We start from the raw sequence: 115,343 nt of genomic DNA, 5'->3' as shown, positions 1-115,343 counted from the left end.
AATACGATCTATATGTAAAAAAAAGACCAGCAACGCGCACAGCAAGCATTGCACTATTAGATTTAAGGATACTGCCATCCAAAAACAACATGTGCTCAATGAGAAGAGTTTGAAGAACCAAATCTGAAAGCAGAAAGAAGCCATCCTTCGCACCCGTCTGTAACTCGAGTGGATACGAAGGTCTGCATTTCGATGATTTTAATGAAAGTTTATCCTGTCGGCTGGATGTCATGGGAGAAGATTCGCTTGCATAAAAAAAGTCTTCGACAGAATTGCAATCTGTCGGAGACTTTTTTAAAATTTCATACTGGTTCTGTTTTTTCTTTCAACACTTTTTCTTCGTTTTCAATCGGAACTGTAAAGTGATCCGGTTTAATTGCAGCTTTAACTTTCATGGCAACAAAGTAAACAATACCTGCTGCAATGAGTGACTGAACTGCAGGAAGCCCAAAAGAATTTACATATTGTGTAAAATAACCCACCATGACACCCGCCACGAGTGCAATAGTCGCCATCCAGTTCCAACCTTTATTATCTGCCCATTGCTGTTTACGGATAAAGAAAAAGTCAGACATCATGATGCCAGCGATGGCCGGATAGACTAAGGCGGTCATGTACAGGAAATCCATGAAGTACTGCAGAATTCCGGCAAGTGCGATAACGATGGCGATTAATGTGCCGATTAATGTCAGAATGGCACGGCCCTTGTTTGAGTTCACGTTGAAAATGTTCGCCATAGCCAGTCCCATACTGTAGTTATTGACCAATTGGCTTGTCCAGGTAGCGAACCACAGAATCAGGAAGCCCCATACCGGAAAGCCGAGGTTCATCATGACGTTAACGATATCCGCATCGCCGACACCGACCGACATGATGGCCCCAACGTAGAACAAGGGAAATCCGACAGCAATGATACCCAGTGGTATCAGGATATTATCTTTTACTTTTGGTTTTGCGTAACGTGTATAATCTGATGCAATGACCCATTGGGAAACATTAATTCCGATAATCAGGCTGAGCGCTGCTAAAAAAGTCATTGAAGGTTCAGGTCGCCAAGCCATAATTGTGCTGAAGCCTGTATTCTGAAGAGCGTAGAAAATACCGCCAATAATCAATAGAAGACCAGCCGGAACAGCTACATAATCCGTCCACTTCATAGAGCCGTACCCAATGATAGAAGGAATTGCAAACAATAATCCGACGATGATTGTGACAATTGCCCAAGGGATAATTTCGTTTTGATAATCGATTCCCAACATGGCCGAAATAGCATTCCCTGCCACAGCGGTTTGCAATGCCCACCATCCGAGAGAGACGATGAAGATTGTGACGCCCACGATGAATCTTGCTTGGGCTGCACCAAAACTGGTGCGGGCAATTACAGAAGATGAGCGACCAGTTTTGGCGCCCATATAACCGGCAACCGCATTTCCTGCCCATTGGACAACGAAAAGGGATACCAGCAGGATCCAGAAAATTTGTGACATGCCAAATGCTCCAGCAAGTGTAGCTCCTACCATTAAAACTGGAATTGTAAATTCAAGTCCGCCAAAAATCATTGCAGGAGTCAGCCAGTGCTGACGTTTATCTGCTGGAATTGCCGCTAATGCTTCGTCTTTGCCTACTGCATTTTTAATACCTTGCTTCTCCATCCGTACTCCCCCTTTAATATTAAGTTTCCATTCACCAATCCAGATCAGCCAACCATGACAAACACCAATTCGCAATTTTCACTACCGTCATTGACCGCAATATGTTCTTCACCTTTTGGGATATATGTCGCTTGACCTGCAGAAACGCGGTATTGCTTGCCGTCAATTTCTGTGAGCAAGGTCCCTTTGACAATTACGGAATACTCGTTTTCTTCATGTTTGGAAACACCGGTTAACGGAACTGTTTCCCCTGGATAAATAGTGACATGGCCTACTTTGACAGTTGAATTTTGCTGTTTTTCTTTAAAAATCGTATACATCGAATAGGATTCATTGCCTTCTTGTGCCAAGTCTTCAATATTTAAAATATCCATGCTCAATTTCCTCTCCCGATTAATTCTTCTACTGAGAAATTATCTTCATTTACAACTACACCGAAGACATTTTTTGCTTTCTGGATACTGATGTAGCCATTTTTCACGTCTTTCGCCACTTGTTCTGCCGGCCTGTTAATCGGATTTCCATAACCGCCTCCGGTAGCTGTCATCAGCTTGACTACATCTCCCCTATTCAGAGGATAGCGTGGATAAATACCGAATGGCCCGTCAGTTTCACCGTTCACTTTTTCTATAATGAATTCATTAGGCGAACCTTCATCTCCGCCATTCAGACCCCATGGGAAGTATTTGTTGCGGCCGAATGTTGCAGATACCATTTGCTTATCGGTCATTGCCTGATACGCGCGTGTTACACCCGCACCACCTATAAATTCTCCGGCACCCGCACCGTCTGTCCGCAAGCTGTATTCGTCAATCATGACTCCGTAGCGCGTTTCTGCCACTTCGACCGGGACGTTATAGGTTTCGCCGTCTCCAATACAGAATTGACCTCTGGCTCCATCTTGTCCTTTTGCTGCTCCCCAACCGCCTGCCGAAGGTTCCACAATCAGAAACGGTTCATTAGTTACATGGTGTTCTCCGGATAAAGTCACCGCGCAGACAGACAGCAATTGTCCAGCTGATAGACGGTCCGGCAATGATGGCGCAAGTGCCTGCCAAACAAGATCTGCACCACCTTGCATACTTTCCCAGTAAATCGATACTGGTGCCGGGCGTTCCGCTGCTAAAATGGATTTAGGATCGGTTATAATTTCGAGCGGCCGGAACACGCCGTCATTGACATCCTGGGAAGGATTTGTCGCTGCTAAGAAAATGGTGCGAACCGCTGAGACCAATCCCGTATAAGTGCAGTTGACCGGACCTGGAACCTGTGGATGGCTGCCCCGGAAATCACAGATAAATTTATCGTCCGTAATGGTCACTTTAACTTTGATCGGGAAAGGTCCATTTCCAAAACCGTCATCATCAACAAAGTCTTCTGCAGTAAATTCGCCTTTCGGTAATTTCGCCAATTCTTTTCTGGCCATCTGCTCTCCATGGTCCAAATGATGATCGATGGATGCCTGGACTACCTCAGCACTGTTTTTTTCGCACAGTTCCTTTACCCGTTTCTCTCCCGTCCGCAGTGCTGCCACTTGCGCCCAAAGATCTCCGATAGACAAATCCGGAAAACGAATATTCGATTTAATAATATCGAGAACCGCCTGATTCAGTTTTCCTTCATCAAATAATTTTACACATGGAAATTGCAGCCCTTCTTGATAAATCTCGGTTGCGTCATTGCTGAACGATCCGGGATCTTTTCCTCCTACGTCTGTCCAGTGAGCTTTGTTAGCAGAAAACGCGATAATCTTCCCTTCATGGAAGATAGGCATCACGAGTCCGACATCTGATAAATGCGAACCGCCGCCCACATACGAATCATTAATGATAATAATATCGCCTTCCTTTAGCTCTTCTTCGCCAAATTTGTTCAAAGTTTCTTTAACCATGAATGTCAGCATTCCGATAAATCCAGTTACACCATTCCCTTGTGTCAATAATTGCCCTTTTGAATCTGTCAGCCCGCTTGCGTAATCCAAAACTTCGTAAATAATCGGACTCATAGATGTTCTTGCTAAGGCATGGAACATCTCTTCCCCTATTGCAATCAAAGAATCCTTAACAATTTCAATTGTAAACGGATCGACTTTCACTTCCTGATTTGTCAATGTCATCTTATTTCGCCCCCATTTCGATCAATAAGTTTCCATAAGCATCTACTGACAAGGTTTGTCCTGAATAGAAAACAGTTGTCGCAGTCGGCTCTTCCACGATTGCCGGACCTTGTATTTTCATACCGGGAGCAAGTAATGTACGGTGATAAACTTTTGTATCATTCCAACCTTCATCTTCATAGAAGACTTGCCGTGTTTCTTTCAATGCTGTTTCGGCATCCTTGCTCCCGGTTTCCAGTTTCTGCAGCTCCGGTTTCTGAACAGTGCCAAAAGCAGTTAAATGCAAGTTGACAATCTCTGTCTGAGCTTCTTCCAATTTGAATGTGAAATTTTGCTCATGCATTTCATGGAATAAGCGGATGACCTCCTGGACTGTCTGAGCTTTAATTTCCCCATTTACCAACGGTACTTTCACCGTATGCTCTTGACCGGAATAACGCATATCGACAAAGCGATTGAAAATAATTTCTTCTTCTTTTATATTCTCTTCTGCATATTGCTGTTTCGCCTGAGTTTCAAGCTTATCCCACTGGTTGTTCAGTTCCGCCAAATCCAAGTCTTCAAAACGGTTGATATAGGTTTGTATGTAGTCATGTCGTAAATCCGTCATCAGCATTCCCCATGCAGAAAAGACAGACGATGCGACCGGTACTACTACCTTTTTGACGCCCAGCTCCCGGGCTAATGCAGGCGCATGCATCGATCCACCGCCTCCGAAAGCTACAAGAGTGAAATCCCGTGGATCATAACCTTTTCTGACTGAAATCAGCTTTAAAGCGTTCAGCATATTCGCATTGGCAATCCGGATAATGCCGAGTGCCCCTTCTTCTTCTGTCATGCCATAGACTTTGGCCACCTTATCATGAATAGCCTTTTTCACTAATTTCATATCAACTGTGTAATCGAAGTTTTCCGGAGAAAGTCGGCCAGTCAGCAAATTTGCGTCGGTTGTAGTGGGTTCTGTGCCCCCTTGTCCATAAGCAACCGGTCCTGGGACTGCACCGGCTGATTGCGGGCCAACTTTTAATGAGCCGCCTTCATCAATCCAGGCGATGGAGCCGCCTCCATTACCGATTTCCACTATATCGACAACTGGAGATTTAATCGGATATCCCGCCCTCAGATCATCTTTCTCAATATAATAATCGGTGGATACCTTTACTTCCCCATTGCTGATGAGCGAGCATTTTGCTGTTGTTCCGCCAATATCAAAAGCGATGACATTTTTCTCCCCGATAATTTCGCCCAGATAAGCAGCTCCGTAAATTCCAGCTACAGGGCCCGATTCGACCATATTGATTGGCGTCTTTTTCGCTTGCTCGAATGTAGTGGTTCCTCCATTTGATTGCATGATGTAATTAAAACTGTCCGCATCGTTTTCCACCAGCTTGGAATTGAGTTTGTCGATATACTTTGAAGCTATCGGTTTTACATAAGAATTTAAAACCGCAGTGTTTGTTCTTTCATATTCACGCCATTCCTTCGTTACTTCATGAGATGCAGTAACAGCAACTTCGGGCCATAGCTCCCGTATCAGCTCAACAGTCAGTTCTTCATGTTCAGGATTTTTATAGGAATGCAAGTAAGAAACTGCCAATGCTTCCACCTGTTCCCTCTTGAAATAAGCAATGAGTTCTTTGATTTTCCCTATGTTGAGCGGAATGACAACTTCCCCTTTTTGGTTTAACCGTTCTTCAACTTCCTGCCGCAAATAACGTTCAACAAACGGAACCGGTTTTTCGTAACGTACGTTGAATAAATCAGGGCGGTTCCCCCTTGCAATTTCGAGTACATCACGAAAGCCTTTTGTGGTAATCAATCCGGTTTTCACACCTTTTCGTTCAGTGAGAGCATTGATGATTACCGTTGTTCCATGTATAAAAGTTTCAATCTCCTGCTGGTCAATCCCGCTTTTTTCAATTACATCAATAATTCCCTGTTCAAAATTCGGAGGGGTTGTATGGCTTTTTGCAACTCCCACTTTTCCATTTTCGTCTACATAAACCAAATCTGTAAAAGTTCCCCCAATATCAGTAGCTATTCTCATTAATGATCAGCCCTCTTTCTTTTGAATTAAAATATCACAGGCGTCAGTACACAAAGGATAATTGTTTCTTCATTCAGGGGATTTTCCCATGAATGCGGCACTTCAGATGGATAGTGAATCGAATCCCCCTCCCTGACAAAGTATTCTTTACCATCCACTTTGAATAATGCTGCTCCTTTTAAAACATAATAAAATTCTTCTCCCGGATGGTTGGACGTTTGGTTTTGTTCCTGCTTAGGCGCCAGAGTTACCAGCAAAGGCTCTAACCTTCGACCTCCGAACTCCCCATTTAACCGACTGTAAGTTGTCGAAGCCCCTTCCAGTTGAAAAGGCTTTCTATCACCAGCCTGCAACATATAATTATGGTTTGTCTCCGAGTCAAAGAAAAATGTAACGGGGACTTCAAAAGCATCTGCAATTTTTTTCAAAGAAGTAATCGCCAGAGAGGAAGATCCTCTTTCAATTTGAGACAAAAAGCTAACCGATAACTCTGTCTTCTCACTAAGATCTTTTAATGTTAGTCCACTCTCAATTCTTAGATTTTTTATCTTTTGGTAAATACCATCCATAGTTCCTTACCTTCCCTTTCCAAAATACAGTCTCACAGTAAAAAATATAGTATTACTAAACTTTTTCTCATAATATCATAATACTTTTCAAATTGATAGAATATTTTTAAAATTAGTTCCGATATAAAAACCAAAGTTTTTTACATAGGAAAAACTCTGAATACAACAGCAAGGCAATTATATTAAGTGAAATTCTGAATTCGACACCGGATAAATATAATTAATAAAGTCATCACATTTGAAATGGTACAGTAATAAATCTGGACAGCAATCATGTCCAAATCTTTTCAATATTTCAAGTGCGGAAGTATAATGTGGATGAATCGAACAATATTCCGTAAAGGAGTGGTCGGAATGATCAGTAAGCTTGGGCAAGTGATGGTGTATGTGGATGATCAGGACAAGGCAGTGAAATTCTGGACGGAGAAGGCTGGATTCACGGTTATCGCTGATAAGGGTTCGGAGGACATGGGGATTCGGTGGATTGAGATTGCGCCGTCGGAAGATTCGGCGACGACGATTGTGTTGCATGACAAGGAAGTCATTTCGAAAATGTCGCCGGAGTTGAATCTGGGCACGCCTTCTTTGATGTTCTATACGGACAATGTCGATAAGCTGTACGCTGACTTCAAGGAAAGAGGCGTGACGACCGGCGAACTCGTTAACATGCGGATGGGGAGAACTTTTAATTTTGCGGATGATGAAGAGAATTATTTTGCGGTGATGGAGTTGTTGGAGGAATAATCAAGAAAACGGCGATGCGAAGGATTTCCTTTGCATTGCCGTTTTGTTTTCATTCCTTATTCGATAGGCAGCTCAGTCGCCACTTCAAAAAGTTTTTCGTGTTTCGAATACCTGCCCTCTCCACCAACTCCGAGTCTGAGCAGTTCAGTATTATAACCGATTTCATATAGAGTTTTATCTTCATGCTTAAAAACCAGCTGATAATCAGGGCCGCCCCAGTCAACGGCACCTGTTCCATAAGTTTCTGCATGGTCCAATTCTTCCGTCAGGCTTTTTATGAATTTCTGATCTTCAATGGTGGCAATAAGTTCATCGGTATTTTCATAATCAAAAACTTCAATCCGCGTTGCGTCAGTAAACGCGGTGACGTTATTGTTCTGACAGCCGCTTAGAATGACAGACAATAAAAGAATGCCGGCAATGGATTTCAGTTTCAACATGGAATCCCCCTTTTAATGAAGCTGACGGAATTACCCATTAAAAGTTACAGTTATTTATTGTTGGTTAACTATCAGCCAGCCCACGTCCTACGAGATTTGCGGACACCGGCTCTTTCCCGAGCTCTCTTGCCCACACGGACAATTGCCCGATATGATGAATTTCATGCGCGATGATATGGCGCATCACTTCGCCCCATTGGTCGGTGACAACGGTACCGTCTTTTTCAGTGAAATGGAGCCGTTTGTGCTCCATGCTAGTGTCCCAATTGGCGACAAACTCTTCTACTTCCGTGCGAAATTGCGCGTCCAATTCGCGCACCTTGCTGAGACTCCGGTACTCGTCAAAACTTTCCTGGAAATCATCTTCGCCCTTCAACAGGCGGATCCAGCTCCATTCCACATCCGCAATGTGAAACAACGTTTGCAGAATGCTGCCGACTCCGCCGGTCCTTTTTTTCAGCAGCTCTTCTTCGCTAATCCCCTCGCACCATTGATACCACTCTTCCCTGACCATCCAATTGTAATGAAAGAACATTTTCATGAGTGACCTCCGATTGAAGATGATTTGTCGTTAGTATTCTATTCCTTGCGTGAGGTGGATAACCCTTTATTTTGGTTTACTCCCAACTCACAAAAAACTGCTCAGTCCACGTGGGACTGAGCAGTTTTGAATTGATGAGAAGTAGAGTTTTTGCTCCCCACTACCTAAAATCTTTTGCACTTTCGCTTTTCGCCTGCGAAAAGCATCCATTTGTCTTTTGAACTTGGGTTTTGGAAAGGATTACAAATAAAATAAACCCAATCAGCGTCTTCCGCGGATTAAACTATTCCCCAAAAATCAGTCAGATATAATGATACGAATAAAGCCAGAATAAAGACTGTTTCACCAATCGTCACTTTATACCTGTTTCTGTTTTCAGCATATTTACGCTCCATAATCGCCTTCGCTGTTTGTGAACTGATCAGAAATAATAATAAGATATTCCAAGGTTGGAAAAACCAGAACCAATCAGTTGGATTTCTTGTGCTATTTATTGCAAATCCTAATAACAGGACGACAACTGTAGAAATCCTGATAGTCCAATCAACCTTTTTATGCTTTTCATTTATATGGTTATAAGAAAAGAATTTCTGCCGCTCGACATTCAATAATTTTCTCATGATGGCATTAAATACAATCACTGAAAGAATGACAGTCGCCATCATCAGCATCCATTTCCACCAAAAATCCGGGTCTCCCCCTTGCTCATACATAAACAAATTGCCCCTTTTTCTCTTATTTATATATTCAAGCTTAACATAAGAATTCTGAATATAATGGGAAATCAGGGGTAATTTTATTAACCCTCACTTACGTCCACCAATTCTTATTCACATGTTCTCTCCCCAGTATAATCTTGAAAATGAACTGCAGGCGATGCCGAAAATAAAATACGCCCAACTTTACTCGTTTTATGCCCAACTTTGGTCCGAATACGCCCAACTTCCCCACTTTTATGCCCAACTCGCCAAAAACCGCAAAAAAAGAAGCAGCCGCAGCCGCTTCTTTCACTACATATTTATTCCTTATGCGCCTTCAACACGCCCGCCACTTTTCCGGCCACATAATCACTGCCGTTCGACTCGTCCTCGATGCCCTCGATCATCATCGCGATGATGGCGTCCGGGTTTTCGGAATCGTAGCCGACGAAATAGCCGTGTTCCTTGCCTGCGTCACCTGTGCGCATCTTGAGTTCGGCGGTGCCTGTCTTGCCGGCAATAGCGACTTCGCCAATATTGGCGGATTTCGCGTAGCCGTCAGTGATGGCGCTTCGCATCGCTGTCTGCAACAGTTCCGCATGGTCGTCACTCACCAGATTCTCTTTCCAGACGGTCGGCTCATCTTCCTCCAGGAAGATCGAGGCTTCGTACATCGTGCCGCCGTTCAACAGTGGCTCATACATTGCTGCAAGATGCAGGATGTTGACGAGCATCTGCCCTTGGCCGTAAGCGGTGTCGGCTGTCTGGCCGTCTGAACCGAGTGAACCGTTATTGGTGATCTGCGACGGCTGCAAGTTCAGCACGAACGGAATATCTTCCGTGAAGCCGAAGTCTTTGAAGCCTTCGATCATATCTTCCCGGCCGATATCCAGCCCTTTTTGTGCGAAGTAAATATTATCCGAATAAACCAATGCTTTGTGCAAGTCGACCGGATTTTCGACGTCATCGTGAAGGCGCGTAATATGGAAGCCGCCCCATGAGCCGTTCAGCTGCCAGCGTTTCCCTTCGATGTTGACGCCTTCTTCCGGATCGATGGCTCCAGTTTCAAGCCCGATTGCCGCGGTCACCGGTTTGATTGCCGAGCCCGGTGAATAGGATGCAGCAAAACGGTTGTACAGCGGTTTGTTTTTGGCATCGTTCAGCTCCTGATAGCGCGAACCGGTGATGCCTTTCACAAATTCGTTCGGATTATAGGATGGTGAGCTGACGAGCGCCAGCGTTTCACCGGTTTCCGGGTCGACCGCTGCACTTGCTCCAGGTTCGCCCGCCATTGATTCGAATATGGATTTCTGCAGTTCGGCGTCGATCGTCAGTTTGATGACTTCGCCTTCGCCTGCCTCATTTTCGTAAAGTGTGATGGGTTCAGCACCTGCTGCCGCTTTATGGGCGATGACCTGCATGCCGGGCTTGCCGCGCAATCGGTCTTCCAGTGCCCGCTCCAGCCCCTGGCGTCCGATCATATCATTCGGGCCGTAACCCTGGTCTTCCAATTTCTCCAATTGCTCTCCCGTGATCGGTCCGATATAGCCGGACAGATGCGCCAGCGCCTCGCCGTATGGATATTCGCGGAAGGCCGAAGGTTCCTGTTTCGTGCCCGGTACTGCGAAGACGCGGTCAAGCGTCAATTGGTCGCTCGACGGCACTTGTTTGATCGGCACGAAATAATGCGGCTGCACCCAGCTTTTATTCATGGCCGCTTCGATTTCCGATACATCGATTTCGAGTGCCCGGGCCAGTTTTTCCTTCTGCTCCGGCGTATCGAAATTCTGCGGCACGACGCCGACCATCATGGCATCGCTGTTGACGGCAATCGGCTTGTCATTGCGGTCGACGAGTTCACCGCGCTTCGGTTCGGTCAGGCGCACCTCGACTTCATCGCCCATTTCAAGACGCGGCAAAATGTAAGTCGGGTTCCATTCGACGAACCAATCCTCCATCTCCTGATGGGTTTCGTACAACAAGGTCAGCGTCTGGTCGAATTCGATCGGCCCTGACATTGTTTCCATTTCGACATGGATATCGAAATCCGCCGGCATGTCCGTCGTATAGTCCACCGCTTCTTCCGGCGGCGTATACGTCACATTGACATCACTGACGCCGAGCTGTTCATAAATCTCTTCCTGCCACGCCACAAAACTCTGGGAACCGTAGACATCTTTTGAGCCCTGGTTCAGGAAAGAACCGTACATCTTCGAAAATCCCTGGTTGTTCCACAGCTCGATGTATTGCTGTGCCCGCGCTTCCGCTTGCGACGTCTCTTCCGCTTTCGCTTCATCCGGCGTCGCTTCTTCTTCCGGTTCTTCCTGACAGCCTGCAAGGAGAATGATCAAAACAATAAATGCAAAAATCCCGAGAAGTTTTTTGTCCATCCGATTCCCTCCATTCAATTCTGCTCCAGCGACATTAACCCTATTCTATATAAATATAAGTTCTCTGTAAATTCTGATATTCCTTTATTTTTTCACCCGAAACCTGTCTTTAATACTTTCGTCCTGTTAAGTTAAGAGCTTTATCACGCAAATAAAATCGGAGGTGCCGAACCGTGAAATACCTTATCCATTTTACGTGGCAGCAAGCGCTTGCCTGCATCTTCCCGCTCATCATTTTTGCAGCTTTGGCCATCTCAAAGTTTGTCGAGATCCCCTACTTGCCGCGCTATGATTTCCTGTTGATCGTCTGCATTCTCGGACAGATTTTCATGCTGGCGTCAGGCCTCGAAACGAAAGACGAACTCAAGACCATCTGCGTCTTCCACTTAATCGGCCTGGCACTCGAAATCTTCAAAGTGCATATGGGTTCCTGGGCATATCCTGAAGACGCCTACAGCAAAGTGTTCGGTGTGCCGCTCTACAGCGGCTTTATGTACGCAAGCGTCGCAAGCTACATCATCCAGTCGTGGCGCCGCCTCGACCTGCAGATGATCCACTGGCCAAAAGCCATCTACGCCGGCGGCATCAGCGCGCTGATCTACCTGAACTTTTTCACGCATCATTTCTCGTATGATGTGCGATGGGTGCTGAAAGCGCTGCTCGTCATCGTGTTCTTCAAGACATTCGTGTCGTTCCGCCTGCTCGACCGCGTATTCAAAATGCCGTTATTGCTGGCATTCGTGCTGATCGGCTTCTTCATCTGGATTGCCGAAAACATCACCACCTTTTTCGGCGCATGGCAATACCCCGACCAGCAAGCCGCCTGGACCATCGTCCACATCGGCAAAATCAGTTCCTGGGCTTTATTGGTGATCATCAGCATCATCATTGTGGCGCAGCTGAAGCGGGTGAAGAGCGGGCTTGCGGAGAAGGAGCTTGTGGAAGGAGAAAAGACGGCTGTTACCGAATATTAAGGAATAAGGTCATTCGGAGCTTTTGACTAGAACAATAAGCTTTTATGTTGCGGCAAAATGAGGAGGCGGAAAATGAAGAATAAAGTTGCTGTCGCAATTGGTTCACCCTTGCTTGCTGTTGTTATGGGTATCTTTATAAACTTTCCGAACTTCTTAATAGGCAATCAAGCTACCGTGCTGAACTTAATTGTTACGGCAGCATATATTTTAATTTGGATCTTTGCGATCTCAATTGCCTGGCAGCTCAAGAACCGTCTACTAATGATTAGCTTTGCAGCATTTTGGCTCACAACATTATTTTTCGGGGTTTTAACAATTTTCGTGAGTATGGTAGAGTTCGATACTTCCTGGGCGCTGATTTTTGTAGGACTCTTGCTTCCCCAGTGGTATGGAATTGAATTATTCACCGACGATTTCCTAATCAGTGCTGTAATTATATCGGCTATATCATTAATGATATTTATCGGCACTGTATCTTCCTTTTTTAGAAAGGTGAATCCATGAGAAAAGCAGCCGCGGCTGCTTTTCTTTATTCCATTAAAACTGCAAAAACTGCTCATAACCTTCCGCGAAAAAGTTGAACCTGTTTTCGATGTTGGTTTCCGGAAGCACAAAGCTCAAAGAGTAATCCCCATCATATTTATAGCTAACTTTGAAAAACCAATGCTCCTCCGTCTTTTCTTCATTTTTATAGACAGTCACCCGGTGCTTTGAAAGCACCTGGAAATCATCCACATAGTCATTTTGAAATGTCTCTTTGGCGGTAAGCTCCTCAATTGCTGGTTCATCAGCGTCAGTTAACGCCGTTCCTTTTTCGATAACAGCATATTGGTTGCTGTAATCCCCGCCTTTATCGAGATACTGTTCCACTACATAAATATTTTCACTGTCGTAATAGCCGTAATTTCTGGGGGTCAGCAGAAACGCCCCTTCGACTTCCCCGAAATCCACCAGACCCCTTTCATGCACCATTTCCTCGACATCGCTCTGATCAGGTGTCGGTTCATAGCTCACTATGAACAACATGGCAAGATAGCCGATGACAAATACTGCAGCGAGTCCAGCCAGGACCATCAAAAAGCGTTTTTTCATAGCTGCTGCTCCCCCCTTATAATATTAGTTTTAACACGCCTTTTTTAAAGCCCCGTTTCTTTCAGCTAATATTACCAAAAAAACCCATGACTTTATACAGAAATATGGTTTAATTAATGTAGAGCTGGAGGGATGAAAATAATGAGTAAAAAAATGAAAGTCCTTATATGTATGGCCGGTTTTTTTATTGCAGCAATTGTACTTTCCTTTAGTTTTTTCCATTCGGCTGAAACTCCATTATCGAATGAAACTGAGACCATAGTGAAAGAAACCAACGCTGATGGAGTCACGAAAGAAATCGAACCAAAACTTGAGTTAACTGAAACCGAGCAATTGGCAAAAGATTATGCTGAAGAAAAATATGGATTTGAAGTAGATGTTATCGAAGACGATGTGGCCAAGATTTATAGTTCGGCCGATGTCATTTTATCGCCTAAAAACGATGAAGATATAAGATTTGGAGTGCTAATTAACCATTCTGATCATTCGATAATTGAAGATGACTATCAGTTTGCTTTGGAAGCAGACAAAGAATTACAAAAACTAACACCTTTTCTACCTGCTATCGAAGACTTAGGCTTTACTGGAAGTGACAATACCGGCATTCGTCTCAACTACATTGAGGAATCCACTTTCTTGAGTTTGCGCAGTGATAAAGAAGTTAATTTTAAAAATTTTATAGAGGAAGAACTGGACCGCTATTATGAACTCTATCAGCTGATTAAGAAAAGCCAGGCTAACCTGACAAGCTTCAGTGTTTCGGGCAGTGATGAAGAAAACGGCATTAGCCTTTATCTGGAACCCCCTTCAATGGTCAAAACCAAAGAAGAATTTTTGACTACCCTTAAAATTAATCATCTGGAACTTGTAAATCATGAAATTGAAAGCCAGTATGCGACGGAAGTGAAAAACCTTAATAATGAGCGTTTCAATTTCGGAAACCATTACGATCACACATACGACAATCCTTTTGATTCTTGGTTACACTGTACTGAAATTAACGAGGTTGCAGAATGCACTTCTGCTGTACTAGCCGTTACCTATCAAGAAGATAAGCTCAACTCGAGTAATCCTCATTTAAATGAAGATTTAACATCGATTTTCAAGTTCATCGAAACTCATCTGGAACCTGAAATTAAAATCGAGTTTGTCTATATTGATGGAAAAGCTCCATCAATAGAAAATTTAGAGATTGGATATGAAGATCGGATGGCGTATGAAAACATCGATGAACTGATTGCATTTTTATTGAATGAATAATAAAGGCGGTGACACTTCTCTTCACTTTCTTTATTATGGCTGTTTCCTTTTCCCCAAACTTATCGTACAGTTAGTACATATCAATTGTCAGAATTTTTAATTGATTTGCTATAAAAATACGAAGTAGCGGAGCGGTGCTTATGGAAAAGGAACGGATGAAGAAGCATATCTTGCTGTATGGTGGAATCGTCATGGTTATACTGTCCGCTTTGGCAATTTACGATTTAGTGGCTTCGGGGGTTGGACCGGTCATCCAACTTCCGCCTGCAAGTTTGATCTGGATTGCGTTTCCCTTATTCATGGTAATCGGCATCGTTTTTATTGTATTGGGTATTTACAGGTTTCTGTTTGAAGAAAAAATTTAATTCATTGAAACAAAAGAAAAGGAGCTGGAATATGGAGAACTTTGCAGGGTATATTTTTGTGGCGCTGACAATATTCGGTTTCGGTTATGCGCTGGTGTGGCAGATACGGGATACGCTGGAAATCAAGCGGACGACCAGAGGGGAAACGCGTTTTGATAAAAGAAAGCTTGCCGGCCATTATTTGATGGTCATCTCCTTCGCCGGGTTCTTCGTATCGTATTTGCTCAATGTGGCTCTCGGCACTTTGTCGCATATTCGGCCGGACACTGTGCAGCATGCTCTCGTCAACAGCAATAACACGGCGTTTGCCTGCTTCCTGTTTTTGGCGGCGTTTCTTGTTTCCAAGTTTATGGTTGTGCCGAAGGAAGAGGAAGGTCAGCGTTTGTTGAAACTGAAAGTTTAAATTTGTTTTATATAAGGAGCTGCGGATGAATCTGCGGCTCCTTTTTGTTTTGTGGGTGAGGATTAGATGCCGTATAAGGCGTTTTTGGTGTCGTATAAATTGCTTTTGTTATCGTATAGCGCAGTTTTGGTGTCGTATAGACTCCACATCCTCACGTATCCCAATTTACATCCGCTCACTCTGCTGGAGAACCGATTTGTCGCAGTCCGCGCGGCGGACTGCTGGGGCGGGGCTGCTGCCCCGCCCGTTTTTCGGCCAATAAGGGGTTTTGCTCTTTGGGTGGAGATTAGATGCCGTATAAGGCATTTTTAGTGTCGTATAAATTGCTTTTGTTGTCGTATAGCGTCGTTTTGCTGTCGTATAAGCTGTATAAGCTAACATCACAAAACACAAAAAAGAGAGAAGCCAATTGGCCCCTCCCTCTCATCTTTATTTTGTGAACAATGCATTGGAAACGAGGCGGAACAGGTAATCGGTGTGGTCGCGGAATGTTGGCTCGAGACCGATCAGCGTTACGTCCTTATCGTTTTCCTGGATTAATACCGGCTGGCCCGTTGCGGCTTCGTTGCCTTTCCAGTGGCCGGCGATGAAGAAGTCGCCTTCATCGTAAGATGCTTGCACTTCATCTTCTTCTACTCCGCTGTACCAAACCGGACGGTAAACAAAACCGATATCATCCTGGCTGTAGCCGGCTGTCAGGCCGCTGCCGTCGTAGTCGATGGAGACGATGCCGTTGCTGTTATAACCGCCTACGTTGACTGTCGCGTCGGTCAAGCCGAGTGCTTTGGTCGCGCGGGATGCACCAGCGCCTGCCGCGATGTATTTGCCGCCATCAGTGAGAAAGCTTTCGACGTTCGCTTTGAATGCATCATATTGTGCAGGATTCTCGAATCCGAATTCCTGGTTGGCTGCACTCAAACGAGTTGCAATCAGATTTTCAGTGCCGTTGTAAATGAAGGCATCAAATCCGGCAAGACCGGCTTCTGCTACTTCAACCGGAGACAATTCCGTGACATCAAATCCTAGACGTTCGAGTGCCAGGTTCATACCTGCATGAGATTGCACTTTCCCCATCCCGCCGTCTTCAAGCAATGCCACTTTTATGGAAGAGATTGCTTCAGCATCAGCTGGAACTTTTGCCGACTCAATCTGCAAACCAGATTCTTTCACGGCTGCCGCTATTTTATTGGCCGCGGCTTCTGTATAGAAATCACCATCCGCACTGCGCTTAACTTCAACACCGGAAGCGAGCAGGTTGTTGACGAGTTCTACCGCTTGCACGGAAGAATTCGGGATGACGAACGGTCCTTTGCCGGTAACGGCACCCTGATTCTTCACTTCTTTGACTTTCGCTGCTGCAACATCAACAGTCGTTGTCACCGGATTTGCCTCGAAGCCCCAAAGTTCAGGCAGGCTCCATGCGGAAATATCGTACATGGAAGGCGTGTCGTTCGTGATATCCTCGCCGTCCCATAGGAATGTGTTGGCAAGACCGGCTTTCGCCTGGTCCATGCGGACGATATAAGAACCTTTTTCGTAAGTTACGCCTTCAACTGTGAACGCTTTGGATGCGCGCTCCACGTCGATGTCGTTTTTGATCAAATGATTAACTGCTTTTTCAGTGACAGTCGGATCTTGTTCATCGACCGGCAGGACGTAAGCTTTCGGGAAGAAACCTTCTGCGTGCGTCGGGTGATCGAAATTGATGCCGCGTTCGAACACTTCCATCTGGTCAGAAATCATTTCCTGTTTATTGTCTGTCGCATATTTCAACGCACCCATGACTGCATCATACATCCATTTCACGCCGTCTTCATCGTTGGTCGGCGCTTCAAGTGTGTGGCCATATGCACCGTGGTACATCGCATACATCGGCGTGAAGATCGGCGGATAATCATCCCAGCCAGCTGCGTCATCACGCTGCGGCACGTAAGTACCCGTCATGTCCTGATAAAGCGCGCCTTCATATTCGGCTTTATTGTCCATGATTTCAGCTTCCATCGCTTCGGCTTGGCCGTAAGCCCATTTATTGTACAGGTCATATTCATAGTTCGGATTATGCGGCGGCGTACAAGGCTCGATCAAGCCCTGCTTGTTCGGCGCATAATTTTTCACGTAGCCGTGGGTATCCAGGAATACCATCGGATTCCATTCGGTAATCAAATCAACAGTCTGCTGTGTTTCCGGCTGCGACTGCGTGACAAAATCGCGGTTCAAATCGATGCCTTCGCCGTTAAAGCGCGTCGCGTCGACACGGCCATCCGGGTTTGCCACGACATTGAAAATGAGGACGTTATTCGCCAAAATATCTTTTGTCGTGTCATCGTTTTGAGTCGCAAACCGTTCGATCAGCTGAATGGTCGCGTCACTGCCGACAAATTCAGTACCGTGAATCGAGCCGTTGATCATGATCGGCACTTTAAAATCCGGATTCTCCGCTACCCAATCCTGTGCTTTTTGAGGATTTTTGAACATCTGCTTGCGCAAAGCCTGGATTTTGCCGAACTTCCCTTGGGACTCAGGATCCGCAATTGTCACAACGTATAACGGGTGTCCGTCAGACGATGTCCCTGTTACTTCGACTTTCACGCGGTTTGACGATTTCGCGATTTCCTCAAGCTTCGGCCCGATTGCCGAGAACTTCATGAAATCATAATTCTCGCTGTTGAATTTACTACCATCCTGCTCTTCAAGCGCATTTACGTATGTAACTTTCGGTGATTCCGCCACAACCGATGACCACGGCGCAGAAGCCAATAGGCTCGCCGCCAATAAAACACTGACTGATTTCTTCATAATCCACTCTCCTCTATTCGAATAAAAACTGTATAAATATCAACTATTTTTAATAATATACATATTTTATACATTAATATATCGTCCAAATGTATTATTATTGTATTGTTTGAATAGGTTAAATTAAACAATTGCTCTTATATTTCCATGCATTTGTTTATACAACTGTATCCATTATCATATCTTGGATATTGAGATGCGGGGTGTGAGAGGGTTTGATGACGTATGGATGATATTTGTTGTCGTATAGATTACTTTTGTTGTCGTATAGCGGAGTTTTAGTATCGTATAAACTTCACATCCTCACGCTCCTCACTCACCACAAGTTTTATTCCTCCCGCTTGAAGGGTATTCCACTTAGACATGTATCTTCATTTAGGAGTGAATCCCTCTATGCCCTATGCCAAAATTGATGACTCGCTGACGCTTTATTACCAAATAAAAGGTGAAGGATTGCCGATTGTCTTCATCCATCCGTTCGTGATGGCGCATAATGTGTTTATGCATCAGGAACCGCTGGCCGATGAATACCAGACCATTTTTTTCGATATGGCCGGCCACGGCAACAGCACAACAGGCGATGTGCCGGTGACGATCGAGTTGCTGGCGGAACATCTCAAAAAGCTGCTCGACCGGATCGGCATAGACAAAGTGGTCTTGTGCGGCTATTCGCACGGCGGACTGGTCGCCCAGGAATTCGCTTTCAACTATCCGGAACGGACGATTGCCATCATCATGTCCGGCGGCTATTCTGAACTGAATAATTTTTCGCCAAAATTCTTTATCAAGACGGTGATGTATTTGTCGAAACTCCGAATGGTGCCTGTTGCTGCAAAACTGCAGGCGAAGCTCAATAAATACTATCCGGAAGATGAAGGGAAAATCTACGGACTTGCGCGGAAGTCGGATCCGCAGCGCTCGTATGAGTTCTGCCGGACCGGATTAGATTATGTGTCGACGCATTCATTGCACCGGCTGAAGATGCCGATTCTGCTTGTTTATGGAACGCTTGAAAAACCGATGCATCATTACCGGATTCCGTTCCAGAAAGCGGCGCCTCAGACACAAGTTGTATTTATTGAAGGTGGTGACCATCAGGTGCCGCCTCGCTCATTCAGAAAATTCAACGCTGCGGTCAATGGCTTTTTACAGCCGATAGCAGCAAAATACAATGCTGATGATTCGGAGAGATTGCGATGAAAATGATTTTATTGCTGATTGGCCCGACAATTATGATGTATATCGGTCTGTATGTAATAGAAAATGTTGCAGCAACGTTTTTACTGTTCTACGGCTGGCTGCTCGGAGCGCCACTGATCGGCAGGGCGTTTCCAAAAGAGCGCATGCAATTATCGAAGCAAGGCTTCCTGCTGGGAATTGTCAGCGGCGTAGTTTTCTTCGTCTTCATATTCGGCGGGATGATTTGGCTGCATGAATACTTGCTGGATGTGGAATCGTTGCGGGAGCTGCTCGTCTATTGGGGCTTTATCGGACCAGGTGAAATCTGGCTTGTGCTTGTGTTGCTACTATTAAATCCAGTGCTGGAAGAAGTCTATTGGCGCGGCTATATGTTCGAGAAAATCCGCATAAAAGGCAGCGCGGCGATTACTATTACTGTCACTGCCGCCTTTTATACGCTGTACCACGTGCTGACGGTTATGCAGCTTTTCGAAGTTGCCTATACGCTTGTTGCCGTCCTCCCTGTACTGATTGCCGGATTGTTTTGGGGCTATATACGCGAACGCACTGGTTCAATCACCGCCACCATCATCGGCCACGGGCTCGGTGACCTGGGGATAGTATGTGTCTACTGGTTTATTGTCAGATAAAAAAGAAAAAAGCTGCGGATTCCTATCCGCAGCATACTTGTGGTTCTATTGGATTTCGGCAAACCGGTTTCGGCCTGGGACGCTCCTTCATCTTTTCATGGCAGCATTCGACCAACAGCAATGTTAATCTTTTCTCGCCCATGAATTCATGCGGTTTTTGCCATACTTGTTTGAATACCTGTGTAACGAGCTGTTCGCAAATGCGATGATCGGTTTCAGTTTCAGAGGCAATCTTCCACAGCAATAAATGATAACGGTCATAGAGCTCTTCAAACGCCTTTTTATCCCGCTGCAATAATGCTTTGATCAACCGCTCATCTGCTCGCATCTCGTCACCCCTCTATCTCAAACTACCCGCCTAATCTAAGGCTAAACTCCCAGTTGAAATAAAAGATGTGATTTTTGCAATTATAATTCAAAAAAGATGTATTTCTTGTATTTTGTATAATTTATAGGTTCTATCGGCTTATTATAAGGAATTTATTAACAAATATAATCAAAAAAGAAAAACTGGTTTTATTCCAATTCCTCAATTTGAATATCTTTGCAGATAATCGTCACTTCTGTTATCGGCGTATCAAACAGCACGTGCAATTCAACACGATCGCCGCTCAGGTAAATCTCATTATATAACCACCATGCGCCGGTGATATCTTCTGGAATCAGGGCGTCGCTCACCTCGGTGAATTTCACTTCGACATCCTTGAAATAATGGAAACCTCCACTGCAATCGATGAGAAGAACGAGCTCATCATAGGATGGGCGGTCAACGCTTTTCACGACACAGTCATGCAGGCTTTTCTCCGTCAGCTGAATCGCACCAGGCGGTAAAAATTCCTTGATGGATTCGTAATGGCGGCTGTAATCATCGAGCAGCGCGTCAAAACGGGCTTCGTAATCAGCTTCCCATCTGTCCGCCATATTGCGAAGCTCAGGCGTCGGGTATTTGGAATTAATCGTGCCGTCATAGATATATGGATGAAAGGATTCAGGCAAAAACTTTAGAAGATCTTCTTTTCTGTCTTCCAGATCGCGGCGATGCACTTCCGCTGGGTCGATGCCTTGCTCGCGGTAGCCTGCCTGATCTTCTTCCCATTGTTCTTCGGTTTCAGGGAAGGTCAGAAAACCGGACACTTTCATCTCGTCATACCAATCTTTTGTAAAGTATTTCATCGTCTTCCCCCTAAACTCTTCTTTTAGAAGATTATACTTGGTCTTGTTTGAGAAATAAATTTATATCTCGAAAAGCGAAGGCGAAGAGATGGCCAGAGGTTTATGGGCCCATCTCTTTGCGACGAAGCAGCGCAGCGATGCAACGCCCTTTCATGTCTCGAAGCTAGCGGAGCGATGCAGAGACAGGAGCAGCCTTTTCCTATAGCAGCTGGGCCGGCTTATGACCCGAAGAGTTGGGTCGCTGGAGTCTGGACACCGGAATCCACGTGTTAATCCGTTGTTAGTATATTCCCCAAATCTAACAGATTTCCTCTATCACATGTAAATTCTCTTCTATATAAATCAAAAAACTGCTCCGCAATAAAGCGGAACAGTGCTTAGAACTGTTCTTGTTCTTGCTTTTGTTCCTGAAGGATTTGCCACAACGCACGGTCCAGGCGGTCATATTTAAAATGGAAGCCAGCTTTTTCAAGCCGCTCCGGCAACACCCAACGGCTTTTCAGGATGAGTTCCGTTTCGGTGCCAATGAAAACTGCGCCCATTTCGAGCATCCATTCGGGTGCCGGCAAACCTCTGCGGCGTCCCATAACTTTCCGCATCTGCTCCATCAATTCTTTATTGGTTACCGGGTTTGGAGATGAGGCATTAAAGATGCCGTTCAAATCTTTCCGCTGCTTCAAAAATTCGATGATATGGTAAACGTCTTCGATATGGATCCAGCTGAACATCTGCTTGCCTTCACCCTGTTTGCCTCCGAGACCGTAGCGGACCATATTAATGTAAGGGTTCATCACGCCTCCATCCGCTCCAAGTACAATGGCGAGCCGCAATGCGATTTGCCGTGTTTCCGGCAAGTTGAAGCGGAAAAAAATATCTTCCCAAGCCTTGCCGACATCAACCGAGAACCCAGTCCCGAGTTCACCGGTCGATTCCGTCATGGGCCGGTCTTCCGCATGGCGGTAGATTGTTGCCGTGCTGGAATTGATCCAGAGCTGCGGCGGGTTCTGGCATTTCTCGATTGCCTTGCCGAGCGCCTCCGTTGTCCGCGTCCGTGACTCATAGATTTCCCGCTTGTTCTTTTCGTTATATCGGCAATTCACCGATTTACCCGCCAGATTTATAACCATCCCCGCATTCTCCAGGGCCACGATCATCGCCGCCTCGTCGTCCCACGAAATCTGTCCCGGCTGCCTCGAAATGATATGTACAATATAGCCCTGATTTGTATATGTGCGCTCTAAATATTGTCCGATAAAACCGGTTCCACCTGCCAGTACAATCTTTTTAAGCATACAAAAACCCCTTCTGCATTTTTCCTATACCTTTTAGACGTATGAACTACTGGAAAAGATTCACTTTTTTATGAATTTGTCAGATTTCACTAAATTTTTATGAATCCTGCTGTCACAATTGCCATATTATGTTAGCCTTAATTCATAGCAATAAAACCTGATTACCCGTCGACAGGAGTGAATATCATCAAAAAGAAATTGAGCATATGGCAAAAAGTTTTTCTTTTATTCGCAGGTGTTCTGCTAATTTCCAGCACTATCTTTTTAGCACAGTCCTACTTCAGCTACCAGCAAGTAAAATCTGCATCGGATCAATGCTACGACCAGGGCGGATTTCCGAAAGTCGTGAAGTCCGGCTTTGAATTGAAAGTGTTCGAATGCAATTTCCATGACAAAACGGACGAATAAACAATCATCAATCCAGCTATGACAGCGAGACTTTTAACCAGCAGCGCCCTTCGAATCAGCAAAAGATTTGAAGGGCGTTTGTTCCAGAATGAAACGTTTTTGCCTAGTTTCAGTCTACTGATTCAATAAACCGATTCACGTATCGAGAGGAGTGAAGAATCTTGTTGAAAAAATTAGTCAGTTCTTATTGTTTATTTTTATCGCTTAGTGCATTTTTACTCGGCAGTTATATGTTTCTTGGAAAAGGCGCTTTTGCTGACTTCCCCCCTGAATGGATCGGCATCATGCCCTTCAGCAGCTGGAACAGCCTGGCACTCTTCGGGATGATCGTATTCGGCATCAGCAATGCTGTTGCCGGGATTTACGGCTTTAACAAGAAGAACAGTAAAGTTTTTGTACTGGCTATTTTTCTTGGAGCTCTCTGCTTCCTATGTGCTGCTTTGCCAATAATTCTGCTCGACGAATGGTATTTGCCTCTAGTGTTCTTGTTCCTGGCAAGCACTGTCCAGATACTTTTAGGGTTTATTGGTTTGATAACCAGCAAGGAGGAAAAAAGATGCGGCGAAAATCTTTCTTATTAATGTTCCTGCTGATTGGGATGCTTGCTGTTTCGGCGTGTGGTAAAGGATCAGGAAGTGCCGGTGACGCTTCTTCTGATGAGTCAGGAGAATATCCATACGGCCATTACGAAGACGATAAAATGATCGGCACTGCCTGGGCCATAGATAAAGAAAAAAATATTCTTGAATTGGATATTTCTGAATGGAGAAAGCGCGACTGGAAAGGCCCTGATATAACGAGTGAAGGATATGCTTATTTTGCCGGTTTTTCAGATGACACATCCATCACATATGAGGGCGGTGCGACAGCTTCGATCGACGACATAAAAAAAGGCCAAAAAATATTAGTCAATCCACCGGCGAAGGGCGATGGTTTTGAAGGACATGCCGATGAAATTATGCTATTGGACATGACTTACGAAGAAAAATATGGACGATTATTATCGCATATATACGGTTTTAATATAGTGGTTATGTATGAATACGGAAATTCGCCGCCACCGGAAATGCAGGAACCCTTGTATGAAGAAGCCAGCACAATTTTGTCAGGAACAGATCATGATATCGTAGGGGCATATATCGAGTATGATCCCAATTATGTCGTCGATTTCAAAGAAGAATTGGACATTGAACAATTTCCGGTAATTTTTTTCTATGACCAGGAAGAGCTCCTATTCAAATCATATGATACGAATGAATTTTATGAGTTTTTGAAAAAAATGAAAGCAGAATCCCCGAACTCTTAAATGAAATTTTAAACAGCTAAGCTATTTCTAAAAATCGCCGTCCATTCGAGAGGGGTAAAAAGATGAAATTTAAATCATTGCACTTAGGAGGACTGTTATTTATTGCATTAACCCTATCCGCATGCGGCAGCGGTTCTGCCACAGTCGAAGAAACAATTTATGAGGATGAACCAGTCGACCAGTCTGCTGCCGTTCAATACGAAGACGATAAGATGATCGGCACATCGGGGCCGCCTGATAAGGAAAATAAGATTCTCGAGGTCGGTATTTCAGAATGGGAAAAGCGGCATGATGGACCTACCACCACAGGGCAAGGAATTTCCTATCATGCCAGTTATGACGATAAAACTGCAGTAAGAAATGAAGATGGCACGGAAGCTTCCCTTGACGATATCAAATTCGGCCAAAAAGTGCAGATCAATCCGCCAAGAGGAGACAGTTTTGAAGGCTATGCGGAAGAGATTATTATATTGGATATGACTTACGAAGAAAAATATGAACAGCTGCTGGCGCATAACGACGGAATAAGGATTGTAATTATGTATGAATACGGGGAAAGATTGCCTGAAGAGATGAAGGATGCCGAGCCTCTATTCGAGGAGGCCAATAATATACTCGAAAATACCGGGAAACAGGTTGGTGCTTCCTGGCACGAATACGATAAAGATTTCGTGGCGGATTTCAAAGAAGAACTGGAGATTGAACAGTTCCCGGCAGTTCTCGTTTTTGACAGGAAGGGCATGCTGTTCAAGTCGAATGATGTGGAGGAAATGTTCGATTTTTTGAGAGGAATGAAAGAGTGAAAAAAGAGATGCTATGTTGAGTGTTTTACTCACTACAGCATCTCTTTTTTAGTTAATCATCTATCCTTTTTCAACGGAACATCCATATACTTCACATACCCCTGCTGCCCATCTGACTTCCGGTAAATCCGAATCGACTCAATCGTAAACGCCGGGTAAGGCGCGAGTTCTTTACTTGCTGCTGCCGCCATTTCCTTCAATTCTTCGCGTGATAATCCATAAGCCGTCTTGGCTAATGTCAGATGCGCCACGAAAAGGTCCAGTTCAAAGTACTGCTCAATCTGTTCAGGCGTTGCGCCAGCTGCCTTTACCAGAGTTTCATGTAACTCTTGTAGTTCTGGCGAATCCATGCTCAAGTACAGAATATCTTCACCGAAAAAGCGCGGTTCTCCAAGTTGAACCGGGAATCCCGGAAATCCAGCAGCTGCCTCTTTTATATTTTCCAGCCAGCTTTCATCAGCGCTGAGACCGCCTTGCGCTTTCAGCGTAATATGCGGTTCGACCAAATCATCAATCCGGTTCGCCGGCCACTGGTTCCGGAATTCCTTCAGTTTCTCCAGTTCGCTTTCAGGTGGAACAACGCCAATAAAATACTGCATCTCGACTTACCCCTTTTATTATATTTTTGTAATCGTACCATATTGAGCTACAGCGATACTGAATTTATTCCATAAAAAAGCCAGCGCATCAGGAGCAATATTCCGCTCTTGATGTGCCGGCTTTTATTTTAAAAGAAAACGATGACGATCAGGATTGCCGCGAGTATCAGGCGGTAAATGGCGAACGGCATCAATTTGACTTTCGAAATCAGTTTCAGGAAGAAACGGATTGAAATCAAAGCGAAGACGAATGCGCTGACGAAACCGACGATATAAAACGATAGGTAGTCCATCGACAGTGTGTCCCAGTTTTTGAGGACCGACACGAGGCTGGCACCGAACATGATCGGCACTGCCATGATGAAAGTGAAATCTGCGGCGGTGCGGTGATTAAGACCGAACAGCACGCCTCCGGAAATCGTCGCACCGGAGCGCGAGAAGCCTGGCCATAATGACAGACATTGCACCATTCCAACTTTCAATGCCTGTATGTAGGTAATATCATCAAGGCTGTTGACGGTCGGTGTCTTCGGCCCGAATTTGTCGGCGGCAATCATCAGGATCGAGCCGGCGATCAACGCATAAATGACGGTTTCGACGCCGAACAAATGGTCATCGATCAAGTCCTTGAAAGCAAAGCCAAGAATAACTGCCGGCAGCATGCCGACAATGACGTGCAATAAGTTAAAGCGTAAATTTGCGGGCTTGCCGTCGATTTTATAAAGGCCGATCAAGCTGAACAGCCGCTTCCAGAACACAACGACCACGGCCAGAATCGATCCTAATTGAATAACGATTTTAAATGTATTTGCCGGGTATTTCCCGAGGAATTCCTGTGATTTCAGCCACATATCATCGACAATGATCAAGTGTCCCGTTGACGATACCGGCGCAAATTCTGTCATGCCTTCCACAAAGCCCAAAATGAGGGCCTTCAGTAAATCCAACCATTCCATGTTTCATCCTGCTTTCTATTTTTATCTCTTCCTATAAAACGCATCTTTTCAAGGGAGGTTGCATGCTCCGCTTCTATTTCCATTATATATTTTACAAGAGGAATTTCTTGAAACTTCAACCTGTTTCAATCGTATAAATACTATAGCATGATATTAATGAATACATCAGAAAAATTTCGTAAGGGGAGAAGGATATGGCGGAGCGAGTTGATATGAGTTTCAGGAATAAAGAAGTGAAGATGTGGTTTATAATTATGGTTCCTATTTTCATAATCGGTTCTATCGCCATGTTAACAAACGAACCCGCATCCAGATATCTACCTTTCTTAATCCTCATGGCAGGTTTCGCTACCTACTACATCTGGCGTTACCGATACCGCAGAAGGAAGAAAAAGACTGGCAATAAACAGTAAAACAATCCTTTATTAACAACTATTTCCCGGGAAATACTGTGGAATTTATTGGGTGCATGCTTTAGCATGGAGGGAAAGAAATACATTGATCCGAATGGAGGACTTCAGATGCCACACTGCGAGAATTGCAAAAACGAATGGTCATGGGGGACGACTTTGCGTAAATCATTTACCCTGGGCGAAGGAATGGAATGCCCGGAATGCGGCAAAACGCAATACATGACTAAGAAATCACGGCAAAGAATGGGGATTGCAAACTTTTTTCCCCCAGTGATACTGTTAGGTTCTGCCTGGTTGTTCGACCTGAACATCGTTTCGGTGCTGGCGGTTGCGCTCTTTCTTTTCGCCATCTTCATGCTGACGTATCCTCAAATGACCGAATTGACGAACGAAAACGAGCCGATGTGGTAATAAATTCGGGAGGTGCACAGGATTATGGAAAAGATAGAGGAATGCCTGGGCTGCAAGCTGGCCAATAACGAATTGGAGACCCAAGTCGTTTACGAAAACGAGTGGATCACGTGTATCCTTGACCACGATCCTTTCAATGAAGGCCATGTGCTGATTTTGCCGAAACAGCATTACCGTTTCATCGATGAATTCGATACAGAAACGGCGCTGTCGGTGATGAAAGCGGCGCAATTGCTGTCGCGCGCCATCAAGATTGCGTTCGCTCCGGACGGCATTTCCATCTGCCAGAACGGCGGCACGTTTGACGACTTGACGCATTTCCACATGCACATCGTGCCGCGCCAGGAAGATCAGGACTTCTCCAGCTTTTATACGGATGATGTCTGGGACAATGAAGCAATAAAGGAAAGATTGCCGGAGACGCGTGAGCGAGTGGCGAAACTTGTTGAAGAAATGATTGCAGTTTAAAACGCCGTTCCTAGTGGAATGGCGTTTTTGCTTTCACTTTTTAAATTCCAGTCCGTTTGCGGCGAGTTCTTTCTTTAACTCCTGGATCGCTTTCGGACCGACGCCGTGCAACTCCTGGATTTCTTTTTCAGTGGCTTCTTTCAATTGTTCAACCTTTGTGTACCCTGCTCCGATTAACGCTCTAGCTGCCGGTTTGCCTACTCCTTTTGGAAAGTCGTTCTCGCCCATCGATTGATCTGCCTTTTTATTTTTAGATTTTAATTCGCCGTATTTATGCTGGTGCTCCCTTTTGCGTCTGTTGTAATCCTCGTCTTCCCTGATTTCATCCCAGCGCTTCTTGAAAATCGCCGCCGACTCGGCTTTCACCGGGTCGATCTGCCGCTCTTTGATGGTGCGGTCTTCATTGTATTTGCGGCCGCCTTTATAATTCGTGTAACGCCGTGCCCGAGTATAGCCCATCTGGATGAATTTCCGCGCCATATCCATGCCGACAAAATCATCCTGCCTGCGGTATTCCTCGAACATCTCTGAAATCTTCTCGCACGATTCCTGCGCAATTTCCGGCGTCTTGAATCGCCAATGTGGCAAAATCTCACTCTTATACGGCTCCACCAGCAGCACGCCCTGCTCCCCTTTGCCCACCCGATAAAGCTCCGGATTCTTCCGCAAATCCAATTTCTCATAATCCAAATCATAGTCGAACGCCATCCCTATCACTCCTTATGGAACTTATACCCTGTTTTTTGATGGAAAATGCACCTTCGGAGGAGTGTGGTTTATTTCAAATGTGAGGTGGAATTTTCCATACGTTAATAAAATCCTTTTATACGACACTATTTTTTAGCTATACGACAACAAAAGTCTTCTATACGTTACCACTTGCTATCCAAACGTTAGATAGAGTACTAAAACTATAAGATAGAAATCGAAAAACGTAAGATAGAGTGCGCAAACCGTAAGATAGACATGAAAAATCGTAAGATGAAATTTCTATACGACACTATAATCTTTTTATACGATAACATCACTCATCCATACGACACTGAAACTAGGTTATACGACACTAAAGTTTCTCTATATGTAATCGAACCTTCAGCCAAAGAGCAACCCTCTTATTGGCCGAAAGACGGGCGGGGCCAAAGCCCCGCCCCAGCAGTCCGCGTGGCGGACTGCGACCATTCAGCTTTTTTGCTGAGTGAGCAGTAGTGAAGATGGGGGGTGAAGTGAAAAAGCTTATACGATAACAAAAAACCGTTATACGACAACATCCATCATCTATACGACACTAAAATCTTTCTATTCGGCATCTCACAACCGCTATCTGTTAAATGAACACAATCCCCCTTTTGAATAACAGCAATTCCGGATTTATTGGAGTGACCGCAAAAGAAACTGCTATAATGGCGGTAGCAAGTTTCAGACAAAGGGGCGATGCAGGGTGAAAAGCGAGAAGGAGAAAATGTTGGATGGGGAGATGTATGATCCTACGGATAATACGCTTCAGAATGAGCGGTTGAATGCGCGGCGGCTGAGCCGGTTGTTCAATAAGTCTTCCGAGATGGACGGCACGGACCGGAAGTTGCTGTTGAAGGAATTGATTGGATCGACGGGCGACAAGTTTTATGTGGAGCCCAATATCCGCTGTGATTACGGCTATAATATCCACATCGGCGAAAATTTCTATGCTAATTTTGACACCTGCCTGCTGGACGTCTGCGAAATTCGGTTCGGCGACAATTGCCAGCTGGGACCTGGTGTACACATTTATACAGCTACCCACCCGCTCCATCCCGATGAGCGCAACGCCGGCAAGGAATTTGGCAAGCCTGTATTCATCGGCAATAATGTATGGATCGGCGGACGCGCCGTTATCAATCCCGGTGTGACTGTTGGCGATAATGCCATCATTGCTTCAGGCGCGGTTGTCGTGAAAGATGTTCCCGCCAATACAGTTGTCGGTGGCAATCCTGCCCGTGTTATCAAGGAAATCGAAGTATAAGAAAATGCCGCGGCTGACTTGCAGTCGCGGCATTTTTTGACAGAACCTTTTTAATGGATGCATTTCGCAAGCGAAATGCGTCTTTTTTTGTTTTTGGTTTTAGGGTCTGCTCTAATCAGGGCTTTTCGCTGGCGAAAAGTGTCCTTTCTTATGCTTTTGACCTTTGGGAGATGGAGAATAGGATAAGAAATATATGGTTTTCGACGGATATCTCCGTTCAAAAAATTATATCAACGCTCAGGAGATTATATCTACGTTCAGGAATTTATATCTACGTTCAGGCGATTATATCAACGTTCAGCCTTTTTCCGCCTTCACTTTCGCTAACGTATATAACTCCAACACATCCTGCTTACTCAATCCCGACGAAATAGACAACAACTTCTCCAGATAATCCGCCTTCGTCAACTCCGCCACCACCAGCTCTTCCGCCGGAACCTTATCCACCGCCCCGACGCCGTTCATGATGTCATCCCATTCCGCGTCGCTGTAATGCACAACTTCTTCCTTCGGCGTAATGAGCAGCACATCCAGCGGCACATCCAGCACACTGCTCAGCGCCACAATCCATTTTGCCGACGGCACCGAGTCGCCATTTTCCCAACTCTTGATGCGGCTGGCCGATGTCCCCAGCTTTTTCCCGAGCGACAGCATCGATAAACCGTCATGCTCCCTTAGAAATCGCAGAATCTGCCCAAAATTCTTTGCATTGAATTCCATGTCTTCACACCTCTGATTTTATTTATAAATAAAATATATCATTTTTTATTTTATAAATAAAACTATTTACGGTCGATAGCCATAGCCGAAGTTAAACATGAAATGGGAAAACAGAAAGAGTATCGTCGCTGGAATAAGCGTCAGCACAATCAGCACCTTAGCCCAGGCTGTATCCACCCGCCGGATCCACCTGATATAGATATAGACAAGAATCACGAACAGCGGCACATGCAGGAAATCGCTCATTTGGTAGACCCATTCGGAATTTTCATCCCAATACGCTTCCGGCACCGGTTGTATGCCTTCGTATTTCTGATTGATTTCATTTCTGACGGTGATGAAAATATAAGCAAAAGCGATGTAATAGATTGTGATTATCCCCTTCACCCACCATTTGAAATAACGGCTGGTGAGCACAATCAATAAAATCAATGCAATCGTAATTAAGAACCCTTGGTATTGCTGCACGTGAAGTCCTCCTTACAGTAGTTTACGGTTTTATTTGAATAAACGATTCTGTAAACTATCCCCAATTGGCACATCATTAACGTTATAATGAGTATAACAATAGACGAAAAGGGGGCGGCAAGGATGCAAAGCAAAATGGATCCGCAAGTGGACGAATTCATCGACGGGCTGGGCGAACCGGTGCAGGCAATCGTCAAACGCTTGAGAGGCGTGGTGTTCGAAGCTTATCCGGAAATCGATGAACAGATCAAATGGTCAAAACCGAGCTATTCGAAAGAAGGGCTGGTGTGCTATATGCAGACCGCGAAGAGCCATGTCAATTTCGGATTCTACCGCGGCACGGAGCTGGAAGACCGCAATAATATGCTTGAAGGCGAAGGCAAGAAAATGCGCCACGTCCGGATCCGTAAAGTGGACGAAATTGATGAAGAAAAATTGAAGTTTTTGATATGGGATGCGGTTGATCTTAATCGGAAGTAAGGTGGAGTTAGCTTGAAAATCGGTACATTACTTTATATGGTGCTGGTCATGCTTTTACTGACTGTCTTTTTCTTCGGCATCGAACCAAGGCTCGGTGAAAACCGCTGGGCTGCCTACGCCGTTTATATGGTCTTATTTTTCGGACTGCTTGTCGTTTCCCAAAAACTTGAGGAACGCTTCGAATTTCTGCGCAGAAAAATGGACGGCAAGCTTGGCGTCCTGCTGATTTTCGGTCTTTTAGCAGCACCTTTCTTTTTAAGCATGGTTATCTAAATAATAAAGGTCGTATTTTTCTGTAACTGTTTGGAGGTGCAACCATGAACCAACTAAAAGGATTATACATAAGCCTCATCCTCATGATGTTCGTCAACTTAATGAATTTCAGTTTCTTTGACGACGACTATTCAGGAATCGCGATGATGCTGTCCGTAATTATTTTCTTCATTGCCACTTTGTTCTTTATCAACGCTAGCCATCGAATGAAAGATGCCGGGCAATAAATCCAGGGAAATCGAGGTACCACTAATGCGTGATAATAAAATATTCCCACTGTTGTTTATAGCATTGATGACCACTATCATCGTCGCCAATTCCGATATGCACTTTAATGGCAAGTTGATCATTTTCGTAATTTCCGCCTTGTGCATGCTGCTTGCTGGCTACTTGGCGGCAAAGCCATATATTCAGCGTAGAAAAGAGAAGGCCTGACACTCTGTATTTTAAAACTAAGGGGGAAACAAATGCCGAACTGTCAAAACTGTAATTATAAATGGAGTTGGTCTGATACAGTTAAAATTGGATTTAAAAATAACAAAACCTGTCCGAATTGCGGTGAGCGGCAATATGTAGCTCCGAAATCACAATTAGGCATCTCGTTATTTACATTCATTCCCTTGTTCATATTTGTGTTGTTAAACTCCTTTTACGATTTAAATATTGCAGTATTCATTTCTTTTGTCGCTTTGTTTGTTATCGGTATGCTTACCTGTATCCCTTTTACAATCAAACTGTCAAATGAACAAAAACCACTTTGGTAAAATTTAAATATGCAACTAACACCCTAATTGCGAGAAACGCTTTTTTATTCAAAGCTTTCACACCAGGGTGTTTTTCCTTGTTCTTTCCCCTATCTTACATCTCGCTCAAGTCAATTCATATTCAATAATTATTTATTGATATTCGATAAAATATATGGTATCTTCAGTATAAGAATTTGTGAACGAGGTGCTGAATATGAAACGGGAAACCATCTTCTTGAAAGTCGTCATCGTGCTTATGGCGCTGCCGGTACTGGCAATCTGCATATTTGTCGTGCCCCCGCTCAGCTCTTTTATCGCTGAACTCTTGCCGGAATGGGCTTTCCTGCAATGGATCTTCATGATTGCGCTTTATGTAACAGCAATCGCCTATTTTATTGCGTTGTACCAGTCGCTGAAACTGTTGAGTTACATCGACAAGAACATCGCGTTCTCGGTACTGTCGGTCAAAGCGCTGAAAAACATCAAATATTGCGCGCTGACCATTACGGGGATTTACATTCTGTGCCTGCCGCTCATCCTTTACATGGCGCAGGTCGATGATGCGCCGGGGCTTGGCGGACTGGGCATGGTCATTACATTCGGTGCATTTGTCATCGCCGTTTTTGCGGCAGTGCTCCAAAAGCTTTTTGAAAATGCGATTGAAATAAAATCTGAAAACGATTTAACGGTCTGAGGTGACGATAATGGCGATTATTATCAATATTGATGTTATGTTGGCAAAACGGAAAATGAGCGTGACCGAACTGACGGAACGAGTCGGCATCACCATGGCGAATCTGTCCATTCTGAAAAACGGCAAAGCGAAAGCGATCCGCTTTTCAACTCTCGAGGCCATCTGCAAAGCCCTCGATTGCCAGCCCGGCGACATTTTGGAATACCGCAATGATGAAGAAACGGAAGCTAAATAAATTCAAAAAGAAAGAGCCTGGAAAGTTATCCAGGCTCTTTTTGCTATCTTATTTCTCCGCAACCGCTTCAAACGTAATGCTCTGCTGCGGACTATCCGGATATTTGCCGTATTGGTAATCGGCGGAAATCACAATTTCGCGGAAACCGTGGTTCTCGAGAATAGTGCGGAATTCCTCGACGCCGTACCAGCGCATCGCAAAGCGCTCGAGCTCGGTATCCAGCAGTTTCCCGCCTTTCCACCTCTCGTAGCGGTTATGCGCCACACTGAATTGATTGATGTGGTCAATTTCTGTCGTCGTTGTTTCGAGCGTGATCACTTCGCCGTCTTCGAGCTCCCACGAACGCAGCGTCGAATTTCCCACTTCATTGTCCGTCGGCAAATACAGATCCATAATCAGTTTGCCGCCAGGCTTTAAATGCTGATGGAAGTTCTTTAACGCTGTGAACGAAGCTTCCCGCTCATGAAGCAGCAGGAATGTTCCGGCCGGAACAACGATTGCGTCATATTCCGTACCAAGCGAAAAAGTCAGCATATCCGCTTCAAACAGATTCGGTGTTAACCTTCGTTCTTCGCAATTCTTTCTGCACATCTCCAGCATTTCCGGTGAACTGTCGAATCCGTCCACGTCTAAATTATTCTCAAGCAAAGGTACGAGCATACGTCCTGTTCCGGTTGCCGGTTCAAGGATGCGCCCAGTGATGCCGGCGAGCCGGTCCAGATAGAACTCCACATCGCCGAACGATGTCCCTATCGGCTTATCGACTCCATAGACTTCCGTTGATAGCTTGCTGTAATATCCCAACATCGGATGCCCTCCTTCGCTTCATGTGATGGTATTGCCATAAAAAATTTGTTCCCAAAGTATTCCCCTTTTTCTGAAAATAAAAACCTTTGGGCTTTCTCTACTGTTTTCCACGAAAAAAATGTAGTGTGCAAATAAAAAAATCCCAATCTAGTTGAGATTTTTCTTCTCTTTATTTTTATCTTTATCTTTGTTTTTATTTTTATGCTTATCCCAATCGTATGGAACTTCCACCCATTCCTTAAACGCAAAGACTACCAGAGCTACACCGGCGAGTAACAGGATGTCTTCCAAAATCATTTTCTCGCCATTTCTTACATTCTTAATCGTAAACCCGATAAAAAATATAAACGCGCCTATCAAAATCTTCTTTAACACATCGCGCCTCCTCAACCTTTTCCAGATTATCTCATATCTTCCGGTTTAATTCGCCATGAAGTTTCAGAATCCCTTTTAACAACCGAAAAAAATAACCCCCGAGTCCATTTGGCTCGAAGGTCATTTTCGATAATGCATATTAGAAAATCCACAAAGCTGCAAGGGCAGCCAATAGATTCGGCAATGCGAATAAAAAGGCGTTTCTCATTCTCGCGTTGCGTCTTGCGCTTTCCTTGCGGCGTTCAGAGCTGGTCATGCGCTCCATGCCGCCGGATCCTTTAAGTACACCTGAAAACAGCAGTCCCCAAAGGACGCCGACGATTCCCAGTATGCCTGCGATCAGGAATGCCAGGTTCCAGTCTTCCAGGAAGTAGCCGAGCAACATGCTGATGGCAGCCGTGACAATTCCGATTCCTAAAAATTTCATTGTGTCTTCCTCCATGCTCTAAGGTAATAGCCTACCCTTAAATTTTAAAGGCATAGGCTCTATTTTAAAACTATTAAATCCATTTTTCAAATCGGCCTCTTATTTCTTCCACTCCGACGCCAGTATTGCGTAAACGATGTGATCGACAAAATGGTCATACAGCCATTCCACCTGACGCAGCGTTCCCTCTTCCGTGTACCCGAGACGCTCCGGAATTCCGCGGCTCTTGCGGTTGTCAGTCGCCACCCGGATTTCCGTACGGTTCATGCCTAAATGCCCAAACGAAATTTCCGTCAGCGCTTCCGCCACCCGTGTCATAATCCCGTGCCCTTGATAATCCTGCCCCAGCCAATAACCGATTTTCGCCGTCTTATTCGTCCATGCCAGCTCATTGAACCCGGCTATTCCAACGACTTCACCTTTATAAATAATTCCCGTATTCAACGTCGCATTTTCCGCGAAGTTCTTTCGGCTCATGCGAATATAGTCACGCGAATTCTCTATCGTCTTCGTATAATCCAGCCACGGCAGCCATTCCTTCAAATAAGCGCGCGAACCGTCCGTCAGCTCAAACAACCGCTCCGCATCTTTCTCTTCCAATAATTTCAACGACAACTCTTCATCGATCTTGTATGTAAACATCTGCTATCCCCTCCACTGCTATATTCAGAGTAGCACAACCGGGCAGCTGTGAGAATATGGAATATGGGAGAAGGTGGATGTATTTTATAAGAAAGTGGTGTGGAGTGTGATTTGCAAACCGTTAGATAAATGTGTGAAATCGTTAGATGGAAAGTAGAAATTGTAAGATAGAAACACAAAACCGTAAGATAAAAAACAGAAACTATAAGACAGCAGATCAAGAACTGTTTTGATCGGGCGGCGCGCCGCCCCAGGCAGCTGGCGTGCGCCAGCTGCTTCAAACCAATCCCTTTTAACACCTTATTTGGCGTCATTTCAGATGGATATGAGCTGAAATCGGCTATCTGTTACCATAAACGATTTATACGTCAACAAAGTGACTCTATACAACAACAAAATCAATCTATACGACACCTCCTACAAGCTATACGTCAACCTAACTTAACTTCCTATAATATTGAAGGTACCGAGGAATCGAACTCGAAACAATACACTTCCAAAACTGTTTCTTCTTCCAACTCTTCTCCTCTCAACCCCCACCCCAAGCAAAGGCGCGGCTATGGAGTGGCCGAAGCAACAAGACTGGCGCCACTCCAGCCAGGCTTGTTGCGGAAGGCCTCTCCGGAGCGCCAAAGCGTTTCGCACTCTTTCTCTCTTTAATTCCTTTTTGCTGTACATCAAGCAAAATCAGCTATCCGTCACCATTATCAAGTTATACGACATCAAAATAGATTTATACGATAACTCAGACACCCAAGCGGCTACTAAACCACTCCTCCACACATTTAAAAAACCCACCCGCACACCGCGGATGGGCCACTCTCTCAAAATTTTATTAGTCTATCGCAATGCCATACTTCGCAAAACCATTCACAGTCGGCGCAATATATGTGATGCCGCTGTCTGCCGGGATTTTATCCTGTGCATTGTCGGATGTCTCAAAGACGATCGACTGCTCGCCAGCAATTGGAGCGAATGTCCAGTTATCATCCGCAGAAGGATCGATTGTCTCAAGCTCTTCCAAATAATCAATGACTACTTGGCGGTTCTCATAAGCATAGTCGATCACTTCTGTGGCGTTGACAACACCTGGGAAACTGCCGCTTGCGCGGTAATTATTCGTCGCAACCAGGAATTCCTGGTTCGGGTCAATCGGCTCGCCTGCATAAGAAAGATTCTTGATGCGGTTAGCGCCTTCATTGATTACATTACCAGCCGTATCGTATTTCGCCGGCTCCGTTACATCGATCTCATACGTGACACCGTCGATCACATCGAAGTTATACGTACGGAAATCGTTGTTTACCAGTTGCTGCTCGCCGGTTGCATTTGGATCGATTTGATTGAATTGGCCAGCTGACATTTCAAGCCATTCCTGTACGTCTGCACCTGTCATTTTCAATGCGAATGTCGTATTGTCGTAAACATAAAGGTCAGCGACGTTTTTAATGGCGATCTGGCCGGCTTCAATATTGGTGTAGTAATCGCCGCCGTTACGGCCGCCTGCTTTGAACGGTGCCGCAGCTGAAAGAATCGGCAAGTCTTCGTTCGCCGTGCCTGCCACCTGCTGCTCCACATACCAGGTCTGAGCGTTATTGACCAATTGAATGGATGGATCATCATTTACCAAAGCAAAATAACTATTGATTGGCGCTGTCGTTTCAGCAACCGGTGTGTTGACGTATTCAATCGTGCCTTCGTGCGCTTCCTTTACCGCTTCCACTACTTCTTCAGCAACTTCTCCAGTCGCTGAATCGATTTCGCGCAGTTCCGCTTTCTCGGAAGTTACCACCCAGCGCTTGCCATTGCCGCGCGGGCTCAATGTCAAATCAATGACACCCAGATGGCTGCCGAAATTCCCTGCCATAACAACCGGTGTCCCGTTGATCGTGCCTTGCTCTTGGTCAACATTCGGCAAATCGCCGTATGCGCCTGGGAATACATCATGGTCGTGGCCTGTGATGATGGCATCAACGCCTTCGACTTGTGAAATCTGATACGTTACATCTTCTTCACCGATTTCATGTGTTGCATCGCCAATTCCTGAATGCGAAAGAACGACAATGACATCCGCCCCTTCCGCTTTCATTTTCGGAATGAATTTCTCAACGGACTGCACTGCGTCTTCGGCAATGACTTTGCCTTCAAGATGCGTGCGGTCCCATTGCATGATTTTCGGAGCAACTACACCGATGACGCCCACTTGCAGCGTACGTGTTCTGCCCATTTGGTCGACAACTTCTTTGTCGATCACTGTGTAAGGCTGGTATTTATTCTCTCCTGTTGCCGCATCCAGAACGTTTGCGTTCAGGACTGGGAATGGAGCATCGTCCAAAGCTTCATCCAAATAATCCAAGCCGAAGTTGAACTCGTGGTTGCCCAGAGTCGACGCATCGAAATTAAGGGATTCAAGCGCGGCGTATGCCGGGTGCAATTCCCCTTCTTCAAGCGGGTCGACCGACACTTTATAAGCGCCGAACGGTGTTCCCTGGATCAAATCTCCGTTATCCAATAAAAGATTATTCGGGTTTTCCGCACGGGCTTCTTCTATTAAGACGCCTGTTTTCGCGAGACCCAGCTCGTTGGACTCTTTATCCTGATAATAATCGTAATTCATAAAGTTCGTATGCAAATCTGTCGTGCCCATTATCCGAAGCGATACATCAATCGGCTTCAGTTTATTGCCCTTGTCGGGTTTTGCCGCATCCGCGACTCCCCCAGTAAACAAACCGCTTAAAGCCAATACCAGTGCTGCCAGCACCATCGCCAATTTCTTGTACATTGACATTCTTCCAGCCCCTTTTGCTTAGTTTGTGAATCAATTTAATTATACTAAACAGAAGGCCTTTGATAATCATTATTTGATAATTTAATAAATTTTACCTATTTGTAACAATGCGTGGAATTGCTTTTTCGGGAATAAAAACTGGATCCTTTTGAGAATAGATGTGTGGTTAGGAAAATAGTCAGTTTGAGAGTTCGTTCAGCGAACCGGAACAGGCGCTTTTTATAGAAATTTGCTGGGGCTCCTAACCAGAAACTCTTGAGGTTTTTTACTCTTCGAGAAAAGAATTTTTGCTAAACGTTAGATAAGATCCGCAAACCGTAAGATAGAATCACGAAATCGTAAGATAGAAATGAAAAATCGTAAGATAAAAAACAAAAACCATAAGACAACAGACCAAGAACTGTTTTGATCGGGCGGCGCGCCGCCCCAGGCAGCTGGCGTGCGCCAGCTGCTTCAAACCAATCCCTTCAGCTTCCTTTTTGGCGTTTTTTTGAATGAATATGAGCTGGAATCGGCTATCCGTCACTATAAACGATTTATACGACAACAAAACGAATCTATACGTCAACAAAATCCATTTATACGACATGCCCTTCAGGCTATACGTTAACCTCCTTCAAATCCCTTTAAATAGAAGGTCCCGAAGCAATGAACTCAAAACAATAAACTTAAAGAACTGCCTCTTCTTTCACCTCTCTCCTCTCAACCCCCACCCAGAGCAATGGCGCGGCTATGGAGTGAGCGAAGCAACAAGCCTGGCATCACTCCAGCCAGGCTTGTTGCGAAAGCACTCTCCGGAGCGCCAAAGCGGTTCGCACTACTTCTTGCTTCAACGTCTTTTTTGTTCTATATGAAGCAAAATCGGCTATCCGTCACCATAAACGATTTATACGACAACAAAACGAATCTATACGTCAACAAAATCCAGTTATACGACACCTAAACGGCTGTATACGTCAACAACAATCCAATCTCACTCCAAGAAACCCATAAAAAACCTCCACAGACCATCGTCTGTAGAGGACACCCATCACATATCTAAATTCATCTTTCGTCTTCCCGTCGAATCATGAGCAAAACTCATCTTCCCTCTGCAAAAAGTATATTGGACATTAAAATCTTCCGTCACCAGCACAATATCAGCATCTTTGCCGCGTTCTATACTGCCTTTGCGGTCAAAGACACCAAGACGGCGTGCTGCATTTCCCGATGACAACGCAATCGCATCCGTCCACGTAATATCGGCAATATCCTTCAATTGCCGCAGCCCTTCATTCATCTTCAGCATACTGCCGGCAAGTGTGCCATCCGCGAGTATTGCTTCATTGCCTGATACTGTCACTTTCTGGTCGCCCAGTGTATAGGAACCGTCCGGCAAACCTTTTGCACGCATGGAATCTGTGATAAGCAGTAAACGCTCAGGACCAATTACCTGAACCACCAGCTTCAGCATATCCGGCGATAAATGGATACCGTCCGCGATGATTTCACAGAACAGTTCCTTGTTCAGCATTCCTGCGCCAACTACGCCAATTTCCCGGTGATGCAATCCGCGCATCGCATTGCCGTAATGCGTCAGATGAGATAGACCTGCTGCTTGCGCCTCGCTGAGCGTTTTGTAATCTGCCGTTGTGTGGCCGGCTGACACGATGACCCCGCGTTCATTTAATTCGTGTGTAATCTTAAAATTCTTGTCCTGCTCCGGTGCCATCGTAATGATTTTCAAATCTGCCAGCGTGTCGCCGAACCATTCATACATTTGATCCATTGAAGGCTCGCAAATATAAGCGGAAGGCTGGGCCCCTGCCTGATCCGGATGGATGAAAGGACCTTCCAGATGGAAGCCGAGCATTTCCGCTGCGCCTTCACCGCTTCCTTTCATGTAAGTCCTCCCGTAATGGATTGAGCTTGAAATGCGCTCCGGCGATTGCGTCAAGGTCGTCGCCAAAAAAGACGTCGTCCCTTCTGCGGGAAGTGCGGCCGCAACCTTACCTGCTGCCGTGCTGTCGTCATCCATAAAATCCGCTCCAGCAGCGCCGTGGATATGTATATCAATAAAACCTGGCAGCGCAACAGAACCGCCACCGTCGAAACATTCGCCGCTCCAATCATCAATCGGCTCTGTCGAAGCTGAGATGATTCTTCCATTTTCAATAAGAATTGTGCCGTCTGCCAATTCGCCTTCAGGCTGGACGAGCCGGATATTTTTTATCAGCATGCGAGACATCACGTACACCTTCTTTTTAAAATATTGCGTTCAGCTTTTCTTTAACTGGAGATTTATGCGTTCCGTGATATTTTCATCTATGCTGTTGAATCCCATTGCCTTTAGTCCACCGATAACAGCACCGCTGACAGGTGCTGCATGTGCCTGTCGCAATACAATATTCGGAAGCGTTTTTTTACTCAACTCTCTTAAACAATCAAGAAGCTGCTGAGAATTGGCAAACACGCCTCCAGAGAGGACAACAAGGGTCGGATGATCTGCAGCGAATAATTTCTTGTGGCATGATTCGATGCATTCCATTATTTCTGCACATGCCTTGCGGATAATCTTTGCAGCGACTCCATCACCGTTTTCCGCTGCAGCGATTATCAATGGGGCCAACTGCGCTATCACCGAACGCGGATGCTCGGGTCCATGGATTTTGCCAAGCAGATCTGTCACATCACTTACATTGAAATAATTTATGATTTCCTCCGTCAATACAGTCTCCGGTCCTCGCCCATCATAATTTTTGAAGACAGCGCGCAAAGCTTCATTGCCTAAATGATACGCACTCCCCGCCTCATCGAATAAATATCCCCATCCGCCGGAACGGACAGTTTTATTTTCATGATTTAATCCAAATGAAATCGAGCCAGTGCCGGCAATTTGTACAATTCCCGGTTTGCCGAGCGTCTCGGAATAAAGGACGTTATACGCATCATTCCGCACAATGACTTCTATTTGTGGCGGCAGGAACTTCGTCAACACCTGTTCAAATTTTGCATCGCATCGCCAGCTGTCTCCTGCCCCAGACATACCCGCGAAGCAGACTGCCAGTTGTGAGAAAATAACGGAATCCTGTTTTTCAAGATCTGCTGTTAAACCTTTCAGCACCTCTTCAAATTCATCTGGTGTCAATGTATTCGGATTACTGGGACCTGCATGTGATTCTATGTAAACCTTACCGTTTTCATCAGCCACGATTCCCGTAGTCTTCGTGCCTCCTCCATCTATGCCCAACACATACATAAACGTGCCTCACTTCCTGCTGCTTCTTAATGAAAAACTAAATGAATTTTTTCTTCCTGTTATCTGATACTTTCTGTATTTATCATACATCCTTTTATTGCTTAACTCATGTTTCCCCTATATCTGATTTCGAGAAACTTACACTCTTTTAATGTTTTTTTGGATTCATTCATCATTTCCCATAGAAATCAAGGTCTTTCCCTAATATTCTGACTATATTTAAGGTAGACTAAGATTATAGAAACAGTATAGATTATTTTATTGAAGAAACAAGGAGAGTGAAGTGGAATAAGGAATTTATCCGGCTGAGGCATTATCACAGTAATACTCTTCAATGGCACACCGAGAACTTACTTTCCAAATTATAAAAGGAGTGATTGGAATGGATATGTATACGACAGTCCTCGTTATAGTAGTGGCGCTTGCAGCAATTGCCGTTGCCTTTATTGCCGCTAAAAAAACGCGGAAAGCTAAAGGCCTGGATTCCGGAGTACCAACGACAGAGGAAGCGCGTCTGGAAGACAGCTTTGCCCGCGGAGAAATCACCGAATCGGAATATCGGAGACAAGTAAAGGAATTAAGAGAAAAGCAGAATAAAAATGTATAAGGGAGGCTGATGGTTTTGGAACTTGTTTTACTATCAACATTCCCGATCCCACTTCGCCTGTTGGCCGGTCTTGCTGTATTGATCACCGGCGTACTGATCGCCTTTTGGTTCTTCATGGCGAAAAATAACCCGCGATCCCATAAAGTGGATGAGCTGCCTTCGAATAACGAAGAGCGCAAATTGCAGGATCAGTACGACAAAGGTGAAATTACGGAAGAAGATTACATGAATAAGCGCAGTGAAGCAGATAATGATTCACATTCCCGTTCGAAGAACAATCAGTGAAACTTCAAGATGTTTCATCCAGCAGCAGATGTTTAACACTTCTCCGAAAAGGAAAAACTAGGAGGGTGAGGCAAACTAATCTGAAACTGGAGGTTTTAACATGGCACATGAACAATATGCAGACTTATTGAAGGTTTTGCACGAGTGCATGACCGAATGTAACCATTGTTTCGACGCCTGCCTAAAGGAAGACGATGTTAAGATGATGGCTGAATGTATCCGCCTGGACCGTGAATGCGCGGATATTTGTGGCTATCTTGAACAGGCAATTTCCCGCAACTCCCCATTTGTCGGGCAATTGGCACAGGTTTGCGCACAAATTTGCGAAGCCTGCGGCAATGAATGTAAAAAACACGACCATGAACACTGCCAGCGTTGTGCAGAAGCTTGCTTCAAATGCGCAGAAGCTTGTAAAAACATCGCGTAATAAGATGAAAAATCCTCTTTCCCAGAATCTCGGAAAGAGGATTTTTTTTGCTTACTTTATTTAAATTACTGAATCTGGCCTTTTTCCAAAATCGTTGTCCATGAAGTTCCCTCATCAGACGATACATACGCGTCTCCCTGGACTGTGTATATAGCAATTTCCTGTTCATCTGCAGGATTGACGGATATGAATACTATGCCGTCCTCCCCCAGTTCAGGAATTTCAAAAGCTTCTCCTGCGTCGCTATCCAAAACATAAGACTTTAAAGCCGCTTCGGAACCATGGCTTGCATAAAGCAATTCACTTTCCGTAAAATGCACGGCGGTTCCAAATTCGCCATCTTCGGTCAATCGTTCAAATGTCGTTCCGCCGTCTTTCGACAGGAAAACACCGGTTGAACTAGCCGCAGCAAGCAATTGGGAATCTTCAGGATGAATCGCCAGTGCCATCAGGTCACCATCAAGTCCTTGCGGTTCCAGTCGCTGCCACCCTTCCCCCGCGTTTTCACTCAAGTAAAAACCAGTCTCCATTATCGAATTCGCCTGTGGATTCATCACGAACAGATCATGGCTTCGGTATCCAACCGCCATCCAGTGGAAATCCGTCTCACCTTCCAAGACAAGTGATTCCAGTGATTGTCCACCGTCTGTACTCCTTTGAATGCCGATCGGATTCGGCAAATCCGAATCCACCCCTGGGTGCCCGGATGTGTAGAACCCTTCATCAACTGCATTAAAGCCCATATAATCGTTGTACATTCCGTCCGTCTCAAACCAGTCGCCGTCCCGGTAAATTTTCAATCCGGTATGCGAGGCAAAATACAATGCACCTTCACTCTCGATATAACCCATGCCATGCACATGTGTCAGGGTTTCATCAAACGGCACCAGAAAATCTTCTTCCGCGCTGTTTTCCGCAACTGTTTCCTGTTCTGCCGCTTCTTCTTCCGGCGCCTCCGTATTTTGCGTTTCTTCATTATCTGAACCACCACTGCACCCTGCGGCAATAAAACCGGCTGCCAGTACAGTCATAAAAAGTTTTCTATTCAAAATGACCTCGTCCTTTCTATATTTATACGTGTTGTCTGTTTCCCATTATAACGAAGAATGCTCTCTTGTTAACCTTTCCCGCTTGTCGAAAGTGTGGCAATCTGTACAAAGTAATTGTGTCGAGTGTATTATAAGGAAAACATCCAAGAAAAGAGGGATAGTGATGGCGTACCATAAATTATTTGCTTCCGCCGCTTCGCTGGCTTTGGCGTTTGGACTGGCAGCCTGCGGCAATACCGATGTAACTGTCGACCCTGAGACACAGGATAAGCCGGTGGAAACCAGTGAAAGCCCCGAACAGCACGGTGATCATGAAGGAATGGATCATTCCGGTTCCGGCGAAATTCCGGCTGGTTTGATGGAAGCTGAATCCCCGACCTACGAGCCTGGCAGTAACGTCATAGTCAACGCTGACCATATGGATGGCATGGAAGGTGCCGAAGCGACGATTTCCGGTGCTTATGATACCACCGTTTATGCAGTGACATACACACCGACTGATGGCGGTGACGTGATCGAGAACCACAAATGGGTGATTCATGAAGAATTGAAAGATCCAGGCAGTGCTCCCCTCGAGCCTGGTGACACTGTGACCCTCAACACTGACCATATGTCAGGGATGCAGGATGCGGAAGCTGAAATCGTTTCAGCAGAAGACACCATAGTCTATATGGTGGATTATGAAAGCGCAGATGGTGAAAAAATAACCAATCATAAATGGGTGACTGAAGAGGAATTGTCAGCTCCATAATACCTTTCCCCCTGCTGAACACTTGATCGACGGCGGACAGACTGCTAAATAATTTCCCGGGAAATAATGAAAGGGGCTGTCCAATAAGTCATCAATCGACTTATTGGACAGCCCCTTGTCTCTAATAAAGCGTCGGGAAATACTATTGCTCCTGCATCGCTGCGCTAGCTTCGTCGCAAAAGGAGTTGCCCAAAATTACTTTTGGGACAACTCCTTTTTCTATGAATTTACTCAGCCTGATGAAACCGCTGCTTTATGCTCTCTTTTATCCTTAAGGTAATTGAGGGCAAAGATGCCAAGCACGACCACAAGGCCAATCACGTCTGTAAAAGTCTCTGGAACAATCAGCAATAATGCACCGGCACCAAGCAGAATCGAAGTGACGATATTCAAACGTGTTTTGAAGTAGCCCTCCACTGCCGCACTCAAACCGATGATGCCGATAACGGCGGTGATGGTGATCAGGATAACTTCAATAGCAGGCGGGAATGCAAATTCCCTGGCGTTGACGGCGATTCCCTCTGTCTCAATCAGCAGCATCGCCGGATTATAGACAAAGAGATACGGAATGATGAATCCGGCAATCGACAGTTTCAATGCGTTGAAACCGGTCCGCATCGGATCTCCTCCCGACACACCCGCTCCCGCAAACGCCGCAAGCGCAACCGGTGGGGTGATATTGGCAAAGATACCGAAGTAGAATACGAATAGATGCGCGACCAATACCGGAATGCCGAATTCAGCAAGTGCCGGTGCAGTCATTGTCGCCGTAATGATATAAGCTGGGATTGATGGCAAGCCCATGCCAAGTACGATTGACGCAAGCATTGTCAGGAATAATGTCCAGAACAGTGAACCTGCCCCGAATGCCGTGATCGCTGAAGTCATGACCGTACCAAAGCTTGTCAGGCTGACAACACCGATAATGATACCGACGACCGCACAGGCAATCATAACGGATAAGGACTGGCGGGCACCATTTTCAAGTGCTTCCAAAATATCTTTGAAGCCCATGCGTGTCGATTTGCGGATTGCCGCAACAAGTACAGTCAAAACAATTGTATAGAATGCGGATTGTGCAATAGGCAATCCTGTATAAAGCATGAAAACTAAGCCGACAATCGGCAATAGTAGATGTCCTTTTTCTTTCAGGACTTCCTTCGTCGCTGGAAGGTCCGCTTTTGGAATTCCTTTTAAATCACGTTTACCGGCACGGAAATGCACCTGCATGATAACGCCGAGGAAATAAAGTACGGCCGGGATCAATGCGGCAAGCGCAATCGTACCGTAAGCGATGCCCGTTGTTTCAGCCATGATGAACGCGGAAGCCCCCATGATCGGCGGCAAAATCTGTCCACCTACAGAGGCACTGGCTTCCACTGCGCCGGCAAAGTTTTTATTGTAGCCGATTTTTTTCATCAATGGAATCGTGAATGCACCGGTTCCGACCACGTTTGCGATGGCCGAACCGTTGATGCTTCCCATGAATCCGCTGGAAATGACCGCTACTTTGGCAGGTCCGCCCTGCTTGCTTCCGGCAAGGGCCATCGCTAAATCGTTGAATAATTGGCCCATTCCTGATTTCGCCAGGAAAGCGCCGAACAAGATGAATAGGAAGATGAATTGCAGGGAAGCAGAAATTGCCGTCGAATAAAGGCCTTCTGTTTTCAAATACAATTGTCCAAAAATATCACCCAGGTCAAACGGACGGGTCATAAGCATATCCGGCATCCATAAATAATGGCTGAAGAACGGATAGGCCAGGAAAATCAATGCCAGAATCGGCAGGATCCATCCTGTAATACGTCTTGCTCCTTCAAGCACGAGCAGAACAGTGAGCACGGCCATGACGATATCCATGTTATTCGGAATGCCGCCGCGTGTTGTGACGATATCGTTGTATTCATAAATGATATAGCCTGCCGTCGACAAACTGAGGACGAATAGGATCCAGTCGTAAATCGGAATTTTCGTGCGGTCCTGTTTTTTGAACGTCGGATAGACCAGGAAAATCAGGGCCATACCGACAGCCACGTGAATCGATCTCGCCTGGAGGGCAGGAAGCGGATTAAATGTTACATATAAATGGAATAGTGAGTAGGCAATGGCAATTGCTGCAACCAAAAGCACAAGCTTGCGATTTTTGAATTTCCGGACTTTCGCGTCCACGTCATACTTTTCGAGAATTTCCTGATTCAGGTCTTTATCCTCGTCATGTGCAGAGACGCTTTCTATATTCAGGTCCCGGTTGTCTTTATTCATAATAACTTCTTCCCTCCAATATACTGCCAAAGATGGATCCGCTGTACGGATATGGTGACGAACTCATAATCCTCCGTCAACTCATACAGCGGAATTGTTTTGTCTTCAGTTAAAATTGTCGTTTGTGCATTTTCAGAGACAGTCAGGTTCATTTCCGGGAGATGCTGATTGATCCGCATATGCACGTATCCATCTTCCGCGGAAATGATTTCTCCGTCCGACGGCACGCCTGCACCGAATGTCTTAAAGACCGTTTCGGTCAAAAGCAGCTCTCCGCCGTCTCTCTCATACATCTCAAGCCACTCTTCCTTTTCAACGGAATGAATCCATTTCAATGTAAATTCATCTTCCGCCAAAAAATATTCTTCATTGCCAAAATCAAAATAGACCACCGGCAACTTGAACAGCAGGAAAAAGAGGAGCACCAACAAGCATGCCCCTCCCAATAAAACCTTATTGTTCACTGTAATAACGTTCGGCTCCTGGGTGAAGCGGCGCTACAAGACCTTCCTGTGCGGCTTCAAGTGAAATGTCTGAAGCTGCCTGGTGGGAATTCTCCAAAGTATCGAGATTTTCAAAGAAAGTTTTTGTCAGCTTGTAGACGTCATCGTCACTCATATCCGATTTGACAATCAATGCGTTCATAATCGCTGCTGTCGGAATCGCTTCTTCGTTACCGTATGTGTCAGCCGGTATTTCAAGAGCTACAAAATAAGATTTGTCTTCTGCAATGCTTTCAACGTCTGCCGGATCGATTGATACCATTCGGATATCAAGTGATTGCGACAATTCCAGAAGGGATGCGTTCGGCAATCCGCTTGTCAGGAATGCTGCATCGATTTGACCAGCGCGCAGACCGTCTGCCGCTTCCGCATATCCAAGATAATCAACTTCGATATCATCATATGTGATGCCGTGCCCTTCCAGAAGTGTGCGGGCATTTACTTCAACACCAGAGTTCTGGTCGCCTACAGCAATACGCTTGCCGCGAAGATCTTCAAATGTTTCAATGCCTGAATCCGCTGTCGTTACAATTTGAACGTAGTTCGGGTATAGTGCAGCGATTTGGCTGATTTTATCCGTCGGCTCCTCAAAGCCTTCAGTTCCTTCAACCGCCTGGCTGACAACGTCACTCATCGTGAACGCCATTTCAATTTTGTCTTCTTTGATCAAGTTGACGTTTTCAACTGATGCACCGGTTGTCTGGGTGCGGGAGTTGACGCCGTATACATCGCTGTAAGTATCTGCAAGGGTTGTCCCGATAATATTATAAGGACCTGATGCACCGCCTGTCGCGATTGTTACGATATTCGATTCAAGGCTTTCGGAGTCCCCGCCTTCGCTTGAACCGCTATCAGATGATTCTTCTCCTCCGCCGCAAGCTGCCAATACCAATGCAGCAGCTGCCGACATCATGAAAACGCTTAATTTCTTCTGTTTCATGTTGTTGCCCCCTCTTTTAGTTTTTCTAATTATAGCGTATACATCTGCAAAACAAAAGAATTTTAACGGTATTTTCTTGTTATTCAGTTTTTATTGAATAATTTTACATCCTAACTTTAGTGCTTTTTTAAAGTTTTGCTTATATTAACATAAGGATTCGACAAAATAATCGCCTATTTTTAGCGGTTTTATTGATATTCCAAGATAATAAATTCTTATTCAACTTTCTTTTGTTGAGCAGGTGCGGCAGTTCCTGGACTATACTTCGACTACAAATCAAAAAGCATACAGCAAGACTCTTCGCCTCCCGCATGCTCCCTTTAATCTATTCTTTATCGAGAACACCAAAGCTGAAGCTGGTTTCGGAATGGTAACGCTGTCCCGCCTGCAGCACCGATGAACTGAAATTCTGATGTCGCAGTGAATCGGGCAGCTTTTGCGTTTCCAGGCAGAGGCCGAGATGATTTCGCGCCGGAGTTCCGCGCAAACTGTAGGGACCGCCGAGTCCGTTGCCGGTATAGAGCACAACAGCCGGTTCAGTAGTCGCCACCGAAAGCGTCCGCCCGCTTTCTTCATCTGTCAGCAAGATCGCACTTCCTTCCGCTTGCTCGAGCACAAATGGATGGTCATAGCCATGCCCCGCAAGTCGAGTCTGCGGATCTTCCGACTCGGCGGCACGCCGTATTTTATTGCCGTCTCTCAAATCGAACACTGTGCCCACAACCGGCAAAATCCTGCCAGTCGGCAACAGCTCATCGTCAAGCTCAAGGTAGGCTTCGCCCGGCAGCTGCAAATGATGATCCAGCACGTCGCGTTTCAGATCACCGCTCAAATTGAAATACGCATGGTTGGTCGGATTCAGAAGAGTTGGCTGGTCCGAAGTTCCGTTATAGGAAATGATGAGTTCGTTGCGGTCGTGTTTAACAAAATAACGCACGGTCATCTCCAGATTCCCCGGATAGCCTTCTTCACCATCCGGGCTCTTGTATGTAAAATCCACTCCTGCGCCGTCCGTTTCTTCAAAAGGCGCAGCATTCCAAACGACCGAATGGAAGCCGCCAGCGCCGCCGTGCAGGTGATGGCCGTTTGCGTTCCGCCCAAGCCGATAGCTGGTTCCCGCCAGTTCAGCTGCGCCGTCTTTGATGCGGCCGGCAAAACGGCCCGCCACTGCTCCCAGATAATGTACGTCGCGCTCGTATTCTTCGAGTGAATCGAATCCCAGTACGACGTTTTCCATTTTTCCTGATTGATCAGGTGCCAGAATTTCTGTAATGATGCAGCCGTAATTGATGCAGGAAACCTGGAAGCCCTGTTCATTTTTTATTGTGTAGAGTGTGACCGGTTGTCCGTCTGATTTCCCGAACGCTTGTTGTTCCGCTGTCATCTGCCATCACTGCCTTCCGTGGTTAGTTGAATGGACTGCCCCGTAGCAATCGATTCGTAGCAAGCATCCAGCACACGCATATTGCGGATCGTCGAATCGCCGCTGATCCACGGTTCCCGGTCCTCTAGAATCGCGGATGAAAAATTCTCCACTTCGAGCCTGTAACTGTCGCCGTCCACTTCTTCTGTCCGCTGCTCATCCGCCGCTTTGACGATTATCGTTCCCACACCGCCGACAATATCCGGTCGGAACGCGTATGGCACTCTAATGGAACCTTTCGTGCCGATCACTTCGTATTCGTTGCGCGGGACCATATCGAAACTGCAGTCGAATAAAGCGCGTATGCCGCTCTCGAATCGCAGCCAGCCGTGAGTCGTCATATCGACGCCGCCCGCCTTATCCATTTCAGCGAATGCCTGCACTTCCAAAGGTTCAGCACCCGTCAAATGGCGGAATGCCTGAACCGAATAGCAGCCGAGGTCAAAGAGGCTGCCGCCGCCCATCTTTTTATTCATGCGGATGTTCGTGTCCCGGTCGGCCATATAAAAGGAATGGCTCGATTTGATCAGACGGATTTCGCCGATTTCACCTGAAGCCATGATTTCCTTTACGCGTCCGTGCTGTGGATGCAGCTGGTACATGAACGCTTCCGCAAATTTCACATTTTGCCCTTGGCAGAACGCCACCATTTCTTCCGCCTCTTCTGCGGTCAGCGCCGCCGGTTTTTCACACAGCACATGTTTGCCAGCTGCCGCCGCTTTCAACGTCCACTCTTTATGCAGATGATTCGGCAGCGGAATATACACTGCATCGATATCGCTGTCTGCCAATAACGCTTCGTAGCTTTCATAAGCTTTTGAAATTCCATGCTCTTCTGCAATTGCATGGACCTTATCGCCCCGGCTCGCAATAGCTGTAAGCTCCGCATTTTCCGCGCGGCCAATCGCCGGAATCACTTGCGTCAACCCGATTTTCGCCGTACTTAAAACGCCCCACTGGATCCTCTTCATCTCCATCACCCTTTCTTCGAATAAAAAATGCCGCCAAAGGATGTTGATCCTTCAGCGGCTTCCCTATATCATGTCAGCGAACCGCTCACAGGTAAATCATTTGATGCGGAGTTCTGAATCCTTGTCGAAGAAATGCACTTTATTCATATCGAACGCCATATCGATTGTCTGTCCGGCTTCTACGCTGAAACGGGAATCGACACGGGCCACGAAGTCCTGATTGTCCACGACCGAATAAAGAATGATTTCCGAGCCCATCAATTCAGCAACTTCAATCGCCGCACGAATTTTTGTATCCGGTGAATAATCCAGGAATACGGGTTCATCGTGGATATCTTCCGGACGGATGCCGAGAACAAGTTCTTTCCCGTCATAACCCTGTTCGCGAAGCATCTTCAATTTCCCTTCCGGAATCAGCACTTTGATATCGCCCATCACAAATTGACTGCCTTCGAGACGTCCGCGCAGGAAATTCATCGCCGGAGAACCGATAAAGCCGCCAACGAACATATTATCCGGTTCGTCGTATACTTCTTTCGGAGAGCCGACCTGCTGGATAAATCCGTCTTTCATGACGACCAGGCGTGTTGCCATTGTCATCGCTTCCGTTTGGTCATGCGTCACGTAAACTGTTGTCGTCTGCAGTCGGCGGTGCAATTTTTGGATTTCTGTGCGCATCTGCACACGCAATTTCGCGTCCAAGTTGGACAATGGCTCATCCATCAGGAATACTTCTGCGTCGCGCACAATTGCGCGGCCCAGTGCAACCCGCTGGCGCTGACCACCGGATAAGGCTTTCGGTTTGCGGTAAAGATACTCTTCTAAGCCAAGAATCTTCGCTGCGTTATCGACGCGGTCTTTGATATCATTTTTCTTCATTTTGTTCAATTTCAAACTGAACGCCATATTGTCATAGACGTTCATATGCGGGTAAAGCGCGTAGTTCTGAAACACCATCGCGATGTCGCGGTCTTTCGGCGATACGTCATTGACACGCTTTTCGCCGATGAACAGATCGCCTTCCGTGATGTCTTCCAGCCCGGCGATCATCCGAAGCGTCGTCGATTTACCGCAGCCAGACGGTCCGACCAATACGAGAAATTCCTTGTCCCTGATTTCCAGGTTAAAGTCCTGAACGGAAACAACGCCTTTGTCATAGACTTTCTTGATATTGACTAAATTCAACCCTGCCATTTTCATCCCTCCGAATATGTATTGCCTTAACGTCTATTAGTGAATACTTAGTATGGTCCTCTAATATTAGCCGCCACTTCTTCTTTATAGAACTGTTCGATTTTCTTCATTTCTTCAGCGCTGTAAGCTGACGCGTTCAATGCCTGCAGATTGTCTTCGACTTGCGCCACTGTCTTAAAGCCCGGTATTACGGACGAAACCGCTTCGTGCTCCAGGATCCACTTGAGGGATGCCTGAGTCATATTGCCTCTGCCTTCTGCAATCCACGATAATTTATCGGCCAATTCCACGCCTTTATTGAATTCCAGTCCCGCAAACGTTTCGCCTACGTTGAACGCCTGGCCGTCGCGGTTGAAGTTGCGGTGGTCGTCTTCTTCGAATTCGGCGTTTTTCTTGAATTTCCCAGTCAATAAACCACTTGCCAACGGCACGCGCGCCAAGATGCCGACATTCCTTTCAGCTGCTGCCGGGAAAAGTTCCGTTGCCGGTTTCTGGCGGAATAAATTAAAAATCACCTGCAAGCTGCTGACGTTCGGGTTTTCCATGCACAAGAGCCCTTCTTCCACCGTTTCGACGCTGACGCCGTAATAGCGGATTTTGCCTTGTTCCTTCAAACGGTCAAGCACTTCAAACACCTGGCCATCACGCAGAATTTCAATCGGCGGACAATGGATCTGGAACAGATCGATCTGTTCACGGCCCAGCCGTTTCAAGCTGTTTTCCGCGTATTGGCTGACGCTTTCCAGTGAATAGGTCTTTGGATCATGAATATCGCCAGCGCGAGCAAATTTCGTCGCGATATGGATTTCGTCATGCTTGCCTTTTGTCGCTTTCGCCAAAAGTTCTTCCGCATGCCCGTCTCCGTATACGTCTGCTGTATCGAAAAAGTTTACGCCCGCATCCATCGCACGGTCCAGTCCGCGAAGAGATTCCTCATCCTTCGTGCTGCCCCACGAACCGCCGATTGCCCAGGTTCCAAAACTCAATTCGCTTACTTTCAGATCTGTACTGCCGATTTGCCGATAATTCATCATTCCACGCTCCCTTGTTTGATGGTCCATCAATTTTGCAAAGAAGAGCCTCAACCGAATAGTTGAGACTCTTATTCAATGATTCACTTTCGGAAAGCCACTAATTTTTCATTAAGTTCTTTTGTTTGGCCATACACTTCAGTATATACCGCAAACAGTTTTTCGTATTGCTCCACGTTGGCAGGGTCTGGCGTAAACTGTTTTCCTTCTTCCAGGAAAACATCCGCGCACGCCTGCAGCGAATGGAACCAGCCGCAGCCGAACGCCGCAAGCATGGCCGCTCCCATTCCAGGCCCCTGTTCACTTTTCAGCCGGACGATTGTAGCGTTGAAGATATCCGCCTGCATCTGCAGCCAGTCTTCGTTTTGCGCACCGCCGCCGATTGAAACGATCGTGTCGATGTGCTTGCCGCTGTCACGGAAAATCGCAATCGACTCGTTCAGTGAAAACGTGATTCCTTCCAGTACAGCGCGTACGAAATCTTTGCGCTGATGCGAACTGTCCATGCCGATAAAGCTGGCGCGGATTGACGCATCCGCATGCGGTGTGCGTTCCCCGACTAAATAAGGCGTGAACAATAACCCGTTTGAACCAGCGGGAACCGTTCCGACTTCAGCCAATAATTCATCAAACGATTCGCCTGCAGCGAAAACGTCCTTGAACCAGGTCAGGCTGTATCCTGCTGCCAGTGTAACGCCCATCGTATAAAAGGCATTCGGCGCCGCATGATTGAAATAATGCACCTTGCCGCCGAACTCTTTATCATCACTTGCTTCATAAGACAGCACTACACCGGAAGTTCCGATGCTGCACAATGTTTTTCCATCTTCCAGAATCCCTGAACCGATAGCGCCGCATGCATTATCGGCACCGCCTGCAAAAACGCGGGTCGTCTGTGCCAGACCGGATTGTTCAGCGAATTCCGCCGTCAACGTTCCGACTTCCGCATGCGAATCAAGCAGCGGCGGACAAATATTCGGGTCGAGGTCCAATAGTTCACATATTTCTGTGCTCCATTGCTGTTTCGAAATATCCAATAGCAGCGTTCCCGCCGCATCGGAATATTCCATATGGAGTTCACCGGTCATCCGGTAGCGCAAATAATCTTTCGGCAATACGAATGACTGTGCTTTATTGAATATTTCCGGTTCGTATTCTTTCACCCACAGGATTTTCGGCAGAGTAAAGCCTTCCAAAGCCGGGTTCTTCGTTATTTCAAGCAGGCGTTCCTGCCCGACAGTCTCAACTATTTTTTTGCATTCAGCGGTTGTGCGGGTATCATTCCACAGAATCGCCGGGCGCAAGACTTCATTGCTGCCATCCAGCAGCACAAGTCCGTGCATCTGTCCTGAAAAACTGATGCCTTCGATGTCTTCCGGTGCGCCGCTGAAATTCTGCAGCAGCTCCTGAAGACCGGCAATCGTTCCAGTCACCCAGTCTTCTGGATTCTGTTCACTGTATCCCGTTTTTTCGTGAAATAAAGGATACGCCTTTGAAACGGTCTGCACCACTTCACCCTGCTGGCTGACCAATAAAATCTTTACTGCACTTGTCCCTAAATCCACACCGATTACATATTTCATAGCTCCAGCGCTCCTAGCATCAAAAAATCCTTATTTGGCGAAAGCCTGCAATAAATATTGGTTGATAGTCGATTTGATTTGCTCCAGGCGGCCTGAAGTCTGTTTGATATCCGTTAAGCCGAAAGCGTGTTCCTCAAGCTTGTGGAAATCAGTTTTGCCGTTGACAATATCAAGGCCAATGCCTTCTGTATATGTCTGATAACGGTTGCTGACAATGTTTTCAAGCACTTTATCATCGATCAATTGCTGTGCTACAGTCAGGCCGACCGCAAATGCGTCCATTCCTGCAATATGCGCATGGAACAAATCTTCCTGTTCAAATGAACCGCGTCTTACTTTGGCGTCGAAGTTCAAGCCGCCGCGGCCAAGTCCGCCGTTTTGGAGGATTTCATACATCGCAAGTGTTGTAGACCAAAGATCTGTCGGGAATTCGTCTGTATCCCATCCCAGAAGCGGATCGCCTTGGTTGGCATCGACCGAACCAAGCATATTGTTGATACGCGCATAATGAAGCTCATGTTCGAATGTGTGACCCGCAAGCGTTGCGTGGTTTGCTTCGATATTGAACTTGAAACGGTCAGCCAAGCCGTAACTTTGCAGGAATGCATGAGCAGTCGCTACATCGTAATCGTATTGGTGAGTTGTCGGTTCTTTCGGTTTTGGTTCGATCAGGAATTGGCCGTCAAAGCCGATTTCCTTCGCGTAATCAACTGCCATATGATAGAAGCGGCCAAGGTTGTCCATCTCCAGTTTCATATTCGTGTTCAATAGCGTTTCGTAACCTTCACGGCCGCCCCAGAAAACATAGTTTTCTGCGCCAAGCTCTTTACCGATTTCAAGTCCTTTTTTCACTTTTGCCGCTGAATAAGCGAATACATCCGCGTTGCTTGATGATGCTGCCCCGTGCACAAAGCGTGGGTGTGTGAAGTTGTTAGCCGTATTCCAAAGCAATTTCGCTTTGCTGTCTTTCATGTATTCTTTAATCATGCCGACGATTTCATCGAGGTTTTTATTGGATTCACGCAAGTTGCTGCCTTCCGGTGCGATATCGATATCGTGGAAGCAGAAGAATGGTACATCAATCTTGTTGTAGAACTCGAAAGAAGCTTCAACGCGCGCTTTCGCAAGATCCATGCCGTCGTATTTGTCCCAATTGCGGATCATGCTGCCCGCGCCGAACGGATCAGACCCGTCCATTGTGAATGTATGCCAGTAAGAAACTGCGTAGCGCAGAGTTTCTTCCATCGACTTGCCGCCGACCTGTTGTTCCGGGTTGTAGAATTTGAACGCGTATGGATTTTTTGAAGAAGCACCTTCAAATTTAATTTTTTCGATATTCGGGAAATAAGCCATTGTATGTACCTCCAACTGTATTGTTATTTTATTGTTGATTGAGTGCTGATTTGTTTATGTAATGAAAAGGCTTTCATCACGATTATAGCAATTTCAAATTAGTTTGTCCATTAGTTAAACAAAGTTTAGAATGATAGTGTAAGATAATGAAAAAAGGTATAGTTTGCTAGTGATCTAAATTTCTTAATAAGTCGATATTCCGCAAAACAGCTGCGCTTTCCTGGGGGCTTGCACTGAGCTAACTCGGACTCAGTAACCTTCGCCCGAGTGGATCTCAGCACTTCGCTCGAAACAGCGTTGGTAAACCAACTCTGTTTCTAATCCCCTGGGAGTCTACGCTGTTTTGCTCCATATCTTAGAGAAGTCAATTAGCGCTGGCGCGTCTCCGGACTGGCCGGAGCAATAAGACGAGTGCTCTTCTCGGCTTATTGCGGGAGGCAAGGTTCGCCATACGAAGATGGCGCATCCTTTGCGACGAGCAGGGCGCAGGAGCATAATCTTCGCACTGTCCTAAGCGCCGAAGCGGTTATAAAAAGTTACTAACTGATAAGGATGGTCAATATATGAATTCAACCAGCGGTTTTATCTATAATGTTCTTGAATGGGTCACTCGTTTTGCCTACGTCAATTTGCTTTGGATCCTGTTTACTTTGCTTGGCGGCGTCCTGCTTGGGTTCTATCCCGCCACAATCGCGATGTTCGCTGTTTGCCGGGACTGGCTGCGCGGTGATACCGGCAAGCCCGTGTTTCCGGCTTTCTGGCAATATTACCGGCGCGATTTTGTGAAAAGCAATTTACTCGGGTTATTCGTGACAGCAATTGCCGCCTTTATCGCCCTTGATATTTTCTATATCCAGACCAGCTCAGCAGATCTGTCCTGGACGTATATTCCCTTGTTCGCCTTTATGCTGCTGTTTCTGATGTATTTGTTTTATCTGTTCCCGACATTCGTCCATTTCGACATAAAAGTCGGACAGGTCATCAAAAACGCATTTTTCATCATGCTCATCAATCCGATCAACACGTTGCTCATTTTCATCTGCCTCGGATCGCTGGCTGTCATCATGCAGACTGTACCGGCGCTGGCCGTCATTTTCGGCGGCAGTTCATTTTCATACATCATCATGTGGCTCGCCCTCCGCTCCTTCAACCGGGTCAATAAAACCGGTGCCGAAATGGAAGGCTGACCGCTCATGATAAACAAAAAGCTTCTCCTGCGAGATTTTTCTCAAAGGGGAAGCTTTTCTATTGTCAGCGCCCCGCCACCGATTTTCAGATGGCGGAACTCTTTTCATTAACCCTTAACCGCACTCGACGAGATCCCTTCAACGACTTTATTGCTGAAGAAGATGAACGCGATGATAATTGGCAGTACACTGATGATCAATGTCGCGCCGATTGCGCCCCAGTCCGTCATGTATTGGCCGATAAAGTTCTGGATACCGACAGTCAGTGTCTTGTATTTTTCAGAACTGATAAAGGTATTGACGAAAACAAACTCGTTCCAGTTGTAGATCATATTGATGACCACAGTGGTCGCCATGACCGGTGTCGTCATCGGCAGGATGATACGGAAAAACATCCGGTGGATCGAACAGCCGTCGATAATGGCCGCTTCTTCGACTTCCTTCGGCAAAGTGTAATAGAAGCCAAGCAGTATCATCATGGTGATCGGCAGATTATACGCTGTATAAGTCAGCACGATTGACCACGGATTATCGATCATCCCCACGCCCATAAACATGCTGTACAGCGGAATCAATGCAGAGTGGATCGGAATCATCAGGCCGATCATGAAGAGGCCCAATACCAAACCGCTCAGTTTCCATCTCATGCGGGTGATGGCAAATGTCGCCATGCTGGCGAACAGCACCGTCAAGATGATGGCCACTACAGTGATCCAGACACTATTGAAGAAATAAACGCCGATTCCGCCGTCCCAGACCTTCGCATAATTTTCCCAACGGAATTCACTCGGAAGAGCGAACGGAGAACCGGCGAAAATTTCGCGGTTGTCCTTCAGCGAGAAGATGAACAGCCAGATCAACGGCAGGATTTGGAACATCGCCACCACGATCAGTGCCAGGTAAAGAAAAAAATAACCAATGCGATTCATGCCCAAGTCCCCTTCCTAATACTCGATTCTTTCTTTTGTGGCAGTCACTTTGCGGACAATGACCGTTACGACCATCGTAATGATCAGCAACAGGAATCCGATCGCACTGCCGTACCCAAAGTTATAACTATTGAAGGCCAGTTTGTACATATAAGATGCCATAACTTCTGAGGCACCGTTTGGTCCGCCGGCAGTCATAACATAAATCAGGTCGAAGTATTTCAATGAACCGACAATTGCCAGTACGATGGTAACACTCACGACTTCCTTGATCAGCGGCAATTTGATGCGTGTAGCAATCTGGAATGGAGTCGCTCCATCGATGCGCGCCGCTTCAATCAGGGATTCAGGAATATTTTTCAATGCTGCGTAATAGATCAATATGTAGAATCCCGCATATTGCCATAGGATCGGAATGAATATCGCAAACAATACGATAGTTGGATCAGCCAGCCAGTTGGGTGGATTCTCGATTCCGATTGACCGCAGGAATGTATTCAAAATACCGCTTGATGGGTTATAGACTTTTATCCAAAGCTGAGCGATGGCAACTGAAGACAGCAGCATCGGAATCAAATAGATTTTTCTCAGCAAATCTGCGCCTTTTATTTTAGAAGCCAAAATAATGGAAACAGCCAGGTAGATGGCCAGGCTCAAAGTTGAAAACACTGCCAGCAGGAATGAATGCAAGGCGCTGTCCCAAAACTTACTGTCCTGGATCCCGGTAATATAGTTTTCCAAACCGATAAATGTTTTTGCGCCGATTCCGTCCCAATCCATCAGGCCGTAGTAGCCGGAAAGAATCAGCGGAATAAACACCAGTACACTGACCAATAACAGGGCCGGTGCAATATATAAAGCGATATGAAGCTTATTGGACATAACTTTGTTCATAGCATTCAACCCCATATTCTGAAAAATAGAAAGGGACAATCCGCCAATCAGGATATGTCCCTTTCATTTCATCTGATTTAATCCTGCTTCAAGTAATATTTATTCTTTTGACAACGCGTCTTCGTGCGCTTTCGCGAACTCTTCAGGCGTCATTTCATTGCCGAACAGCGCCTGGATTGAATCCAAGTGAACTTGCGCCGTGTCCGGGCTCATTTGAACGTCAGCGAACAATGTGATGTTGCTTGCGCCGTTCAACTCGTTCAAAATATCAATGTACATTTGCGGAAGATCAAGTGATGCAGCGTCCACTTTAGTAGCCGGGATTACGCCCGCTTTTTCAACCGCTTGCTCACCCCACGCTTTTACAAAATAAGCAGCGAAATCTTTCGCTTCTTCTTTTACTTCAGATTCTTCTGCTACAAACAACCCAACTCCAGGGCCGCCGACAAAGCTTTGCGTGTCGCCTTCGCCTTCAACTGTCGGGAAGTTCATGTAATCAACAGAATCTCTGAATTCCTGTGGCACTGATTCGTTTGTTGTATAGTTCGGAAGATCCCAAGTAGCGATCAAGTACATCGGAGCCTGTTCGCTCATGAACATTGACTTAGCTTCTTCATCAGCCAAACCGTTGAAACCATTTACAAACGCGTCTCTGTCAACAAGTTCCTGTACTTTTGCAGCAGCTTCAACTAAAGCCGGATCTTCAAAAGATCCTGAACGGTCAATGGCTTTGTTCAATGTATCAGCTCCACCAAGACGGTCTGCCAGGTACATGTACCAAAGAGATCCTGTCCAAGCGTCTCTGTTTCCTAAAGCAATCGGCTGAATGCCTTCTTCATTGAATGCATCTACAACTTCAAGCAATTCTTCGTAAGTTGCCGGCGGTTCTAAGCCCTGCTCCTCGAACATTGCATTATTATAGTAGAGTGATACGATATTCAATTCCAATGGCAAGCCGTAAGTTGCGCCATCAAGTGCATAAGCTTCCGCAGTTCCTGGAACAAATGCGTCACTCAATTCTTCTTCGATCAAATCATCAAGCGGTGCGAACATATTGCCGCCGACATAAGGCTCAAGGAATCCTGCTGCCCATGTCATCCCCACATCCGGAAGATCTCCTGATGTCGATAGTACACGTAATTTATCTTTATACTGCTCATTACTCAAAACTTCCAAGTCGATTGTAACGCCTTCATTTTCTGCTTCGAAATCAGCGATGATTTCGTTTACAACGTCATAGTGTTTCTTTGAACTGCCTTCTGGCCATAAATGCATAAACTTAACTTCAGTTTCCCCCGATGCTGAAGAAGCATCCTCAGATCCGGAACCTGAACAAGCTGTTAATAACAATGATGCGGCTAAAGCGGATGTTAAAACTGTAAGCGTTTTCTTTCCACCCATTTTTTTCTCCCCCTAGTGAGTTTGTAGTTACAACAATTTTCTGATTGTTGTATGCGTTTTCATTGTATCAAATGATTCCTAGTTAGTCTAGTAGATGAACAAAGTTTTTATTTGAGGTATAATGAAGCCATAAACCTGTAATAATTTCTGAGAAACCCTTTAGCCACGCCGATTGGCGAAGGCTTTCTGTATTCAGGCGAAAATATTATTCTTGAGTTGAAAAATAATTTTTTGGTATTTCCTGCTTCCCTGCCAAAGAAATTTCTGTGTCGGACGGGAAAAATGTTATTTAAATTATTGTTTATTCAACTTAAATAACAGGTTTAATTTGTTAGAATAGAAATAAAAACAGAGAAAGAGCTGAAGCTGATGAAAACCGTGGTAACCAGGACTTTTAATCATCATGTAGTTAAAGAAGGAAATAAATCGTTGGTCCTCAATAAGATCATCGATTGCTCCCCGATTTCTAGGGCGTCTGTCGCCAGCGAAGTCGGCCTGAATAAAGGGACAGTTTCCTCTTTGGTCAATGATCTGCTGGAGGATCATCTGATTTACGAATCCGGTCCCGGCGTTTCAAGTGGCGGCAGGCGCCCGGTCATGCTCTTGTTCAATGAAACGGCCGGCCATTCGATCGGCATCGATATCGGTGTCAATTACCTGCTTGGCATCCTGACCGACCTGAGCGGCAATATCGTCCTGAAAAAAGAAGTCACTTTCAAAGATCTTTCATATGAAGAGATCGAAACGAAAATGTTTGCAGTCATCGATTATCTGCAGGCTTCTGCTCCACCGAGTCCGCACGGCATCATCGGCATCGGGGTTGGCGTACCGGGAATCGTCGATAACGACGGCAATATCCTGCTGGCTCCGAACTTGAACTGGAAAAACTTGAATCTCCAAGCGATTCTGGAAGAACAGTACGGCTTGCCTGTCATCATCGAAAACGAAGCGAACGCCGGCGCCTATGGCGAGAAGAAATTCGGAGCCGGAACCGAATGCGATAATATAGTTTACGTGAGCGCCGGCATCGGTATCGGCGTCGGATTGATCCTGAACGGCGAACTTTATAAAGGGTCAAATGGTTTTTCGGGTGAACTTGGCCATATGACCATCCAGATCGACGGCGAAACCTGCCGCTGCGGCAATAAAGGCTGCTGGGAACTGTATGCGTCCGAACAGGCTTTGATCACGCGGGCTGAACCGATGGGCTTGCCGCTTGCCGATCACGAAGAATTCGATTTGACCAACCTGCAGGCATTGGCTGCAGGCGGCAATAGAGACGTCATCGCCTTATTTGAACAAACAGGTGATTATTTAGGCGTCGGCATCAATAATATCATCAATACGTTCAATCCACAGCAGGTTATTATCGGCAACCGGCTGGCATCCGCAAAAGAATTATTGGAACAGCCCTTGAATAACCGGGTCGCCAACCAGGCGCTCTGGTTCCAGAAAAATAATTTGGAGATCAAATTCTCAGAACTGTCCACGTTCTCGACAGCACTTGGCGTGGCCGCTTTTTCAATCGAAAATTTCCTGCAGGTCAGCATCCGCCAGAAGAACGTCCTCACTGTCTAAGCTGGCCCGCTGCCGGACTTTTTCCGGCCGGAAAATTGTAAGCACTTACACGCAAAAATATACTGCAAAGGATGGATTATTTTGACGAAAATTCTTAACCCGATTTTGCCCGGATTCAATCCCGACCCAAGCATCTGCCGCGTAGGGGAAGATTATTACATAGCCGTTTCCACTTTTGAATGGTTCCCCGGCGTCGGCATCTATCATTCCAAAGATCTGAAAAACTGGCGGCTTGCATCACGCCCGCTTAACCGTGTCAGCCAATTGAATATGATGGGCAATCCGAACTCAGGCGGTGTCTGGGCTCCCGCTCTATCCTACAGCGACGGGCAATTTTGGCTGATCTACACTGATGTCAAAGTGACAGAAGGACGCTGGAAAGATTGCCATAATTACCTGGTGACCTGCGATACCATCGACGGCGACTGGTCTGAACCTTCTTACTTGAACAGTTCAGGTTTCGACCCTTCCCTGTTCCATGACGAGTCCGGCAAGAAATATTTCGTCAATATGTATTGGGACCACCGCAAAGGACATCATAATTTCTACGGCATCGTGCTGCAGGAATTCGATCCTGAGCAGCGCAAACTTGTAGGCGAATCAAAAATCATCTTCAAAGGCACCGACATCAAATTGACGGAAGCGCCTCATCTTTATAAAATCGGCGAGTATTATTATTTATTGACCGCAGAAGGCGGTACGAAATACGATCACCAGGCGACGATCGCCCGGTCGAAAACGATTGACGGCCCGTATGAAGTACATCCGGAAAACCCGTTGATCACGTCGTTCCCTTATCCGCGGAATCCGTTGCAAAAAGCGGGGCATGCTTCCATCGTCCAGACGCATACCGACGAATGGTTCCTTGTCCACCTGACTGGCCGCCCGCTGCCGCAGGAAGATCAGGCGTTGCTCGATCCGCGCGGTTTCTGTCCGCTCGGACGTGAAACAGCGATCCAGCGGCTTGAGTGGAAAAACGATTGGCCATATGTCGTCGGCGGCAACCAGCCTTCACTTGAAATCGAAGGACCGGCAATCGAAGAACATGTATGGGATGAAGATTTCCCGGAAAAAGACGATTTCGATTCCGAACAATTGAACGCACATTTCCAAACTTTGCGCATCCCGCTCGGCGAAGAAATCGTATCGCTGAAGGATAATCCGGGTCACCTGCGCATCCATGGACGGGAATCGCTGACATCGAAATTCACACAAGCCTTTGTCGCACGCCGCTGGCAGCATTTCAACTTCACAGCTGAAACGAAAGTCGCGTTCAACCCGACGACGTTCCAGCAAGGCGCAGGGCTCGTCAATTACTACAACACCGAAAACTGGACGGCCCTCCAGATTTCATGGAATGAAGAAAAGGGACGCATCCTCGAATTGACGGTTTGCGATAATACCGATTACGACCAGCCGCTTCAAGGCGAAGAAATCGTAGTGCCTGACCACGTCGATTACGTGCATATACGAGTCGATGTCAAAACCGGCATTTATCAGTATTCCTACTCCTTTGACGGTGAAAACTGGACCTTGATCCCGGTCAAATTCCAGTCGCATAAATTATCGGATGATTACATCCAGGGCGGCGGTTTCTTCACCGGCGCATTCGTTGGCATGCAATGCCAGGATACATCCGGAGCAGGATTAGCTGCTGATTTCGATTATTTTATCTATAAAGAAAATAAATAACAGACACAAGAAAGCCTCGTGAAAGCAAATCTGCTTTCACGAGGCTTTCAATTTATCCTTCCAATCCAAATACCTCAGCCAATAGGCGGATTTCTTTCATCCGGCTGTCTTCACCGGATACATTCGGGATGACCAGAACTTCGTCTGTCTGATATGCATCCGCAATTTCTTCGATTTGCTGCTTCACCTGTTTGGGTGTGCCGATCAGCATGCGTTTCCGGTTGCGTTCGACTTTCTCCAGTTCACTTGCACTGAAGCCGCGCTGTTTGGCAGTTTCGACAGACGGATAATATGGCGGCGGTGTATCCGACTCGACGAACAGCAGCCATAGGTCAAAGGCTTTCGCCAAGTCCTCCGCTTCTTCTTCCGTCTCCCCGACAACCGCAAAAACACAGACCATCGCTTTCGGAGCATCCAGCAATTTGGATGGCTGGAATTGTTTTTTATACGACTCGATTAACTGAGCACTCGACTTCAATGGTTTCGCGAAATGGGCATAGGCATATGCTGCCCCCGCTTCTGCCGCTACTTTCACACTGCCTTCCCCCGTACCGAGCACCCACATTTCAGGTGCCGTTCCGCTAACTGGAGTGACGCGCAGTTTTTGGAAGCGATGTTCCGATTCGGTATCGTCCGTAAAATATTTTTGGATATCAGCGATTTGCTGTTCATAGGAAACCGGAATCCCTTTCGACTCGTTCAATGCTTTATTGACCAAACGGTAACTGCGCGAACGCCCGATGCCAAGGTCGATGCGGCCGGGATGCAGCGCCTCCATCAGCCGGAAGTTTTCCGCCACTTTATAGGAACTGTAATGCGGCAGCATGACGCCGCCGGATCCGATGCGTATATTTTGTGTCGCGCCGGCCAGATGCATCATCAGCATTTCCGGTGAACTGCCCGCCACCGAAAACACCTGGTGATGCTCAGCCACCCAAAAGCGCTTATAGCCGATCTTTTCGGCCAATTGTGCGAGCCGGGTCGTCTGCTGCAGCGCTTCTCCTGCCGTTGATCCTTCATCAATCGGCGAATAATCCAGAATGCTTAATGAAATCATGAGTTTCCCGCCTTTTTTTCAAGTTGCTACTAGTTTAGCACGCTGGATGCGACGGGCAGGAATGGTTTGTTTGCGCAGATTCGGTTTTATTTGCGCAGCGGCATTTTTTGTCGAGTCCGTATACACAGAGACAAAATCCATAAAGAAAAGCCCCAGCAGATGCTAAGGTTCACTCTTTTCCGTAAACTTCTTCTTCCGTATGGAATTCATCGGCAATGATGACTTCTTTAAGATTATCAGCAGTGACAGCAATCGGTTCCAACAGCACGGAAGGCACTTCGCTTTTTCCGTTGTTGATGCTGACGGTCGGCTTAAACTCGTTGTTATTTGCCAGGTGAATGGCCAAAGCCGCCACTCGTTCGGACAAATTTTGAATAGGCTTATAGACGGTCATCATTTGAGTTCCATCAACGATACGCCGAACTGCCGCAAGTTCTGCATCCTGTCCGGCGACTGGAATCGTTCCGGCAAGCCCTTGGTTGTCCAATGCTTCAACCACTCCGCCAGCAGTCGCGTCATTGGCTGCGATGACTGCATCGATTTGATTGTCATTGATGTTCAGAGCTTCTGACATATGAGCATAAGCCGCTTCCGGCGCCCAATCTGCTGTCCACTGGTCATAGATGATTCGGATATCACCGCGGTCGATTGCCGGCTGCAGCACATTGAAAACTCCTTTTTTCAGCAGATGGGCGTTATTGTCGGTCGGGGCGCCGCCGATATAGACATAATTGCCCTTAGGAACACGCTTCAGCATTTCTTCTGCCTGAAGCTCGCCCACTCTTTCATTGTCAAAAGAGACGTATAAATCGATATCGGCATTTTTCACAAGCCGATCATATGCGATGACTTTTATGCCTGCACCATGGGCTTTGTGGACAATCGCAGCCGTCGCTTCAGCATTGTGGGGCACAATAACGAGAAGGTCGATGCCTTGCTGGATCATTTCTTCCGCCTGAGCAATCTGCAGCGCATCATCTCCGTTCGCTGCCCTGATTTCCACTTCCAGACCGTGCGACTCGATGGCCTCCTGGAACAGCTTGCGGTCTTTCAGCCAGCGTTCTTCTTTCAGCGTATCCATGGCAAAGCCGATTTTCAGCGGTTCATTACTTTCCGGTAAATTATCCTCTTTAAATACAGCCTTTTCCGGAACCTCAACGGTGTCGCGGCAGGCAACAAGCAAAATACCAAGAATCAGCAGCAACAGTATCCTGGTCAGCGGCTTCATGATCCAACTTCCTCCGTTTTTCCTGCATTCAATAATGTCATACGGTATTCTGTCGGAGATAAATCATTCATTTTCCTGAACACTTTGCTGAAATAGTTTGGTTCGTGATAACCGACTTCGAGCGAAATTGCTTTCAGACTTTTTTCAGGATTGGCCAAGAGCTTTTTAGCTTTTTCAATCCGGCATTCTGTCAGAAAATCGATGTAATTGATGCCGACTTTCTCCTTGAACATTTTGCTGATGTAAATCGGACTTAGATCCACTTGCCGTGCAAGCGCATCAAGTGAGATGTCTTCATGCGAATGATCGGTGATAAATTGTTTGATTCTATGGATCTTGTCGACTTCAAGCCGGCTGTAATGGCTCATATAAACTTTTTTCAAGCCTTGAATCAATTCCAATGTTTCCGAGATCAATTGCCGATGGTCCTTTGCAGGAACCGAGTAGAACGGCGCTTCCGCTTCTATCCCGATTTCCTCCATGATACGCGTCGTTAACCATAGAAATTCAAGCGAACGCTGCTGCGTCCGCAACACTTTTTCGCCGGTATGCTCCAGCTGTCGGATAAGATCAACCACAAGTGCTTCGACTGCTTCCCATTCACCGAGCCGCACAAAATCCGCCAGGCGTTTTTCCTGCTGTTTGATAAACGCCGGTACATCTTCTTTGATAGGCTCCAATTCTCCCGAATAAAAACGGTAGCGTGAAGGAACTTTGATATCCAGCATGGCGACCAAGGATTTCTGGTAAGAAGTGCGGATGTCATCCAGCGAATGGCAGACTGTGCCGATGCCTATAAACCAGCCTTCCTGTCTTCCTGTTACCGCCAGAATTTCTTTGGCGAGCGTAATTGCCTGTGAACGGAAAGAGTGAACCGGATTCCGAAAAACGATGAGCGGCAAATGATTGCCGTAGCAAGCACCCATCCAGACACTGTTGCCATTGCTGATTCGCTCTTTGATATTCACATAAACTTGTTCCGCGCTTTCCGGGACAAGGAGCGTCATGACAAATTTTTCTTCTGCCGGTTGGGTATCCAGCATTTCAACAAGCAAATCAATGTGCATTTCATGGACATGATCGAATAACAATTGGGTGACGATATCCGTTTCAACAATCGCCAGTGCTTTTTGAAGCGCGCCTTGTTCCTGCCGGCGCTCCGCTGTTTCCTTTACTTTCTGTCTCAACTGGGCGAAAAGTTTATCAGTAGTGGCGACAATTTCACTCGCTTTGCTCGGCTTCAGCAAATAGTCTTTGACCCCGAGTTTTAGAGCTTGCCTCGCATAATCGAAGGTGTCAAAAGCTGTCATCATAACAAACTCAATATCATTGTTGGTCCGTTTTATTTCCTCGATTGCTTCCAAACCGCTCATTGTAGGCATCATGATATCCATAAAGATGATATCCGGCTTCCACTTGGCCGCTATTTCAACAGCCATCTTCCCGGTTTTCGCCTGTTTAATCTCAATTTCCTGAAATGCATGCTGAAGAATGGCCTGCATACCATCACGTTCAACCGGTTCATCATCAACGAGCAGGAGTTTAAACATAATTTTCAACCTCCATTACTTTTGGCAATTTCAAGATGATTTTCGTTCCTCTCCCTGGTGTACTTTCGATAATGACCACATCTTCACGGCCGTAAAACAATTGCAGCCGCTTGACGACATTTGCGAAGCCGATGCCTGTCGAATGCCCTTCCTGCGGACTGATGCTGCCTTCCAGCAATGCTTTTTTCTTGGCATCATCCATTCCCTTGCCGTTGTCTTCAATTTCAATAAAGACATTTCCTTCAACGTCTTTAATTCGGAACCATATCCTTCCGTCTTCCTCTTTCGGTTCAATGCCGTGAATTACCGCATTTTCGATAAGCGGCTGAAGCGTCAGACTGGGCATCTGGTACAATAATGCCGATTCATCAAGTTCAATATGAAAGTTCAGCCTATCGCTGAAGCGGGCTTTCTGGATTTCCATATATTGCTTCAAAACATATGCCTCTTCCTGCACTGTCACCGTATGATCCATCCGCTTTAAATTATAGCGGAGCAATCCTGCTACACTGACCAGCAAATCACTCGTCTCTTCCGCTCCATCCAAATAGGCTTTCTTCGACAAAGTATTTAATGTATTGAACAAAAAATGGGGATTTATCTGGCTTTGCAGATGGCGCATCTGGCTTTGCTGCAACAGCAATTTACTTTCCTGCAATTCGCTTTCCACTTGGGCCTTCTGCTGGATTTCGAGAATAAGTTTATTGATATTGATCCTCATATGGTCGAAGGTTTTTGCCAAAAATGAAATTTCATCATTTGAATCCACTCGGATCGGCTGATCGAACCGTCCGTTCGCCAACTCATTCGCTGCTTTCGTCAATTGGTGGACAGGCTTTGTGATACTGAGTGAAAACAAATATGTAAACAACAGCAGCAGAATGCTGGTAAGCGATAACAGCAATACCCCCATTGTGTCGAGGTCTTCCGATTGCCGGATAATGTCACGGTAAAACCGTTCGTAAGTTTTAAGTTCAGAATTGAAAATGGATAAGGTCATTTCGGAAATATAGATCGAGATGCGATTGGCCTCTGTAAATTCCGTTAATGCGGTTTCGTTCTCTGCCTGTTCACTAAAAGCAACAGACCGGTCCACTGTTTCATTAAAGCTTTCAATCATATTGCTGTAATTGGTCAAGGTAAATTCATTTTCCGCATTACGCAATTCGAGCATGGAAGCCTGTGCATCCAGCAGCCTTTCCTGGCTTCTTTCCAATCTATTGGCGGTCCGTTCTGTCGGCTCCGTCAAATAATCATTTAAATTCGTTACGGTTTGCTGGCTTGCATCAGATACTTCATGCATCTGCAGATAGCGCTGCAGGATATCATTGTATTGGTCCTGCATTTTCTGATTATAGAAAGTAAGCATCAGCCAAATGGCGAACATCATAACGATTACGACACCGGCAAGCATCCAAATCTTTTTTTGGATCGTATTCACGGCAAAACGTCCTTCCCTTCCACAATCCGGACATCCGTAATATAGCCTTCCGAATCGAGGGGAACCACTTCGTTGCGCAGCCATTGCATCATTAAAGTGACACTCATTTCGCCCATCTGTTCCGGCGATTGTTCAATGATTCCATCCAGTTTCCCTTCAGTTAAAAGTTCAGAAGCATCCGATCCGTCATCGAATGAATAAATATAATAGGGCTCGAGCTCGGTGCGCCTGCTGATTTCCTGCATGACGGTTCCAGCCTGGCGAACATTGAGCACAAAGAAAGCATCGACATTGGGATGTTCATTGAGCGCCTTTTGAGTTGCAGCAGCAGCCTCTTCGTCTGAAGAGCCGCTTTCCACATAAAACGAAATGATGTCTGGATAATTTTCGAGACTGTCTTCCATTCCCTTTAAGCGCAGACGCTGGCTGTATTCCAGATCTGTGCCGCCAAGCAGCACAACTTCTCCTTGTTCACCCATATCACTGACCAGTTTTTCCATCAGCATCTTTCCTGCACTATGATGATCTGAGCCAACATACGTTTTCCGCAAGCTCTTCTCGACAGGCACATCATTTGCGACGGTAATAATCGGTATGCCATATGAAGCGGCCTTGATGCGGGTCAATTGCTGAAACTCTTTTGTATCAAGCCCCTGGACAATAATCCCGTCCACTTTTGAATGAAGGGCAATTTCAACTTGTTTTAGGAAATCTTCCTGGTTTTTGCTGTAGCTGCCCCATAGTTCGAGACTGATACCTTCCTTTTCTGCCTGCTTGGAAGCACCTGCGTCCACCAACTTCCAAAATGGTGTGTCGAGTTCCTGGGAGATGACAACGACGCGGAAACGCTCGTTGTCAGATTTAACAGTTTCGGGAAATTCCCATTCGGAATGCAGCACTTTATTCACTGAAAGGACGGTAAAAAAACCAAGGACAGCACATAGTGAGCAAAGGACAAAGATGACTTTTCTTCTCACATTTCAATCCCCTTTTGTGTTTAAACTCATTTCATCTTACCACTTGATGGAAAATTCTCAATACTCGTTATGAGATGGAGAAAGCACCTTCAAATTCGAAGGTGCTCTTTTGTAATTGAATAAGATAGTATAACTTTTTTAGTTTAAAAAGTTTTCGAGAAGAGCGTTTCCGTGTCCAGACTCCAGCGGCCAAGTCTTGACCGACGCTTGCGAGGTCAAGGCTTTGCGACGAAGCTAGCGCAGCGATGCAGGAGCACAGATCTGAACAGGCACTTCCGCTTTTCTTATTAAGCGCGCTGCCTGCGTGTCATTACATCAAAAATAACTGCTGCAGCCAACACGCCGCCGCGAATCATGTATTGATACGAAATACCGACACCCAGCAAGTTCATACCGCTGGATAAAGAAGCCATTACGATTGCTCCGATGATGGCACCGGTCACTTTACCCACACCACCGGCAGAAGAAACTCCTCCGACATAGGCTGCAGCGATTGCATCAAGTTCGAATAATGTTCCTGCAGTTGTCGTCGCAGATTGCAGACGTGCAGTGAAGAGGATACCGGACAATGCCGCAAGCATTCCCATTGAACCAAAGACAATCATGGTGATTTTCGTTACATTAATACCACTCAGATGGGCAGCTTCCGGGTTGCTCCCGACAGCGTAGATATTGCGTCCGAGAACAGTTTTTGTCGAAAGGAAATGATAGACAACAACGACCAGCAGCATGATGACGACTGTCCAGGAGAAGCCGTTATACCCTGCCAGAACCCAAGTGATATAGCCGATGATGAATGACACAAATACTAATTTAATGATAAAAATTTTGGCAGACATAACATCAAAACCGTATTTCGCTTTATTGCGGCGATTCGATACTTCACTGTAGACATAAAGGATGATACCGATTAATCCGACCAGCAGCGAAAGCAGGTGCAGTCCGTTCACTTCCATCAAAGATGGAATAAAGCCGTTCCCCAGCGCGTTGAAAAGATCATCATTGACGATGATTGTACCGGTGGATTCCGTTACATTCAATAATGCTCCACGGAAAATCAGCATACCGGCAAGCGTAGCAACAAAAGAAGGGATACCGATTTTTGCAACCAGAAAGCCATTGAACAATCCGATAAAAATACCGAAAATCAAAACAATCGGAATGACGAGCCAGACGGACATGCCGATTTGTGTAAGGAAGATTGCCGCAACGGCTCCGAGAAACCCGGCAACGAAACCGACAGACAAATCAATGTGGCGGATGACGATGACAAGTGTCATCCCTACTGCAAGAACGGCGATATAACCAGCTGAATCCAGCAGGTTGCTGATGTTTCGGGAAGACATGAATAAGCCGTCCGTCATTATGGCGAACGTCAACATGATGACGAACAATGCGATATACATCCCGTAATCGCGAATGTTTGACTTGATCAGGAATTTTGCTTCATTAAAAAAACTCATTGATATTTACCTCCTATTGCGTTGCCAGTTCCATAATGGCTTCTTGAGTCGTTTCTGCTTTTGATAGTTCGCCGGTAATCTTGCCTTCCGCCATAACATAGATGCGGTCGCTCATACCGATAATTTCATTCAATTCGGAAGAGATCATGATAATGCTCATGCCTTCTTTGATCAATTCGTTCATAATTGTATAAATTTCAAACTTCGCGCCGACATCAATTCCGCGTGTCGGTTCGTCGAGGATCAGAATCTTCGGCCCTGTAAACAGCCATTTGCCCAGTGACACTTTCTGTTGATTGCCGCCGCTTAAATTGCCGACGATTTGTTCAAGCGAGCTTGCTTTGATGTGCAGCGAATCCTTGTATTGAGATCCAACCATCACTTCTTCGTTCAAGTTAAGGACGCCGCGGGATGAGATGCCTTTCAAATGGGCTGCAGTTACGTTGCTTTTGATATCTTTGATCAAAAACAGGCCGTTGCCTTTTCGGTCCTCTGTCACATAGGCAATTCCCGCTTTGATCGCGTCGCTCGTATGCTTGAATGAAGCCGGCTGGCCCTGGACTTTCATGTCACCCTGCAATTTATAATTTCTGGAGTTCCCGAAAATGCTGAGCGCTAATTCAGTGCGGCCGGATCCCATCAGACCAGCGACTCCAATAATTTCGCCTTGTTTCACATGTAAATTGGCGTTCTTAACCACATCCCGGCCAAGTTGGGAATCGTAAGCAGACCAATTATTCAATTCCAGAACCGTTTTTCCAAATTGATGATCTAAACGTTTCGGATAAATATCTTCGATTTCGCGTCCCACCATATTTTTAATAATGACGCTTTCGGATATTTCCCCTTTATGGGCGTCCAATGTACAGACTGTTTGCCCGTCTCTCAGAATCGTCGCTTTGTCGGCAATTGAAATGACTTCCTTCAGTTTGTGGGAAATCATGATGCACGTAATACCTTGCGATCTTAACTCCTTCAAAAGCTCCAACAGGTTTTCACTGTCATTTTCATTCAGCGCAGCTGTCGGTTCATCCAAAATGAGGAGTTTTACATTTTTGCTCAACGTTTTAGCGATTTCGACCAACTGCTGCTTTCCTACACCCAAATCTTTGATCAATGTCTCTGGATCAACATTCAGTTTTACTTTTTTCAGCATTTGGGTTGCCTGGATGATTGTTTCGTTCCAATCCACAAAAGGCCCTTTTCTGATTTCATTGCCGGCAAAAATATTTTCGTATACTGTTAGGTCCGGAAACAGCGCCAACTCCTGATAAATGATGGCAATCCCCGCTTTTACACTGTCATTGATTTCGTTGAATTTCTGGACTTCGCCTTCAAAGACGATGTCCCCTTCATATGTACCGTATGGATAGACTCCACTTAACACTTTCATGAGCGTCGATTTGCCTGCTCCGTTTTCTCCAATCAAACAATGGATTTCTCCACGTTCCACTTTGAAATTCACGTCATCCAGAGCTTTGATGCCTGTAAATTCCTTTGTAATGCCATTCATCTCTAAAATATAGTCGCTCATTTCTTAGCCTCCCTTACGAAAACGTCAAGGAATGGAGAAATAGTGATAGAAATTTCTATCACTATTTCCTGGATCCTATTGTTTTTATTCGATTCCTGTAAATTCGCTTGCTTCATAATAGCCGGAGTCGATCAATTCCGCTTTCACATTTTCTTCGTCTACAACAATGACGTCTGTTTGCTTCGCTTTTACTTCGCCAGCTCCATTATCATAAGAACCTGTTGTTTCAGGATCGTTGCCGTCAAGTACGTCAACAGCCATGCCCATTGCATCTTCAACCAATGTACGGACATCTTTGAACACAGTCATCGATTGTTTCTCATCAATAATGTATTGGATTGAAGCTTTTTCAGCATCCTGGCCCGTGATGGTGTAATTTGTCACCGCGGAGTCTGATGCGAATACATCTGCAATTGAACGGGCTGTGCCATCGTTCGGCGCAAGAATTGCAACCTCGCCTTTCAAATCTTCACCCACTGAAGTCAAATGCGTCTGAGCTTTGTTCTTCGATTCATTTGGATCCCAGTTTGTCGTAACCTGGCCGATAATTTTGCTCAATTGGTCGCGGTCCAATTCTTTAGTATCTGACAAAGCTTCCGCTTCACTCGAATTGGCGATTTTGAAAGTACCGTCAGCAATTTTCGGCTGAAGCACTTCCCATGCTCCCTGGAAGAACAGGAATGCGTTGTTGTCAGATGAAGCTCCTGCATATAAATACAGCGGTACATCTGTTCCTTCTGCGTTATCCACTAAATACTGAGCTTGTGCCGCTCCTACTGCCAAAGAGTCGAATGTTACATAATAATCAACAGCGTCTGTGTCTGTGATCAAACGGTCATATGCGATAACTGTTACGTCATCCGCTTTCGCCGCTTCAACTGCCGCAGCAGCTGCTGCACCGTCATGTGGAGTAATAATCAAAACTTTAATCCCTTTATTCAATAAAGCTTCCACGTTCTCTTTTTCTTTTGCCGAAGAACCCTGGCTGAATAAAATTTCAGTTGAATAATCCGAATCGGCTAATGCATCTTTAAAGCGCTGCTCATCCTGGACCCAGCGTGGTTCATCTTTAGTAGGCAAAACGATTCCGACATCCACCCCTGAACCCGAACCGGAACCCGCTTCTCCTTCGTTACCGCATGCTGCAGCTACCAATGCGAACATTGCCAGAACCATCAGCAACATAAATCCTTTTAAATTCTTTTTCATATCTTTCCCCTCTCCCTTTGTAAATATAAGTAAGTACTTTTTAAGTATAAATTCTGAAAACTTTTATGATAGCGCTTTCACTAGTATTCTTTTAACATCATCTGTATTTTTTTAATTTTTAAGGGATACCACATAAAAGCACCTGAATGGTTAGAGAATACTCTAACCATTCAGGTGCAAAGTTTTCACCTTTCAACTAGTGTGGAAGGTGATATTTTTTTCACTTCTACCGTTTAATCCGAAGTTCCGATTCCTTATCAAAGAAATGCGCCCGGTTCATGTCAAAAGCCATATCGATTGTCTGGCCAGCCTGGACATTGAAACGGGAATCGACGCGGGCGATGAAATCCTGATTATCCACCACCGAGTAAAGGACGATTTCCGAGCCCATCAATTCTGCTACTTCGATGTGCGCCCGGATTTTCGTTTCCGGGGAGTGGTCCAGGAACACTGGTTCATCGTGGATATCTTCCGGCCGGATGCCGAGCAGCACCGGCTTGCCGTCATAGCCTTTTTGGCGAAGTAGGATCGCTTTGCCTTCCGGCACTTTGACGCGGATGTCTCCCAATACAAAATGATTGCCTTCAAGGCGGCCGTCCAGAAAGTTCATCGCCGGTGAGCCGATAAAACCGCCGACGAAAACATTATCCGGTTCATCATAAACCTGTTTCGGTGAGCCGACCTGCTGGATAAATCCGTCTTTCATGACGACGAGACGCGTCGCCATCGTCATCGCTTCCGTCTGGTCATGCGTCACATAAATCGTTGTCGTCTGAAGCCGGCTGTGCAATTTCTGGATTTCCGTCCGCATCTGGACACGCAGTTTGGCGTCCAGATTGGATAAAGGTTCATCCATCAGGAATACTTTTGCATCACGGACAATTGCGCGGCCCAGTGCAACCCGCTGCCGCTGCCCGCCGGAAAGCGCCTTCGGTTTGCGGTACAGGAAATCTTCCAGCCCCAAAATCTTCGCCGCCCTGTCCACACGCGCTTTGATTTCATCTTTCTTCATTTTGCTGAGTTTCAGGCTGAACGCCATATTATCATAGACGTTCATATGCGGATAAAGCGCATAGTTCTGAAACACCATTGCGATATCCCGGTCTTTGGGCGATACGTCGTTGACCCGTTTGTCACCGATGAACAAATCGCCTTCCGTAATATCTTCCAGACCTGCAATCATCCGCAGCGTCGTCGATTTCCCGCAGCCGGACGGCCCGACCAATACGAGAAACTCCTTGTCCCGAACTTCCAGATTGAAATCCTGTACCGACACGACTCCTTTATCGTAAACTTTTTTGAGATTCACCAACGTTAGGCCAGCCATTTTATTCCCTCCCGCATTATGGATTTGAACTTACCGGATTACAGTTTCTTTTCCGCTTTCCAGAAAAAGCGGTGCTCCGTTATGAGTAATGTTCAGGTCTTCACCCTCGAGAACCGAGTAAGCGACATCGTCCCGGGTTATTCGGAATTTCAGTACCCTTCCTTGATACCGCAACCGGAACTCGAGTGAATTCCATTCTGCCGGAAGAATCGGGGCCAGTGACAGGCCATCTTCTTTCAGCCGCAATCCTGCAAAACCATAGACAATGCCGAGCCACGTGCCGCCCATATTGGCCATATGCAAGCCATCTTTCGTATTCTTATGGGTGTTGTCGAGATCGAGGCGCGCGGTTTCATTGAAATAACTATAGGCTTTTTCCGAATAGCCTAGTTTCGACGCCATAATGCTGTAGACACAGGTTGATAATGAAGAATCGTGTGTCGTGATCGCTTCATAATAATCATAGGAATTCTTAATGGTTTCAAAATCCTGTTCATCTTCCAGCAAAAAATGGGCGAGTACGGTGTCTGCCTGTTTCAGCACTTGATAACGATACAAGGTCAGCGGATGATAATTCAGCAATAATGGAAATTTCTCAGGCGGCGTGTTTTTCAGATCCCATCTCGCCTTCTGTAAAAAGCTGTCATCCTGCGCGTTGATCTGCAAAGATTCATCATATGGAAGGTACATACTGTCAGCGGCAATTTGCCAATTGCCCACTTCCGTTTCGGTCAGTTCCAGCCGACTGGCCAGCTGTTTCAAGTGATCACTGTCTGTTTCATCCAATAAATAATAGATCTTGGCGGCCCAGCTTAAATTATGCTTGGCCATGACATTCGTATAATAATTATTATTGATGATGCACGTATATTCATCAGGACCCGTCACATCGTCTATCCGGAATTTGCCGTTTTGCAAATGACCCGTATCTTCCCATAAGCGTGCAGTTTCAAAAAGCACTTCCGCCATATAGCGTTTCATAAAATCCTCATCTTTTGTTGCCAGATAATATTGGATATAGCTATAGGCAATGTCCGCGCTTATATGGTATTGCGCTGTACCAGCCGGAAAGAATGCCGAACTTTCTGTTCCCATGATGGTGCGCCACGGGAATAATGCACCTTTCTCATGTCCCATTTCCCTGGCCCGCTCTCTTGCATGCTCCAGAATCGAATAGCGATGCAGCAGCAGGTTCTTTGCGATTCCCGGATTGGTCATAAGGAACACAGGAAAAATATAGATTTCGGTGTCCCAGAAATAATGCCCTTCATAGCCTTCCCCGGATAATCCTTTTGCCGCGATATTGCTCGCCGGGTCTTTGCCGACGGATTGGAGGAGCTGGTAGAGATTAAAGCGGATACCCTCCTGGACGCGCTGGTCGCCTTCGATTACAATATCGGAAATTTCCCAAAAAGCGTCCAAATAGGCCTTCTGCTCTTCCAGCAGATCATCGAAATTCTGACCCTGAACCTGGCGAAGAAGGATCATCCCTTCATCAATAACATTTTCCCCGTGCCTCAAGGTTTCTGTATAGATGGCGTATTTTGTGAAATGAACCGCTTCATGACCCGTACAAAGATAGGTTTCTTCTATGGAATAATCCGTCAGCCGGCTGTCATAATCGTGATTCTCAGCTGCAACAGCAGAAGAAGATACGCACGCCACCTCGAGTTCCGTGACGTATGTAGTATCTTTTACAATACCGATCCTATCTTCCTGCCGTACTTCTGTGACATGAAGCCGTTTTGCATGTCCCGAAGCTACCCGTGGGTCTTCTTTGTCCACAAAGTTTGTCACATCACCATTGACAGTGGAAACGATTTTCACCTGCTCGACAGGCGTTATGGATTCCACCTTAATATCCAGCGCGATCAATTCCTTCGTTGTAAAAGAAACGAGCCGCCTGAAATGTATTTTCACTTCTTTCCCTTTGGGTGATATCCAGTGCACAATGCGTTCTGCATACCCTTTATCCATATGCAGGTTGCGTTCAAAGGACAGCAACTCGCCTTCAAACAAAGAGAATCGTTCTCCGTCCAGGTAAATTCGGACCGACTGGGCATCGATGATGTTCAGCACTTTTTGCTGTTTTTCCGGGAAACCGTACAATTTCTCGCCGTAAGTAATTTCTGTTTCATCGTGAAAAGCGTTTATATAGGTGCCCCGAATGGATTTATCTCCTTCTTCATATCCTTCTTCGAAATTCCCTCTAACACCCAGGTAACCGTTGCCTAAAGATAAGAGACTTTCATTGATCAATAAATTTTCGTTATCCAGTTCGTACTTGGTTAATCTCCAAGCCATTTCTCATCCTCCTTTCCAGACCTTCCATGCCTTGGGCCCTTATTTCTGCTTCTTATCGAATTCCTGTAGTATCTGCTGGAATTCCAATTGCTGCGTATTTTCAACCAAATAATCGGCATGCGCTAGATGCGCCTCGTCACCCACTCCGACCGAAAACATGCCGGCCCGATTGACCGCTTCCACACCTGCGGCCGCGTCTTCAATGCCGACACAATCGGCATGAGCGATTCCGAGAGCGTCTGCCGCAGCAGTGAACGTTTCGGGATCCGGTTTGCCGTTCGTTATTTCCGCGGCGTTTACGACATAATCGAAATAACCGGTGAGCTCGAGTTTATCTAGAATGCGGGAAGCGTTCTTACTGGCCGAACCGAGAGCGATTTTAATGCCTGATTGTTTATTGGCCTCCAGTAAATCCTTAATCCCGGGGAGGATATGACTCGGATCGATCGATTCGATCAACTCGAGGTAATAGCCATTTTTCCGGGTCGCCAGCCCGATTTTTTCTTCCTCCGAAAATTCGGTTGGCGAAGTTGACTGCTCCAGGATCCGATCGAGTGAATCCATGCGGTTGATGCCTTTCAATTGTTCATTGAAATGGCGGTCAATCGTTATGCCCAGTTCATCGGCCAGCTTTTTCCAACCTAAATAATGAAACTCTGCCGTGTCCGTAATGACGCCGTCGAGGTCGTATATAAAAAGTTTAGGAGATTGTCGCATAAGCTAAATTCCTTTCCATATCGGCAATCAATTTGCCAGGGTCTTTACGCTGTCCCGCTCCATCAGCTGATGTTCAATCCAGATATGCTGCTTCACAGCGTTATTTTCCTTTATAGCCTGCAGCAGCTGTGCTGCATTTTTTCCAATTTCAATAAAGTCCTGCCGAATCGTTGTAAGGGCGGGCTCGGTATAACTGCAGAAGACCAAATCATCAAAGCCGGTGACCGAAATATCCTCAGGGATTTTCAATCCAGCTTCCTTTACTGCTTTCATGACCCCAATGGCCATCAAATCACTGAAACACAGAAAAGCTGTCGGCTGCTGTTCCTGCAAATATTTTTTTGCCAATAAATAAGCCTGTTCTTCTGAAAAATCGGCTTCCAGAACCGTGAGGCCCTCCAATTCCAATCCGCAGGACTGCAAAGCTTCTTCCACGCCTTTTATCCGCTCTTTATTGACATAGGTTTCGGGAGTTCCCGCGATCACGACGATATCGCGGTGATTTCGTTGCAGAAGATATCCAGCGATTTCCCTGGCGGCCTTGGCATTATCGATTGACACGCTGCCAATCATTCCGTTATCGCTTTCGTTCATGATATCGAGCACCACACAAGGCAGGCTGGTGTCGATCAGCTCTTTATAATACTGATCGTCTGTGCGGATTCCCTGCAAAATGGCTCCCCCGATATTCCGTTCACGGCAATATTGCACATAACTTTGCTGCGTCTGCCGTTTTGAGTCGATCAGGTTGATGGACAGATCGAAACGGCTGTCGGCAACCGCCCGGTAAACTCCTTTAAAGATATCGAAAGCATTACTGTCTTTTACGTTGTCATTGAGCACACCGGAAGAAATCAAACCAATGGTCATCCGCTTTTTCGAACTCAGGTTTTTCGCATTGATATTCGGTGAATAGTCTAATTCCTTCGCAACAGCAAAAATCCGCTGGCGTGTTTCTTCTTTAACATCTTTATAATTATTGAATGATTTCGACACCACACTGACGGAAACATTCGCTTTTTTCGCAACTTCTTTTATCGTTGCCACCTTAAATCCCACTTCCTCCACTGATCATCAGCCGGCATCATCCGACACCGTCTTTCCACTAATTTTTTGCGCTTCCCTGTAAAATGCGGTAAAAGACAGGAAGGCAATCATCGAGCAAGTCACAAGCGGAAACAGCCATAATAATTGAGTCACGCTCAGCCATAAAAGCACTCCGCTGCTGGCTGCGATGAAAACACCCGTTAATGGCCTGCCCGCAGAAAGGAAAAACGCATTTTTCGCCTTCGCCGCAGCAGTCATCCGGTAATGGGAACTGATCGACAGAAAATTGACCGTATAGATGAACATGGCGATTCCAATCACCATAAACAGAATTGCTGCGCTGTTCTGTTCTGTATAAAAATAGAAGTAACCGTAATACCAAACGAGCCATACCAGCGCAAAAACCGCACCTGTTTTTGCATTCATTTTATAATCCGTTCTCAGATGGAAAAAATACGTTTTTATTATAGAAGAGAAATCTTCTTCTACAACCCACTCCCTTATCACAGAGAAGACGGCGGCTGTTGCAGGGAAAAACAGGAGCGTTGCAAAAAGCCAGCCCGCAGCTCCGAAAAATACGAATCCTGCGATGCTGCTCATTTCAACTGTCACAAAAAGGATGAAAAACGGCAGGCTAATCAGGAACCATAGCAAATTGATGCCGGAAAACCGCATGATCCACTCGCTCATTGTATAAAAAACCCCGGTGATCCCTTTTAGTTCAAGCATGATACCCCTCCAGTGGAAAGGAGCTTATTTGACAGCCCCTTCCCCAATTCCTTTTATGATGTATTTCTGGGCAATTATATAGAAGATGACAACCGGTATGATTGTTAATGTCAGTCCGGCCATCGCTAAGTTCCACTCAATGGTGAATTCACCGAAAAAGTAAAATACGGACAGCGGAATCGTCCGCAGGTCTTTGTCGATCAAAGTCAATGACGGCAAAAGGAAATCATTCCAGATCAGAATGACATTCAAAATCATCACTGTCGCAGTAATGGGAGTCAATATCGGAAAAACAACCCGCCAGAACACACCGAATTTCGTTGCGCCATCGATAGTGGCCGCTTCTTCAAGCGATATCGGAATGGATTTGATAAATCCGTGATACAGGAAAACCGAAAGAGCTGCGTGAAATCCGATATTCATGAATATCAACCCACTGAGCGTATTATACAAAGGAATGCCTGTCGTTCTCGTAATTCCTGTGACCATCTGCATCAATGGCATCATAATTGTCTGGAATGGAATCAGCATCGTAGCGATCAGCGTCATGAAGATGACTGTACTGACCCAATTGCCCGATCTTGCCAGCATCCATGCGGTCATGGATGAAAGGATTACGATAAACACCACCGATACGACAGTCACGTATATCGAGTTCAGGAAGGCATTGAGGAAATCCATCCGTTGCATGGCAGCACTGTAGTATTGAAGACTGAATTCCTCAGGGAAAGCCAGTGTATTGTCATACAGCTCCAGCCGGTTTTTGAAGGAGTTGATAAAGATAATATAGATGGGAGAAAGAAATACCAGCGCCATCAGAATGAGCAGAATCTCTTTCGACCAATTTCCTATGGCCTTCATCACATTTCAACCTCCTTCTTCTTGGTGATATAAACCTGAGTCAACGTAATGGCCGCGATAATGACAAAGAATACAATCGCTTTGGCCTGGCCATAGCCATAATTTCCATAGCCGAAAATTTCGTTGTAAATATTCATCGCAAACAGCTCTGTCGCATTTGCCGGTCCACCGCCCGTAAGCGACAAGTTAACATCATAGATTTTAAAACCATAGGACAAGGTAAGGAATAAACTGATTGTAAACGCCGGCATAAGAAGCGGCACTGTAATCCGTAAGAACCGCTGCCAGCCGCTGGCGCCATCTATTCTTGCCGCTTCAATCACTTCTCCCGGTATTCCTTGTATTCCTGCAATATAGACAATCATGACATAACCCGCCATCTGCCAGGTAAAGACAAAAACAAGCGCAAATAACGCAAAGTCTTCATTGTTCAGCCAGTTAAAGAATATCGATTCCAGCCCTGTCACATCCCCGATCAAGGTAAAAACATCAAGAAAAACAAATTGCCAAATATACCCAAGTATCAGCCCGCCGATTAAATACGGCATGAACAGCATGGTTCTTGCCAGATTTGCCAGCTTCAGCTTGGACGTTACCAAAAGCGCAAACGCAAGTCCGACCGCGTTGACCGTAATTACGGATAATACCGTAAATAAGACAGTCAGCCAAGTTGAACGGAGAAACCGTTCGTCTTCCATAAGCCTGACAAAATTATCAAGCCCGTTGAATACCATGGGGTTCGCCCCGATGCCGTCCCATTGGAAAAAAGCGTAATAGATTCCGATAACAAATGGAACAAGTACGATAAGAGTAAAAATGAGTAATAACGGCACTGTAAAGATTAAATACCAACCGATTTTCTTCCTGTTCGCCACGCTCATCCCCACTTTCATAACATTGCTGATTGGAAGCTCTTTCAGAAAAAGCAGAACACGCCATTACAGGCGTGTCCCTATTATTTCACCGTTCTTATTGAGCGGCGTTCTCCCATGCAGCCTGCAGATTTTCAACCAGTTCTTCACCGGTCATATCTTCATTGACGAAGAAGCTCTCAGCCACTGGAGTAAAGTCATTTGGAACCACGTTGGCAGGATAGTAGTTATGCGACCATGGAATTGTTTCCCCACTGTTTGATGCTTCCAATACAGCTTGTGACAGTGGATCCAGATCTCCGGCTTCAATATTGGTCATTGCTGGAATAAAACCGAATTCCTCTACAATGAACCGCTGACCGGTTTCGCTATTGTGGAGCCAATCCAGGAACTCGATAGCTGCATCAATTTCTGCCTGATCTTTCTCTGCGTTGACTGCCCAGTTGCTTCCTACGCCGACTGCCAATTTGTCATTGCCTTCAAGCGGGAAGGGTGCCATTCCGTATTCAAAATCCACTTCGAATTCATCTAACATACCCGCTGCCCAGTTACCCTGGTGAATCATGGCAGTCTGGCCAGCCGCAAAATCACCGACTTGCGTATCATAAGTAGTGTTTAACGGCGTTGGCGTATTGTCTCTGATTGCTTCCATAAATTCACCGAATCTCTGGAATTCCTCTGTTTCAGTCAAAGTCACTTCGCCGTTCGACAATTGCTCCATGAATTCCACTGGATCTTCCTGGAGTGAGAATGGGTAGTTACTGATATGCCCGATCAGGAAGTAAGCTTCAGAAGAAAGGCCGAAACCGTTGATGCCTTCTGCATTAAAATCTTCCAAAGTACTTACAAATGAATCATAATCCTGGATATCCGCCGGATCGACCATCTCTGTATTGTAGACAATACCGAATCCTTCCACGCTGTATGGAACCCCGACCAATTTGTCATCCAGCATCAATTCCATATCCGGCGCGATATTGCTGACAAAATCCTCGCCGCTCAAATCATATAAATACGACTCCAAACGTTCTGCAACCTCTGCGTTTTGAACACTCATAATAGATGGACCCGTTCCATTGTTCAAGCGGATCTGCAATTGCTGTGCATAATCATCACCGGTCGTCCCGATAACTTCCACTGGAACTCCCGTTTCTTCCGTATAAGCCTCTGCAGCAGCTTCCAGTTGCTCAGAAATTTCCACTTTAGTTTGGAAAATACTGATGCCTTGCGATTGTTCTCCTGAACCGCCTTCTGATCCACCTTCGTCTCCGCCTCCGCCGCCACATGCAGCCAAGAGTGAGATTGTTGCGGCAAATGTCATGCCTGTAACAAACTTCTTATTAAATGCCATTGTTGGTGCCCCCTTTAATGATTTGAAATTATATAGTAAACAAAATGATGAACTCATTTTGTGACTACCTGTTCCAAAAACTAAGAGAATCAATTAATCAGTAAGCGTTATTTCGATTGAATGCTCGAATTCATGAACATTGCCGGCTGTTTCGACTTGAACCGCTTTTTCGCTGCCTGCCGAAATTTTCAGCATATTTTTTGTTATATCCAGCCGCAAAGGTTCCCCTTTCCAGTAAATCGAAAATTGCATACGCCCCCACTCTTTCGGCAGCCGCGGATTTATCATGAGCCTGCCGTCTGTCTGGCGGACACCCGCAAACCCGAACACGGCAGCTTTCCAAATCCCGCCGATTGCTGCTGCATGAATGCCGTCGTCAGAGGAGTGCATATTCTGTCCCATATCTATTTCGCAGGTTTTTCGAAACAGGGAGTAGGCAAGCTCCCGTGCTCCGATTTCACTTGCCGCAATCGCATGCGTCGACAGGCTTAGGGAAGAATCATGGAGCGTACGCGCTTCATAATAGAAGAAATTCGCCCGTTTGGCCTCTTTTGAAAAACGTGGATCATCTTTCAAAAATGTCTGTTCCATCAGGAAAAACAACAGGATTATATCCGCTTGCTTCGTCACTTGGATGCCGTTGATCTGTTCCGGGTTATAATCGCGGTAGATTGTCCTGGCTTTCGTTTGCTTCTTATACTTATCAAGATCGATTTCCCGCAATTCCAGATACGTGTCGTCCTGCGGCAGCACCAAATCCTCATTGCGCGGTTCCGGCAAATAGAGCCGCTCAGCTTTCGATTGCCAATCGGCATGATCCCCTTGCCGGACAAGTGACTTCCAAAGTTCCGGATTTTCCTTCTCCAGTTTCTCCGCATAGCGCATCGCCAGCATCAAATTAAAATAAGCCATGTAATTCGTGAATGCGTTGTTGCTGACATGTTCTTTATATTCATCCGGGCCGATGACATCAGTAATTTCATAGCGCTCTCTTTCCTCATTCCATTCAAACCGGCTTGCCCAGAATCTCGCTGTTTCAAAAACCATCACGTAACCGTATTGTTCCAGAAATTCTTCATCACCGGTGACGTTTACATATTGATAAATCGCAAAAGCGATATCAGCTGAAAGATGATGTTCGATTAACCCTGCCCAGATTTTTGTCCGCTCCCCGGTGACAATATCGATATCGCCCCATTCCGGAGTCACTTCGCCGTCCGTCGGCCACGCCATTTCCCATGGAAACATTGCACCGATGTAACCTTGTTCAGCTGCTTTTTGCCGGGCACCAGGCAATCCATGATAGCGATACTGCAGCAATGACCGTGCTGTGTCGGGATTCGAATAAATAAAAAAAGGCAGGATAAAGATTTCAGTGTCCCAAAATGAATGCCCTTTATACGCTTCACCGCTCAATGCCTTGGCGCCGACTCCCATCCGGTCATCATGCGCCGGAGTCATCGCGGTCAAATGATACAGCGAAAAATGGATTGCCAACTGGTCGTCGGGATTCTCGCTCTCCACTTCGAAACCATAGGCATCCCATACGTTTTCCTGCCAGGCAAGGCGATGGGATTCCCTTAATCGTTCGTATCCTTTTTTATCGAAATCCTTTAGTTCTCTCAAAGATTGTTCCTGCATTTCGGCCAGGCTGTAATGCTCGTGATCACTTTCTTTATCCCGGCTCGTATGGACAGTCGTCAGCTTTTCCAGTTCAAAATTGTCTCCTTGCTCTATTCGGAACTTATAGGACATCCACACTTTTCGGCGTTCCATGTATTTATTCGCTTCAGCAGTGATTTCTTCATCGTTGAGTTTTAATGTATGTACCGTATTGTGAACGAAATCAATACCGGATTGAGTAGTGGTCTGAACGAGCTGGATAAATCGGTCTTCCCAAATTCTCCGGTCTCCTTCCAGAAAATGCTGTACTCCGGAATTTGTCATCTGGGCGTTGATGCCGCTTTCAATCGATACATCGACTGCACCCGACAGGCATTTAAGTTCCATTTTCATGCCAATTAAATGAGAATGGGCAAAGGACACAAAACGGCTGAAACGAAATTGAAGCTTCTTCCCTTCAGGAGATGTCCAGCTGAAAGAGCGAATAAGTTCCGCGTCTTTTATATTCAGCTGTTTACTGTAATTCTCAGTTTCCCCAAATTCGAGGCTGAAACGTTCTCCATCAATCAGAATGTCGAGGCGGGTGGCATCTGCTGCGTTCGGCAATTCCACCACTTCGTTTTTATCCGCCTGATTGAATGTCCCATTGATGAAAAGATTTCTTCTTTCACTTAAATAAGGTTCTTCATTCGCTGAGCGCAGCCCCATATAGCCGTTTCCCAATAACATCACCGTTTCGGTCTTCCCAAGATGAAGGGATGAGAAGTTATTCTCGCCCAATATCCAATTCTCGTAATTTCCTTTACCGATTGAATAATCCATCATTGCAGCCACCCCCTTCGGTGATGTTGTCCGAATTTCCGAAAACGTTTTAGTTTTGCACGAAAAAAGAGAGATGGGTTGTTGAGGTTTTTTCTGGACCGTTTTAATTGTCTGTAAACCTTACCATCTCTTGTGTCAATTGAATCGACTATGTATTTAGTATTTTCTGTATATTAAGCGTTTTCATTTAGTATAAATCCTTCTTTTTTAATAGTCAATGGATACTTCTTTTTACCTGCTGGCTAAAATTGAAAAAGAGCTGTCAGTTTCAGCCGGCAACTCTTCCTGTTATCTGTATAAGTTGAACTAATAATTTAATAATTTTCATAATCGATATTCCACAAAACAGCTTCGCTTGCCGGGGGCTCGCGCTGAGCTAACTAAAACCCGTGCTCCTGCATCGCTTCGCTAGCTTCGTCGCAAAGAGTTGCCCTTGCAGGCGTCGGTCAACTCTTCGCTGTTTTGTTCCATATCTTTTGAGAGTTCTCTCAGCAATGGCTAGAATTAGGAACAGGTGAATGAAACAAGTGGTCTTCCCGACTTATTGAAACATTTTTGCGACTAGCTTTGCGCAGAAGCGATATATTCTATTTTTTTTAGTTCAACTTATTTATCACGATCCTGCGTCCATTCTTCCGCTTCCGTCCCGGGAACCGGGCCTTTCAGTAAAGGATCTTCTGTTTCCGTCATCCACTTGGCGACTCGTTCCCTTAATTTCAGCAGCATATCCTGATAATCCGGATTTCTGGCCAGATTTTCCTGTTCCAGCGGATCCTTTTTCAAATCATACAATTCTTCTTTCGAATTCGGAACGGAATATTCCTCCCGCACCTCCTCGCCTGAAAGACTCGTATACAGATCATATGGAAGATAGACTTTCGGTCCGTCCTCAAAATTCCGGATATATTTATAGTCTTTCGTCCGGATGCCGCGCATCGGATGATAACGGTCATGCCAGGTCAATTCGCAGAAAAAATGGTCCCGCTCCGTGTAATCCTGCCGCTCCAATAAAGGCAAAAAACTGTAGCCGTCAATATCTTCCGGCACTTCTCCCCCCGCGATTTCAAGCAAAGTCGGCATCAAATCGATATTGCACAGCAATTCATCCTGCCTCCTGCCTTCTTTCATCGTGCCTTTTGGAAATCGGATGAGCAAAGCCGTTTCCAGCCCAGCATCCAATAATGTACCTTTTGCACGGGGAAACGCGATGCCATGGTCCGTCGTATAAATCAAAACCGTGTTGTCCGCAAGTCCCGTGTCATCCAGCAATTTTTTAATCCGTCCCACAGACCGGTCGAGTTCTTTTACCGAGCCTTGGAAAAGAGCGATGTCTTCCCTGACTTTTTCTGTGTCCGGCAGATACGGCGGCACTTCAACGCTATCAATCGGATCCGGCTCAAAATCATCAAACGGGCGATGCGTTTCTTCAAATCCGACCGACGCATAAAACGGTTTTTCATTTGCTGAATTGGAACGCTCTTTCAGGAAATCTTCCAGCTGATCCGTGACTTTTTCCGCTGCGTTGCCCGGCACTTTCACGACATGATCGTAGCCCAGTTTTTCTCCTTCGTAGACGCCATCGATCGATTCATGGAAAAAGCCGAACAGCGACGTATCGTATCCCGCCTTTTTCATTTCGGAAGGAATTGTTTTAACGTCGCTTTTCATCGTATGTCCCAGGTGGGTAAGCCCCATCAAACCGTGGTTATGGCCGTATTTTCCTGTCAGAATGCTGCCGCGGCTGGGGCTGCACTGAGGCTGTGAGCAGAAATAATTATCGAATTGAATTCCTTCTTCTGCAATTTTATCCAGCTCCGGTGTTTCGACTTTTCGTCCGTATGTCCCTAAATGCCGCCCCGTATCATGTGAAATGACCATCAGAATATTTAATTTCTCCATTAAATTGATCCCTCCATTTCGATATCAGCTGCGCATCTGAACCCGATATTGCCAGCCGAACTGTCCATTGTATTCGACGTGCGCGCCGCCACCCGGTACCTGTTGCAATAGGATTCATGGCATAAATACGATCCGCCGCGCATGGCCCGGTGGATATTTGCTTGATGCCATTCTTCTTCAGTCTGCTGTGCAAATGGATTCGAACACCATTCCCATACGTTGCCTGCCATATTATAAAGTCCGAATCCATTCCGCGGAAATGAAACAGCGGGCGCGGTTCCGATATAACCATCTTCTATTGTATTCGTATTCGGAAACGCTCCTTGCCAGATGTTGCAATAATGTTCCCCGTTCGGCGTCAATTCATCACCCCACGGATATTTCTGCTGCACGAGGCCGCCGCGCGCCGCAAACTCCCATTCACTCTCAGTCGGCAACCGCTTGCCTGCCCATCTGGCAAACGCCTCCGCATCGTTCCACGAAACATGGATCACCGGATGATCCATCCTGTCTTCTATGAATGAACCCGGCCCTTCCGGCTGATGCCAATACGCCTGCTCCACAGCAAACCACCACGGAGTCGCCGCCACTTGCTGCACTTCAACTTGAATATCCCGCGCAATAAATCGAAAGAACACAAACGACCAGCCGAATCTTTCAGCTTCCGTTATGTAACCCGTTTCTTTGACGAATTGCGCAAACTCTACATTGGTCACCGTATGGCTGTCCATCATAAAAGGCTTCACATACTGTTCCCTTACCGGCCCTTCGCAATCAGCTTGAAATCCTTCTTCATCATCAGTGCCCATTAGGAAAGTCCCGCCTTCGATACGCACCATTTTTTCGGGAAAGCGTAACTCCTTCTCTTGCTGGACGGGTGAAAATTCGTCTTTTTCGATTGCTTTTCCTGTTGCCGCCAAGTCTTGCCGGCTGGCTGAGCAGCAATTTGTCTGTTCCCTCTCCATTCGATTCCCTCCTTCCGGGTTTCGGGATTAGTTAGTATAGATTGTATACCCCCTGGCCGGAGAGTTAAAGTTTTTATGGAAAACGGGTCGCTGTTGAATAAAAACATCTACATCCCATAGAAATTATTGCCTTTTATTCCAAATAAATTTGGTGATCAGCCCAAAACAAAAACCGCACCAAAAAGATGCGGTTGAATCGTCTTATTTTCTATACTTGATAGCCAAGCCTTTCAAGAAGTTGCGCGCATAGCGATCGCCGCAGAGAGAGTAATTCTTGTGTCCCTGCTTGCGCAGCAATCCACTCATTTCGCTTTTTGAAACCGTTACACCGGCGAGTTGCATGATTTCCAGCATATCTTCGCTCGTCAATTGCAGCGCGATCTTCACTTTTTTCAGCAACAGATTCTTCGATGGCTCGTTCGTAAGCGGCGGTGTGCCCGTCTGCCCTTCCTGGCGTCCGCGTTTATGGATGATGAAGCCGTTCAGGAACGACTCAAGCATCGCATTGTCCACAGGAATATGGTCTTCGTTCGCACTTTCAGTAAAGATGCTGTCGTCTGCATCTTCGTCGCGTTCCGGCGACTTTGTCAGCACCTTCTGTACATCTTCCTTTGTCAGTTGAATGCCACCCAGTTTAAAAATCTCCACCATGTCATTATTTTTAATGTCCAGCGCATAACGCAGCCGGATCAGAATATCGTTATTATCCATCGTGAAACCTCCTGTAGCCTAAGCAAATTTGTCTTCTTTCATGATAGCACAGGTCATTGCTGCACCGCTTTTAAAAAGAAAAGCACCCTTTCAGAAACGCCTGCCGCAAAGCGAAGACATTTTGAAAAGGTGCTTCTAATCAGGTTTTATTGATTTACAGTGCCTGCCTCAGGCGCATGTACGCCATGGCGATAGAAATCCGCGTGGATCGGTTCCAATGGCTTGCGTCCCAGTATGAGATCAGCCGCTTTTTCAGCCAGCATCAACACAGGGGCATGGATATTGCCGTTCGTTACATACGGCATTGCAGAAGCATCAGCTACCCGCAAATTTTCCACTCCGTGCACTTTCATCGTTAATGGATCTACAACAGCCATCGGGTCCGAAGCCGGTCCCATTTTCGCTGTGCAGGATGGATGAAGTGCAGTTTCAGCATCATTCGCCACCCATTCCAAAATCTCTTCATCCGTACTTACGGAAGGTCCCGGGGAAATTTCACCGGAGTTATAACGTGACATTGCGGGCTGCTGCATGATTTTCCGGGAAACTCTTATCGCTTCAACCCATTCGCGCCGATCCTGTTCAGTCGACAGGTAATTATAAACCATGCTCGGGTACACTTTAGGATCCTTCGAGCGAATCTTCAACGATCCCCTTGCATCAGAATACATTGGACCAACATGCACTTGGAAACCGTGTTTGGTATCCGCTTTCTGACCATCATAGCGAACAGCTACCGGAAGGAAATGAAACATCAAGTTTGGATATTTGACGTCGTCATTCGAACGGACGAATCCGCCGCCTTCAAAATGATTGGTTGCTGCCGGGCCCGTGCGAGCGAACATCCATTGCAATCCGATCCATGGCATGCGCGCTACATTTAAGCTTGGCTGCTGCGAAACAGGAAGCGGACAAGAATGCTGGATATAAACTTCAAGGTGGTCCTGGAGATTTTCTCCGACACCTGGAAGATCCACTACCGGTTCAATGCCGAGTGAGCGAAGGTGTTCCGCATTCCCCACACCCGACAATTGAAGGATCTGCGGTGTGTTGATCGCCCCGCCTGAGAGCACAATTTCCCCCGCTTTAACTTGGTGAGTTTTTCCGTTTTGCTTATACGTTAAGCCTGTGGCGCGAGTACCTTCGAAATTGATGGTAGTAACAAAAGCACGCGTTTTCACTGTCAGGTTCGGACGGCTCATCGCCGGATGCAGGTATGCCCGTGAAGCTGACAAACGTCTGCCTTTATAAACATGCTTATCAAATGGCCCGAATCCTTCCTGGCGAAAGCCATTTACATCAGGGGTGCGTGAATAGCCAGCCTCTACACCTGAATTAAAGAAAGCTTGGAACAATGGATTTGTAGCAGGTCCCCGCTCCAGTTTGATCGGTCCATCGTGGCCGCGGAGATCATCATCCGGTGAAGCTAAAGCTGTTTCCAACCGTTTGAAGTACGGAAGGCAATGTGCAAAGTCCCATGTATCCATGCCTTCGTCAGCTCCCCAGCGCTCATAATCCAGTGGATTGCCGCGCTGGTAAATCATGCCGTTGATCGAACTCGAACCGCCGAGAATCTTGCCGCGTGCATGTTTGATGCGGCGCCCGTTCATATGGGGTTCAGGATCAGATTCATATTTCCAGTCATACATGCTTTTTCCTGCAGGAAACGGCAATGCTGCCGGCATTTGGATCAACAGGTCCCATGCATGGTCACTCCGTCCCGCTTCCAGCACTAGAACATTTTTTTTGCCATCTTCACTTAAACGGTCGCCGAGTACAGAACCCGCACTCCCGCCGCCAACTACTATATAATCATATGTTTCACTCATCTTGTGTTCCTCCTTGAATATAGAAACCGGAAACAGCAATTCAGTTTGCAGCTAAAACTTTGCTGAAACGCACATCCCCGATCAAATTCTTTTTATTTTTTTACTCAACCTGTTTCCGCGACCAAAAACGGCCGTTTCGGAAACAGTATTTTTTCATCAAGATAGTCTTACCAATAAAGATTAGAACCAGTTAATCGCTTCAGGTTTAAGGTTCTGGAAGATATGCTTTGTTTCTGTATACTCTTCCATGCCCATTCTGCCCAGTTCACGCCCGATGCCGGATTGTTTATATCCACCCCAAGGTGCGTGCGGGAAATAAAGATTGAAATCATTGATCCAGACTGTTCCCATGCGCATTTTCGCTGCACAGCGTTCAGCTTTTGCAATATCAGAGGTCCAAACGCCACCGGCTAGCCCATATATTGAATCATTGGCAAGCTTTACTGCTTCTTTTTCTGTCTTGAATTTTTCAACCGTGATAATCGGGCCGAAAGCTTCATCTTGAACAATGTTCATATCAGTAGTGCAGCCAGTAAATATAGTCGGTAAATAGAAGAAGCCTTTTTGTAATTCAGGATCTTCCGGACGTTTGCCGCCGACTGCCACAGCGGCACCTTCTTTAATGCCCATTTCCACGTAGTCTTCCACTTTTTTAAGGTGTCCAGCAGAAATAAGTGGTCCCATTTGGGTTTCCTCATCAAATCCGCTGCCCAGTTTAAATTTCTTCACTCGCTCAACAAGGGCATTCACAAACTCATCATGGATGCTGTCTTCCACAATCAACCGTGTTCCGGCAGAGCAGATTTGGCCAGCGTGGAAAAACACGCCGTTTAACGCTTGATCGACTGCCACTTCGAAATCAGCATCCGCAAAAATCACGTTAGGATTTTTCCCGCCAAGTTCAAGAGCCAGATTCTTAACATTCGCGCTGGCCGCTTGCATAATTTTCTTGCCGGTAGCAAGACCGCCTGTAAATGAAATCAGATCCACGTCCGTATTGCTTGATAGCTCTGCGCCAATCGTATCTCCTGGTCCAAGCACGAGATTCGCAACTCCCGACGGCACTCCTGCCTCTTCCATCAATTCAAATACTTTAATAGTCGTAAGCGGTGTAACTTCACTTGGTTTCATCACAAGCGTATTTCCAGTCGCCAGTGCTGGAGCCAATTTCCATGATGCTTGAAGCAGCGGATAATTCCAGGGTGTAATCTGTCCGCAAACACCTACCGGTTCGTGTACCACTTTGCTGATCGAGTTTGGAACAGGTGAAGCAATCAGCTCCCCACCATCTTTATCCGCAAGTTCTGCAAAATAACGGAATACGCCAGCGATATCATCCATGTCGCCTTTACTTTCTTCAACTGTTTTGCCAGTATCCAAGGATTCCAGATGAGCAAGTTCCTCTTTATCCCGTTCAATCAATTCGGCGATCTTTCTTACGATAGCCCCACGTTCGGTTGCCGGAGCAAAAGCCCAGTCCCCATTATCAAATGCTTCTCTTGCTGCCGCGATTGCCGCTTGGGCATCTCTTTCATCGCCATCCGGAACAACAGCAATGATTTCCTGGTCATATGGATTAATAATTTCCCGTGTCTTTCCTGAAACCGCTTCTACCCATTGTCCGTTTATGTATTGTTGTAGTTTTATATCCAAATTTTTCAACTCCATTTTCATTTAAATTAAGTTTGTTAAGAATTTATTTAACATAAGAAAACCTTAACACGTCTTTTCAAGGCTGTCAAAGTTACTTTCTATAGAAGATGGATACAATCCAAGAAATAAATAAGATTTAGCTCATGCTATACGGTAAAAGGGTTTTCAGACCTAAACAGCTGCTAAAACATAGATTTGGCATTTGACATTTAATCTGTACGCGTTAACATAAAGTTTGTTAAGAATATTTAATGAATCTTTAACAAGGTTTACTTTATTTATAAAGGAGCAAGATTATGAGTGAATCCAGCGAACGATCAAGATCCAAAATAGAAGAAGCCAAAGACAAAGTGATTGGCGCAATTGCAGAAACGATGGATCTGTATGGAGTAACGCCTGCTGCAGCAAATTTATATGCCACCATGTATTTTAAAGATCAAATGACTCTTGATGAAATGCGCACGGAACTTGAAATGAGTAAACCCAGCATGAGTACGAGCGTGCGCAAATTGCAGGACATTAAAATGGTGAAAAAAACATTTACCCGGGGATCCAGAAAACATACCTATGTAGCCGAGAAAAATTTCTTCCGTTCTTTTATGGAATTTTATTGTCTGATGTGGGAACGGGAAGTAAAAATGAACATGGAAGCAATCGAGGAGTCACAGGACGATTTTATTGAAATCATCAAAGACTCTGCCAGCACCCCAGACGTTGTGGCGGAAGCCAAGCAATTCTATGATCAACTGGAAGAATCCAAAGCATATTACCTCTGGTTAAATGACTTGGTCGAGAGCATTCGAAACGGCAGGATATTCGAGTTTTTACCGAAAGAACAAGCCAAATAAATCTGTGAGCATAATCAGGTAGTCGGAAGTAAAATGGTGCAGACTGCCTGTCTGAATCGAAACAACCGACTCTTTTATTGGAAAGAGGAGGTTTTGCTCGGAGTATTTGTTAAATTAAATTTTAATACTTTTAATATATTTAATATTGAAATGTATTTTAATAAATATACACACTTATAAAGGGGAGTTTTACATGATGAACAAAAAGAAAAACGGAATTGGTTTTATTGCAATGATTCTTATCATTGCTATGCTTGCAGCCTGCGGAAGCACGGATGGTGCCTCTGACAGCGAAAAAGAAGAGTCAGCAGCAGAGAAAAATGACAACGAATTAGTCTTCGGACAAATCAACTGGGCTGAAAATATTGCCGTAACAAATATGTGGAAAGTAATCCTTGAAGATAAAGGTTTTGATGTAAAACTAAACATTTTGAACATGGGGACAACCATGAAGGCTTTGGAGACTGGCGACATCGATGCCAGCCTGGAAATATGGCTGCCGGTACAGGATGCTAACTACTTGGAGAAATATCAGGACACTGTCAATTTCTCGGAAGCTACATGGTTCGATAATGCAAAAGTAGGGCTGGTTGTACCAACTTACGTGGAAGAAGTTAATAGTGTAGAAGATTTAAATGAACATAAAGAATTGTTCGATGGCAAAATTGTAGGTTTTGATCCAGGCGCAGGGACAATGGAAGTTACCGAACAATTGATCGAGGATTATGGCCTTGAGTTCGAATTGCAGCAAAGTTCCGAAGCTGCCATGCTGGCTGAAATCCAGGAAGCTGTCAAAGACAATGAACCAATTGTTGCACCACTTTGGAGTCCGCATTGGGTATTTTCCCAGTTTGACTTGAAGTTCCTCGAAGATCCGCAAAACACATTCGGTGGTGTAGAAAAAATCCACCATGCTACACGCCAAGGATTCGAAGATGACAATCCGGAAGTCAGTGAATGGCTGAAAAACTGGAAAATGGACGATAAACAAATCGGCGAGCTTATCGACTATGTCGAAAGTGCCGAAGATCCTTACACAGGTGCTGAGAAGTGGGTCAGCGAGAACGAAGACCTGATTGGCGAATGGGTAAAATAAAATAGCAAAGCTCCGAATGATGGCCAGTTATAGACTGGACGCATTCGGAGCTTTTTTCTATGATATAAATTTATGGCTTCAGGGATATCACATGCCGTTCATTTTTTCTTTGAATCGATTATGAGGAAATTGGGCTCTTTCATCAAGCGTTCAAACCGTTCCGGGTCGCGCTCCCTGAAAGCTTCTGTTGGCAGGGGTTCAACCACTTGAACAAGCTCGAAATGCGCCAGCGTTCTGTTCAATATGTCGTTCAACGGCCTCCTGTAAAACGGAACTCTAAACATCTTGCCGTCCTTTTTCCACTCATCAATGATTAGTTCAGTCGAAAAATATTCAGGGTTATCCAGCAATCGTATGTCGGTTAACGGATGGTGGACGGAAAACAGAAATCGGCCGCCTGGCTTCAGGACACGGTGGAATTCCGTGAAGGTCCCTTCCCAATCCTTCAAGTAATGCAAAGTAAGCGAACTCAGGATGAAGTCGAACGACTCATCTTCAAAAGGCAACGCCTCCTCCAAATCCAGACAAAGCACCTGCGCATGGTCTTCCACTCGCCTCTTTGCAGCTTCGGCCATTTCCGGGCTCATATCAATAGCCACGACCTCCGCTCCACGTTTCACCAATTGAAGAGTGTACCAGCCAGCCGCGCATCCGGCGTCCAGAACTTTTTTGCCGGATAAATTTTCCGGCACCCGCTCCATCATCGCTGGCCGCTCGTATTCTGCATTATATAGATTATCGCTGTCCACCGAATGTTCATAGGCATTCGCCATCTGATCGAATGTATCCCGCACTTTTTCTTTCATTGTACGCCTCCTGTTATTGTTGAACTTTCTCCCATTATAACGGAATAAAGTTCTCTTCTAGCAAATACAGAACGCCAATTTCCCTGTCAGGAAATCAGCGTTCCTTCAACTCACTTCTTGTTGCGGTATAAATAGACGGTGATCGGCGCAAATATCGCTGTCATGATGACCGAGACAATAAGCACCCATATCACTTGCTGTGCAGTTAAGGTACCATGCATAGCTCCCCGTACAGCCGTTGCCAGAATTGAAATCGGATTGACGTCGACAAAACTTTCCAGCCATGACGGCAAAGTCCGCGGATCGACGAATACGTTGCTGACGAATGTCAGCGGGAACAGCACCATAAAGCTGATCATCATCAATGCTTTTTCCGAGCGCACAATCAAACCGCAAACCGTCCAGATCCACGACAGGCTGAAAGAGAACACCAAAATCAAAACAATCGCTCCCAGTACTCCCATCAACCCGCCTTCCGGTCGAAAACCGAGCGCAAATCCCAGAGTGATCATAATCACAGAAGCCATCGAGTAACGGACGACGTCGACCAGCAGTGAGCCGATCAAGGCAGAAGGCAGCCAGATCGGCAATGTGCGGAAGCGGTCAAATATCCCTTTGCGGATATCGTTGTTCAAATCAATCCCCGTATACATTGTAATTTGAGCAACCGTCATCACCAAAATCCCAGGCAGCAGAAATTGGAGGTATTCTTCCGTCGAGCCTGCAATGGCACCGCCAAATAAATAAGTGAACATCAGTAAAAAGATTACCGGGAAAACTGTAACGTCAAACATCTGCTCAGGGACATGTTTAATGCGCAATAAAGCCCTTGTCGCGAAAGTTAAAGTGGAAGCAACAGCACTTGGCGGTTTTGGCCGTTCGCTTGAAGCGATCGATTCGTTAAGCCGCAGTTCAGTTGCCTCTTTTTCTCTTTGCTCAATATAGCCTGTCATGATCCACCCTCCTCGGGTTGTGGTTCTTGTGAGGCTGCATGCCCGGTCAATGTCAGGAATACTTCATCAAGGCTTGGCCGTCCAAATGAAAAATCACTTACGGCGATTTGGTTTTTTGCCAACTCACTTAATGCTTCCGCGACTAGAAATGAATCGTTGATCTGAGCCGTCAGCGATGTGGAATCCGGCATTAGATGGACTGCCACAGATAATTTGTCCTCAAGAATCTCTGCTGCCCGTGATCGTTCTTCAGCTTTTACCAGCTGAAGGCTCAAAGTGCCTGTGCCGACCGACGCCTTTAATTCACTGCTTGTGCCTTCTGCGATAATTTTGCCTTGATTGATGACTGCAATACGATCTGCCAGCTGGTCTGCCTCTTCCAGATACTGCGTAGTCAGCAGAACCGTTGTGCCACTGCCGACGAGTGCACGGATAATATCCCATACCTGGTTTCGGCTCCTTGGGTCCAGCCCAGCCGTCGGTTCATCCAAAAACAAGAGTTCCGGGGTTACGACAATGCTCGCCGCAATGTCAATGCGCCGCCGCATACCGCCGGAATAATTCTTCACTTGCCGTTTCGCCGCATCCTGCAGTCCGAAAGCTTTCAATAATTCTGCTGCCCGTACTTTGGCAGCAGCACGTCCATACCCCATCAGCCTGCCCATCATCACAAGGTTTTCCATTCCCGTTAAATCTTCATCGATAGAGGCGTACTGCCCAGTCAAACTGATTCGGCTCCGGATTTCGTCTCCTTCTTTACTTAAATCGTGGCCGAAGATTTCTGCCGATCCACCGTCCGGCTTCAGGAGAGTCGCCAGCACTCGGATTGTAGTCGTTTTCCCGGCCCCATTCGGTCCTAAAAATCCATATACCGTGCCTTTTCTTACAGTCAGGTCCACTCCATCCACTGCCCGGTGTTTCCCAAAAATCTTCACAAGGCCTTTCGCTTCGATTGCCCAGTCAGTTGCGTCCGCTTGATAACTTGCATTTACCACTCTGCTCACCCTTTCCTGTGAAACTCAGGCACAGTCCGTTGAATTAGAGATATGCAAATACTATATTCTATCGCCTTGTTTTATATGTATATTTCAAAGAACATTTGTTCTCATTTCATTCTACATCCACTCGCCTCTAATGTAAATGATTATTATCTAATTATTCAATCTTTTTAACTTCCTTTAAATAAAAAAATGCCGATTTCCTTTTACAGAAATCAGCGTTTCTTCTATATATATTAGGCGCCGCGCGGTTCTTTCGGCGGCTGGCACACGTCACATTTGCGTTGGTTGTTCTTGTTGAACTTCGTAAAAGTCTTTTCGAAATTATTGCCGCATTCACACTTGAACAGCAGCTTTTGCGAAAATCCGTGGTATTCCTTCGACAGCAATGTGCTGGTTGAATTTTTCTCAGTAAACTCTCTTATTTTATCGATCGTCCATCTTTTGTTCATTCTATTACACCTCTATAATTTATTGGTAAGTTCAACTTCCAGGCATCCACTCATTGCGGTATTCCTAAGTCACTCATTATAGCACGGACCTGCCATATATGCTTGTGCTCCCGTTTTCAGCAAATAAAAAACCGAAGAGTATCACGCTGTTCATTGCATCGCCATAGTGATACTGTTGTTCCATAGGCATTTAAATAACCTTGGATTCTATAGACTTTTTTTAGTCACTTTCCATTTCAGGGAGGAGAATCCTATTGAAAATAAACCACATAAGCGATTTGCTGAGCACGATTTCCCAATATAATAATGTCCGCATCACACAAACATTTACATCGGAAACTAAGGATTTAATCATTGTCCGCTGCATTCCCAATACGACAATCCTGGAATTGACTTTCCTAGAAACTTCGACAGTTGTTTGCTACAAAACAGTCGAAGAAGCGGCTGGTGTCATAGACTTTCACCTGAATAACAGCAAAGTGATATAGCTCCCGTTTTTTAGGGGTTTTTATATTTACTTAATTCCCATAACATGGCATAATGTTTTAAAAATCCATCAGTAAAGGCGGCCATCAAGTGATATCTCCAAATTGGTTTCTTACAGATCGAACCCGTTTCAGTGTTATTGACTATAATGATAAGAAATACATGATTTGCTTTTCAAATACTGTACGCCGGGAAATTATATTTGTTGAAGAAGTACAGACCGGCAAAAGAGCTTTACCATTGCCGAACGAAAAAAATATACTCAATGAAACATTGATTGAAAATCTGATCGGCCGAATTTAATTCATTAAAATAGCGCACTCTCTGACTTCCAGAGAATGCGCTATTTTTTACTTAACTTTTCACTTTCGACATTGCTTCAAAATTATTGAGCAGTTCACGTACTTCATCCGTCGTTTCTGTGTACATCAATTCGTTCCGCAATTCACCGACGCCGCGGACCCCTTTAACATAAATCTTAAAGAAGCGGCGCAGCGGTTTGAATGCAATCGGCTCGATATCCGTAGAATATTTATCATGAAGATCCAAATGCAGGCGCAGCAGATCAAACAACTCTTCGCTGCTGTGCTCTCTCGGTTCTTTTTCAAAAGCGAACGGATTGTGGAAAATTCCGCGTCCGATCATAACGCCGTCAATGCCGTACTTCTCAGCAAGCTCCATACCCGTTTTATAATCCGGGATATCGCCATTGATCGTCAGCAAAGTATCCGGCGCAATTTCATCGCGCAATTGCTTGATTTCCGGAATCAATTCCCAATGCGCAGGCACAGCGCTCATCTCTTTTTTCGTACGCAGGTGGATCGACAAATTGGCGATATCCTGTTCCAGCACATGCGTCAGCCAGCCTCTCCACTCGTCCACGCTGGTATAACCCAGACGCGTCTTGACGCTGACCGGCAATCCGCCAGCTTTCGCTGCCTGGATAATCTCGGCTGCGTTATCCGGGTAATTGATCAAGCCACTGCCTTTTCCTTTTGCGGCAACGTTCGGCACAGGGCAGCCCATATTGATGTCGACACCTTTGAAGCCCTGTTTTGCCATGCCGATGCTCATTTCACGGAAATGCTCGGGTTTATTGCCCCAGATATGGGCTACCATCGGCTGCTCATCTTCCGTAAACGTCAACCGGCCGCGCACGCTGAAGATCCCTTCAGGATGGCAATAGCTTTCCGTATTCGTAAACTCAGTGAAAAACACATCCGGCCGTGCCGCTTCAGCCACTACATGGCGGAATACAACATTCGTCACATCTTCCATCGGTGCCAATACAAAAAACGGCCGCGGCAGATCCTGCCAAAAATTCTCTTTCATAATTTTATTCCAATCCTTTCGTCCCTGACTCTTTTTAAATCTATAGTTGAAATCAATAAAAATTAAAATAAGTTACATCTCATTCATTCTTAACCTTATACAGTTTACACGACACGGGCGTTTCTGGAAAGTGAGGTGTTTGAAAGTGGATGCCATTGCACAAAACTTATTTATGAGAATTAAAAAGACAATCCAGTAAGCCGAAAATCTGGCTTACTGGATTGTCTCTAATTTCGCGGAATTTTTATTTGCTGAAAATCATTTAGCCAGCCAGCTTAAACCAGTAGTTCCTTCGCCCGCATGTACGCCAACGCACACACTGAGCTGCACAACTTCGACTTTTAAATCCGGAAATTCCTGGAGAAGCTCGTTCTTCCATGTTTCCGCGTCCACAGCGTTATTGCAGTGAATAGCCGCCACTTCGGTTACTGTGCCTGCAGCCATATCCGCGCGAAGCGCTTCAGTCACATTGTTTTTAGCCCGTTTATTGGAACGGACTTTTTCTTTCATGACAGTGATGCCATCCACAAAAGTAATGACCAGTTTAATATTCAGTATATTACTCAGGAAATTCTGTGTTCCGGAAACACGTCCGCTTTTATGCAATTGGTTCAGGCTTGAAGGAATGAAAGATAAATGGGCTTTAGCTGTCATCCCTTTCAGAGCTTCAACAACTTCTTCAACTTCTTTGCCGTTTTCCAAAAGCTCATTTCCGGCTTCGATCATCTTGACCATCGGGAATGAACCGATTTTCGAATCGACGGGATAAACTTTGAAATCTGTCATTTTCGCGGCTGATTGTGCACTTTCGAATGTACCGGAAAGTCCGCTGGACAGGTGCAGCGCAATCGCCGAATCGTATCCTTCTGCCTCTAATTTTTCATACAAAGCAAGCATCTCGCCGATTGCCGGCTGTGACGTTTTCGGTGATGCTTTAGCTTCACGCAATTTATCGTAAAATTCTTTCTGTGTAAGATCTATTGATTCTCTATATGTTCCATCGGAAAATACAACACTGAGGGGCAGGACATAAACATCATGTTTTTGGATGAATGCGTCATCCAGCTGTGCAGCTGTATCCGTAATCCAAGCTATTTTTTTCATTAGATAAATCTCCTTTTCAGTCAGAGTCCCTTCAGGAACCATCTGTCGACTATCGCTAATTTACAGTATCCAACAACGGGAGGATAGTGACAGCTGTCATATTAGGAGGAAATTTCAGAATGCCTGACATAAGTTGAACATATTTCATTTAACTAATGAATTAAGATGAAAAAAGCTTAAAACTTCTAAGCTGATTCCCGCCCACATGACCCCTCTTACAACATTTGCTTTCTGGTTAATGTAAACAGTACGATAGCTGTGTATCATAATAAATTTCAGTGGAGGAATTCTTATGGAGTACACGGTCATTACAGGAGCCAGCTCAGGCATTGGCTACGAAACTGCGTTAGCTTTTGCATCACGGAATAAAAATCTCATTCTGGTTGCAAGACGCGAAGCGCAGCTGGATGAATTAAAAAAAGAAATCCACAACATGAACGCTAATTTGGACATCGTCATTAAACCCACAGATCTTTCTGAAAGTGAAGATGTTCATGACTTGTACGACAGCTTAAAAGAGTATGAAATTGAAACCTGGATCAATAATGCCGGCTTCGGAAACAGCGCGCCTGTCGCTGAGCAGGAGGTAAAGAAAATCGAAAAGATGCTTCGTGTAAATGTGGAAGCATTAACAACCCTCTCCACACTTTATGCACGCAATTATTCCAGCAAAGAAGGAACACAATTGATCAACGTATCGTCTGACTTAGGATACAGGATCGTGCCGAATGCCGTATCGTATGCTGCGACCAAGTTCTATGTAAGCGCATTTACAGAAGGACTGGCCCAGGAACTGCGCGATCAAGACTCACCAATGAAAGTGAAAATACTCGCGCCGGCCATGACAGAAACTGAGTTTGTGAAAACCGCACGTGAGCTGGAAGATTTCAGCTACAGTGACCATGTCCAAAAATATCACACCGCAAAAGAAATGGCCCAATTCATGCTGGACCTTTATGACAGCGACAAGGTTATTGGGAAAGTGAACAGTGACAGCTATGACTTCGAATTGATGGATCCTATTTTTCCTTATGTTTCGAAGCGGACAGCTAAGTGATTTTAAATTATTCCTTCCCATAAAGAAAACTCCTCCCACTATGTGAGAGGAGTTTTCTTTATGGTTGAACGGAATTACATCATGCCGCACATTGACTAGACTGTTTTTCGGCTCTTTTCTTTCTATTGAAGTTTTTTCAATTCCTGGTTTCTAATTGCAAAATCAGCAAGCAGCGGAATAGTCATATCCTCCATAGGCGGATTATGCAGACCCGCTCTTACATCACGATAATATCTTTGCAAAGGAGACTTTTCTGAAAGGCTCTGAGCACCTACCACCCTCATTGCTAAATCAACGACAGTAACTGCTGAATTTGTGACAGCTACCTTAACCGCCCCCAATTCAGGGGCCATCTTTGATCTTTCCTCTTCTGTTGACTCATCCCACTTCTTCGCTACAGAATGCAGAAAATGTCTTGCTCTTGTTAATTCCAGTTCAATCTGGCCTATCTTTTGTTTTACATTCGGCAATTCTATAATTGGGCCGTTAATGCTATTTGGAGAGTATTCTTTGGCAAAACTGATGGCATAATCCTGCGCTGCCTGAGCAATTCCCAGGTAGCATGCCGGAATATGAAGCAACCATCCAGTTGGTTGTTTTTGTCCAGATCCAAAAATTTCGACCAAAGAGTCTTCCTCAACCTGAACGTCATTCAATACTAAGTCATGACTCCCGGTCCCCCTCATTGCCACACTATCCCAAGTTTCATCTATTTTTATTCCCGCTTTTGATCTTGGAATGAGAAAAAATCCAATTTCGCCTGTCTCTTCAATCGTAGCTGTTACGTTAAAATAGTCCAATACCGGAGCCATTGTAGTAAAAGTTTTTCTTCCATTAATAACCCAATACTGTCCATCCTTTTTAGCCTTTGTGCCAGGTTTTCCGCCTCTTGTCGGACTCCCTGTTTGCTTTTCGGTCGCAGCGGTATTGAGTAAAGCCCCATTTTCTTTTACATCATCAAATAGATTTTTGAGTACAGATTCTTTCCATCTATTCGTTTCTCCCAGATCTTGAATGATTCCCATATGCCAGCCGATCGATAAACCAGTTGACCCATCTGCCTTACTAATAACTTCTTGATAACGTACTAATTCGTATAATGAAATTCCCTGCCCACCGTACTTAGCAGGGACCGTCAATGAAGGATAATTGATATTTTTCAAGTCTTCGAAATTCTCGAATGGAAACTTTCCTTCAAGATCATTTTGAGCTGCTCTTTCTGAGAATGAGGCAACTGTATTTGTTAATATATGCAGACGCTCTTCAAAAGTCTTAGCTGCTGTGAGATCCATGTACACTTCACCTTTCTCTTCTAATACAGATACTTGTTTCATTTATTAATTCCAAGCCTCTGTCATGATAAACCCGTCATATTGTTCATTTGACTCAATATATTCTCTGAATTCATCTGACTCATATGCTTCCTTTAAATCTGTCGCCCATTCTTTACTCTCATTTTCTTCTTCAATAGTTACAATGATACGATGCTGTTCCGGTGTATTTTCAATCTTTAAGGCATCCGTAATTTTTCTATCCGGAGCGCTTGCAATATAATTACCATTAACTATTCCAAAGTCAATGTCCTGAAGTGATACCAGAATTTGAGCAGCGTCTAATACTTTAATGTCAATGTCGTAATCCGCTGGTTCAACACCGTCAAGGGTGAAATCGGTAACACCCGCATCATCCGAGACAGTAACCCAACCTAACTCCTCAAGAATACGCACTGCTCTTTCCTGATTTACCGGATCATTCGGTACCCCAACCGTCGATCCATCTTTCACTTCATCTAGTGAATCGTGATGTTCAGAGTATAACCCCTGAGGAGCACTCGGTACAAAAACAATACCTGTCATATTCATGTCCCTTTCATCATTGATTCCTTCCATGTAAGCTGTACTCTGAAAAATAGTCGCATCAAGTGAGCCCTCTTGCATAGCGGGATTTAACTGCATATTTTGAGAAAAGGTTGTTGTATCAACTGTGTATCCTTTTTCCTCTAAGATAGGCAAGATACCTTCTTTGAATTGTTGTTCGTATGTACCAACACCGAAACCAACTCTTATTTCTTTCTTATCTTCTCCTGAAGCTTGATCCCCATCACCACAACCCGCTAATAATAATGAAATTGAAACTCCTAATACGCTAACTAAACGCTTTTTCATCTGTCATCTCTCCTTGTTTTATACATTCTCTCTATCTCGGACAAATAAAATAATTCGAAGGATAGTAGAATTTTAAAAGATTATTATTTGTTCTTGTTTTTGTTCATTTGTAAATCAGAATTTATCTGATTATCCAATAAATATAAAAAGAGGCCCTCTCCATAAATAAGAAGAGGGACTCTTGGATCAGCTCTTCTCATCTTTCAAGTGCATAAATATAGCACTTGCTGGATTTGGCACAGTTTCGAATTGGAATGGTTTCCAATTCGGTCCGCTGCCGAGGCTTCAAAGGGCCAGTCCCTCCACCTCTCTAGATAAGATATAATTAATATTCGACATCTAATGCCGAGTAATTCAATATGATTAATACAATATCATTCCGTTAATTATATTACAATACATATTAGTGAATTAATTCAATATTGTATTTTTATAATCTAAAAAAGAACTCCTTCTCACTCAGTGAGAAGGAGTTCTTCTAAAAGGGGCTGATGACTTACATCATGCCGCCCATGCCGCCCATATCAGGCATGCCGCCGCCGTTGTTTTCTTCCGGAATGTCCGCCACTACTGCTTCAGTAGTCAGGAACATAGCCGCAACGGATGCTGCGTTTTGAAGTGCAGAACGGGATACTTTAGTTGGATCGACGATGCCTTCTTCAAGCATGTTAACCCATGTGCCGTTCGCTGCGTTAAAGCCGATGCCGACTTCTTCGGATTTCAGGCGATGAACGATGATCGATCCTTCAAGACCTGCGTTTGTCGCGATTTGGCGAACCGGCTCTTCAAGTGCACGAAGAACGATTTTAACGCCTGTCGCTTCGTCGCCTTCTATTGTTTCAAGAATTTCCGCGACGTTGTTGTAAACATTGATATATGCAGTACCGCCGCCCGCCACGATGCCTTCTTCAACTGCTGCGCGTGTTGCGTTCAACGCATCTTCAATGCGCAGTTTGCGTTCTTTCAATTCTGTTTCTGTAGCCGCTCCGACTTTGATGACTGCTACGCCGCCTGAAAGTTTAGCAAGGCGTTCCTGCAATTTCTCTTTGTCGAACTCAGAAGTTGTTTCTTCCAATTGGCTGCGGATTTGAGTTACGCGTGCCACGATGTTCTGTGGATCTCCGTTACCCTCAACGATTGTTGTGTTTTCTTTTGTTACGACAACTTTCGCTGCGCGTCCAAGCTGTGCAATGTTCGTTGTTTTCAACTCAAGTCCAAGGTCTTCAGTGATCACTTCAGCGCCAGTCAATGCTGCGATATCTTCAAGCATCGCTTTGCGGCGGTCACCGAATCCTGGTGCTTTAACCGCTACCGCGTTAAATGTACCGCGTAATTTATTGACCACTAAAGTAGCCAATGCTTCGCCTTCAACATCTTCAGCGATGATCAATAAAGGCTTGCTTTGCTGAACAACTTGCTCAAGTACTGGAAGGATTTCCTGGATATTGCCGATTTTCTTGTCAGTGACAAGGATAAACGGGTTTTCAAGGACCGCTTCCATTTTGTCTGAATCCGTTACCATGTATGGTGACTGGTAACCGCGGTCGAATTGCATACCTTCCACTACGTCAAGCTCTGTAGTGAAGCCGCGTGATTCTTCCAAAGTGATGACGCCGTCGTTGCCGACACGCTCCATCGCTTCAGCGATCAGTTTACCCACTTCAGCGTCGCCGGAAGAAATTGCTGCAACCTGTGCAATCGACTCTTTTCCTTCGATTTGCTGAGAAACGGATTTCAAGCCTTCAACCGCTTTTTCAACTGCCAATTCGATACCGCGGCGGATGCCCACAGGGTTCGCGCCAGCTGTAACGTTTTTCAAGCCTTCACGGATCATTGCCTGCGCAAGAACTGTCGCAGTTGTTGTTCCGTCACCAGCGATGTCATTTGTTTTAGAAGCAACTTCAGCCACGAGTTTCGCACCCATGTTTTCAAAAGCGTTCTCAAGTTCGATTTCTTTTGCAATCGTTACACCGTCATTTGTAATAAGTGGTGAACCGAATTTTTTCTCAAGCACCACGTTGCGCCCTTTTGGCCCAAGCGTAACTTTTACCGCGTCCGCCAATTTATCTACACCCTGCAACATGAGGGTACGTGCATCTTCACTGAACTTAATCTCTTTTGCCATGTTTAGCTTCCTCCTATGTCAAACTGAATTTTATCGTTTATCCCGTATTAACGGTCAGTAAGACTCCCACTTTTCCAAGCGGGAGATCAACTGACCGTAAAAACCCGATTGGATCAACTAACATTCAATGTGATGAAGTAACTCCCACTGAATGAAGTTTCTCTTTATCCGATTACTGCTAAAATGTCGTTTTCGCGCAAGATCAAATACTCTTTGCCTTCGTATTTCAATTCAGATCCTGCATATTTTGAGAAGATTACGCGGTCGCCTTCTTTAACATCCAGCTCCGTGCGTGCGCCGTTTTCGCGGATCAAGCCATTTCCTACCGCGATGACATTGCCTTCCTGCGGTTTTTCCTGAGCCGATCCCGGCAATACAATCCCGCTTGAAGTAGTTTCTTCCGCTTCGATGAGTTCAATGATAACTCGGTCTCCTAATGGTCTTAACAATTGAAACACCCTCCTCTGAATAAGTAAATGCAATTATTAGCACTCTCACTCTTCGAGTGCTAACCCATTTCCAAGTTTAATAAAAACAAAGAATATTTGCAAGCGGTAAGGTATGCACTTTTTGAAAGAAAATTTGTCTAGACTTCAGCGGCCCAGCTCTTCGGGTCATAAGCCACTTTGGCTGTGCGGCTGAAAACACGCCGCTTCGCCAAATCGTGAAAAACCCTACTGCTCCTGCATCGCTGCGCTAGCTTCGTCGCAAAGATATGGGCCAAATTACATTTGGCCCATATCTTGCTTGCGCTTTTCTTTATTTCTTTGCGCTATTTTTTTCTAACCACTACAATAGAAAGTAGGACTGCAAACGAAAGGAATTATGTATACATGGCCAACGAGAAAAATTCGCTTAAAGATAAACTCTTCAAAGATTCCGGAACCAAAACAAAAGGGAAGAAAACTAAAAAGACTTCTCTATATGTGTTACTGATTTTCATCGCCATCCAATTATCTCCCGTACTGTTCATCAACTCCACTTATGATTATTTTATCGGCCAGGGCATGGAACCTGACATGGCCCAGGCGGCAACATCCGGCTGGCTGATCTTCCTTGCCATGGGCATCGGTTTTGCCATCGCCCTCATCGTCGTTTTTCGGGACAAGAAATTCTTCGACATCTGGAAAGGCAAGAAACTTAATATCGGCTGGGCAATCCTGTGGGGTTTCTTCGGCTTCCTGCTGCTGCTCATCGGACAATCGCTGGCCGCGTTAATCGAACTTGCCATGGGCATCGACCCGGGCTCTGAGAATACATCCAATTTGGTCAGCATCGCCGAAGTCGTGCCGGCTGCCATTTTCGCCGTCGTCCTCTTTGGACCGGTAATGGAAGAGCTCGTTTTCCGCCGCGTCGTTTTCGGTTCAATGATCCAAACAACAAATTTCTGGATCGCTACAGCTGTCAGCGCCCTCGTTTTTGCAGCCGTCCATTTGGAATTCACTCATCTTCTGCTGTATTTCACAACCGGTCTGATTCTTGCGTTCCTGTACAAGAAAACGAAAAGCCTGCTGACGCCAATCATCGCCCATATCCTGCTGAACGGTTACGTTATGCTCATCCAGCTGAATATGGACAAAATCAACCGCTTCATCGAACGCATGGAACAATTGGAGCAGATTCAATTCATCACCCAAATTTTCTTCAGATAAACAAAGCCCGGCTGCACTTAGCAGCCGGGCTTTTGGTTTGTTTGAAAAATGCACTCTATTAAAAACAAAAACCCCACAGAGTTTATTCCTCTGAAAGGCTTTGTTGTTCTTCGATTGCCTGCTGCTGTTCGGCTTTCAAGAATTTACGATAACCGATTTTCGCGATGATAATACTGAATTCATATAATAGAATCAACGGCAGCGTCACAATCAGATGTGAAATGATATCCGGCGGCGTGATGAAAGCTGCGATAACCACCAGCGCAAAATACGCGTACTTGCGGTATTGCGTCATCAGCATCGGTGTAATGATTCCGAGCCTGGTCAGAAACAGCATCAGCACCGGCAACTGGAAAATGAAGCCGAATGGCAAGGTGATCTGGAACAGGAACTGGAAGTATTCATTGATCCCGATTGTTTCCTGTATGGAGAGATTGTCGGAAATATTCAGCATAAAGCCGATTACGTAAGGGAACAGCACCAAATAGGAAAAGGCGATCCCTCCGACAAAAAGCAGCAGTGAAAACGGGATATAACTCAATGTCGCCCGCCGTTCTTTATCATGCAGGCCGGGGCTGATGAATGCCCAGAAATGATACATGATCACTGGTGAAGTGATGAACAGCGCAAGAATCATCATGACTTGCATATAGATCTTCAGCGGGTCTGTAATCTTAAAGGCATTCAATGTCAGATTTTTCGCTTCCTCTGTATACTGCAGATAGTTGATCAGCGGCTGAGCGAGGAAAAAGCTGACAATGACGGCCAATAGAAAGAAAACGACTATAATCGTCAGCCGTTTTCTCAATTCACCTATATGTTCAACTAATGTCATATCTTTTTCATTCATCGGATTAACATCCTATCGTAGTTCTTTTTGCTCTTCTTTCTTCTTTGTTGAAACGTCATCGTCGTCATCATCAACAAGCCCCTTAGTGGCATTCTTGAATTCGCGAAGTGAAGAACCGAACGCTTTACCCAATTCCGGCAATTTCTTCGGCCCGAAAATCAACAATGCTACAACTGCAATAACGATCAAACTTAGTGGACCTGGCATAATTGACACCTCCTGTAGTATGCGTCTTATTTTACAGCATCTGTACCGCTTTGGCTATTTCCTTGGACTCTTCAAATGTGAAGATTTTAAGTCATGTATGCTTGATCATATAAATCAGCGTCTGCAGCTCTACCGACAAATCGATGGTCTGCACATGGATGTTTTCAGGGACCGCAATGCGGACAGGTGTGAAGTTCAGAATCCCTTTGATCGCCGTTGCTGCCAGACGGTCTGTGACTTCCTGGGCAGAGCGTGACGGCACAGTCAAGATGACCACTTCAACACCATATTCCTTAATTTTTTCTTCAATCATATCCGGATGGTACGTATCGATGCCGCTGATCTTTTCGCCTTCATGCGGACTATTCGAATCAAAAGCAAGAATGATCTTCGTATTATGGTTGCGGTGGAAATTATACTTCAAAAAGGCGCTGCCAAGGCTGCCGACGCCGATCAACGCTACGTTCGTCGCTTCGTCCTGGTCCAGTGTCTTGCGGAAGAATTCGAGCAGTTCCTGAACGTCATAGCCATAACCTTTCTTGCCAAGTGCTCCTAGATGGGAAAAATCCCTTCTGATGGTGGCCGAATCTATTTTCATTGCTTCGCTCAGTTCCTGGGAAGAAATTCTCTTCTGACCGGCATTGGCGAAATTCTGAAGAAAACGATAATAAAGCGGAAGCCGTTTTGTAGTAGCTTGTGGAATTTTGGATGTTGGTTCCTGTAACATGCAATGTTACCTCCTGGGTCTTGTCAAATCGCCTTTATCTTACATGAGGCGGCCCGATATGTAAAGGTCCGGCCGATTGCGAAGCCCGCTTCTATCGGCTACACTTAGAGAGAATAGAGGTGACCCAAAATGATCGTATTGCAAGTAAACCAAATCCATAAATCGTTCGGGGCGGAGGAAATCCTCTCCGGCGTTAAATTAGAAGTCCAGCACCGGGACCGGGTCGCTCTAGTCGGCCGGAACGGCGCAGGAAAATCAACGCTGCTGAAAATTATTTCCGGGGAAATATCGTATGACAGCGGCGACATCATCATGCCAAAAGATTTGACTGTCGGCTATCTCGAGCAACAGTCCAAGCTTGAATCCGACATGACAATCTGGGACGAAATGATGACCATCTTCAGTGGCTTCCGCGAACAGGAACAGCAATTGCGCCGGCTCGAGGAACAGATGGCTGATCCTGCTGTCTACAACAATCAGGAAATCAACGAAAAAGTGATGCAGGAATACGATGCTCTTCAGCACGCTTTTAAGGACGCCGGCGGCTATCAGTACGAAGCTGATACCCGCGCCATCCTGCACGGCATGAAATTCTATTCCGATGATTACGGCAAAAAAGTGGTTTCATTGTCAGGCGGCCAGAAAACCCGCCTGATGCTCGCCAAACATCTGCTGACCAAGCCGCAGCTATTGATTCTCGATGAACCGACCAACCACCTGGACATCGAAACATTGAGCTGGCTTGAGAATTACTTGAAGAATTATCCCGGCGCCATCCTGGTCGTATCGCATGACCGCTACTTCCTGGACCAGGTTGTTAACATTGTCTATGAAGTGTCACGCCACCAGGTCCGGAAATTCACCGGCAACTACAGCCGTTATCTCGACGAAAAAGCGAAACAGTACGAGCTGGACCAGAAACAGTTTGAAAAACAGCAAAGCGAAAAAGCGAAGCTCGAAGATTATGTCGCCCGCAATCTGGTCCGTGCGTCAACGACTAAAATGGCTCAAAGCCGGCGCCGTGTGCTCGAAAAAACTGATTGGATGGAAGCGCCCGACGGCAATGAAAAATCAGCTCGTTTCGGCTTCACTATCGCCAAACAAAGTGGCAATGATGTGCTCAATGTCCGTGATTTAAAAATCGGATACAGCGGAAAACCGGTCTCCGAAAACATCAATGTAAAGCTGTACCGCCAGGAAAGCCTCGCTCTTGTCGGACCGAATGGTGTCGGCAAATCGACGTTACTGAAAACAATCATTAAGGAAATTCCGCCGCTTAATGGCGACATCCATTACGGCACCGGCATCCAATTCGGCTATTACGACCAGGAACAGGCAAACCTGAAAGGTAATAAACTCGTATTAAACGAACTATGGGACGATTATCCGATGGTCAACGAAAAAGATATTCGGGGCATTCTCGGCCGTTTCCTGTTCTCAGGCGACGACGTATTAAAACCCGTTTCATCTCTTTCTGGCGGCGAAAAAGCACGGGTGGCACTCGCGAAACTGATGATGCAAAAAGCGAATGTTTTATTGCTCGATGAACCGACCAACCACTTGGACCTCGACAGCAAGGAAGTCCTTGAAAACGCGTTGCTCGACTATCCCGGCACCATCCTTTTCGTATCCCACGACCGTTATTTCATGAATCGCATTTCCACAAAAGTGGTCGAGTTGATGAAGGAAGGTACGACCGAGTACCTTGGCGATTACGATTATTATGTAGAGAAGAAGCTGGAAACAGAAGAATTGAAAGCATTGGAAGAAGCTGAAAATCCTTCTGTCATCAATAAACCGGAAACTGCCGCCTCTACTTCACAAATCGATAAGGAAGCAAAAAAACTGGAACGCCAATTGACGCGCCAGCTTGAAGAAGTTGAGCAGGATATGGAAAAACTGGATTTACAGATTGCCGAAACAGAAGAGCAATTCACCGACCCTGAAATTTTCCAGGATCATGAACGCCTGCTTCCTCTGCAGCAGCAGTTGGAAGAACTGAAAGGGCAACACGAAGAAACAATGGCGTTATGGCTTGAATTGCAGGAAAAACTTGAACAATTAGCAAATTGACCGTATACTTTTGTATGCGGTTTTTCTTTGTCCATATCTTGGTCAATACCCTTTTGTAAAATATTTATTTCCACAAAGTTGTGCACATCGCTTCTCCTTGTGCATCAACTATCAACAGTGTTATGCACATTATCCACAATCAATAAAAAAGTTACCCACATAGTATCCTGCTATATGGTACACAAGATATAGGAAATCACCAAGTTATTCTCGACTTACAAACAGCTTACTAACAAATTGTGCATAAGTACAAATGTTCTCTATTGACAGAATTTAAGTGGTTTGTTTATAAAAAGTGGATAAGTCCATGGAATTTTCGCATTTTTTCATTAAATTTCCGATTTCCAGCTTACTTATGCACAAAAAGAAAAAGCTCTTTATCTGAATTGTGGATAAAGAGCTTTTTAGTATTTATTTATTAACAATTTAAATCCATGAAGCCATTTCCATTCCTGGACGGCCGTTCATGGCCATATTTCCGCGGATGCCTTTTTCAAACATCACTGTCCCTGCGGCCGCAATCATCGCTGCATTGTCGGTGCATAAACGCAACGGCGGAATAAAGAAAGGAATGCCTTTCTCTGTAAACTCTTTTTCAAGAGAAGCACGCAAGCCTTTATTGGCTGCCACCCCTCCTGCTGCAATCACTTGCCGTACCTTGTATTGATCAGCTGCCTTCAGGGTTTTGGCAGTAACCACTTCAACTACGCTGTTCTGGAATCCGGCAGCAACATCTTCAGGTTTCACCTGTTCCCCGCGCTGCGCCGCATTGTGCATATAATTCAATACCGATGATTTCAAGCCGCTGAAACTGAAGTCATAAGAGCCTTCTTCCAACCAAACACGCGGAAAATCGACCGGGTTTGTGCTTTCATGTGCCAGACGGTCAATATGAGGGCCTCCTGGATACGGAAGGTTCAACGTACGCGCTACTTTGTCATACGCTTCCCCTGCTGCATCGTCACGGGTTTCCCCAATGACTTCAAAATGGCCATGTTCCTTCATATATACCAGTTCTGTATGTCCACCCGAAATCACTAGAGCAAGTAAAGGAAACTCCATTTCCTGCGCAAGCCGGTTGGCATAGATATGGCCTGCTATATGATGCACTCCGATAATCGGCAATTGATGGGCAAACGCAAAAGCTTTCGCTGCATTTACGCCAATCAATAAAGCACCGACTAATCCTGGCCCTTCGGTTACAGCCACTGCACTCAACCCAGTTGGAGTCATTTCTGCCTGCTGCAGTGCTTCTTCAATCACCAATGTAATCTGTTCGACATGATGTCTTGAAGCGATTTCCGGTACAACTCCACCAAAGCGCTTATGGCTTTCAATTTGTGAAGCGACAACGTTAGAGATGATTTCCGTACCGTTTTTTACTACAGACGCCGCGGTTTCATCACAACTTGTCTCTATTCCCAATACATAGATGTCTTCATTCATCAAAATTCACCCACATCACTATGGCATCCTCAAAATTATCTGAGTAATAGCTTTTCCGGATGCCTCCATTTTTAAATCCAAGTTTTTCGTAAAGGTTTCTTGCAATAGTATTGCTCACTCTGGCTTCAAGAGTCATCGCCTTTGCCCCATTTTCCTTTGCCGTCTCCATTGCAGCAATCATGAGTTTCTCACCCAATTTTTTGCCGCGCTGTTCCGGCCGTATGGCGATATTGGTCACATGGCATTCATCCATGACAATCCATAAGCCGCAAAAACCGACGATTCCATCCGATGTTTCAGCCAAAACATAATAAGCATGCCTGTTTTCCATCATTTCATAATGGAAGGCTTCTTTTGTCCATGGTAAAGAAAAGGATGAATGCTCAATCTCAAATACAGCATCCACATCGTCGACTGTCATTTTGCGGAAGGTCACTTCGTCATTCATGATTCTCCGCCGCCTTGTGCCTTGAGATAATTCGCTTCGGCTTCTGTAATCCGGCGATATTCAGGCACCGCATGATGCACATTCTGCTCGGTGGATTGTTTCGCCAGCATGATCAAATTCGAAGCCCGTGGCAAGCGGTTCTGTGGTGCTGCAAAAACAGCCTGGTCTCCAAGGGCCTCACGGATTGTTTCCTTATGGATTTCAATATCCATCCCCACAAATAAAACCGGACGCCCTGTTTCTTTCAATTGCAGAAGAAATTCCCTTACATCACTGTGCTGATCAGGAATTACCGACTCCAGGCTTTCGCCGGCGTAAGCACCCATAAAGGCAGTGCCTCTTCTTGCATCCATTAACGGGCATATAATTCCGTCAAAAAATTGGCCATTTGCTGCCAATACTTTTAGGCTCGACACCATATGCAAGGGTATTTTTAACGACCACGCCAATGTTTTGGCAATCGTAAGACCGATACGCACGCCAGTATAAGATCCAGGACCTTCAGCAACAGCAATATGAGTCAATTCCGATGGATTCACCTTGGCTTTTGCCATTAGGTCCTCTACAGCAGGCATGGCAGTCAAGGAATGGTTTATTTTAAGATTTGATGTTTCTTCTATTAGAATGGTATCGTCTTTTGCCAATGCAATAGCTAATGGCGAATTCGATGTGTCGATTCCTAGGTAAATCATGGCATAATCTCCTTGCAAAGAGTTTCAAAACGCTGTCCAATCGGATGCAGCTGAATTGCACGGCTTTCTTCTGATAGACGGTCTATGGTAATTTCCAATCGTTCATCGGGCAAATAATCTTCTATAAATTGCGCCCACTCGACAACGGAAACTGCCTCACTGGCAAATAACTCATCAAAACCGATATCTTCATCACTGTTTTCAAGTCTGTAGACATCAAAATGATTGAGATCCAGGTTCCCGGAATACTGTTTCAAAATCGTAAACGTCGGGCTGTTGACCATCCGTTTAATCCCGAGGCCTTTCGCCAAGCCTTTAGTAAACGTTGTTTTCCCGGCTCCTAGGCCACCTTCCAGCGTCAGCAAATCACCGGCCTTCAATAAACCCGCCAGCTTTGCAGCAAACGCTTCCGTTTCTTCCGGAGAATTTACTTCTATAGTATAAGTCATTCTTTGTCACCTCTATTGAGTCTTAACATAGTTTAGCGAAGAAATGCTTGTAAATCAAAATATATTACCCGTCTCACTCAGTTGTTCGGAAGTTCTGTATCTTAACATCCGTTAAAACTTGTTGCTTTTGGACAAAAAAAATAAACACAGCGGCTTGGCTGTGTTTATCATAAGACGGTCCCGACCGGGATCGAACCGGCGATCTCCTGCGTGACAGGCAGGCATGTTAACCGCTACACCACGGGACCATAAAAAAAATCAGACCAGCGACGTCCTACTCTCACAGGGGGAGACCCCCAACTACCATCGGCGCAAAAGAGCTTAACTGCCGTGTTCGGGATGGGAACGGGTGTGGCCTCTTTGCCATCGTCACTGGACTGTATTTGAGTGCTTGCGCCCTCAAAACTGGATACAACGGACATTGAAACGGTTGAATGCAAAGCGAATCATGAAAGTAATTGGTTAAGTCCTCGATCGATTAGTATTCGTCAGCTGCACGTGTCGCCACGCT

The 115,343-nt window shown here is 45.6% G+C and carries 115 protein-coding genes, 1 tRNA gene, 1 rRNA gene, 1 pseudogene and 1 riboswitch; of the genes and pseudogenes, 37 read left to right on the top strand and 81 right to left on the bottom strand.

Going from position 1 to position 115,343, the window contains the following annotated elements; all coding sequences use genetic code 11:
• Positions 1–302 precede the first annotated feature (302 nt).
• The 5 genes from DP120_RS09380 to DP120_RS09360 are packed head-to-tail and all read right to left on the bottom strand — an operon-like array spanning position 303 to position 6,384.
• Entirely contained in the window at positions 303–1,652 is a 1,350-nt protein-coding gene (locus DP120_RS09380) for a purine-cytosine permease family protein (protein WP_112223412.1), read from the bottom strand.
• A 44-nt stretch (positions 1,653–1,696) separates the two neighbouring features.
• Positions 1,697–2,026 (bottom strand): cupin domain-containing protein, encoded by a 330-nt coding sequence (locus DP120_RS09375; protein ID WP_112223411.1) that lies wholly within the window; start codon positions 2,024–2,026, stop codon positions 1,697–1,699.
• Between the two features lie 2 nt (positions 2,027–2,028).
• The gene (locus tag DP120_RS09370; RefSeq protein ID WP_112223410.1) at positions 2,029–3,768 is read right to left on the bottom strand and encodes a hydantoinase B/oxoprolinase family protein; all 1,740 of its coding nucleotides are present in this window, start codon (positions 3,766–3,768) and stop codon (positions 2,029–2,031) included.
• Between the two features lies 1 nt (position 3,769).
• Positions 3,770–5,815 (bottom strand): hydantoinase/oxoprolinase family protein, encoded by a 2,046-nt coding sequence (locus tag DP120_RS09365; RefSeq protein ID WP_112223409.1) that lies wholly within the window; start codon positions 5,813–5,815, stop codon positions 3,770–3,772.
• A gap of 26 nt (positions 5,816–5,841) precedes the next feature.
• Entirely contained in the window at positions 5,842–6,384 is a 543-nt protein-coding gene (locus DP120_RS09360; protein ID WP_112223408.1) for a helix-turn-helix domain-containing protein, read from the bottom strand.
• A gap of 354 nt (positions 6,385–6,738) precedes the next feature.
• Between DP120_RS09360 and DP120_RS09355 the strand changes: the two genes are divergently transcribed.
• Positions 6,739–7,128 carry a VOC family protein gene (locus DP120_RS09355; RefSeq protein WP_112223407.1) on the top strand — a complete coding sequence of 130 codons (390 nt, stop codon included), beginning with the start codon at positions 6,739–6,741 and terminating at the stop codon, positions 7,126–7,128.
• A 56-nt stretch (positions 7,129–7,184) separates the two neighbouring features.
• On the opposite strand, the gene DP120_RS09350 is transcribed toward DP120_RS09355, so the two are convergent.
• From DP120_RS09350 to DP120_RS09330, 4 genes are all read right to left on the bottom strand, one after another.
• The gene (locus DP120_RS09350; RefSeq protein ID WP_112223406.1) at positions 7,185–7,568 is read right to left on the bottom strand and encodes a hypothetical protein; all 384 of its coding nucleotides are present in this window, start codon (positions 7,566–7,568) and stop codon (positions 7,185–7,187) included.
• A gap of 64 nt (positions 7,569–7,632) precedes the next feature.
• Positions 7,633–8,109: a DinB family protein gene (locus DP120_RS09345; protein ID WP_112223405.1), complete on the bottom strand. Its 477-nt coding sequence runs from the start codon at positions 8,107–8,109 to the stop codon at positions 7,633–7,635.
• A gap of 278 nt (positions 8,110–8,387) precedes the next feature.
• Positions 8,388–8,822, bottom strand: coding sequence for a DUF4181 domain-containing protein (locus DP120_RS09340; RefSeq protein ID WP_112223404.1), 435 nt, complete (start codon positions 8,820–8,822; stop codon positions 8,388–8,390).
• 305 nt (positions 8,823–9,127) lie between these two features.
• Positions 9,128–11,197 carry a penicillin-binding transpeptidase domain-containing protein gene (locus tag DP120_RS09330; protein ID WP_112223402.1) on the bottom strand — a complete coding sequence of 690 codons (2,070 nt, stop codon included), beginning with the start codon at positions 11,195–11,197 and terminating at the stop codon, positions 9,128–9,130.
• A gap of 173 nt (positions 11,198–11,370) precedes the next feature.
• Between DP120_RS09330 and DP120_RS09325 the strand changes: the two genes are divergently transcribed.
• Both DP120_RS09325 and DP120_RS09320 read left to right on the top strand, forming a co-directional pair.
• A complete protein-coding gene (locus tag DP120_RS09325) occupies positions 11,371–12,171 on the top strand; it encodes a DUF817 domain-containing protein (protein WP_112223401.1) in 801 nt (266 codons plus the stop codon).
• Between the two features lie 72 nt (positions 12,172–12,243).
• Positions 12,244–12,675, top strand: a complete 432-nt coding sequence (locus DP120_RS09320) for a hypothetical protein (protein WP_112223400.1) — start codon at positions 12,244–12,246, stop codon at positions 12,673–12,675.
• 33 nt (positions 12,676–12,708) lie between these two features.
• Here DP120_RS09320 and DP120_RS09315 read toward each other — a convergent pair whose 3' ends face one another.
• Positions 12,709–13,263: a hypothetical protein gene (locus DP120_RS09315; RefSeq protein WP_112223399.1), complete on the bottom strand. Its 555-nt coding sequence runs from the start codon at positions 13,261–13,263 to the stop codon at positions 12,709–12,711.
• A 141-nt stretch (positions 13,264–13,404) separates the two neighbouring features.
• On the opposite strand from DP120_RS09315, the gene DP120_RS09310 reads away from it, so the two are divergent.
• The 3 genes from DP120_RS09310 (at position 13,405) to DP120_RS09300 (ending at position 15,291) form a co-directional block, all read left to right on the top strand.
• Entirely contained in the window at positions 13,405–14,523 is a 1,119-nt protein-coding gene (locus DP120_RS09310; RefSeq protein ID WP_112223398.1) for a hypothetical protein, read from the top strand.
• Positions 14,524–14,663: 140 nt separating this feature from the next.
• A complete protein-coding gene (locus DP120_RS09305) occupies positions 14,664–14,888 on the top strand; it encodes a hypothetical protein (RefSeq protein ID WP_112223397.1) in 225 nt (74 codons plus the stop codon).
• A gap of 31 nt (positions 14,889–14,919) precedes the next feature.
• Positions 14,920–15,291, top strand: a complete 372-nt coding sequence (locus DP120_RS09300) for a hypothetical protein (protein WP_112223396.1) — start codon at positions 14,920–14,922, stop codon at positions 15,289–15,291.
• 429 nt (positions 15,292–15,720) lie between these two features.
• Here DP120_RS09300 and DP120_RS09295 read toward each other — a convergent pair whose 3' ends face one another.
• Positions 15,721–18,087: a M14 family zinc carboxypeptidase gene (locus tag DP120_RS09295; RefSeq protein WP_112223395.1), complete on the bottom strand. Its 2,367-nt coding sequence runs from the start codon at positions 18,085–18,087 to the stop codon at positions 15,721–15,723.
• 393 nt (positions 18,088–18,480) lie between these two features.
• On the opposite strand from DP120_RS09295, the gene DP120_RS09290 reads away from it, so the two are divergent.
• A complete protein-coding gene (locus DP120_RS09290; protein ID WP_165843760.1) occupies positions 18,481–19,287 on the top strand; it encodes an alpha/beta fold hydrolase in 807 nt (268 codons plus the stop codon).
• Entirely contained in the window at positions 19,284–19,916 is a 633-nt protein-coding gene (locus DP120_RS09285) for a CPBP family intramembrane glutamic endopeptidase (protein WP_112223393.1), read from the top strand. The genes DP120_RS09290 and DP120_RS09285 overlap by 4 nt, the downstream gene beginning before the upstream one ends.
• Before the next feature lie 22 nt (positions 19,917–19,938).
• Here the strand turns inward: DP120_RS09285 and DP120_RS09280 are convergent, their stop codons facing one another.
• The 3 genes from DP120_RS09280 to DP120_RS09270 all read right to left on the bottom strand — a co-directional run bounded on the left by DP120_RS09280 (position 19,939) and on the right by DP120_RS09270 (position 22,381).
• Positions 19,939–20,244 (bottom strand): RNA polymerase sigma factor, encoded by a 306-nt coding sequence (locus tag DP120_RS09280; protein ID WP_112223392.1) that lies wholly within the window; start codon positions 20,242–20,244, stop codon positions 19,939–19,941.
• A gap of 188 nt (positions 20,245–20,432) precedes the next feature.
• Complete coding sequence (locus DP120_RS09275; RefSeq protein ID WP_112223391.1) at positions 20,433–21,089, bottom strand: DUF4085 family protein; 657 nt, start codon at positions 21,087–21,089, stop codon at positions 20,433–20,435.
• Positions 21,090–21,466: 377 nt separating this feature from the next.
• Positions 21,467–22,381 (bottom strand): TIGR01777 family oxidoreductase, encoded by a 915-nt coding sequence (locus DP120_RS09270; RefSeq protein WP_112223390.1) that lies wholly within the window; start codon positions 22,379–22,381, stop codon positions 21,467–21,469.
• 177 nt (positions 22,382–22,558) lie between these two features.
• Between DP120_RS09270 and DP120_RS09265 the strand changes: the two genes are divergently transcribed.
• The 4 genes from DP120_RS09265 (at position 22,559) to DP120_RS09250 (ending at position 24,898) form a co-directional block, all read left to right on the top strand.
• Positions 22,559–22,789 carry a hypothetical protein gene (locus DP120_RS09265; protein ID WP_133257386.1) on the top strand — a complete coding sequence of 77 codons (231 nt, stop codon included), beginning with the start codon at positions 22,559–22,561 and terminating at the stop codon, positions 22,787–22,789.
• Positions 22,790–22,950: 161 nt separating this feature from the next.
• Positions 22,951–23,370, top strand: a complete 420-nt coding sequence (locus DP120_RS09260; protein WP_112223388.1) for a hypothetical protein — start codon at positions 22,951–22,953, stop codon at positions 23,368–23,370.
• Entirely contained in the window at positions 23,346–24,095 is a 750-nt protein-coding gene (locus DP120_RS09255) for a hypothetical protein (protein WP_112223387.1), read from the top strand. Before DP120_RS09260 ends, DP120_RS09255 begins: the two co-directional genes overlap by 25 nt.
• A gap of 62 nt (positions 24,096–24,157) precedes the next feature.
• Positions 24,158–24,898: a hypothetical protein gene (locus DP120_RS09250; protein WP_112223386.1), complete on the top strand. Its 741-nt coding sequence runs from the start codon at positions 24,158–24,160 to the stop codon at positions 24,896–24,898.
• Positions 24,899–24,954: 56 nt separating this feature from the next.
• Here the strand turns inward: DP120_RS09250 and DP120_RS09245 are convergent, their stop codons facing one another.
• Both DP120_RS09245 and DP120_RS09240 read right to left on the bottom strand, forming a co-directional pair.
• Positions 24,955–25,497 carry a 2'-5' RNA ligase family protein gene (locus DP120_RS09245; protein ID WP_112223385.1) on the bottom strand — a complete coding sequence of 181 codons (543 nt, stop codon included), beginning with the start codon at positions 25,495–25,497 and terminating at the stop codon, positions 24,955–24,957.
• 128 nt (positions 25,498–25,625) lie between these two features.
• Positions 25,626–26,453, bottom strand: a complete 828-nt coding sequence (locus DP120_RS09240; protein WP_112223384.1) for an undecaprenyl-diphosphate phosphatase — start codon at positions 26,451–26,453, stop codon at positions 25,626–25,628.
• A gap of 521 nt (positions 26,454–26,974) precedes the next feature.
• On the opposite strand from DP120_RS09240, the gene DP120_RS09230 reads away from it, so the two are divergent.
• Together DP120_RS09230 and DP120_RS09225 are read left to right on the top strand one after the other, a co-directional pair.
• Positions 26,975–27,277: a TIGR04104 family putative zinc finger protein gene (locus tag DP120_RS09230; RefSeq protein ID WP_165843759.1), complete on the top strand. Its 303-nt coding sequence runs from the start codon at positions 26,975–26,977 to the stop codon at positions 27,275–27,277.
• Between the two features lie 24 nt (positions 27,278–27,301).
• A complete protein-coding gene (locus DP120_RS09225) occupies positions 27,302–27,745 on the top strand; it encodes an HIT family protein (RefSeq protein WP_112223381.1) in 444 nt (147 codons plus the stop codon).
• A 33-nt stretch (positions 27,746–27,778) separates the two neighbouring features.
• Here the strand turns inward: DP120_RS09225 and DP120_RS18445 are convergent, their stop codons facing one another.
• Positions 27,779–27,973, bottom strand: coding sequence for a helix-hairpin-helix domain-containing protein (locus DP120_RS18445; RefSeq protein ID WP_165843781.1), 195 nt, complete (start codon positions 27,971–27,973; stop codon positions 27,779–27,781).
• 36 nt (positions 27,974–28,009) lie between these two features.
• Positions 28,010–28,453 (bottom strand): annotated as a pseudogene (locus DP120_RS09220) (DUF4385 domain-containing protein); the annotation flags it as partial.
• Positions 28,454–28,711: 258 nt separating this feature from the next.
• On the opposite strand from DP120_RS09220, the gene DP120_RS18265 reads away from it, so the two are divergent.
• Both DP120_RS18265 and DP120_RS09215 read left to right on the top strand, forming a co-directional pair.
• Entirely contained in the window at positions 28,712–28,951 is a 240-nt protein-coding gene (locus DP120_RS18265) for a hypothetical protein (protein WP_133257385.1), read from the top strand.
• Positions 28,952–29,183: 232 nt separating this feature from the next.
• Positions 29,184–29,744, top strand: a complete 561-nt coding sequence (locus DP120_RS09215) for a maltose acetyltransferase domain-containing protein (protein WP_112223379.1) — start codon at positions 29,184–29,186, stop codon at positions 29,742–29,744.
• 297 nt (positions 29,745–30,041) lie between these two features.
• On the opposite strand, the gene DP120_RS09210 is transcribed toward DP120_RS09215, so the two are convergent.
• Complete coding sequence (locus DP120_RS09210; protein WP_112223378.1) at positions 30,042–30,464, bottom strand: helix-turn-helix domain-containing protein; 423 nt, start codon at positions 30,462–30,464, stop codon at positions 30,042–30,044.
• A 66-nt stretch (positions 30,465–30,530) separates the two neighbouring features.
• Complete coding sequence (locus tag DP120_RS09205) at positions 30,531–30,932, bottom strand: hypothetical protein (RefSeq protein ID WP_112223377.1); 402 nt, start codon at positions 30,930–30,932, stop codon at positions 30,531–30,533.
• A 123-nt stretch (positions 30,933–31,055) separates the two neighbouring features.
• Here DP120_RS09205 and DP120_RS09200 point away from each other — a divergent pair, with 123 nt between their 5' ends.
• The 7 genes from DP120_RS09200 to DP120_RS09170 all read left to right on the top strand — a co-directional run bounded on the left by DP120_RS09200 (position 31,056) and on the right by DP120_RS09170 (position 33,360).
• Positions 31,056–31,412 carry a DUF1801 domain-containing protein gene (locus DP120_RS09200; RefSeq protein ID WP_112223376.1) on the top strand — a complete coding sequence of 119 codons (357 nt, stop codon included), beginning with the start codon at positions 31,056–31,058 and terminating at the stop codon, positions 31,410–31,412.
• A gap of 12 nt (positions 31,413–31,424) precedes the next feature.
• On the top strand, positions 31,425–31,685 hold the full coding sequence (locus tag DP120_RS09195; RefSeq protein ID WP_112223375.1) for a hypothetical protein: 261 nt from the start codon (positions 31,425–31,427) through the stop codon (positions 31,683–31,685).
• 44 nt (positions 31,686–31,729) lie between these two features.
• Positions 31,730–31,912 carry a hypothetical protein gene (locus tag DP120_RS09190; protein ID WP_112223374.1) on the top strand — a complete coding sequence of 61 codons (183 nt, stop codon included), beginning with the start codon at positions 31,730–31,732 and terminating at the stop codon, positions 31,910–31,912.
• Positions 31,913–31,937: 25 nt separating this feature from the next.
• Positions 31,938–32,120: a hypothetical protein gene (locus tag DP120_RS09185; RefSeq protein ID WP_112223373.1), complete on the top strand. Its 183-nt coding sequence runs from the start codon at positions 31,938–31,940 to the stop codon at positions 32,118–32,120.
• A 32-nt stretch (positions 32,121–32,152) separates the two neighbouring features.
• Positions 32,153–32,449: a TIGR04104 family putative zinc finger protein gene (locus DP120_RS18830; RefSeq protein ID WP_112223372.1), complete on the top strand. Its 297-nt coding sequence runs from the start codon at positions 32,153–32,155 to the stop codon at positions 32,447–32,449.
• 196 nt (positions 32,450–32,645) lie between these two features.
• Positions 32,646–33,125 carry a DUF2975 domain-containing protein gene (locus DP120_RS09175; protein WP_112223371.1) on the top strand — a complete coding sequence of 160 codons (480 nt, stop codon included), beginning with the start codon at positions 32,646–32,648 and terminating at the stop codon, positions 33,123–33,125.
• Between the two features lie 10 nt (positions 33,126–33,135).
• Entirely contained in the window at positions 33,136–33,360 is a 225-nt protein-coding gene (locus DP120_RS09170) for a helix-turn-helix domain-containing protein (RefSeq protein ID WP_112223370.1), read from the top strand.
• Positions 33,361–33,408: 48 nt separating this feature from the next.
• On the opposite strand, the gene DP120_RS09165 is transcribed toward DP120_RS09170, so the two are convergent.
• The 7 genes from DP120_RS09165 to DP120_RS09130 all read right to left on the bottom strand — a co-directional run bounded on the left by DP120_RS09165 (position 33,409) and on the right by DP120_RS09130 (position 41,637).
• Positions 33,409–34,167, bottom strand: a complete 759-nt coding sequence (locus DP120_RS09165) for a class I SAM-dependent methyltransferase (RefSeq protein ID WP_112223369.1) — start codon at positions 34,165–34,167, stop codon at positions 33,409–33,411.
• A gap of 147 nt (positions 34,168–34,314) precedes the next feature.
• Positions 34,315–34,542 (bottom strand): hypothetical protein, encoded by a 228-nt coding sequence (locus DP120_RS09160; protein ID WP_112223368.1) that lies wholly within the window; start codon positions 34,540–34,542, stop codon positions 34,315–34,317.
• A gap of 139 nt (positions 34,543–34,681) precedes the next feature.
• Entirely contained in the window at positions 34,682–34,969 is a 288-nt protein-coding gene (locus DP120_RS09155; protein ID WP_112223367.1) for a DUF5316 family protein, read from the bottom strand.
• 99 nt (positions 34,970–35,068) lie between these two features.
• A complete protein-coding gene (locus DP120_RS09150; RefSeq protein WP_112223366.1) occupies positions 35,069–35,611 on the bottom strand; it encodes a GNAT family N-acetyltransferase in 543 nt (180 codons plus the stop codon).
• 835 nt (positions 35,612–36,446) lie between these two features.
• Entirely contained in the window at positions 36,447–38,399 is a 1,953-nt protein-coding gene (locus tag DP120_RS09145; RefSeq protein WP_112223365.1) for a bifunctional 2',3'-cyclic-nucleotide 2'-phosphodiesterase/3'-nucleotidase, read from the bottom strand.
• Between the two features lie 1,030 nt (positions 38,400–39,429).
• The gene (gene nagA, locus DP120_RS09135) at positions 39,430–40,626 is read right to left on the bottom strand and encodes an N-acetylglucosamine-6-phosphate deacetylase (protein WP_112223363.1); all 1,197 of its coding nucleotides are present in this window, start codon (positions 40,624–40,626) and stop codon (positions 39,430–39,432) included.
• 30 nt (positions 40,627–40,656) lie between these two features.
• Positions 40,657–41,637, bottom strand: a complete 981-nt coding sequence (locus DP120_RS09130) for an N-acetylglucosamine kinase (protein WP_112223362.1) — start codon at positions 41,635–41,637, stop codon at positions 40,657–40,659.
• Positions 41,638–42,019: 382 nt separating this feature from the next.
• Between DP120_RS09130 and DP120_RS09125 the strand changes: the two genes are divergently transcribed.
• The 3 genes from DP120_RS09125 (at position 42,020) to DP120_RS09115 (ending at position 42,956) form a co-directional block, all read left to right on the top strand.
• On the top strand, positions 42,020–42,244 hold the full coding sequence (locus DP120_RS09125) for an SHOCT domain-containing protein (protein WP_112223361.1): 225 nt from the start codon (positions 42,020–42,022) through the stop codon (positions 42,242–42,244).
• Between the two features lie 15 nt (positions 42,245–42,259).
• The gene (locus DP120_RS09120; protein ID WP_133257384.1) at positions 42,260–42,529 is read left to right on the top strand and encodes an SHOCT domain-containing protein; all 270 of its coding nucleotides are present in this window, start codon (positions 42,260–42,262) and stop codon (positions 42,527–42,529) included.
• 100 nt (positions 42,530–42,629) lie between these two features.
• Positions 42,630–42,956, top strand: a complete 327-nt coding sequence (locus DP120_RS09115; protein ID WP_112223359.1) for a four-helix bundle copper-binding protein — start codon at positions 42,630–42,632, stop codon at positions 42,954–42,956.
• Between the two features lie 65 nt (positions 42,957–43,021).
• On the opposite strand, the gene DP120_RS09110 is transcribed toward DP120_RS09115, so the two are convergent.
• Complete coding sequence (locus tag DP120_RS09110) at positions 43,022–44,005, bottom strand: F510_1955 family glycosylhydrolase (RefSeq protein ID WP_233785963.1); 984 nt, start codon at positions 44,003–44,005, stop codon at positions 43,022–43,024.
• Positions 44,006–44,168: 163 nt separating this feature from the next.
• On the opposite strand from DP120_RS09110, the gene DP120_RS09105 reads away from it, so the two are divergent.
• Complete coding sequence (locus tag DP120_RS09105; RefSeq protein ID WP_112223358.1) at positions 44,169–44,756, top strand: YdhK family protein; 588 nt, start codon at positions 44,169–44,171, stop codon at positions 44,754–44,756.
• Between the two features lie 231 nt (positions 44,757–44,987).
• Here the strand turns inward: DP120_RS09105 and DP120_RS09100 are convergent, their stop codons facing one another.
• The 9 genes from DP120_RS09100 to xylA form a co-directional block, all read right to left on the bottom strand.
• A complete protein-coding gene (locus DP120_RS09100; RefSeq protein WP_112223357.1) occupies positions 44,988–47,018 on the bottom strand; it encodes a TRAP transporter permease in 2,031 nt (676 codons plus the stop codon).
• On the bottom strand, positions 47,015–47,443 hold the full coding sequence (locus tag DP120_RS09095) for a DUF1850 domain-containing protein (RefSeq protein WP_233786257.1): 429 nt from the start codon (positions 47,441–47,443) through the stop codon (positions 47,015–47,017). Before DP120_RS09095 ends, DP120_RS09100 begins: the two co-directional genes overlap by 4 nt.
• A 28-nt stretch (positions 47,444–47,471) precedes the next feature.
• The gene (locus tag DP120_RS09090) at positions 47,472–48,461 is read right to left on the bottom strand and encodes a TAXI family TRAP transporter solute-binding subunit (protein ID WP_112223355.1); all 990 of its coding nucleotides are present in this window, start codon (positions 48,459–48,461) and stop codon (positions 47,472–47,474) included.
• Positions 48,462–48,786: 325 nt separating this feature from the next.
• Entirely contained in the window at positions 48,787–49,845 is a 1,059-nt protein-coding gene (locus DP120_RS09085; RefSeq protein WP_112223354.1) for an aldose epimerase family protein, read from the bottom strand.
• Complete coding sequence (locus DP120_RS09080) at positions 49,842–50,855, bottom strand: Gfo/Idh/MocA family protein (protein WP_338046821.1); 1,014 nt, start codon at positions 50,853–50,855, stop codon at positions 49,842–49,844. The genes DP120_RS09085 and DP120_RS09080 overlap by 4 nt, the downstream gene beginning before the upstream one ends.
• Before the next feature lie 96 nt (positions 50,856–50,951).
• Positions 50,952–52,049, bottom strand: a complete 1,098-nt coding sequence (locus DP120_RS09075) for an ABC transporter ATP-binding protein (RefSeq protein WP_112223352.1) — start codon at positions 52,047–52,049, stop codon at positions 50,952–50,954.
• 47 nt (positions 52,050–52,096) lie between these two features.
• Entirely contained in the window at positions 52,097–53,080 is a 984-nt protein-coding gene (locus tag DP120_RS09070) for an aldo/keto reductase (RefSeq protein WP_112223690.1), read from the bottom strand.
• Between the two features lie 83 nt (positions 53,081–53,163).
• Positions 53,164–54,663, bottom strand: coding sequence for a xylulokinase (gene xylB, locus DP120_RS09065; RefSeq protein ID WP_112223351.1), 1,500 nt, complete (start codon positions 54,661–54,663; stop codon positions 53,164–53,166).
• A gap of 30 nt (positions 54,664–54,693) precedes the next feature.
• Positions 54,694–56,016, bottom strand: coding sequence for a xylose isomerase (xylA, locus tag DP120_RS09060; RefSeq protein WP_112223350.1), 1,323 nt, complete (start codon positions 56,014–56,016; stop codon positions 54,694–54,696).
• 563 nt (positions 56,017–56,579) lie between these two features.
• On the opposite strand from xylA, the gene DP120_RS09055 reads away from it, so the two are divergent.
• Positions 56,580–57,203 carry a YesL family protein gene (locus tag DP120_RS09055; protein ID WP_112223349.1) on the top strand — a complete coding sequence of 208 codons (624 nt, stop codon included), beginning with the start codon at positions 56,580–56,582 and terminating at the stop codon, positions 57,201–57,203.
• A 107-nt stretch (positions 57,204–57,310) separates the two neighbouring features.
• On the opposite strand, the gene DP120_RS09050 is transcribed toward DP120_RS09055, so the two are convergent.
• From DP120_RS09050 to DP120_RS09040, 3 genes are all read right to left on the bottom strand, one after another.
• Positions 57,311–58,132 carry a carbohydrate ABC transporter permease gene (locus DP120_RS09050; protein ID WP_112223348.1) on the bottom strand — a complete coding sequence of 274 codons (822 nt, stop codon included), beginning with the start codon at positions 58,130–58,132 and terminating at the stop codon, positions 57,311–57,313.
• A 15-nt stretch (positions 58,133–58,147) separates the two neighbouring features.
• Positions 58,148–59,026 (bottom strand): carbohydrate ABC transporter permease, encoded by an 879-nt coding sequence (locus DP120_RS09045; RefSeq protein WP_112223347.1) that lies wholly within the window; start codon positions 59,024–59,026, stop codon positions 58,148–58,150.
• Positions 59,027–59,125: 99 nt separating this feature from the next.
• Positions 59,126–60,427, bottom strand: coding sequence for an extracellular solute-binding protein (locus DP120_RS09040; protein ID WP_112223346.1), 1,302 nt, complete (start codon positions 60,425–60,427; stop codon positions 59,126–59,128).
• Positions 60,428–60,796: 369 nt separating this feature from the next.
• Here DP120_RS09040 and DP120_RS09035 point away from each other — a divergent pair, with 369 nt between their 5' ends.
• Both DP120_RS09035 and DP120_RS09030 read left to right on the top strand, forming a co-directional pair.
• Positions 60,797–62,005, top strand: coding sequence for an ROK family protein (locus tag DP120_RS09035; protein ID WP_112223345.1), 1,209 nt, complete (start codon positions 60,797–60,799; stop codon positions 62,003–62,005).
• Between the two features lie 81 nt (positions 62,006–62,086).
• Positions 62,087–63,697 (top strand): glycoside hydrolase family 43 protein, encoded by a 1,611-nt coding sequence (locus DP120_RS09030; protein WP_112223344.1) that lies wholly within the window; start codon positions 62,087–62,089, stop codon positions 63,695–63,697.
• A gap of 52 nt (positions 63,698–63,749) precedes the next feature.
• Here the strand turns inward: DP120_RS09030 and DP120_RS09025 are convergent, their stop codons facing one another.
• From DP120_RS09025 to betB, 22 genes are all read right to left on the bottom strand, one after another.
• Entirely contained in the window at positions 63,750–64,754 is a 1,005-nt protein-coding gene (locus DP120_RS09025) for an LLM class flavin-dependent oxidoreductase (RefSeq protein WP_112223343.1), read from the bottom strand.
• Between the two features lie 169 nt (positions 64,755–64,923).
• Complete coding sequence (gene xylF / locus DP120_RS09020; protein WP_112223342.1) at positions 64,924–65,982, bottom strand: D-xylose ABC transporter substrate-binding protein; 1,059 nt, start codon at positions 65,980–65,982, stop codon at positions 64,924–64,926.
• Positions 65,979–67,532 carry a response regulator gene (locus tag DP120_RS09015; protein WP_112223341.1) on the bottom strand — a complete coding sequence of 518 codons (1,554 nt, stop codon included), beginning with the start codon at positions 67,530–67,532 and terminating at the stop codon, positions 65,979–65,981. The genes xylF and DP120_RS09015 overlap by 4 nt, the downstream gene beginning before the upstream one ends.
• The gene (locus tag DP120_RS09010) at positions 67,525–68,973 is read right to left on the bottom strand and encodes a sensor histidine kinase (RefSeq protein WP_112223340.1); all 1,449 of its coding nucleotides are present in this window, start codon (positions 68,971–68,973) and stop codon (positions 67,525–67,527) included. Before DP120_RS09010 ends, DP120_RS09015 begins: the two co-directional genes overlap by 8 nt.
• Positions 68,970–69,950, bottom strand: coding sequence for a sugar ABC transporter substrate-binding protein (locus tag DP120_RS09005; RefSeq protein ID WP_112223339.1), 981 nt, complete (start codon positions 69,948–69,950; stop codon positions 68,970–68,972). The genes DP120_RS09010 and DP120_RS09005 overlap by 4 nt, the downstream gene beginning before the upstream one ends.
• A 287-nt stretch (positions 69,951–70,237) precedes the next feature.
• Positions 70,238–71,413, bottom strand: a complete 1,176-nt coding sequence (locus DP120_RS09000; protein ID WP_112223338.1) for a sugar ABC transporter permease — start codon at positions 71,411–71,413, stop codon at positions 70,238–70,240.
• A gap of 13 nt (positions 71,414–71,426) precedes the next feature.
• Positions 71,427–72,947, bottom strand: a complete 1,521-nt coding sequence (locus DP120_RS08995; RefSeq protein ID WP_112223337.1) for a sugar ABC transporter ATP-binding protein — start codon at positions 72,945–72,947, stop codon at positions 71,427–71,429.
• 84 nt (positions 72,948–73,031) lie between these two features.
• On the bottom strand, positions 73,032–74,156 hold the full coding sequence (locus tag DP120_RS08990) for a sugar ABC transporter substrate-binding protein (protein WP_112223336.1): 1,125 nt from the start codon (positions 74,154–74,156) through the stop codon (positions 73,032–73,034).
• 226 nt (positions 74,157–74,382) lie between these two features.
• A complete protein-coding gene (locus DP120_RS08985; RefSeq protein ID WP_112223335.1) occupies positions 74,383–75,483 on the bottom strand; it encodes an ABC transporter ATP-binding protein in 1,101 nt (366 codons plus the stop codon).
• A 30-nt stretch (positions 75,484–75,513) separates the two neighbouring features.
• Entirely contained in the window at positions 75,514–77,787 is a 2,274-nt protein-coding gene (locus DP120_RS08980; protein WP_112223334.1) for a glycoside hydrolase family 65 protein, read from the bottom strand.
• 39 nt (positions 77,788–77,826) lie between these two features.
• Positions 77,827–78,504: a beta-phosphoglucomutase gene (pgmB, locus tag DP120_RS08975; RefSeq protein ID WP_112223333.1), complete on the bottom strand. Its 678-nt coding sequence runs from the start codon at positions 78,502–78,504 to the stop codon at positions 77,827–77,829.
• A gap of 27 nt (positions 78,505–78,531) precedes the next feature.
• Complete coding sequence (locus tag DP120_RS08970) at positions 78,532–79,551, bottom strand: LacI family DNA-binding transcriptional regulator (RefSeq protein ID WP_112223332.1); 1,020 nt, start codon at positions 79,549–79,551, stop codon at positions 78,532–78,534.
• A 27-nt stretch (positions 79,552–79,578) separates the two neighbouring features.
• Positions 79,579–80,280 (bottom strand): YesL family protein, encoded by a 702-nt coding sequence (locus DP120_RS08965; protein WP_112223331.1) that lies wholly within the window; start codon positions 80,278–80,280, stop codon positions 79,579–79,581.
• 24 nt (positions 80,281–80,304) lie between these two features.
• Positions 80,305–81,141 carry a carbohydrate ABC transporter permease gene (locus DP120_RS08960; RefSeq protein WP_112223330.1) on the bottom strand — a complete coding sequence of 279 codons (837 nt, stop codon included), beginning with the start codon at positions 81,139–81,141 and terminating at the stop codon, positions 80,305–80,307.
• The gene (locus tag DP120_RS08955) at positions 81,141–82,034 is read right to left on the bottom strand and encodes a carbohydrate ABC transporter permease (protein WP_240612002.1); all 894 of its coding nucleotides are present in this window, start codon (positions 82,032–82,034) and stop codon (positions 81,141–81,143) included. The genes DP120_RS08960 and DP120_RS08955 overlap by 1 nt, the downstream gene beginning before the upstream one ends.
• A 76-nt stretch (positions 82,035–82,110) precedes the next feature.
• Complete coding sequence (locus DP120_RS08950) at positions 82,111–83,364, bottom strand: ABC transporter substrate-binding protein (protein ID WP_112223329.1); 1,254 nt, start codon at positions 83,362–83,364, stop codon at positions 82,111–82,113.
• A gap of 93 nt (positions 83,365–83,457) precedes the next feature.
• Entirely contained in the window at positions 83,458–85,812 is a 2,355-nt protein-coding gene (locus DP120_RS08945) for a glycoside hydrolase family 65 protein (protein WP_112223328.1), read from the bottom strand.
• 603 nt (positions 85,813–86,415) lie between these two features.
• Positions 86,416–87,708 carry a sulfatase family protein gene (locus DP120_RS08940; RefSeq protein ID WP_112223327.1) on the bottom strand — a complete coding sequence of 431 codons (1,293 nt, stop codon included), beginning with the start codon at positions 87,706–87,708 and terminating at the stop codon, positions 86,416–86,418.
• Positions 87,708–88,673 carry a formylglycine-generating enzyme family protein gene (locus DP120_RS08935; protein WP_112223326.1) on the bottom strand — a complete coding sequence of 322 codons (966 nt, stop codon included), beginning with the start codon at positions 88,671–88,673 and terminating at the stop codon, positions 87,708–87,710. Before DP120_RS08935 ends, DP120_RS08940 begins: the two co-directional genes overlap by 1 nt.
• 201 nt (positions 88,674–88,874) lie before the next feature.
• Complete coding sequence (locus tag DP120_RS08930; protein ID WP_112223325.1) at positions 88,875–89,384, bottom strand: YehS family protein; 510 nt, start codon at positions 89,382–89,384, stop codon at positions 88,875–88,877.
• Positions 89,385–89,530: 146 nt separating this feature from the next.
• Complete coding sequence (betA, locus tag DP120_RS08925; RefSeq protein ID WP_112223324.1) at positions 89,531–91,213, bottom strand: choline dehydrogenase; 1,683 nt, start codon at positions 91,211–91,213, stop codon at positions 89,531–89,533.
• A gap of 180 nt (positions 91,214–91,393) precedes the next feature.
• The gene (gene betB / locus DP120_RS08920) at positions 91,394–92,866 is read right to left on the bottom strand and encodes a betaine-aldehyde dehydrogenase (RefSeq protein ID WP_112223323.1); all 1,473 of its coding nucleotides are present in this window, start codon (positions 92,864–92,866) and stop codon (positions 91,394–91,396) included.
• Positions 92,867–93,162: 296 nt separating this feature from the next.
• On the opposite strand from betB, the gene cudC reads away from it, so the two are divergent.
• Both cudC and DP120_RS08910 read left to right on the top strand, forming a co-directional pair.
• Positions 93,163–93,714 (top strand): choline uptake/conversion transcriptional regulator CudC, encoded by a 552-nt coding sequence (cudC, locus tag DP120_RS08915; protein WP_112223322.1) that lies wholly within the window; start codon positions 93,163–93,165, stop codon positions 93,712–93,714.
• Between the two features lie 196 nt (positions 93,715–93,910).
• Complete coding sequence (locus DP120_RS08910) at positions 93,911–94,810, top strand: glycine betaine ABC transporter substrate-binding protein (RefSeq protein WP_112223688.1); 900 nt, start codon at positions 93,911–93,913, stop codon at positions 94,808–94,810.
• Between the two features lie 98 nt (positions 94,811–94,908).
• Here DP120_RS08910 and DP120_RS08905 read toward each other — a convergent pair whose 3' ends face one another.
• From DP120_RS08905 to DP120_RS08890, 4 genes are all read right to left on the bottom strand, one after another.
• Complete coding sequence (locus DP120_RS08905; protein WP_112223321.1) at positions 94,909–95,616, bottom strand: class I SAM-dependent methyltransferase; 708 nt, start codon at positions 95,614–95,616, stop codon at positions 94,909–94,911.
• A 110-nt stretch (positions 95,617–95,726) separates the two neighbouring features.
• Entirely contained in the window at positions 95,727–96,569 is an 843-nt protein-coding gene (locus DP120_RS08900; protein WP_112223320.1) for an ABC transporter permease, read from the bottom strand.
• Positions 96,566–97,573 (bottom strand): ATP-binding cassette domain-containing protein, encoded by a 1,008-nt coding sequence (locus DP120_RS08895; RefSeq protein ID WP_420812432.1) that lies wholly within the window; start codon positions 97,571–97,573, stop codon positions 96,566–96,568. The genes DP120_RS08900 and DP120_RS08895 overlap by 4 nt, the downstream gene beginning before the upstream one ends.
• A 230-nt stretch (positions 97,574–97,803) precedes the next feature.
• Positions 97,804–98,019: a hypothetical protein gene (locus DP120_RS08890; RefSeq protein WP_112223318.1), complete on the bottom strand. Its 216-nt coding sequence runs from the start codon at positions 98,017–98,019 to the stop codon at positions 97,804–97,806.
• Between the two features lie 254 nt (positions 98,020–98,273).
• Here DP120_RS08890 and DP120_RS08885 point away from each other — a divergent pair, with 254 nt between their 5' ends.
• Together DP120_RS08885 and DP120_RS08880 are read left to right on the top strand one after the other, a co-directional pair.
• Entirely contained in the window at positions 98,274–98,507 is a 234-nt protein-coding gene (locus DP120_RS08885; protein WP_112223317.1) for a hypothetical protein, read from the top strand.
• An 88-nt stretch (positions 98,508–98,595) separates the two neighbouring features.
• Positions 98,596–98,808, top strand: coding sequence for a hypothetical protein (locus tag DP120_RS08880; protein WP_112223316.1), 213 nt, complete (start codon positions 98,596–98,598; stop codon positions 98,806–98,808).
• Positions 98,809–98,859: 51 nt separating this feature from the next.
• Here DP120_RS08880 and DP120_RS08875 read toward each other — a convergent pair whose 3' ends face one another.
• Both DP120_RS08875 and DP120_RS08870 read right to left on the bottom strand, forming a co-directional pair.
• Positions 98,860–99,837, bottom strand: a complete 978-nt coding sequence (locus tag DP120_RS08875; RefSeq protein ID WP_112223315.1) for a tRNA dihydrouridine synthase — start codon at positions 99,835–99,837, stop codon at positions 98,860–98,862.
• A gap of 258 nt (positions 99,838–100,095) precedes the next feature.
• Positions 100,096–100,941 carry a DegV family protein gene (locus tag DP120_RS08870; RefSeq protein ID WP_112223314.1) on the bottom strand — a complete coding sequence of 282 codons (846 nt, stop codon included), beginning with the start codon at positions 100,939–100,941 and terminating at the stop codon, positions 100,096–100,098.
• A gap of 292 nt (positions 100,942–101,233) precedes the next feature.
• Here DP120_RS08870 and DP120_RS08865 point away from each other — a divergent pair, with 292 nt between their 5' ends.
• Positions 101,234–101,998 carry an SDR family NAD(P)-dependent oxidoreductase gene (locus tag DP120_RS08865; RefSeq protein WP_112223313.1) on the top strand — a complete coding sequence of 255 codons (765 nt, stop codon included), beginning with the start codon at positions 101,234–101,236 and terminating at the stop codon, positions 101,996–101,998.
• Between the two features lie 122 nt (positions 101,999–102,120).
• On the opposite strand, the gene DP120_RS08860 is transcribed toward DP120_RS08865, so the two are convergent.
• The 4 genes from DP120_RS08860 to groES all read right to left on the bottom strand — a co-directional run bounded on the left by DP120_RS08860 (position 102,121) and on the right by groES (position 106,737).
• Positions 102,121–103,290 carry an acyl-CoA dehydrogenase family protein gene (locus tag DP120_RS08860; protein ID WP_112223687.1) on the bottom strand — a complete coding sequence of 390 codons (1,170 nt, stop codon included), beginning with the start codon at positions 103,288–103,290 and terminating at the stop codon, positions 102,121–102,123.
• A gap of 45 nt (positions 103,291–103,335) precedes the next feature.
• Positions 103,336–104,163 carry a MetQ/NlpA family ABC transporter substrate-binding protein gene (locus DP120_RS08855; protein WP_112223312.1) on the bottom strand — a complete coding sequence of 276 codons (828 nt, stop codon included), beginning with the start codon at positions 104,161–104,163 and terminating at the stop codon, positions 103,336–103,338.
• A gap of 193 nt (positions 104,164–104,356) precedes the next feature.
• A riboswitch (SAM riboswitch) is annotated at positions 104,357–104,484 on the bottom strand.
• 175 nt (positions 104,485–104,659) lie between these two features.
• Entirely contained in the window at positions 104,660–106,288 is a 1,629-nt protein-coding gene (gene groL / locus DP120_RS08850) for a chaperonin GroEL (protein ID WP_112223311.1), read from the bottom strand.
• Positions 106,289–106,452: 164 nt separating this feature from the next.
• Complete coding sequence (gene groES, locus DP120_RS08845) at positions 106,453–106,737, bottom strand: co-chaperone GroES (protein ID WP_112223310.1); 285 nt, start codon at positions 106,735–106,737, stop codon at positions 106,453–106,455.
• Positions 106,738–107,121: 384 nt separating this feature from the next.
• Between groES and DP120_RS08840 the strand changes: the two genes are divergently transcribed.
• A complete protein-coding gene (locus tag DP120_RS08840; protein WP_112223309.1) occupies positions 107,122–107,940 on the top strand; it encodes a CPBP family intramembrane glutamic endopeptidase in 819 nt (272 codons plus the stop codon).
• Between the two features lie 82 nt (positions 107,941–108,022).
• Here the strand turns inward: DP120_RS08840 and tatC are convergent, their stop codons facing one another.
• The 3 genes from tatC to DP120_RS08825 all read right to left on the bottom strand — a co-directional run bounded on the left by tatC (position 108,023) and on the right by DP120_RS08825 (position 109,724).
• Positions 108,023–108,790 (bottom strand): twin-arginine translocase subunit TatC, encoded by a 768-nt coding sequence (tatC, locus tag DP120_RS08835; protein ID WP_112223308.1) that lies wholly within the window; start codon positions 108,788–108,790, stop codon positions 108,023–108,025.
• A gap of 12 nt (positions 108,791–108,802) precedes the next feature.
• Complete coding sequence (locus tag DP120_RS08830) at positions 108,803–108,997, bottom strand: twin-arginine translocase TatA/TatE family subunit (protein WP_112223307.1); 195 nt, start codon at positions 108,995–108,997, stop codon at positions 108,803–108,805.
• A gap of 91 nt (positions 108,998–109,088) precedes the next feature.
• Complete coding sequence (locus tag DP120_RS08825) at positions 109,089–109,724, bottom strand: redox-sensing transcriptional repressor Rex (RefSeq protein WP_112223306.1); 636 nt, start codon at positions 109,722–109,724, stop codon at positions 109,089–109,091.
• A 129-nt stretch (positions 109,725–109,853) separates the two neighbouring features.
• Here DP120_RS08825 and DP120_RS08820 point away from each other — a divergent pair, with 129 nt between their 5' ends.
• Positions 109,854–111,797, top strand: coding sequence for an ABC-F family ATP-binding cassette domain-containing protein (locus DP120_RS08820; protein WP_112223305.1), 1,944 nt, complete (start codon positions 109,854–109,856; stop codon positions 111,795–111,797).
• Positions 111,798–112,223: 426 nt separating this feature from the next.
• On the opposite strand, the gene tsaD is transcribed toward DP120_RS08820, so the two are convergent.
• From tsaD to rrf, 6 genes are all read right to left on the bottom strand, one after another.
• A complete protein-coding gene (tsaD, locus tag DP120_RS08815; RefSeq protein WP_112223304.1) occupies positions 112,224–113,243 on the bottom strand; it encodes a tRNA (adenosine(37)-N6)-threonylcarbamoyltransferase complex transferase subunit TsaD in 1,020 nt (339 codons plus the stop codon).
• Positions 113,236–113,691 carry a ribosomal protein S18-alanine N-acetyltransferase gene (gene rimI, locus DP120_RS08810; RefSeq protein WP_112223303.1) on the bottom strand — a complete coding sequence of 152 codons (456 nt, stop codon included), beginning with the start codon at positions 113,689–113,691 and terminating at the stop codon, positions 113,236–113,238. Before rimI ends, tsaD begins: the two co-directional genes overlap by 8 nt.
• Complete coding sequence (tsaB, locus tag DP120_RS08805; protein WP_112223302.1) at positions 113,688–114,383, bottom strand: tRNA (adenosine(37)-N6)-threonylcarbamoyltransferase complex dimerization subunit type 1 TsaB; 696 nt, start codon at positions 114,381–114,383, stop codon at positions 113,688–113,690. Before tsaB ends, rimI begins: the two co-directional genes overlap by 4 nt.
• Complete coding sequence (tsaE, locus tag DP120_RS08800) at positions 114,380–114,832, bottom strand: tRNA (adenosine(37)-N6)-threonylcarbamoyltransferase complex ATPase subunit type 1 TsaE (protein ID WP_112223301.1); 453 nt, start codon at positions 114,830–114,832, stop codon at positions 114,380–114,382. The genes tsaB and tsaE overlap by 4 nt, the downstream gene beginning before the upstream one ends.
• A 175-nt stretch (positions 114,833–115,007) precedes the next feature.
• A tRNA-Asp gene (locus DP120_RS08795) sits at positions 115,008–115,080 on the bottom strand.
• Between the two features lie 13 nt (positions 115,081–115,093).
• Positions 115,094–115,209, bottom strand: a 5S ribosomal RNA gene (gene rrf, locus DP120_RS08790).
• Positions 115,210–115,343 lie beyond the last annotated feature (134 nt).

This window comes from Planococcus halotolerans (genome assembly GCF_003289955.1).
GTDB classification, from domain to species: Bacteria; Bacillota; Bacilli; order Bacillales_A; family Planococcaceae; genus Planococcus; species Planococcus halotolerans.
The sequence above is the reverse complement of the archived record's forward strand: the minus strand, read 5'-3'. Positions and strand labels throughout refer to the sequence as shown.

Excerpts from the sequence above, each read along its gene's own strand:
- DP120_RS09380 (WP_112223412.1), bottom strand. The coding sequence starts at position 1,652 with ATGGAGAAGCAAGGTATTAAAAATGCAGTAGGCAAAGACGAAGCATTA.
- nagA (WP_112223363.1), bottom strand. The coding sequence starts at position 40,626 with ATGTCTCGCATGCTGATAAAAAATATCCGGCTCGTCCAGCCTGAAGGC.
- DP120_RS08840 (WP_112223309.1), top strand. The coding sequence starts at position 107,122 with ATGGCCAACGAGAAAAATTCGCTTAAAGATAAACTCTTCAAAGATTCC.
- DP120_RS08955 (WP_240612002.1), bottom strand. The coding sequence starts at position 82,034 with ATGAAAGTGGGGATGAGCGTGGCGAACAGGAAGAAAATCGGTTGGTAT.
- tsaB (WP_112223302.1), bottom strand. The coding sequence starts at position 114,383 with ATGATTTACCTAGGAATCGACACATCGAATTCGCCATTAGCTATTGCA.
- DP120_RS09345 (WP_112223405.1), bottom strand. The coding sequence starts at position 8,109 with ATGAAAATGTTCTTTCATTACAATTGGATGGTCAGGGAAGAGTGGTAT.
- DP120_RS09075 (WP_112223352.1), bottom strand. The coding sequence starts at position 52,049 with ATGGCAGGGTTGAATTTAGTCAATATCAAGAAAGTCTATGACAAAGGC.
- DP120_RS09070 (WP_112223690.1), bottom strand. The coding sequence starts at position 53,080 with ATGAATTATCGGCAAATCGGCAGTACAGATCTGAAAGTAAGCGAATTG.
- DP120_RS08960 (WP_112223330.1), bottom strand. The coding sequence starts at position 81,141 with ATGAAGGCCATAGGAAATTGGTCGAAAGAGATTCTGCTCATTCTGATG.
- DP120_RS09090 (WP_112223355.1), bottom strand. The coding sequence starts at position 48,461 with ATGAAACAGAAGAAATTAAGCGTTTTCATGATGTCGGCAGCTGCTGCA.
- DP120_RS09045 (WP_112223347.1), bottom strand. The coding sequence starts at position 59,026 with ATGAACAAAGTTATGTCCAATAAGCTTCATATCGCTTTATATATTGCA.
- DP120_RS09225 (WP_112223381.1), top strand. The coding sequence starts at position 27,302 with ATGGAAAAGATAGAGGAATGCCTGGGCTGCAAGCTGGCCAATAACGAA.
- DP120_RS08890 (WP_112223318.1), bottom strand. The coding sequence starts at position 98,019 with ATGAACAAAAGATGGACGATCGATAAAATAAGAGAGTTTACTGAGAAA.
- DP120_RS09130 (WP_112223362.1), bottom strand. The coding sequence starts at position 41,637 with ATGTATGTGTTGGGCATAGATGGAGGAGGCACGAAGACTACGGGAATC.
- DP120_RS09255 (WP_112223387.1), top strand. The coding sequence starts at position 23,346 with ATGCGGCGAAAATCTTTCTTATTAATGTTCCTGCTGATTGGGATGCTT.
- DP120_RS08965 (WP_112223331.1), bottom strand. The coding sequence starts at position 80,280 with ATGCTTGAACTAAAAGGGATCACCGGGGTTTTTTATACAATGAGCGAG.
- tatC (WP_112223308.1), bottom strand. The coding sequence starts at position 108,790 with ATGAATGAAAAAGATATGACATTAGTTGAACATATAGGTGAATTGAGA.
- DP120_RS09055 (WP_112223349.1), top strand. The coding sequence starts at position 56,580 with ATGAATTCAACCAGCGGTTTTATCTATAATGTTCTTGAATGGGTCACT.
- DP120_RS08930 (WP_112223325.1), bottom strand. The coding sequence starts at position 89,384 with ATGGATAATAACGATATTCTGATCCGGCTGCGTTATGCGCTGGACATT.
- DP120_RS09375 (WP_112223411.1), bottom strand. The coding sequence starts at position 2,026 with ATGGATATTTTAAATATTGAAGACTTGGCACAAGAAGGCAATGAATCC.
- DP120_RS08870 (WP_112223314.1), bottom strand. The coding sequence starts at position 100,941 with ATGAAAAAAATAGCTTGGATTACGGATACAGCTGCACAGCTGGATGAC.
- DP120_RS08900 (WP_112223320.1), bottom strand. The coding sequence starts at position 96,569 with ATGACAGGCTATATTGAGCAAAGAGAAAAAGAGGCAACTGAACTGCGG.
- DP120_RS09250 (WP_112223386.1), top strand. The coding sequence starts at position 24,158 with ATGAAATTTAAATCATTGCACTTAGGAGGACTGTTATTTATTGCATTA.
- DP120_RS09340 (WP_112223404.1), bottom strand. The coding sequence starts at position 8,822 with ATGTATGAGCAAGGGGGAGACCCGGATTTTTGGTGGAAATGGATGCTG.
- DP120_RS08855 (WP_112223312.1), bottom strand. The coding sequence starts at position 104,163 with ATGAAAAAGCGTTTAGTTAGCGTATTAGGAGTTTCAATTTCATTATTA.
- DP120_RS09115 (WP_112223359.1), top strand. The coding sequence starts at position 42,630 with ATGGCACATGAACAATATGCAGACTTATTGAAGGTTTTGCACGAGTGC.
- DP120_RS08980 (WP_112223334.1), bottom strand. The coding sequence starts at position 77,787 with ATGGCTTGGAGATTAACCAAGTACGAACTGGATAACGAAAATTTATTG.
- DP120_RS09295 (WP_112223395.1), bottom strand. The coding sequence starts at position 18,087 with ATGAAGAAATCAGTCAGTGTTTTATTGGCGGCGAGCCTATTGGCTTCT.
- tsaE (WP_112223301.1), bottom strand. The coding sequence starts at position 114,832 with ATGACTTATACTATAGAAGTAAATTCTCCGGAAGAAACGGAAGCGTTT.
- DP120_RS09350 (WP_112223406.1), bottom strand. The coding sequence starts at position 7,568 with ATGTTGAAACTGAAATCCATTGCCGGCATTCTTTTATTGTCTGTCATT.
- xylF (WP_112223342.1), bottom strand. The coding sequence starts at position 65,982 with ATGAAGCCGCTGACCAGGATACTGTTGCTGCTGATTCTTGGTATTTTG.
- DP120_RS09125 (WP_112223361.1), top strand. The coding sequence starts at position 42,020 with ATGGATATGTATACGACAGTCCTCGTTATAGTAGTGGCGCTTGCAGCA.
- DP120_RS08940 (WP_112223327.1), bottom strand. The coding sequence starts at position 87,708 with ATGGAGAAATTAAATATTCTGATGGTCATTTCACATGATACGGGGCGG.
- DP120_RS08905 (WP_112223321.1), bottom strand. The coding sequence starts at position 95,616 with ATGAAAGAAAAAGTGCGGGATACATTCGATCAGATGGCGAATGCCTAT.
- DP120_RS08910 (WP_112223688.1), top strand. The coding sequence starts at position 93,911 with ATGAACAAAAAGAAAAACGGAATTGGTTTTATTGCAATGATTCTTATC.
- DP120_RS09230 (WP_165843759.1), top strand. The coding sequence starts at position 26,975 with ATGCCACACTGCGAGAATTGCAAAAACGAATGGTCATGGGGGACGACT.
- DP120_RS09165 (WP_112223369.1), bottom strand. The coding sequence starts at position 34,167 with ATGTTGGGATATTACAGCAAGCTATCAACGGAAGTCTATGGAGTCGAT.
- betA (WP_112223324.1), bottom strand. The coding sequence starts at position 91,213 with ATGAGTGAAACATATGATTATATAGTAGTTGGCGGCGGGAGTGCGGGT.
- DP120_RS18445 (WP_165843781.1), bottom strand. The coding sequence starts at position 27,973 with ATGGGCGAGAACGACTTTCCAAAAGGAGTAGGCAAACCGGCAGCTAGA.
- DP120_RS18265 (WP_133257385.1), top strand. The coding sequence starts at position 28,712 with ATGAAAAATCGTAAGATGAAATTTCTATACGACACTATAATCTTTTTA.
- rimI (WP_112223303.1), bottom strand. The coding sequence starts at position 113,691 with ATGAATGACGAAGTGACCTTCCGCAAAATGACAGTCGACGATGTGGAT.
- DP120_RS08830 (WP_112223307.1), bottom strand. The coding sequence starts at position 108,997 with ATGCCAGGTCCACTAAGTTTGATCGTTATTGCAGTTGTAGCATTGTTG.
- DP120_RS08990 (WP_112223336.1), bottom strand. The coding sequence starts at position 74,156 with ATGAAAAAGAATTTAAAAGGATTTATGTTGCTGATGGTTCTGGCAATG.
- DP120_RS09190 (WP_112223374.1), top strand. The coding sequence starts at position 31,730 with ATGAACCAACTAAAAGGATTATACATAAGCCTCATCCTCATGATGTTC.
- DP120_RS08825 (WP_112223306.1), bottom strand. The coding sequence starts at position 109,724 with ATGTTACAGGAACCAACATCCAAAATTCCACAAGCTACTACAAAACGG.
- DP120_RS09170 (WP_112223370.1), top strand. The coding sequence starts at position 33,136 with ATGGCGATTATTATCAATATTGATGTTATGTTGGCAAAACGGAAAATG.
- DP120_RS09105 (WP_112223358.1), top strand. The coding sequence starts at position 44,169 with ATGGCGTACCATAAATTATTTGCTTCCGCCGCTTCGCTGGCTTTGGCG.
- DP120_RS08865 (WP_112223313.1), top strand. The coding sequence starts at position 101,234 with ATGGAGTACACGGTCATTACAGGAGCCAGCTCAGGCATTGGCTACGAA.
- DP120_RS18830 (WP_112223372.1), top strand. The coding sequence starts at position 32,153 with ATGCCGAACTGTCAAAACTGTAATTATAAATGGAGTTGGTCTGATACA.
- DP120_RS09240 (WP_112223384.1), bottom strand. The coding sequence starts at position 26,453 with ATGGAATGGTTGGATTTACTGAAGGCCCTCATTTTGGGCTTTGTGGAA.
- DP120_RS09355 (WP_112223407.1), top strand. The coding sequence starts at position 6,739 with ATGATCAGTAAGCTTGGGCAAGTGATGGTGTATGTGGATGATCAGGAC.
- cudC (WP_112223322.1), top strand. The coding sequence starts at position 93,163 with ATGAGTGAATCCAGCGAACGATCAAGATCCAAAATAGAAGAAGCCAAA.
- DP120_RS09360 (WP_112223408.1), bottom strand. The coding sequence starts at position 6,384 with ATGGATGGTATTTACCAAAAGATAAAAAATCTAAGAATTGAGAGTGGA.
- DP120_RS09330 (WP_112223402.1), bottom strand. The coding sequence starts at position 11,197 with ATGGACAAAAAACTTCTCGGGATTTTTGCATTTATTGTTTTGATCATT.
- pgmB (WP_112223333.1), bottom strand. The coding sequence starts at position 78,504 with ATGCGACAATCTCCTAAACTTTTTATATACGACCTCGACGGCGTCATT.
- DP120_RS08860 (WP_112223687.1), bottom strand. The coding sequence starts at position 103,290 with ATGGATCTCACAGCAGCTAAGACTTTTGAAGAGCGTCTGCATATATTA.
- DP120_RS09150 (WP_112223366.1), bottom strand. The coding sequence starts at position 35,611 with ATGTTTACATACAAGATCGATGAAGAGTTGTCGTTGAAATTATTGGAA.
- DP120_RS09365 (WP_112223409.1), bottom strand. The coding sequence starts at position 5,815 with ATGAGAATAGCTACTGATATTGGGGGAACTTTTACAGATTTGGTTTAT.
- DP120_RS09285 (WP_112223393.1), top strand. The coding sequence starts at position 19,284 with ATGAAAATGATTTTATTGCTGATTGGCCCGACAATTATGATGTATATC.
- DP120_RS09155 (WP_112223367.1), bottom strand. The coding sequence starts at position 34,969 with ATGAAATTTTTAGGAATCGGAATTGTCACGGCTGCCATCAGCATGTTG.
- DP120_RS09050 (WP_112223348.1), bottom strand. The coding sequence starts at position 58,132 with ATGAATCGCATTGGTTATTTTTTTCTTTACCTGGCACTGATCGTGGTG.
- DP120_RS09100 (WP_112223357.1), bottom strand. The coding sequence starts at position 47,018 with ATGAATAAAGACAACCGGGACCTGAATATAGAAAGCGTCTCTGCACAT.
- DP120_RS09305 (WP_112223397.1), top strand. The coding sequence starts at position 14,664 with ATGGAAAAGGAACGGATGAAGAAGCATATCTTGCTGTATGGTGGAATC.
- DP120_RS09300 (WP_112223396.1), top strand. The coding sequence starts at position 14,920 with ATGGAGAACTTTGCAGGGTATATTTTTGTGGCGCTGACAATATTCGGT.
- DP120_RS09085 (WP_112223354.1), bottom strand. The coding sequence starts at position 49,845 with ATGACAGCGGAACAACAAGCGTTCGGGAAATCAGACGGACAACCGGTC.
- DP120_RS09145 (WP_112223365.1), bottom strand. The coding sequence starts at position 38,399 with ATGTCAATGTACAAGAAATTGGCGATGGTGCTGGCAGCACTGGTATTG.
- DP120_RS09310 (WP_112223398.1), top strand. The coding sequence starts at position 13,405 with ATGAGTAAAAAAATGAAAGTCCTTATATGTATGGCCGGTTTTTTTATT.
- DP120_RS09290 (WP_165843760.1), top strand. The coding sequence starts at position 18,481 with ATGCCCTATGCCAAAATTGATGACTCGCTGACGCTTTATTACCAAATA.
- DP120_RS09315 (WP_112223399.1), bottom strand. The coding sequence starts at position 13,263 with ATGAAAAAACGCTTTTTGATGGTCCTGGCTGGACTCGCTGCAGTATTT.
- DP120_RS09080 (WP_338046821.1), bottom strand. The coding sequence starts at position 50,855 with ATGAAGAGGATCCAGTGGGGCGTTTTAAGTACGGCGAAAATCGGGTTG.
- tsaD (WP_112223304.1), bottom strand. The coding sequence starts at position 113,243 with ATGAATGAAGACATCTATGTATTGGGAATAGAGACAAGTTGTGATGAA.
- DP120_RS08935 (WP_112223326.1), bottom strand. The coding sequence starts at position 88,673 with ATGGAGAGGGAACAGACAAATTGCTGCTCAGCCAGCCGGCAAGACTTG.
- groL (WP_112223311.1), bottom strand. The coding sequence starts at position 106,288 with ATGGCAAAAGAGATTAAGTTCAGTGAAGATGCACGTACCCTCATGTTG.
- DP120_RS09275 (WP_112223391.1), bottom strand. The coding sequence starts at position 21,089 with ATGAAATACTTTACAAAAGATTGGTATGACGAGATGAAAGTGTCCGGT.
- DP120_RS09175 (WP_112223371.1), top strand. The coding sequence starts at position 32,646 with ATGAAACGGGAAACCATCTTCTTGAAAGTCGTCATCGTGCTTATGGCG.
- DP120_RS09320 (WP_112223400.1), top strand. The coding sequence starts at position 12,244 with ATGAAGAATAAAGTTGCTGTCGCAATTGGTTCACCCTTGCTTGCTGTT.
- DP120_RS09040 (WP_112223346.1), bottom strand. The coding sequence starts at position 60,427 with ATGGGTGGAAAGAAAACGCTTACAGTTTTAACATCCGCTTTAGCCGCA.
- DP120_RS08995 (WP_112223337.1), bottom strand. The coding sequence starts at position 72,947 with ATGAGCGACTATATTTTAGAGATGAATGGCATTACAAAGGAATTTACA.
- DP120_RS09270 (WP_112223390.1), bottom strand. The coding sequence starts at position 22,381 with ATGCTTAAAAAGATTGTACTGGCAGGTGGAACCGGTTTTATCGGACAA.
- DP120_RS09200 (WP_112223376.1), top strand. The coding sequence starts at position 31,056 with ATGCAAAGCAAAATGGATCCGCAAGTGGACGAATTCATCGACGGGCTG.
- DP120_RS09210 (WP_112223378.1), bottom strand. The coding sequence starts at position 30,464 with ATGGAATTCAATGCAAAGAATTTTGGGCAGATTCTGCGATTTCTAAGG.
- xylB (WP_112223351.1), bottom strand. The coding sequence starts at position 54,663 with ATGAAATATGTAATCGGTGTGGATTTAGGGACAAGTGCAGTAAAGATT.
- DP120_RS09035 (WP_112223345.1), top strand. The coding sequence starts at position 60,797 with ATGAAAACCGTGGTAACCAGGACTTTTAATCATCATGTAGTTAAAGAA.
- DP120_RS09370 (WP_112223410.1), bottom strand. The coding sequence starts at position 3,768 with ATGACATTGACAAATCAGGAAGTGAAAGTCGATCCGTTTACAATTGAA.
- DP120_RS09245 (WP_112223385.1), bottom strand. The coding sequence starts at position 25,497 with ATGCAGTATTTTATTGGCGTTGTTCCACCTGAAAGCGAACTGGAGAAA.
- xylA (WP_112223350.1), bottom strand. The coding sequence starts at position 56,016 with ATGGCTTATTTCCCGAATATCGAAAAAATTAAATTTGAAGGTGCTTCT.
- DP120_RS08875 (WP_112223315.1), bottom strand. The coding sequence starts at position 99,837 with ATGAAAGAGAATTTTTGGCAGGATCTGCCGCGGCCGTTTTTTGTATTG.
- DP120_RS08945 (WP_112223328.1), bottom strand. The coding sequence starts at position 85,812 with ATGATGGATTATTCAATCGGTAAAGGAAATTACGAGAATTGGATATTG.
- DP120_RS09000 (WP_112223338.1), bottom strand. The coding sequence starts at position 71,413 with ATGAGTTTTTTTAATGAAGCAAAATTCCTGATCAAGTCAAACATTCGC.
- DP120_RS09025 (WP_112223343.1), bottom strand. The coding sequence starts at position 64,754 with ATGATTTCATTAAGCATTCTGGATTATTCGCCGATTGATGAAGGATCA.
- DP120_RS08820 (WP_112223305.1), top strand. The coding sequence starts at position 109,854 with ATGATCGTATTGCAAGTAAACCAAATCCATAAATCGTTCGGGGCGGAG.
- DP120_RS09280 (WP_112223392.1), bottom strand. The coding sequence starts at position 20,244 with ATGCGAGCAGATGAGCGGTTGATCAAAGCATTATTGCAGCGGGATAAA.
- DP120_RS09015 (WP_112223341.1), bottom strand. The coding sequence starts at position 67,532 with ATGTTTAAACTCCTGCTCGTTGATGATGAACCGGTTGAACGTGATGGT.
- DP120_RS09185 (WP_112223373.1), top strand. The coding sequence starts at position 31,938 with ATGCGTGATAATAAAATATTCCCACTGTTGTTTATAGCATTGATGACC.
- DP120_RS08985 (WP_112223335.1), bottom strand. The coding sequence starts at position 75,483 with ATGGCTGGCCTAACGTTGGTGAATCTCAAAAAAGTTTACGATAAAGGA.
- DP120_RS08950 (WP_112223329.1), bottom strand. The coding sequence starts at position 83,364 with ATGGCATTTAATAAGAAGTTTGTTACAGGCATGACATTTGCCGCAACA.